The organism is Sphingobacterium faecium (assembly GCF_003054045.1).
GTDB classification, from domain to species: Bacteria; Bacteroidota; Bacteroidia; order Sphingobacteriales; family Sphingobacteriaceae; genus Sphingobacterium; species Sphingobacterium faecium.
The window spans coordinates 230,686-346,028 of sequence record NZ_QBKH01000003.1 but is presented as its reverse complement, the minus strand read 5'-3'; the positions used below and the strand labels follow the sequence as shown (position 1 = coordinate 346,028).

General features: G+C 35.6%; 82 protein-coding genes and 2 tRNA genes (2 of these 84 only partly in view). 52 read left to right on the top strand and 32 right to left on the bottom strand.

What is annotated here, in order from left to right; all coding sequences use genetic code 11:
• The 3 genes from C8N37_RS09565 to C8N37_RS09555 form a co-directional block, all read left to right on the top strand.
• Positions 1-1,955, top strand: the 3' portion of a protein-coding gene (locus C8N37_RS09565) for a TonB-dependent receptor (RefSeq protein ID WP_108158703.1). Its footprint begins 634 nt before the window's first position; 1,955 of the gene's 2,589 nt are visible here — the last part of the coding sequence; its start codon lies beyond the left edge, outside the window; its stop codon occupies positions 1,953-1,955.
• Between the two features lie 62 nt (positions 1,956-2,017).
• Positions 2,018-3,187, top strand: coding sequence for a PepSY-associated TM helix domain-containing protein (locus tag C8N37_RS09560; RefSeq protein ID WP_146171044.1), 1,170 nt, complete (start codon positions 2,018-2,020; stop codon positions 3,185-3,187).
• Between the two features lie 39 nt (positions 3,188-3,226).
• Positions 3,227-3,490, top strand: a complete 264-nt coding sequence (locus C8N37_RS09555; RefSeq protein ID WP_146171043.1) for a hypothetical protein — start codon at positions 3,227-3,229, stop codon at positions 3,488-3,490.
• Between the two features lie 89 nt (positions 3,491-3,579).
• Here the strand turns inward: C8N37_RS09555 and C8N37_RS09550 are convergent, their stop codons facing one another.
• Positions 3,580-4,362, bottom strand: a complete 783-nt coding sequence (locus C8N37_RS09550; protein ID WP_108158700.1) for a hypothetical protein — start codon at positions 4,360-4,362, stop codon at positions 3,580-3,582.
• Between the two features lie 408 nt (positions 4,363-4,770).
• On the opposite strand from C8N37_RS09550, the gene C8N37_RS09545 reads away from it, so the two are divergent.
• Positions 4,771-5,133 carry a winged helix-turn-helix transcriptional regulator gene (locus tag C8N37_RS09545; RefSeq protein ID WP_108158699.1) on the top strand — a complete coding sequence of 121 codons (363 nt, stop codon included), beginning with the start codon at positions 4,771-4,773 and terminating at the stop codon, positions 5,131-5,133.
• A gap of 43 nt (positions 5,134-5,176) precedes the next feature.
• Here C8N37_RS09545 and C8N37_RS09540 read toward each other — a convergent pair whose 3' ends face one another.
• Entirely contained in the window at positions 5,177-6,328 is a 1,152-nt protein-coding gene (locus C8N37_RS09540; protein WP_244914384.1) for a DNA alkylation repair protein, read from the bottom strand.
• A gap of 100 nt (positions 6,329-6,428) precedes the next feature.
• Here C8N37_RS09540 and C8N37_RS09535 point away from each other — a divergent pair, with 100 nt between their 5' ends.
• Entirely contained in the window at positions 6,429-6,995 is a 567-nt protein-coding gene (locus tag C8N37_RS09535; RefSeq protein ID WP_108158698.1) for a hypothetical protein, read from the top strand.
• A 232-nt stretch (positions 6,996-7,227) separates the two neighbouring features.
• Here C8N37_RS09535 and C8N37_RS09530 read toward each other — a convergent pair whose 3' ends face one another.
• Positions 7,228-8,382: an esterase gene (locus C8N37_RS09530; RefSeq protein WP_108158697.1), complete on the bottom strand. Its 1,155-nt coding sequence runs from the start codon at positions 8,380-8,382 to the stop codon at positions 7,228-7,230.
• 420 nt (positions 8,383-8,802) lie between these two features.
• On the opposite strand from C8N37_RS09530, the gene C8N37_RS09520 reads away from it, so the two are divergent.
• From C8N37_RS09520 to C8N37_RS09505, 4 genes are all read left to right on the top strand, one after another.
• Positions 8,803-9,984: a glycosyltransferase gene (locus tag C8N37_RS09520; RefSeq protein ID WP_108158695.1), complete on the top strand. Its 1,182-nt coding sequence runs from the start codon at positions 8,803-8,805 to the stop codon at positions 9,982-9,984.
• 451 nt (positions 9,985-10,435) lie between these two features.
• Positions 10,436-11,260 carry a helix-turn-helix domain-containing protein gene (locus C8N37_RS09515; protein ID WP_108158694.1) on the top strand — a complete coding sequence of 275 codons (825 nt, stop codon included), beginning with the start codon at positions 10,436-10,438 and terminating at the stop codon, positions 11,258-11,260.
• A gap of 62 nt (positions 11,261-11,322) precedes the next feature.
• A complete protein-coding gene (locus C8N37_RS09510) occupies positions 11,323-12,972 on the top strand; it encodes a serine hydrolase domain-containing protein (protein WP_108158693.1) in 1,650 nt (549 codons plus the stop codon).
• 195 nt (positions 12,973-13,167) lie between these two features.
• Positions 13,168-13,240: transfer RNA gene (locus C8N37_RS09505), tRNA-Ala, on the top strand.
• 166 nt (positions 13,241-13,406) lie between these two features.
• On the opposite strand, the gene C8N37_RS09500 is transcribed toward C8N37_RS09505, so the two are convergent.
• Entirely contained in the window at positions 13,407-14,201 is a 795-nt protein-coding gene (locus tag C8N37_RS09500) for an HAEPLYID family protein (protein WP_108158692.1), read from the bottom strand.
• Positions 14,202-14,365: 164 nt separating this feature from the next.
• Between C8N37_RS09500 and C8N37_RS09495 the strand changes: the two genes are divergently transcribed.
• Entirely contained in the window at positions 14,366-16,846 is a 2,481-nt protein-coding gene (locus C8N37_RS09495; RefSeq protein ID WP_108158691.1) for a phosphocholine-specific phospholipase C, read from the top strand.
• Between the two features lie 179 nt (positions 16,847-17,025).
• On the opposite strand, the gene C8N37_RS09490 is transcribed toward C8N37_RS09495, so the two are convergent.
• The gene (locus tag C8N37_RS09490) at positions 17,026-17,391 is read right to left on the bottom strand and encodes a response regulator (RefSeq protein WP_108158690.1); all 366 of its coding nucleotides are present in this window, start codon (positions 17,389-17,391) and stop codon (positions 17,026-17,028) included.
• 119 nt (positions 17,392-17,510) lie between these two features.
• Positions 17,511-18,995 (bottom strand): ATP-binding response regulator, encoded by a 1,485-nt coding sequence (locus C8N37_RS09485; protein WP_108158689.1) that lies wholly within the window; start codon positions 18,993-18,995, stop codon positions 17,511-17,513.
• Positions 18,996-19,244: 249 nt separating this feature from the next.
• On the opposite strand from C8N37_RS09485, the gene C8N37_RS09480 reads away from it, so the two are divergent.
• Positions 19,245-20,459 (top strand): DUF763 domain-containing protein, encoded by a 1,215-nt coding sequence (locus C8N37_RS09480; protein WP_108158688.1) that lies wholly within the window; start codon positions 19,245-19,247, stop codon positions 20,457-20,459.
• Between the two features lie 413 nt (positions 20,460-20,872).
• The gene (locus tag C8N37_RS09475) at positions 20,873-22,087 is read left to right on the top strand and encodes a trans-sulfuration enzyme family protein (protein ID WP_108158687.1); all 1,215 of its coding nucleotides are present in this window, start codon (positions 20,873-20,875) and stop codon (positions 22,085-22,087) included.
• 93 nt (positions 22,088-22,180) lie between these two features.
• Here C8N37_RS09475 and C8N37_RS09470 read toward each other — a convergent pair whose 3' ends face one another.
• Entirely contained in the window at positions 22,181-24,205 is a 2,025-nt protein-coding gene (locus C8N37_RS09470; protein WP_211322221.1) for a hypothetical protein, read from the bottom strand.
• A gap of 792 nt (positions 24,206-24,997) precedes the next feature.
• On the opposite strand from C8N37_RS09470, the gene C8N37_RS09465 reads away from it, so the two are divergent.
• The gene (locus C8N37_RS09465; RefSeq protein ID WP_108158686.1) at positions 24,998-26,389 is read left to right on the top strand and encodes a family 10 glycosylhydrolase; all 1,392 of its coding nucleotides are present in this window, start codon (positions 24,998-25,000) and stop codon (positions 26,387-26,389) included.
• Positions 26,390-26,493: 104 nt separating this feature from the next.
• Here the strand turns inward: C8N37_RS09465 and C8N37_RS09460 are convergent, their stop codons facing one another.
• Both C8N37_RS09460 and C8N37_RS09455 read right to left on the bottom strand, forming a co-directional pair.
• Positions 26,494-27,618 (bottom strand): lipid II:glycine glycyltransferase FemX, encoded by a 1,125-nt coding sequence (locus tag C8N37_RS09460; protein WP_108158685.1) that lies wholly within the window; start codon positions 27,616-27,618, stop codon positions 26,494-26,496.
• Positions 27,619-27,893: 275 nt separating this feature from the next.
• On the bottom strand, positions 27,894-28,877 hold the full coding sequence (locus tag C8N37_RS09455) for a lipoate--protein ligase (RefSeq protein ID WP_108158684.1): 984 nt from the start codon (positions 28,875-28,877) through the stop codon (positions 27,894-27,896).
• Between the two features lie 541 nt (positions 28,878-29,418).
• Between C8N37_RS09455 and C8N37_RS09450 the strand changes: the two genes are divergently transcribed.
• From C8N37_RS09450 to C8N37_RS09435, 4 genes are all read left to right on the top strand, one after another.
• Entirely contained in the window at positions 29,419-30,933 is a 1,515-nt protein-coding gene (locus C8N37_RS09450) for an NYN domain-containing protein (protein WP_108158683.1), read from the top strand.
• A gap of 331 nt (positions 30,934-31,264) precedes the next feature.
• Positions 31,265-31,642 carry a YidH family protein gene (locus tag C8N37_RS09445; protein WP_108158682.1) on the top strand — a complete coding sequence of 126 codons (378 nt, stop codon included), beginning with the start codon at positions 31,265-31,267 and terminating at the stop codon, positions 31,640-31,642.
• A gap of 193 nt (positions 31,643-31,835) precedes the next feature.
• Entirely contained in the window at positions 31,836-32,348 is a 513-nt protein-coding gene (locus C8N37_RS09440; protein WP_108158681.1) for an RNA polymerase sigma factor, read from the top strand.
• Complete coding sequence (locus C8N37_RS09435) at positions 32,338-33,012, top strand: hypothetical protein (RefSeq protein ID WP_108158680.1); 675 nt, start codon at positions 32,338-32,340, stop codon at positions 33,010-33,012. Before C8N37_RS09440 ends, C8N37_RS09435 begins: the two co-directional genes overlap by 11 nt.
• A gap of 79 nt (positions 33,013-33,091) precedes the next feature.
• Here C8N37_RS09435 and C8N37_RS09430 read toward each other — a convergent pair whose 3' ends face one another.
• Genes C8N37_RS09430 through C8N37_RS09420 form a run of 3 tightly spaced genes read right to left on the bottom strand, consistent with a single transcriptional unit; the run spans position 33,092 to position 36,692 of the window.
• Entirely contained in the window at positions 33,092-34,327 is a 1,236-nt protein-coding gene (locus tag C8N37_RS09430; protein ID WP_244914383.1) for a Glu/Leu/Phe/Val dehydrogenase dimerization domain-containing protein, read from the bottom strand.
• A 46-nt stretch (positions 34,328-34,373) separates the two neighbouring features.
• A complete protein-coding gene (hppD, locus tag C8N37_RS09425; protein ID WP_108158679.1) occupies positions 34,374-35,501 on the bottom strand; it encodes a 4-hydroxyphenylpyruvate dioxygenase in 1,128 nt (375 codons plus the stop codon).
• A 30-nt stretch (positions 35,502-35,531) separates the two neighbouring features.
• On the bottom strand, positions 35,532-36,692 hold the full coding sequence (locus C8N37_RS09420) for a homogentisate 1,2-dioxygenase (protein ID WP_108158678.1): 1,161 nt from the start codon (positions 36,690-36,692) through the stop codon (positions 35,532-35,534).
• 377 nt (positions 36,693-37,069) lie between these two features.
• On the opposite strand from C8N37_RS09420, the gene C8N37_RS09415 reads away from it, so the two are divergent.
• Both C8N37_RS09415 and C8N37_RS09410 read left to right on the top strand, forming a co-directional pair.
• Positions 37,070-38,044 carry a fumarylacetoacetate hydrolase family protein gene (locus C8N37_RS09415; RefSeq protein ID WP_108158677.1) on the top strand — a complete coding sequence of 325 codons (975 nt, stop codon included), beginning with the start codon at positions 37,070-37,072 and terminating at the stop codon, positions 38,042-38,044.
• 30 nt (positions 38,045-38,074) lie between these two features.
• The gene (locus C8N37_RS09410) at positions 38,075-38,983 is read left to right on the top strand and encodes a flavin reductase family protein (protein WP_108158676.1); all 909 of its coding nucleotides are present in this window, start codon (positions 38,075-38,077) and stop codon (positions 38,981-38,983) included.
• 87 nt (positions 38,984-39,070) lie between these two features.
• On the opposite strand, the gene C8N37_RS09405 is transcribed toward C8N37_RS09410, so the two are convergent.
• From C8N37_RS09405 to C8N37_RS09385, 5 genes are all read right to left on the bottom strand, one after another.
• Positions 39,071-40,144, bottom strand: coding sequence for a phytase (locus C8N37_RS09405; RefSeq protein WP_108158675.1), 1,074 nt, complete (start codon positions 40,142-40,144; stop codon positions 39,071-39,073).
• A gap of 23 nt (positions 40,145-40,167) precedes the next feature.
• Positions 40,168-41,172, bottom strand: coding sequence for a metallophosphoesterase (locus C8N37_RS09400; protein WP_108158674.1), 1,005 nt, complete (start codon positions 41,170-41,172; stop codon positions 40,168-40,170).
• A 224-nt stretch (positions 41,173-41,396) separates the two neighbouring features.
• A complete protein-coding gene (locus C8N37_RS09395; RefSeq protein ID WP_108158673.1) occupies positions 41,397-44,207 on the bottom strand; it encodes a TonB-dependent receptor in 2,811 nt (936 codons plus the stop codon).
• Positions 44,208-44,398: 191 nt separating this feature from the next.
• On the bottom strand, positions 44,399-46,162 hold the full coding sequence (locus C8N37_RS09390; RefSeq protein WP_108158672.1) for an aromatic amino acid hydroxylase: 1,764 nt from the start codon (positions 46,160-46,162) through the stop codon (positions 44,399-44,401).
• A gap of 432 nt (positions 46,163-46,594) precedes the next feature.
• Positions 46,595-47,134, bottom strand: coding sequence for a GNAT family N-acetyltransferase (locus C8N37_RS09385; RefSeq protein ID WP_108158671.1), 540 nt, complete (start codon positions 47,132-47,134; stop codon positions 46,595-46,597).
• Positions 47,135-47,653: 519 nt separating this feature from the next.
• On the opposite strand from C8N37_RS09385, the gene C8N37_RS09380 reads away from it, so the two are divergent.
• A complete protein-coding gene (locus C8N37_RS09380; RefSeq protein ID WP_108158670.1) occupies positions 47,654-48,652 on the top strand; it encodes a beta-ketoacyl-ACP synthase III in 999 nt (332 codons plus the stop codon).
• A gap of 541 nt (positions 48,653-49,193) precedes the next feature.
• Positions 49,194-49,475, top strand: coding sequence for a hypothetical protein (locus tag C8N37_RS09375; protein ID WP_108158669.1), 282 nt, complete (start codon positions 49,194-49,196; stop codon positions 49,473-49,475).
• Positions 49,476-50,387: 912 nt separating this feature from the next.
• Here the strand turns inward: C8N37_RS09375 and C8N37_RS09370 are convergent.
• On the bottom strand, positions 50,388-51,671 hold the full coding sequence (locus tag C8N37_RS09370; protein ID WP_108158668.1) for a Gfo/Idh/MocA family protein: 1,284 nt from the start codon (positions 51,669-51,671) through the stop codon (positions 50,388-50,390).
• 150 nt (positions 51,672-51,821) lie between these two features.
• Entirely contained in the window at positions 51,822-53,105 is a 1,284-nt protein-coding gene (locus C8N37_RS09365; RefSeq protein WP_108159052.1) for a Gfo/Idh/MocA family protein, read from the bottom strand.
• Positions 53,106-53,673: 568 nt separating this feature from the next.
• On the opposite strand from C8N37_RS09365, the gene C8N37_RS09360 reads away from it, so the two are divergent.
• Positions 53,674-56,316: an alpha-L-rhamnosidase gene (locus tag C8N37_RS09360; RefSeq protein WP_108158667.1), complete on the top strand. Its 2,643-nt coding sequence runs from the start codon at positions 53,674-53,676 to the stop codon at positions 56,314-56,316.
• A 255-nt stretch (positions 56,317-56,571) separates the two neighbouring features.
• On the opposite strand, the gene mnmE is transcribed toward C8N37_RS09360, so the two are convergent.
• The 3 genes from mnmE to C8N37_RS09345 all read right to left on the bottom strand — a co-directional run bounded on the left by mnmE (position 56,572) and on the right by C8N37_RS09345 (position 62,165).
• Positions 56,572-57,948, bottom strand: coding sequence for a tRNA uridine-5-carboxymethylaminomethyl(34) synthesis GTPase MnmE (gene mnmE, locus C8N37_RS09355; RefSeq protein ID WP_108158666.1), 1,377 nt, complete (start codon positions 57,946-57,948; stop codon positions 56,572-56,574).
• 395 nt (positions 57,949-58,343) lie between these two features.
• Positions 58,344-60,275, bottom strand: a complete 1,932-nt coding sequence (locus tag C8N37_RS09350; RefSeq protein ID WP_108158665.1) for an LTA synthase family protein — start codon at positions 60,273-60,275, stop codon at positions 58,344-58,346.
• 9 nt (positions 60,276-60,284) lie between these two features.
• The gene (locus C8N37_RS09345; protein ID WP_108158664.1) at positions 60,285-62,165 is read right to left on the bottom strand and encodes an LTA synthase family protein; all 1,881 of its coding nucleotides are present in this window, start codon (positions 62,163-62,165) and stop codon (positions 60,285-60,287) included.
• A 338-nt stretch (positions 62,166-62,503) separates the two neighbouring features.
• Here C8N37_RS09345 and C8N37_RS09340 point away from each other — a divergent pair, with 338 nt between their 5' ends.
• From C8N37_RS09340 to C8N37_RS09325, 4 genes are all read left to right on the top strand, one after another.
• Complete coding sequence (locus tag C8N37_RS09340; protein ID WP_108158663.1) at positions 62,504-65,119, top strand: valine--tRNA ligase; 2,616 nt, start codon at positions 62,504-62,506, stop codon at positions 65,117-65,119.
• Between the two features lie 217 nt (positions 65,120-65,336).
• On the top strand, positions 65,337-66,209 hold the full coding sequence (locus tag C8N37_RS09335) for a hypothetical protein (RefSeq protein ID WP_108158662.1): 873 nt from the start codon (positions 65,337-65,339) through the stop codon (positions 66,207-66,209).
• Between the two features lie 137 nt (positions 66,210-66,346).
• Positions 66,347-66,541, top strand: a complete 195-nt coding sequence (locus tag C8N37_RS09330; RefSeq protein WP_108159051.1) for a YqaE/Pmp3 family membrane protein — start codon at positions 66,347-66,349, stop codon at positions 66,539-66,541.
• A gap of 68 nt (positions 66,542-66,609) precedes the next feature.
• Complete coding sequence (locus tag C8N37_RS09325) at positions 66,610-66,903, top strand: DUF4342 domain-containing protein (protein WP_108158661.1); 294 nt, start codon at positions 66,610-66,612, stop codon at positions 66,901-66,903.
• A gap of 41 nt (positions 66,904-66,944) precedes the next feature.
• Here the strand turns inward: C8N37_RS09325 and C8N37_RS09320 are convergent, their stop codons facing one another.
• Positions 66,945-67,379 carry a Dabb family protein gene (locus C8N37_RS09320; protein ID WP_108158660.1) on the bottom strand — a complete coding sequence of 145 codons (435 nt, stop codon included), beginning with the start codon at positions 67,377-67,379 and terminating at the stop codon, positions 66,945-66,947.
• 281 nt (positions 67,380-67,660) lie between these two features.
• Between C8N37_RS09320 and C8N37_RS09315 the strand changes: the two genes are divergently transcribed.
• The 5 genes from C8N37_RS09315 (at position 67,661) to C8N37_RS09295 (ending at position 77,377) form a co-directional block, all read left to right on the top strand.
• Positions 67,661-72,934 (top strand): translocation/assembly module TamB, encoded by a 5,274-nt coding sequence (locus C8N37_RS09315; RefSeq protein ID WP_108158659.1) that lies wholly within the window; start codon positions 67,661-67,663, stop codon positions 72,932-72,934.
• Complete coding sequence (tamL, locus tag C8N37_RS09310) at positions 72,924-75,227, top strand: translocation and assembly module lipoprotein TamL (protein WP_244914382.1); 2,304 nt, start codon at positions 72,924-72,926, stop codon at positions 75,225-75,227. Before C8N37_RS09315 ends, tamL begins: the two co-directional genes overlap by 11 nt.
• A gap of 129 nt (positions 75,228-75,356) precedes the next feature.
• Positions 75,357-76,295, top strand: a complete 939-nt coding sequence (locus tag C8N37_RS09305; protein ID WP_108158657.1) for a malate dehydrogenase — start codon at positions 75,357-75,359, stop codon at positions 76,293-76,295.
• 29 nt (positions 76,296-76,324) lie between these two features.
• Positions 76,325-76,870 (top strand): helix-turn-helix domain-containing protein, encoded by a 546-nt coding sequence (locus C8N37_RS09300; RefSeq protein ID WP_244914381.1) that lies wholly within the window; start codon positions 76,325-76,327, stop codon positions 76,868-76,870.
• Between the two features lie 63 nt (positions 76,871-76,933).
• Entirely contained in the window at positions 76,934-77,377 is a 444-nt protein-coding gene (locus tag C8N37_RS09295; RefSeq protein ID WP_108158655.1) for an aspartyl protease family protein, read from the top strand.
• On the opposite strand, the gene C8N37_RS09290 is transcribed toward C8N37_RS09295, so the two are convergent.
• Positions 77,363-78,583: an MFS transporter gene (locus C8N37_RS09290; protein ID WP_108158654.1), complete on the bottom strand. Its 1,221-nt coding sequence runs from the start codon at positions 78,581-78,583 to the stop codon at positions 77,363-77,365. The two genes, C8N37_RS09295 and C8N37_RS09290, sit on opposite strands and share 15 nt — an antisense overlap.
• A 169-nt stretch (positions 78,584-78,752) precedes the next feature.
• Between C8N37_RS09290 and fsa the strand changes: the two genes are divergently transcribed.
• The 3 genes from fsa (at position 78,753) to rnr (ending at position 82,615) form a co-directional block, all read left to right on the top strand.
• On the top strand, positions 78,753-79,412 hold the full coding sequence (fsa, locus tag C8N37_RS09285) for a fructose-6-phosphate aldolase (protein ID WP_108158653.1): 660 nt from the start codon (positions 78,753-78,755) through the stop codon (positions 79,410-79,412).
• Between the two features lie 100 nt (positions 79,413-79,512).
• Complete coding sequence (locus C8N37_RS09280; RefSeq protein WP_108158652.1) at positions 79,513-79,971, top strand: Fur family transcriptional regulator; 459 nt, start codon at positions 79,513-79,515, stop codon at positions 79,969-79,971.
• 514 nt (positions 79,972-80,485) lie between these two features.
• Entirely contained in the window at positions 80,486-82,615 is a 2,130-nt protein-coding gene (rnr, locus tag C8N37_RS09275; RefSeq protein WP_108158651.1) for a ribonuclease R, read from the top strand.
• Between the two features lie 136 nt (positions 82,616-82,751).
• Here rnr and C8N37_RS09270 read toward each other — a convergent pair whose 3' ends face one another.
• Entirely contained in the window at positions 82,752-83,318 is a 567-nt protein-coding gene (locus C8N37_RS09270) for a DUF1572 family protein (protein ID WP_108158650.1), read from the bottom strand.
• A gap of 249 nt (positions 83,319-83,567) precedes the next feature.
• On the opposite strand from C8N37_RS09270, the gene C8N37_RS09265 reads away from it, so the two are divergent.
• From C8N37_RS09265 to rpsJ, 5 genes are all read left to right on the top strand, one after another.
• Entirely contained in the window at positions 83,568-85,418 is a 1,851-nt protein-coding gene (locus tag C8N37_RS09265; protein WP_108158649.1) for an acyltransferase family protein, read from the top strand.
• 131 nt (positions 85,419-85,549) lie between these two features.
• On the top strand, positions 85,550-85,963 hold the full coding sequence (rpsL, locus tag C8N37_RS09260) for a 30S ribosomal protein S12 (protein ID WP_002993550.1): 414 nt from the start codon (positions 85,550-85,552) through the stop codon (positions 85,961-85,963).
• A gap of 19 nt (positions 85,964-85,982) precedes the next feature.
• Entirely contained in the window at positions 85,983-86,450 is a 468-nt protein-coding gene (rpsG, locus tag C8N37_RS09255; RefSeq protein ID WP_045756100.1) for a 30S ribosomal protein S7, read from the top strand.
• A gap of 128 nt (positions 86,451-86,578) precedes the next feature.
• On the top strand, positions 86,579-88,696 hold the full coding sequence (fusA, locus tag C8N37_RS09250) for an elongation factor G (protein ID WP_108159050.1): 2,118 nt from the start codon (positions 86,579-86,581) through the stop codon (positions 88,694-88,696).
• Between the two features lie 76 nt (positions 88,697-88,772).
• Positions 88,773-89,078: a 30S ribosomal protein S10 gene (rpsJ, locus tag C8N37_RS09245; protein WP_013667229.1), complete on the top strand. Its 306-nt coding sequence runs from the start codon at positions 88,773-88,775 to the stop codon at positions 89,076-89,078.
• 262 nt (positions 89,079-89,340) lie between these two features.
• On the opposite strand, the gene C8N37_RS09240 is transcribed toward rpsJ, so the two are convergent.
• Both C8N37_RS09240 and C8N37_RS09235 read right to left on the bottom strand, forming a co-directional pair.
• Positions 89,341-90,450 carry an AI-2E family transporter gene (locus C8N37_RS09240; RefSeq protein WP_108158648.1) on the bottom strand — a complete coding sequence of 370 codons (1,110 nt, stop codon included), beginning with the start codon at positions 90,448-90,450 and terminating at the stop codon, positions 89,341-89,343.
• Between the two features lie 126 nt (positions 90,451-90,576).
• Entirely contained in the window at positions 90,577-91,230 is a 654-nt protein-coding gene (locus tag C8N37_RS09235; RefSeq protein WP_108158647.1) for a porin family protein, read from the bottom strand.
• Positions 91,231-91,517: 287 nt separating this feature from the next.
• On the opposite strand from C8N37_RS09235, the gene C8N37_RS09230 reads away from it, so the two are divergent.
• Positions 91,518-91,588: transfer RNA gene (locus C8N37_RS09230), tRNA-Cys, on the top strand.
• A 32-nt stretch (positions 91,589-91,620) separates the two neighbouring features.
• Positions 91,621-91,800, top strand: a complete 180-nt coding sequence (locus C8N37_RS09225; protein ID WP_108158646.1) for a spore protein — start codon at positions 91,621-91,623, stop codon at positions 91,798-91,800.
• Between the two features lie 45 nt (positions 91,801-91,845).
• Here C8N37_RS09225 and C8N37_RS09220 read toward each other — a convergent pair whose 3' ends face one another.
• Positions 91,846-92,595 (bottom strand): copper homeostasis protein CutC, encoded by a 750-nt coding sequence (locus C8N37_RS09220; RefSeq protein WP_108158645.1) that lies wholly within the window; start codon positions 92,593-92,595, stop codon positions 91,846-91,848.
• A 338-nt stretch (positions 92,596-92,933) separates the two neighbouring features.
• Between C8N37_RS09220 and C8N37_RS09215 the strand changes: the two genes are divergently transcribed.
• The 6 genes from C8N37_RS09215 to C8N37_RS09190 all read left to right on the top strand — a co-directional run bounded on the left by C8N37_RS09215 (position 92,934) and on the right by C8N37_RS09190 (position 96,743).
• A complete protein-coding gene (locus C8N37_RS09215; protein WP_108158644.1) occupies positions 92,934-93,338 on the top strand; it encodes a hypothetical protein in 405 nt (134 codons plus the stop codon).
• A gap of 66 nt (positions 93,339-93,404) precedes the next feature.
• Entirely contained in the window at positions 93,405-93,698 is a 294-nt protein-coding gene (locus tag C8N37_RS09210; RefSeq protein ID WP_108158643.1) for a Smr/MutS family protein, read from the top strand.
• A 52-nt stretch (positions 93,699-93,750) separates the two neighbouring features.
• Positions 93,751-94,422, top strand: coding sequence for a response regulator transcription factor (locus C8N37_RS09205; protein WP_108158642.1), 672 nt, complete (start codon positions 93,751-93,753; stop codon positions 94,420-94,422).
• Between the two features lie 69 nt (positions 94,423-94,491).
• Positions 94,492-95,775: a sensor histidine kinase gene (locus C8N37_RS09200; protein ID WP_108158641.1), complete on the top strand. Its 1,284-nt coding sequence runs from the start codon at positions 94,492-94,494 to the stop codon at positions 95,773-95,775.
• 59 nt (positions 95,776-95,834) lie between these two features.
• Complete coding sequence (locus C8N37_RS09195; protein ID WP_108158640.1) at positions 95,835-96,275, top strand: PepSY-like domain-containing protein; 441 nt, start codon at positions 95,835-95,837, stop codon at positions 96,273-96,275.
• Between the two features lie 12 nt (positions 96,276-96,287).
• Entirely contained in the window at positions 96,288-96,743 is a 456-nt protein-coding gene (locus C8N37_RS09190) for a PepSY-like domain-containing protein (RefSeq protein WP_108158639.1), read from the top strand.
• A gap of 49 nt (positions 96,744-96,792) precedes the next feature.
• Here C8N37_RS09190 and C8N37_RS09185 read toward each other — a convergent pair whose 3' ends face one another.
• Positions 96,793-97,794: a 3-keto-disaccharide hydrolase gene (locus C8N37_RS09185; RefSeq protein WP_108158638.1), complete on the bottom strand. Its 1,002-nt coding sequence runs from the start codon at positions 97,792-97,794 to the stop codon at positions 96,793-96,795.
• A 381-nt stretch (positions 97,795-98,175) separates the two neighbouring features.
• Here C8N37_RS09185 and C8N37_RS09180 point away from each other — a divergent pair, with 381 nt between their 5' ends.
• Positions 98,176-99,327 (top strand): calcium:proton antiporter, encoded by a 1,152-nt coding sequence (locus C8N37_RS09180; RefSeq protein WP_108158637.1) that lies wholly within the window; start codon positions 98,176-98,178, stop codon positions 99,325-99,327.
• A 136-nt stretch (positions 99,328-99,463) separates the two neighbouring features.
• Here C8N37_RS09180 and C8N37_RS09175 read toward each other — a convergent pair whose 3' ends face one another.
• The 3 genes from C8N37_RS09175 to C8N37_RS09165 are packed head-to-tail and all read right to left on the bottom strand — an operon-like array spanning position 99,464 to position 106,675.
• Positions 99,464-101,935, bottom strand: a complete 2,472-nt coding sequence (locus tag C8N37_RS09175) for a phosphocholine-specific phospholipase C (RefSeq protein ID WP_186812848.1) — start codon at positions 101,933-101,935, stop codon at positions 99,464-99,466.
• The gene (locus tag C8N37_RS09170) at positions 101,935-103,434 is read right to left on the bottom strand and encodes a SusD/RagB family nutrient-binding outer membrane lipoprotein (protein WP_108158636.1); all 1,500 of its coding nucleotides are present in this window, start codon (positions 103,432-103,434) and stop codon (positions 101,935-101,937) included. Before C8N37_RS09170 ends, C8N37_RS09175 begins: the two co-directional genes overlap by 1 nt.
• A 13-nt stretch (positions 103,435-103,447) precedes the next feature.
• Entirely contained in the window at positions 103,448-106,675 is a 3,228-nt protein-coding gene (locus C8N37_RS09165) for a SusC/RagA family TonB-linked outer membrane protein (RefSeq protein ID WP_211322220.1), read from the bottom strand.
• Between the two features lie 223 nt (positions 106,676-106,898).
• Here C8N37_RS09165 and C8N37_RS09160 point away from each other — a divergent pair, with 223 nt between their 5' ends.
• The 4 genes from C8N37_RS09160 to C8N37_RS09145 form a co-directional block, all read left to right on the top strand.
• The gene (locus C8N37_RS09160; RefSeq protein WP_108158635.1) at positions 106,899-108,293 is read left to right on the top strand and encodes an aminopeptidase P family protein; all 1,395 of its coding nucleotides are present in this window, start codon (positions 106,899-106,901) and stop codon (positions 108,291-108,293) included.
• A 16-nt stretch (positions 108,294-108,309) separates the two neighbouring features.
• Positions 108,310-110,478, top strand: coding sequence for a S9 family peptidase (locus C8N37_RS09155; protein WP_108158634.1), 2,169 nt, complete (start codon positions 108,310-108,312; stop codon positions 110,476-110,478).
• Positions 110,479-110,833: 355 nt separating this feature from the next.
• Positions 110,834-114,016, top strand: a complete 3,183-nt coding sequence (locus C8N37_RS09150) for a SusC/RagA family TonB-linked outer membrane protein (protein WP_108158633.1) — start codon at positions 110,834-110,836, stop codon at positions 114,014-114,016.
• A gap of 5 nt (positions 114,017-114,021) precedes the next feature.
• Positions 114,022-115,343: the 5' portion of a SusD/RagB family nutrient-binding outer membrane lipoprotein gene (locus tag C8N37_RS09145; RefSeq protein WP_045754340.1), read on the top strand. 229 nt of this gene lie beyond the right edge of the window; the window shows 1,322 of its 1,551 coding nt (coding positions 1-1,322); it begins with the start codon at positions 114,022-114,024; its stop codon lies off the right edge, out of view.

The following is a 115,343-nucleotide window of genomic DNA, read 5'->3' as shown; positions in this document are numbered from 1 at the left end:
GATTTGCAAATAAAGAAACTCCCTTTGTGGCACGCATGCCCCTGAGCAATTTAGAAAACCCTCAGGTCTATCAAGTGGTGACGCAACAATTGATGAAAGAACAGGTGTCTTATAGCATCGCGGAAGCGATGCGTAATGCAGGCGGTACTGTGCCTGTGATCAATCCTTCGGGCGGATTGAGTGCTTATTTTAGAGGGTTTGGCACAGGTATTAACGCCAGAAATGGCATGGAGTCAACTTCTGACCGTTCTGCCGTGGATCTTGCCAATGTGGAACGTATAGAGGTTCTAAAAGGACCTTCGGGAACCTTGTTTGGAGCTTCTGTGTCCTCATTTGGAGGAGTGGTCAACTTGGTTACGAAAAAGCCTATCGAAGCTAAGCGTACCGAAGTAAACTATACGACGGGCAGCTTTGATTTAAATCGCTTATCGGTAGATCTCAATACACCATTGACTGCAGATAAAAGTGTTTTGTTCAGGATGAATACCGCTATCCATAAGGAAAGAAGCTACCTATCGAATGCCTTTAATAATACTTTTTTAATCGCACCGAGCTTAAGCTATCAGGTCAACGAGAAGTTGAGCTTAAATTTAGATGCTGAATACCTCAAGGTCCAAAATACGCAGCCTAATAATTTTGTGATCCGTTCTCAGGATGTACTTCAACCGAAAGATTTGAAACTAGACTATCGCAAGAGCTTGTTTTACAGTGATGCTGATGTGGAAAATAGTGCTTCGAGAATCTTTGCTGAAGCGGTGTATAAAATATCGGATAAATTTAAATCCACAACGGTGTTCTCCTATGTTTCGGAAAATGTGGACCACAGCTACCAGCGTGTGGTGCTGGTCAGTTCGCCGACAGAGATCAGCAGAGCTTCATCCATCTATAAGGATGTATACAATGGCTACGCCAACATTCAACAAAATATCAATGGTGAGTTTAATACCGGAAGTATCAAACATCAATTATTAGTAGGTGCCAATTATAGAAATCTCAGCAGCAGTTTTCTCTTCGGGGATTTACAGATCTTTGATAAAGTAGACCTGACACAAAAATTCAGCCCTTTGTTAAGACAAGAAATTGATAAAAATGCGGTATTTGAACCTTACCCCACTCCTACTCAACAGACGATCAGTGCTTATGTATCGGATATGATCACGATCGTACCACGCCTTTCTACCATGCTTTCGCTACGTGTTGATCATTTTAATAGAAAGAAAGTAGAAGATGCGGAGGAGGGTTTTAAACAAACTTCATTGGCTCCTAAATTTGGATTGGTGTATCAAATTCTTCCAGAACGAATTTCGGCATTTGCCAATTATATGAGCGGATTTCAGAATATTGCTCCTGTGATCCAACCGGATGGCAACCGATTTGTAGTTGATCCTATTTTTGCGAATCAAGCGGAAGGCGGGATCAAATCAGAACTCTTTCATAAAAAATTAAATCTGACCGCCAGTTACTATTATATCAAGATTGATAATGCAACCCGCGTCAATGCGGAAATGTTTACAGAACAGGATGGAAAACAGGTCAGCAAAGGTGCAGAACTGGAAATCATTGCTAATCCAATATCGGGACTGAATATCATCGGAAGTTATGCCTTCAATGACAATCGAATCATCAAAGCTTCTGATCAGGCAGTGGAGGGCAATAAAGCAGCTTTTGCTCCTGAACATGTCGCTAGTATCTGGGCTTCGTATACGTTCCAAGAAAAGATAAAAGGAGTGGGAGTTGGTCTAGGTGTCAATTATGTGGATAAGATGTATAGAGCGTCAACAAATACCTTTTTTATTCCTAACTATACGCTGACGAATGCTACGCTGTTTTACAATAAACAAGCTTGGGGAATTCAGCTGAAAGCGAACAACGTATTTAATAAACAGTATTGGGACAATTGGGGAAATTTGCAGGCGCCATCTAATCTAGCGGCAAATATTTCTTATCGTTTCTAAAAATATTAGATCTGAGAGCAGATAGCTTGTTGAAGGCTGTCTGCTTGATTATATTATAAATTGTGTTAAAAAAAATATTACATCAAACGCATCTTTGGATGGGTTTACTCTCCTCATTGATCGTATTTATACTGGGTATAACTGGCTGTATACTTGCTTTTGTCGATGAAATCAAACCCTTGATTTATAAAAGTCATTATGAGGTTGAGCATTCTATTCAACAGAAGCAACAACAATCGTTTTCGACCTTACTGCACGCTGCGGAACAATACTGGGGTCCCGAAAAACCGGTTTCGGCGGTAGAAATTGAAAACAATCCACATCGAACCTGGCATTTTAGAGCTTATCGCCAAGATGATCATCATGGAATCTGGTACTGGAATGAGAAAAAATACTATGAATCTTCTTTCATCAACCCGTACACAGCACAGAAAGTCTATAGTGAAAATGCAGAATTTGAGTTTTTTAGGGTGATACTCTTCATCCATTGGTCATTACTATTAAAGAACGAAATTGGTCAGCCTATTGTAGGTACTGCAACATTATTTTTCGTTATTTTACTACTAACTGGTCTCTATCTGTGGTGGCCCAAAAATAAAAAAGCGAGAAGGGTCAGATTTTGGTTTCGATGGAAAAATGAAACAGGTATAAAACGGAAAAATTATGATGTACACAATATCCTTGGATTTTACTCCTTCGCTGTAGCCTTAATTTTGGGATTAACAGGTTTGATATGGGCCTTTTCGTGGTTTGACCAATCGGTGCAAAAGGTACTGAACAAAATCGAAAATAAAACTCCCGCAACAGATCTGCTCATCCCAATTCAACCACCCCCACCTGATGTCGATACCAATTTATCTGTCTATGATCATATATTAAAAGAAATAAAGCAAACCTATCCTGATGCACAGGCTTATTACTTTTATTTTCCACAAGAGGACAAGGCTCCTTTAAACGTGTATATCCGTTATGAAAAAAACTATGCTTCTATCATACGTCAATATCATGCGGAAAATGGTCACCTGATCAAATCGATCAATTTTTCAAGTAAAAATTATGGCGAAAAAATGCGTGCTCTTAATTATGATATCCATCTCGGAAGTATTTTGGGTATCCCAGGAAAGATAATCGTATTTCTGGCTTCTTTGATTTCAGCAAGTCTGCCTATTACCGGTTTTTACATTTGGTACAATCGACGCAAGAAAAAGAAAAAAAAGGGCCGTAATCTATAACATCTGATCAACGCTGCTGCACATTAAAGAAAAAACAGCATGATAAAAAAATTAAGAGACATGATCTGGGTTAATTATTTTATAATGTTCACACGCTTTTTGATCGCTCTTTCTTTTCTCCCAACAGGTTTGATCAAAGTATTTGGTCAACAGCTCACGTCTATGCCCGACAGCAATCCCGTGGGTCATTTATTTAAAAAACTCTACCATAAAGTGTTACGACTGTATGAATTGATCGACTTTGAAACTTTCCAACTCCCGACTTCGTTTAAAAATGTCACGAAGTCGGTCTTGGTGAAATAATCAAATTGCATGGCCACGCTTGCAACCATATAATCATTGGATTTCTCAAGAATAGTTATGTTGATTTTTCAATTCATCTGATCTCCTTTTTATACTTCAAGTTGATTTCCGAAGCCACGAAAGTTTTTTATTCCATGTATCAACCCACTTATAGCTATAATTACTGCTGTCGCAATTGCTGTTGTATAAACAGTCTCACTTACTGCTGAATTTGCTACAGCCACGGCTACTAAAGCCCATGATCCGACCAATCCATACTCTCTCATATTGCGCTTCCAAGTCATAAAAATATAGAGTAACCCTGCGATCACAATCATGATTATCGTCCAAGAAATCTGCGATAGCTGCCATCCTCCCCACTTAATTTTGGTGAGATAAGCTGCTATATTAGCAATCAATGCTACTGATATCCAACCAGAATATAATGAAAATGGCCACCATACCAGAGCAACGATACGGAAGGGTGGATCTGTTAGCTGTGCTTTAATATTAACAACAATCCTAAGCAAGGTCATCAATAATAGGATCATAATCAGTACTGAAAAACCGATGTAATCATTTAACCAAGCTACTATCCAGAGACTATTGAGCACACAGGAAACGATAAACCATATACCTACTTTATGGATGATATAACTCTCTTTCGGTCTTTTTAAAATGACAAAGGAATAGCAGACAAAACCGATCAAGAATAAATAGATGACACCCCAGATAGAAAAGGCATAGCCCGCTGGAGTAAATAAATTGTGATAGGTATCGGAGACAATTTTCATTGTTTTACCATTTATAACACCGCTATTAGCTTGATAATTGACAAATAAGGTCACCACAAGGCACAGGGCATTCAATATGGCCAAAGTTCTTTTTTTCATCTCAGTATAATTTAATTAAAATCAGTTTACAGTAACAATTTCAGCATGACGCAAGATCTACCAAATTTGCTATCCCATTTAAGCACATAACGAGATCACGAAATAGATATCAAAATAGGAGCCAATCTTTTAATTGAAGATATATTGTTCAAACAAAACTCGTCAAAGTGAATAATAAACATTGAATCTTAAGATTTTTATTTAGACTCTAATCCGGTCCTTCATTTTTTGATTCAATAAAAAATAGGAGGGTGTCAGGTTTAATTTATCAAAGACTTGTTACGTTTACAAAATAGTGATCCGAAAATGAGTATGAAACAACTTCCCTAACAGGTACGAGAAGACAACTCGTATCGGGATAAATTATTCCCTATTGCACATTTTGGTACAATAAAGTAATTTTACGAGATGTATGAAAGAAAGATACCTGTAAATCTAAATTGTGGACTTGATCTCATAGCGGAGGTACTGTATGGTAAGTGGAAAATCCGCTTGCTTTGGTTTATCCATGCAGGACATTTGCGTCCAAGCGAATTACAGCGCAAAATCCCAGATGCATCACGCAGGGTTTTGAATATCCAACTTAAAGAATTGGAAAATCATGAATTGATTGAGAAAACGATTTATCCTGTTCTTCCGCTAAAAGTAGAATACAGTTTGACCGAATTTGGAAAAACCTTAATCCCTGTTATTGCAGCAATGGGTCAATGGGGGGATGATCATGAGGAAAGATTAAGAAATATCATCTTGAAAAATGGGGATAGCGAGTAGCTAAATCCCCGAATAAAATATTAATCCATAGTACTGACAGGTACTAGACTAACTCAAAGTAAGTTTCTAAAGTTTCTTGTCCATTGACAATAATGGATAGTTTGTGATTTCCCAAATAAAACTTTCTAGTCGTAATCAATTTAAAGGATTGATGACGTGAGAGGGTATTAACTTCTCCAGCTTGATATATTTTTTCACTGATTTTAAAAACCTTACGTGACAATTGTCCGTTTGCTTTTAGATAATAAATACCATATTCAAGTCGGACTAATTGAGCTTGGGTATGGAGGTTTTGAAGTTCAAAGGAGAAATTTAAACTGTCGCCAATTTTCACTATTGCTGTTTTGAGCAATAAATTTTTTACCTCAAAAGCTGTATTTTGTAATCCATAAAAAGCAAGTATTTCAGGATGTCCTTGTTTTAACAGTGTCCTACTGGCATGCTTGATGAGGGCATCCGTACTTGCACTAATACCTTTCCATTTCTTGGCAATCTCGATGACAACAGTAGGATGATCTTTGGCGATATCATTTAAATTGTTAGCCACGCTCCTTCTTACCGTTTCAGAAGGTTCATTTCTAAGGTTGTATAATAGCGGCAATATCGGAGATGGATCAACTTTTAGGAAAGGGATCGCCATGGCCCAGGGCAATCTAGGTCGACTCCCTTCACTTGCCAATCGACGTACAGCAGCATGAGGATCGCGCGACCATTTTTCCATCTCACGGATCATTTGATCTTGGTATTTAATGAGAAAAGGTCGAACGGCAAATTCACAGGATATGAATTTGGTAATCACCTCAAATGATCGTACAGAAACGTCAAAATGATCAAGCCCATAGGTTTCGATGTAGTCTGGAAAGATGATATATGCTAAACCACCAGAGGCTCCACTTGCAAGCAACTTTTCAACAACTTGAGTGATAATCTGTGCTGCTTCGGAAAAGTCTTTCGGTAAAAATTGATGTAAAACCTCGGTCGTATGTTTCGTTCTCTGCTTCCATTCGAGATGATCAAACTTACTGACAAAAATATCAGCAATAAATTTTGCTCGGTCAAAATCTGGATCTATAGCATAAAACTGATCGGCAATTGACTGATAAAAATCTGGTGTATAGATATCTTTTACAAGACCCATATTGGCGTAATTAGCATGCGATGAATTAATTTTATTTTTAATACTTTTAAGGTTCACAAATATACATATAGATAAATCATGAAACCACGAATATGTCATAAAGTAAGAATAAAAATAGCGTTAAAACTAAGCCTTTAAAATTCAAAATGATTCATATATGAAAAAGTACATATTACTCTTAATATCATGCCTTGTGATCAATTGGGCGAGTGCTCAAGAGTCGAATTCCAAAGCTTTTATTCAAGCTTTTAAACCACATCTGGGTAAATATTATGAGGGAACTATTGTTGTGGGTGGAAAGGAGGGTGATGGATTTACCGGAAAACGTTTATTGATGCAGATCATGAGCTATAGCGATCATGAAGTAAAAGTGCCTTTCTTTGTTGGGGAAGACAAATCGCGTACCTGGATATTTTCATGGAACAATAACCGTGTAACACTAAAACATGATCATCGAAAGCCGGATGGAACTGCTGATAAAATCACCTTTTATGGTGGTACAGCCACTAATGAAGGAACAAATCAGATGCAAATGTTTCCAGCTGATGCAGAAACGGAACAGCTTATCGACCATGCTGCTTATAATGTTTGGTGGGTAACTATTGATCAGACCAAGTTTTCTTACAACTTGAGGCGAATAGGTTCTGATCGGATATTTTCAGTAGAATTTGATCTGACAAAACCTGTGCGATCTGATTTTAAACCTTGGGATACTGCTCAATAGTAGAATATAGAGTCCCAATAACAGAAATAGCTAATTTTCTCTTTGATTTACCTTTGGGGACTATCGGACATGATGATATATCATTTCTTCAGATATTGCCTTTCCTAAATCAACAATATCTGAAGAAACCCATTTTTACCGCATCGATTAAAGGGTGTTTTTGAACATAGTGATTGTCTCTAATGATCAAAACTGTGGCTAACTGCCATAACATTTACGTTTTATACACGTGCTATTTGAATAATTGCGGAACAAACTCATTGAGATAAGTGCGCCAATTGCTCCAGGTATGACCTCCTTCTGACTCCACGTAAATATATTTGAAATTATTTTTATCCAATTTATTCCTGAAGTCGGTGACGCTTTGATACAAAAAATCGGTCTTTCCAATTCCAATCCAATATAATTTGTAGCCATTATTTTTTTGAACATCCAGTTTAGCATCTAGATCTGAGTAGATGGGACTTTGCTTATTTTGTGGTGGCAGGATCGCTGGAGAAAATAAACCGATATAATCAAACATTTTTGGTTGGTTTGCTGAAATATATAGGGAATGAAAGCCCCCCATGGAAAGTCCTGCAATAGCGCGGTCTTTTGCATCGGATTTTACACGGTAATTTTTCTCTGTAAAGCTGATGATTTCATGAAAGTAAGTTTCCATATCTCCCGTAAAAATATCAGGAGTCATCATATCGATTTTATAGAAGCCCTTTGCCGACTCACCTGGGGCAGCGGCATTGCTGGTATGTCCATTTGGCATCACAACGATCATTGGCTTTGCCTGACCAGAGGCAATCAAATTGTCTAAGATCTGAGAAGCTCTTCCTAATGTCATCCACGCTTCTTCATCCCCGCCCATTCCATGTAAAAGATAAAGAACGGGATATTTGCCCTTGTTAGATTCATAACCAGGCGGCGTATATACAGTCAATCTTCGATCCTCTTGAAGTCCTATTGATGCATACCATCGTTTGGTAACACTTCCATGCGGAACACGCTGTACTTCGTATGATGAAGACTGTGGTCCTGCCACTAGAAACATACTCATCAGGGAAGAAACATCACGAACTTGATAAGCATTGTTTGGGTCATTGGCTTTGACACCATCAACTAAAAATGAATAGGTGTAAATATCTGGGGTAAAATCTGCTTTTGAAAATGACCAGACTCCATCAGTACCTTTTTGGAGATCTACGGGACTTGAATCCATCCAATTTCCCTGTATTTTTACCGTTTTAGCCTGGGGAGCAAAAAGTCGAAAAGTGACTGTTTTTCCATTGACTTCTGGAGAGCTGATATTTTTTTTAGCATTAAAATCAAGACTTTCCTGTGCATAGGCAAATGAATGGAACAGGAAAAGAAAATAAAGGATATGTTTAACTTTCATAATTTAATGATATGTATAAGGTGATCGGTTTGAACATAAAAATAATACAAACTCCATTTAATAAAATTTGTCAACTATAAATATAATGATAGTTATTCTATAAATAAGCATCTTGAAAAATTCCAGCTCGATCATTTGGTGAAAAATACGTATCCGCTACGTTTTTTTACGGATTATATGGATTATGCTACGGGTTATTCATCAAAAACTACGTTTATGTGCGATTAGCGGGATGTTGGGTACAGCTTTTGTTTTAACAAACGAAAAGAACATAACATTTAAAAATATACTACACATGGAAAATATAGATCAAAAAGCAGAAAAAATAGGATTAGATAGAGGATACTATTTATTATTGATGGCTATTTTGGATATTCCTGTTGATAACGAAGAACATAACATTGAAGCGGTATAAGTCCTATGAAAAAAATTGTTATCATAAGTACCTGCCCACCCCAACAATGTGGATTGGCAACATTTACAAAGGACCTGAAGCAAGGAATGGAACTGGATCCGAATGTGACAATCGATGTGATTGCCGTATGTAAGCTTGGTCAGGAACAATTTGATGATTCAGTCCGATTTGTTATTGATAAAGATCGATTGGACAGTTATATCCAAGCTTCCTATATCATCAATGAAGAATATGACTATTGTATTTTGCAACATGAATATGGGGTTTTTGGTGGTGCTGATGGTATATTTATCAACAACTTGGTAAATAAGTTGAGCATTCCTCTTTTGACTATTTTCCATACGATATTGGCCACTCCATCTTTACGAAAAAAGGAGATTATGGAGTCACTTATAGCCAGATCCCATGCTGTGGTGAGCCTATCTCCAAAAGGATGTGAAATCTTGACGGAACTGTTTCCGGACTGCGATCAGCATAAGTTCAAGATGATACCACATGGAGTTCCACAATTTGACTACAACCAACAGTTAGCGAAGGAAAAGTTAGGTTTGCACAAAAATTTTGTGATGATGACTTTTGGACTGATTGGTAGAGGGAAAGGTTTGGAATATGCGATCAAATCTTTGTCAGGCTTGGATTTGCCAGATTTTAAATACTTAATAGTGGGTAAGACTCATCCTCATGTATCGGCCCGCGAAGGTGAATCCTACCGATATGAATTGCAGAACTTGGTGGAACAATTACAACTGCAGGATCATGTTACTTTTGTGGATGAATTCTTGTCAGACGAGCAATTGAAGGATTATCTAACGGCATGCGATATCTACTTGTCTCCTTATCAACATGAAGAACAGATCAGTAGTGGAACGCTATCATTTGCCGTCGGGGCCGGAGCAGCTGTTATCGCGACTCCTTATTGGCATGCTCAAGATTTATTGAGAGACGACCGTGGTATCCTCACTCCTTTTCACAACATCGATGCTATGCGTGAAAATATCAGCCAGTTATATCATTCCGAAAGACTATTGGCGTGGCACAGATATAAGGCACGTCATTTTGGAGAACAAACGACTTGGAGTTTGATCTCCAAAATGTACTTAGAACTGTTATACAACTTCATCAGCCCGGTGAGATCACTCGAGTATTACGAAAATTACATCTCTTTTGATATTAGAAGAGAAGCGTAGCTAATAAAGCCTTAGCATGAACCTGCTGAGGCTTTTTAATATCTTGTTGTTTGACTCCATCTGATTGTCCAACAATCATGACAGCAATTTAATAATCAATGGCAAAATAAGCTGTTAATAAATTAAGAATAGTTTTTCCTGAAGGATGTACAGTTGGCTTACCTGCGGCAACTGAATGAAATTACGATGAACTTTTGCATGTATGCTCAAGATAGTTTTTGGTTCTTTATTGCATCATCCACCAACTCAAACCTTGACGCTTGCTTGGAAGTAATTGATGATTCAAAAGTAGGATGCACATTGCCTTTATCCTTTTTGCATTAGATCTATACTAGATAAAACTTGGTAAGCGAAAGAAATAAATGATGAATTATAATTTTAAACCCTATATTTATTTCAGTAAAAACAATAGCGATTTCATATCCAGATGGCCTTTTTTAAACCCTAATAAATGAAACAATTACTGACCGGTGAGTTTTATGGACAGACTAATCAAACTATTCATTTGAGTGGAATAACCTTGACCGATACCGAATATACGCTTGATCGGGTGGATTGGCACTACCACGAAAATGCTTACTTCACTTTTATTTTGCAGGGTAATGTGATCGAAGGAAATAAAAAGGAAATGTACCACTGTACTCCAGGAAGCCTTCTGTTTCATAACTGGCAAGATCCCCACTATAATATAAAGCCAACGGGTTACACCAGAGGTTTTCATATTGAGCTTCAACATCAATGGTTCGATCAGTTGGATTTTAATATGGACAAATTGCAAGGAAGTATAAAAATCATGAATGCTGACATTAAATTTTTACTTTACGATATATTTAGGGAGACAAAGATTGAAGACAATACGACTACACTAGCCATCGAAACGTTGGTTTTAAAAACACTTACAAAAATGCTGGATCAATCGCTTATTGATCGTGATAAAAACCCAGCCTGGGTCCATAAGATTAAAGAGATACTATTTTACGAATTTAAAGATCAGCTAACTCTTGACTACTTGGCTCAGACATTGGGTATTCATCCGGTGCATCTTTCAAGAGATTTTTCAAAATATTTCAATTGTAATTTAGGCGATTATTTACGAAAATTGAAAGTTGAAAAGGCGTATGCACTATTAGCTGAAAAAAATCTTTCATTGACTGAAATAGCATATGGTTGTGGTTTTTCAGATCAAAGCCATTTCAACCGATGCTTTAAATCTATCAGTGGACTTAGTCCAAACAATTTCAGAAAAATTGTTGCTCATAAATTTCCATCATGTTAATGCTGTTCTATTTTAATGTTTTTTCATGTTGTAATTTGCTCCTCAATTCTAATCGTTAATTGATGAAAAAAATATGCCTGATGATTTCGATCATGCTCCTCGTGGTGAGGACTTCTATTGGTCAAACTCCTGACTTGGTAAAAAGCGATCGCATCGTCTCTCCATTACATATCGAGAATATTGGTAAAATTGTATTTACAGGTACAGGAAAAACAATACAAGATATCAAAACGTCTAATTTCTTGACTGACTTTAAATTTAAAGATAAGGAAGATCTAGATATCCATGTTTTTTTAGGAAACTCACTAACAAATTATCTACATAGGCTTGCTCCTCAACTATCTGCTGATGAGCTCACAAAAAGTGGGAATTATCAATTTACGTTTTTCGTTGATCAAAAAATGACCTATGTGGAGAATCTTCATGTTGGAGCTGGAAACTTGAAAAGTAAAAATCAAAAAACAACTTTTAGAGTTCCCTTGATAAGCACCACCAATGAAGATTCGTGGGGTAGATTTCTGTGGAATAGATTTTTAATGCATGGTGGACAAGAGGCTTTTACAAGTGGGGAGCATCAACTAAAAATTGAAATTAGACCGTATATAAAGCTAGACTCGTTGTTGGTCGGAAATAAAATCGCGGAAGGAGAGTTGAAAATTAGGGTACCCAAAATAAAAATCAATGAAAAACTGGTTAGGATTCAAGCTATAAAACCTGTGCAGGACTGGCAAATTTCTTCCACTTCCATTGATACTGCTAAAATTGAAGAACTTAATAAAAAAATAGTTACGCAAGCGTATAAGGATATAACAAGTATTGTGGTCTTAAAAAATGGTGAACTTTTAATCGAAGAGTATTTCAATGGCACAAACAGAAACAGTCTTCATGACATGCGCTCTGTTGGAAAATCATTTGCTTCGACCATGATGGGGATGGCCATTCAGGAAGGATACTTAAAAAGTGAAATGCAACTATTAAATGAATTTTACAACTTAAAGTCCTTTCAGAATTATACTCCGGAAAAAGAGCTAATCACTCTAAAAGATCTATTGACGATGAGTTCATCATTTGATGGAAATGATATGGATGCAGGGTCTCCGGGTAACGAAGAAAATATGTACCCAACTAAAAACTGGGTTAATTTTACTTTAGATCTACCCATCGACCAAAAGAAAGCTAGAGCTAAAACATGGGATTATTTTACCGCTGGCGTTATCATTCTTGGTGATATCATTGATCAATCTGTTCCAAGTGGTTTAGAAAAATATGCAGATAGCCACTTATTTCACCCCTTAGGAATCACACATTATAAATGGCAATTCACTCCTCAGAAAGTAGCTAGTACAGCTGGTGGTTTACAATTACGTTCTTTGGATTTTGCTAAGTATGGACAGCTGTATAAAAATCAAGGTAATTGGAAAGGAAAGCAACTTCTTACTCAAGAATGGGTGGCTAAAAGTCTATTCAGACAAATTGCTATCTCTGAAAATGAATATTATGGTTATTTATTTTGGAATAAAACTTATAGTGTCGATCATAAAGATTATGAAGTGTACTATTCAAGCGGAAATGGGGGAAATAAGATATTCATTTTCAAAGATCAGCCGTTCGTCATTGTGATCACCTCAACAGCTTATAATAAGCCATACGGACATACGCAAGTGGATAAAATAATGCAAGATTATTTAATACCGGCACTACATACCCGATAACTATGGAATCCAATTGCAAATCAATTTTTACATAAAGCCCTTGTGATCTAGATGATCAGGTTGTTAAAGTTGGATTGAACAAAAAAGGACAGGATCATAAAATGAAATCATATATTTAAAACAGAATAAAAATCCCTTTTAGATCTTCGCTATTTCATAGAAAAATACTATATTGCTGCTGTTTTAGGATCATAAGGGGTATTAGCTCATTTGGTAGAGCGCTTCGCTGGCAGTGAAGAGGTGATCGGTTCGATTCCGATATGCTCCACAATTAGAACAGGCTCATGTAGTTAACCACATGAGCCTGTTTGATTCACTATAGATACAGAAATCACGAAAGATTATTTTGTAATATTTCTTGTAAGCAATTCTCAAAAATCAGGACCATTTTCAACCAGATTTAAACCACAATTTATAACCTATAAGTAACAGTCCTAAAATTTAGGTTCCCAGATTAATCGGGTCATAAAATCCATTTGAAATTCATCCGATTTAATCGGAACTCCGCACACAAGTCCTACTGCTATTTGAGGTGATAATGCCAGCTTGGCTTGTGGTCTCATGATATATTCCAAGTGACCATGCTCCATACGCATATCATTTTCAATACCGATATAATGGCTTGAATTAGGAACCATATAATGTATGTTGGCATTTAGGACAAAATTGGTTTGCATCTCCCTACTTTTAAAACCATATTCAAATTCTGGTCCTGTATAGATCAATGTACTAATCTGGTTAAAGTTTTTAGCTGCTATAAAAAATGGCGATGATATTAATCCTTCGAAAAGAGGTGTATTTCTGACGTTCGGATTAGATTTTCCAAATTCCATTTCATGTACGTAACCGATAGCTAAGGAAGTCTGACGTTTCTCATCAACTAAAAACGTATACTGCGTTCCAAATTTTAATCCTTCGACCCGATTGGTGCTATGTCCTAAATCATCTTTTGCAAAGAGTACAGGAATTTCGATCTCTAATCCCAACCGATTGGCGACTGCCCATTCATACTCAACAAAAGTATGATGCTCGACTCTGTTTTTGAAACGTCCTGTTCCATAACCGACATTAAATTCGGCCTCCCCCTTTCGGGCTCCCAGGTCACGCATCAGATCGAGATAAAGTGGTTCTGCATGTTTTACTTTAGCCGGTTTAGGTAGTATACTGACTTGAGCAAATGAAAAAGTGTAGATGAATAGTGAAAATAGAATGGTATATAAAAGTTTCATGATGCTATTGTTTGAAACAAACCTATAGTCACATTTAGGAAAAACTTAGGAATTTTAAATAATCATGCTGAATATGCACTTATGAAACCTAATCGTTACACTACTGCATCCAAATTCTTTATACTTTTAAATTTTAAATCTAAAAATGAGTAATATAGTACTACATGGATAATAGAAGAGATTTTTTAAAGAAAGCCTCCCTTTTAACTGGAGCGATGGGTTTGGAATGGGGACTACCTGCCGCTATACAGAAAGCAATGGCAATCGAACCTCTTTCTGGATCTAGTTTTCTTGATGCTGAGCATATCGTTATGCTGATGCAAGAAAACCGCTCTTTTGACCATAGCTTTGGTACCCTATCTGGTGTAAGAGGTTATGGAGATCCTCGAGCTATACGATTGCCTAATGGAAATCCGGTATGGTTACAATCTGGAAAAGATGGTAAAACATTTTCTCCTTTTCGCCTCGACATCAAAAGATCTAAAGCTGCCTGGACAAGCTACTTACCGCACTCTTGGGAAAATCAATCAGCTGCCCGTAACAACGGAAAACACGATAATTGGATAGATGCTAAACGATCTGGCCACAAGCATTACGAAGATATCCCACTAACAATGGGTTACTACACCCGTGAAGATAATCCTTTTTACTATGCATTTGCCGATGCTTTTACAATCTGCGATCAAAACTTTTGTTCATCGATAACAGGTACAACAACCAATCGACACTTTTTTTGGACGGGTACTTGTGTCCCTGCTAAAGGAGAGAAACCATTGGTTCGCAACTCAGACATCTACTTCAACCGATGGGCTAATTGGAAAACTTTTCCAGAAAAATTAGAAGCGGCGGGTATTTCCTGGAAGGTATATCAAAATGAGGTGAGCATACAATCCGGTCTACAAGATGAAGGCTTACTGGGCAATTATACGGACAACAACTTGGAGTGGTTTTCACAATATCATGTTGAATTTAAGGAGAGTCATCTCGCTTTTTTAAGAAAGCGCATTGCTGAGCTTCCTGATGAAATCAAGGGAATAGAAAAACTCTTGCAAGATGGTAAAGCAGAAAGTGTACAAAAGGAAAAAAATAAATTAAAGCAAAAACGTGAACAGTTGACGAGTTTTGAAAAAAAACTTCAAACTTTTACTCCTGAGGCTTTTAAAAAGCTATCGCCATTGGAGCAAGCTCTTTTTAGGCGTGCCTTTCAGACGAATGAACAAGATCCATCTTATCGTGAGGCTCTCAATACCGAAGAACATGGATCAGAAATTCGTGTTCCAAAAGGCGACGTATTGCACCAATTTAGACAAGATGTACGGTCTGGAAAACTTCCTACAGTTTCTTGGTTAGTTGCACCCGAATATTTTTCTGATCATCCTAGCGCACCGATGTATGGTGCTTGGTATACCTCCGAAATTTTGAATATTTTAACAGAAAATCCGGATCTGTGGCGCAAAACCATTTTCATATTGAACTATGATGAAAATGATGGTTATTTTGATCATATCCCACCTTTCGTAGCACCCAATCCAGCAGATCCAACATCAGGTAAGGTTTCTCCTGGAATGGATATTTCTGGTGAGTACGTCAGTCTACAACAGGAACTAGATGCTGGAGAAAATAAGGAAAACGCAACTGAGGGTCCCGTTGGACTCGGATACCGTGTTCCGTTGATCATCGCTTCGCCTTGGTCAAAAGGAGGTTGGGTCAATTCTGAAGTTTTCGACATCACTTCTACAATACAATTTTTAGAACATTTTCTGAACAAAAAATATGATAAACATATTTACGAAAATAATATCAGTTCATGGCGAAGAGCAATTACGGGAGATTTGACTTCCGTGTTTCGTACAGCAGAATCGATTTCTGACCTGAAATTACCTTTCTTAGACCGCAACGCACAGATACGCGCTATTGATCAATCCAAAAAATTGCCCTTACCCCATAATTATCATCAATGGTCCATAAGTGATGTAGAAAATCTAAAAAAACAACGAATCAAATCTCCATGGTTGGCCAAACAAGAAAAAGGCCAACGTCCTTCGAGTGCTTTGGCGTATGAATTGTATATCCATGAAGAGATTAATAAAAAAGATGATAAGATCTCCTTACATATGCAAGTTGGGAATACTTTTTTTGGTGAGGCATCCTTGAATAGTCCATTCAATATCTACACGGGCGAATCTTATCACGCTGGTGTTCAATTTTGGCCATTTGCTGTATTTGCAGGACAGACACTTGATTTCAGCTGGAATTTATCCGATTTCAAAGATAATACTTATGCTTTTACGGCTTACGGACCAAATGGATTTATGCGGGGATTTAAAGGGCAAGATGAAGCTCTACACGTTCGCGCATCCTACGAATTAGGAATAAATAAAAAACCGACTGGAAATCTAGTGATATACCTCAAAAATGAAGGAAAAGAAACGTTAAATATAAACGTTAAAGACAATGCATATCGTTTATGGAATAAGAAAATAGCCTTAAAGGCAGACCAGTCAATAACATGGATAATGGATACCAAACAACAGTCTGGATGGTATGATATCACTCTTACGATATTAAATCGTTCGTTTGAGCGACATTTTGCTGGTCGGGTGGAGACTGGAAAACATTCAAAAACAGATCCGCAGTTAAGTTAAAGCATGATCCCGACGCGACAGCATGCAATATATAAACCGATCGTCTCTAAAGTGACCTAGTATGCAATTAATTTAGAGACGATCGAATTTCATTTTCAATCTTTAGCTATCCCCACATATGGAGACCATTAGTTAGCGCTATAGCAAATGAGAAGATATCATTTATGTTTTTTAAAACGCTATTTTAAATATTTGTCCACTATTTTTTCAAGATCGACTAAATCAAAGGGTTTTGCTAGAAAATCATCTGCTCCTGCATCTTTGGCAAGTTCAGCGATATCACTATTTGCTGTTATATAAATAACCGGTATCTGACTAAAATTGGAATCTTTTTTTAATAGTTTTGTTGCTTCTTTTCCACCAATATTGGGAATCCAGTTGTCCATTAGAATTAAATCTGGTCTTAATGCAGCAACTTTTTCAATGATATCATGAGAAGTTTGTGATGTTTCAACTTCATAGCCAGCATCTTCTAGAATAATGGTAACGATCTCTAATATGGAAATATCATCTTCGAAAATTAAAATCTTTTTGTTGGTTTCCATGGCTCTTTTTTTAAAATTGTATTGTTAACATGATCTTATTCTTAATATCTAATTGCGTCGTGGACGATGAATCTACCTTTTTTGATTAAACCTTTATTTAAAGCCCCTTTATTCATTTGTTAATCATAAATGCGCTGTTTGATGGGTAAAGTAAAATAAAAAGTGGCTCCCTCGCCGAGTTTACTTTCCATGCCGTACCGACCTTGATGCTGTCTAATAATTTCAGCGGAGATATAAAGCCCCAAACCTAATCCTTGAAAGCGAACAGATGTTTCCTCGACCCGATAAAACTTATCAAAGATGGGGGGTTGATTTTTTGCAGGTACACCTATTCCAAAATCTTGTACACTTACTTTCACTTCTTGATCATTCATTTCGGTATGGATGATAATTCGATCCGAATCGGGCCCATATTTGATTGCATTGGTCACAAAATTGACCAGTACCTGTTCGATGCGCAACTCGTCGCCCAATATTAAGCGATCTAATCGAGTACCTACGCGTTCGATATGCATCATCTTACTATCATCAGTCTGGCGCATGGTTTCAATGACAGCATCTATTAAAATATCAAGATCAAATAACTGATGATTGATTTTTAATTTGCCATTATCAATTTTTGAAATATCGAGTAAATCTGCAACCAGTGTACTCAATTTATCCAATTGCCCTTGGACACGATCCATATATTTCTGTACTTTTACATTTTGTTCTCCACGCAAAGCACGATCTAACAATTGAACATATCCACGCATACTAGTCAGTGGTGTTTTTAGTTCGTGTGATGCAATACTGATAAATTCATCCTTCTTTTGTTCAATCTGTTTTTGATCATCTATATCCGTAAAAGTACCTACCCAGTGGGCAATCACATGATTTTCTTCAATGGGGACAATCCGCAATAAGTGATAACGATAAAGTTCAGAATTCAACGGTTTTATTCTTACTTCCATTTCCACAGCTTTACCCTTTTTAATATGCGCGTTTACAACATCCATAATAACGGGGTCATCAGGATGGCATTCTGGAAATTGATTTTCGGATGCTGAAAATAGAAACCAATTATTATTTACAAAATCAATTTTACCTTTTGGATCCACAGAGAAAGCGATTTGAGGAAGAGACTCTAATATTAAGCGTAGATGATTTGCTTTTTCTAACAAGGAGGATTGCGCCCGTTTACGTCGCTCAATTTCGCTCAGTAAATCATGCTGTACAGCATTTAAAGCCAAATTTTGTTCATAAAAACGGTAAAAATTCCTGACTTTAAGCAATAAAATCTCCATATCTACAGGCTTTGTGACATAATCTATCCCTCCAGAAGCATAGCCTTGTTCAATAAATCGCCTATCGTGATTTGCTGCGGACAAAAAAATAATGGAAATATCTTTAGTTTTACTGTAATTTGCTAAATACTTTGCAACTTCAAAGCCGTCCATATCGGGCATTTGAACATCTAAAATAATAAGTGCATATCGGTTTTTGAATGCTTTTTTTAAAGCTTCTTCTCCGGAAAATGCCGTGTCCACACTAAAACCTCTAGACTCTAACAGTTGTTGCAGGGAATAGATATTCTCAGGTTTATCATCAACGATTAAAATCATATTTTCAACTTAATTTGCTAATTATAATTATTTCATACGGAATAGTAAACAAAAAACAATTGGTACTAAAATAATTTTTGTAGATGTCCCTTATCTAAAATCAAAAATCAATCCAAAATAACAACTCCAGTCATAAAGATTTAAAATGTAAAAAATATACATTTCATTTCAAGAAAATAAATCTGATAGATTGAAATCAACTCTAGATTTTATTGCCTAATTTTACACTAATAAATTTAGTAAAACAATATGAAACGTTCGGGAACAGCTGATTTACCGCTACATTATGGGAAAGTACCAGCTTGGCTCTATGAACGTATGTCAGCCTTGGGGCTTTCTATTGTAGAGGCCATTTTAGCAGACTATGGTCAAGATGAGGTATTGCGCCGCTTATCAGATCCTTTTTGGTTTCAAAGTTTTGGTGCTGTATTGGGTATGGATTGGCATTCGTCTGGAATCACCACATCCGTCATGGGGGCTTTAAAACGTGCTATTAACCCACAATCGGCGTCTTTAGGGCTATATATATGCGGTGGTAAAGGAAAGTTTTCCAGAGAAACACCTGCAGAATTATTAAGGATAGCAGACCAAACAGGCCTTGCTGGGGACGCACTGGTACGTGCGAGCAAACTGACTGCAAAAGTGGATAATACGGCTATCCAAGATGGATACCAACTTTATCTTCATAATTTCATTGTTTCTGACCAAGGCAATTGGACTGTTGTACAGCAGGGTATGCATGAAAATGATGGGACAGCAAGACGTTACCATTGGCATTCTCAGCATTTAAAATCTTTTATAGATGAACCGCATACGGGCATAAGTGGCATCTCTCAGGGACAGATATTAAACCTAACAGCAGCAGCAGCAACACCAAATAGACAGGGAATTTTGGCTATTGCTAAAAATGATCCCGCTCGGATCATACAAGAATTTGCACATCTTGTGATGCCTAAAAGGCATGATATCCGCGCATCTGATGTGGATTTAAAAAGACTCGGGGCATTATTATATGTGACACGCGAATTGCAGACCAATAGTTTTGAAGAATTATTACTGCTCAAAGGAGTCGGTCCTCGCACCATGCAATCTCTTGCGTTAGTGAGTGAAGTCATTCATGGTGGTCCATCCCGATTTAAAGATCCTGCGCGGTTTTCATTTGCTCATGGTGGTAAAGATGGTCATCCTTTTCCTGTACCTTTAATGATTTATGATGATAGTATTATGGTACTTAGAAAAGGAATAGAAAAATCAAAATTGGGAAATCTGGATAAACTAAAAACAATCAATAAATTACATCAGATCGTATTACAGGCTGAGGCAAATTTCACTCCACAGTTTGACATACAAGAAATATTGGAACAAGAGCGTAGAGATTCATGGAAGTATAATGGTCAAACCGTAATGGGAAAAGCAAAAAAGCCCAATTCAGATCGTTCCGGAATTCAATTATCGATGTTTTAATAGTATATGTCGTTAATTAACATATATCGTGTATTTAGCTCATAACAATATCAAATCAAACGCTCAATGAAATGCTTTTACATGTTTTTAATGGAGCACTATGAAGCTGTTATGATACAGTAGATACACAGTATTGGAAGTAGATGATTCTTATAAATGCTATAATTACAGGTATTTTTAGAATAAAAACTGAGTAATAAATTCTAATATATTTTAAAATCTGCTTCCTTGATCGAATAATAAATCACATCAGCGCAGAACACTTGGTCTTTGGTTATTTAAAAATAAAGGAAAACTCCCCTATTTCAATCCATTTTTTAATCTTTTATTCCTAAATTTAGGATTGACAACTTACACCTACAGACCGACAAACATGTGCAACAAGGATAAACATTTAATTTTAAGCTACTCCTATGACCAGAAATGATATTGACTTTGGAACAATGGCTATTCATCAGGAACATACGGATGGTCATCATGCCCATTTAGCACCTATATATGCAAGTTCTACATTCACCTTTGATAGCGTGGAGCAAGGAATGCGCAGATTTTCTGGAGAAGATGCGGGATATATTTACTCTCGATTTGGCAATCCAACGACTGATGCGACAGCTCAAGCTATAGCTGACCTGGAAACCTGGCATATCCTAAACCCTGATGGAAGCCCTTTGCGTGCCCGTGCTTTATTAACATCAAGTGGACAATCTGCCATGTCAACGCTATTTATCTCCTGCCTTAATGCTGGAGATGGGATATTGGCCACCCCATCTTTATATGGTGGAACCCATGAGTTCATCACCAAAATGCTTCCTAAATTTGGTATTAAAGCTTTTTTTTCGGATATGACTGATGCGGACGAATTGGAAAAGATTTTAAAAGATAAACCAGAAATTAAGCTGATTCACTTTGAATCTCCCGCAAATCCAACCATGCAGTGTATTGATATAAAACTGGTGGTGGAACTGGGAAAAAAATATAACAAATTGATTTCTGTTGATAATACCTTTTCTACTCCTTATCTCCAGCAACCTTTTAAATACGGTGTAGATTATGTGTTTCATTCCACAACAAAATTTTTGAATGGACATGGTAATGCCATAGGTGGAGTATTAGTAGGACGGGATCTAACAGCTATGGAAACGTATGTACATCAGACACATAAATTATTAGGTGTCAACAGTAACCCATTTGATGCTTTTCTTGTTTTACAGGGAATCAAAACTTTACCCTTACGGATGGAACAACATTGCCGCAATGCCATGGATGTAGCCATGTTTCTAGACCAGCATCCTCAGATAGCGCAGGTACATTACAATGGACTCCCCACCCATCCGGATTATGAGATTAGTAAAAAACAGATGCGACATGCCGGATCTGTCATGAGCATAGAGCTTAAAGATGGGTATGACAAAGCTATTGATTTTGTAAACAAACTTCAGATATGCACACGTGCCGTTTCAATCGGAACTGTCGATACATTAGTCTCCCACCCTGCTTCTATGTCCCATGCCGGAATACCTAGAGAGATTCGTTTAAAAACAGGTATTACCGATGGTCTTATTCGCATTAGTGTGGGGCTCGAATCAATTGATGATTTAATCTCAGATTTGGAGCAAGCTCTCGGGTAACTATAAATAAAAAATAACTGTACAGATCAGTAGATGCCCCAGAATAATTTTGGGGCATTGTACTTTTTATTCCTTCTCATGTTCGCGAATTCTTTACTTTTTTTTCTCTTCGGGAGGGAAGAAGAATGATCTTGGACTTATTTTAAAATAAATCCAAACCGCTTTTGCCATTTTAATCAATTCTCCAAAGGACAGGTTCCGAGATCGAAATGCGAGTGTCAGTGATAGTGAGAAACTAACTAGAAAATTAAAAAAACCAATAATCCCTATACCAAGAATACCCCATATCCACATTTCCGTACTGAGGTAACGATCATGACCAAACCAGCCCAGAGCTAAATTTCCACTTGCGAAGGTGATGTGCCTAATGTCCAAATTTAACCCTAAAAACATACCTACTGAGGCTGTTGTCCCCATAAAAACACCAAACCAAATATTAGAGACTATTCCAGCCCATTTTTTTTCATAAAAACGCGCAACTTTCGCTGTTTTTTCTTTACCAAATACTTTTTTTAATACAGGTTGTTCCTCTATTCGATAATACACCGAATTATGTTTGTCTCTATTGGATATACTACCGGCAATGATTCCTGAAAGAAACAAAAAGACTCCTGCAATGCAAGCATGCAATATCATTGGCGTTTCTGTAGGATTCAATTCGTTGACCAATTTTAGCCACTTATTTGCTGCCGGATTGAAGTGGAAAACTTCCTGAATACCCCATACCAATAGTAAGCTGACAGGAAAAGCCATGATGACATTACCGACAAATGCGATAAATTGTGATCGAAACAATCGGGCAAAGAAAATGGCAAAATTCCAATACTTATGTCGAGTTTGATCCTGCCCTGATGCACCATTTTGTATAGCAGCAACTAATGCTGATGCAGTCATAGCAGGTTGTTTAGTTGCTAATGTTGCTCCAAAAAGATAAATAGCGGTAAACCCTATGGCATAATTCATACTGTAAAGTAAAGCGTGTCCAAATTCACTAGTGTCAACTTTTCCTAAGAACAATTTAATTATACACATCACGCCCACGATGATCCCGCCTCCACAAGCTGAACGAAACATACGCCAATATTCTTTCTTACTTGAGGTAATATAATGTTCTCCAGTTTGTGCAGTATGATGTGTAATTTCATAAGCTAACAATTGGGTGCTTTGCCCCACCAGTTTCCGAATATTGCTCTTACGACAATTATAATCAATCAATGTCTGTGCAAAGGCTATTGTTTTAGTCATCTTTTCTTGAGCCTCATTAATGACCAAAAAAGATAAAATTGTTTTGATTCTTTCCAATTGCTGCCTGATTCGCAATAAAGATTGATTGACTTTGATCGAGATACCAAAGCGATGCGAATTGGAAAATGCGGTATCAATATAATTTTCACATTGCTTATGCAACACCAATATTTGTTTATAGGCAAGATCATCGGAAGTCATAAACTGCATATGGTCACCTAAGAAACGATCGTTCAACTCATTGAACTCCCGCATAATGGCAATAAATGGACTATCAAAATTTTGAAACTCGGGAACCATCTTGCTCACATCGGTTTCCATAGCTCTTCCTGTAATCCGCTGCACCAGTACCTCTAATCCATACAAAATTTCTTTAATTTCAAAATTATGCTCACTTTCGTAAAGTGAGTTGAATTGACAGATCACATATAATTCATGCTGCTGTTTTGCAGGGATCGCTGCAACCCAATCGGCATCCTTAGAATGATAAAAAATTTGATTGAGTACATATTGTAAAGTTGATTTTGGAGGTTGTGATGGCAAATACTTTTCCGTAAATCTTTTTTTAATCTCATACCTAAAATCAGCATAACTAATAATACCCGTATCTGTAATCAATTGGTCAAAATCTTTCTGATCTAAAACTCGATGCATATATTTAACAAATAGATCTCTATGCTCGTTAGATTCTTTTAAATAATCCAATAAGGGACGGATATCAACTTGATAATATAATGATTTTCGTTTTGGTCTGAATATGGCAATTAAGTAGGACAAGAAATCCAATTCAATATAGGATGGATCACTTAGTTGAATATAGAATTTTTCGAACAAGTACTTGACTTGTTGATTGGTACTTAACTTTTCTCTCATGCGGAATGGCTTCAAATTGCTTGATCGCAACATTACTTTTTTGATTATTTAATCTATCAGCCCATGATAGCAAAACAATCATACTCGATCATGTATTGAACATTTTGCTTCTGGATGCTATGAAATTTCGAAAATAATAAAACAAAATAGAGTATCTCGCAAATTCTTATACTTTCAGTTTGACATTTCTTCAATGATAATGCCAATCTAAGGATATGCATTGGAATGAAAAGATTTAAACACACTTTAACTCATTCATTTTACCACCGAAATAACTCGCATGCATGATAAAAATAGTTAAAATCTGTTAAAATCAATATACATATGCAACAATACGATATCAGAAAGCGTTTAGTAAGTATTCATAATTTAGGTTAATAATTGGTTAGTTAAAAACGCCTGAGGTTCCCCACTTCAGGCGTTTTTTATGAAAAAAGAATTGACATTGATCATTTTTGATTCAAAATAAAGACGAAGATGGAACAACCGTTAAAATCTGTTAAAATCAATATACATACGCAACAATAATATGCCACAGCGCGTTTAATAAGTATTCATAATTTAGGTTAATAATTGGTTAGTTAAAACGCCTGAAGTTCCCCGCTTCAGGCGTTTTTTATGACAAAAGAATTGACATTCAATCTGATTACTCACATAAATAAGATTACTCAAGATTAAGATATGCTAAAAGGGTATAGCTTACCTGACTTTCGACTGAAATTATTTATATTGCACGTAAATATTATCCATTTAAATACTATCTGATTTCTTTGTATTAATAAAGTATAGATTATGAACCACCATCATTCGCTTAAATTACGTATTTTCGTTCTTTTTTTCTTAGGATTATTTCTTTTGACCAGCAAACAAGCTGCTGCTGCAAATAACACAGATCAACCCATGTTTTGGACTTGGTTAGATTATAGACCTACCAGTAATTTTGATTCACTCTGTCGTGAAATGCAGTATCTGGGTATCGATGGGGTCATGCTCAATGCTCCTACACCTGATGATTATAGGGTTGCCATTCCGATCGCGCATAAATACGGGATTAAAGTAGTCGCTTGGTTGTGGACTTTAAATCTGGAACATGATCGGGAGCAGATTTTAAAGGAGCATCCAGAGTGGTTTAGTGTCAATCGAAATGGGAAAAGTTTAGCTGATACGACCGCATATGTAGGTTATTATAAATTTTTATCTCCTGTTCTTCCTGAAGTCAAGAATTACATCAAAGAGAAAATTCAATCATATTGTGATGTAGAGGGGTTGGATGGAATTTCTATCGACTATAACCGCTACGTCGATGTTGTACTTCCTACTACACTTTGGCCTAAATATCATATTGTTCAAGATCGCGAATATGCCGCTTGGGATTATGGTTATCACCCGGTAGCAATCCAAAAGTTCAAAGATCAATTCGGTTATGATCCACGTGAACAAAAAGATCCCGCTAGCGATCTCAAATGGAGACAGTTTCGCTGTGATCAAATTACAGATGTAGCTAATATGATCGCAGATGTGGTGCATGCTAGTGGTAAAGTAATGGCCGCATCCCCCTTTCCAACACCAAAAATGGCTTCCCGAATGGTAAGACAAGATTGGGGAAAATGGAAATTGGATATGGTATTTCCCATGGTATACAGCAATTTCTATACAGAAGATCCAAGTTTCATAAGAGATTGTACGATCGAAAATGTACATGATAAAAATAAGATGACCACTTTATACTGCGGACTGATGGCGAGTGATAGCGATGTCATGTTTACAGAAATGGATGAGGCGTTGAATCATGGAGCACAAGGGATAGCCATATTTACCGTGAATAGTATCCGTGACCCTAAAATTAAAGAGAAATTTAAAAATTATACTGCACAAGCAAAGGCTAAAAAACTAGCTAATAATGGCGTAATGCCTATCGTTGGTAAAAACCGAGTCGAACGTGATCCATTCAAAAAGGAAGGGATTATGAATTTAATTACGGCTAAAATACAGCAACTGGTATCTGGATCAGAAACAAGCAGCAATTTACCTGCGGTGAAATTATCAAGTTTCAAAAAAGTGGCATCTTATGATGTAACGGAACGTTATTTGGTTTCCGATAAATGGAGTAATAAAAAATTTCACGTTACTTTCTATTTTTATGGGGGAATATTGTCTGGATGGAATGTAGACGTTGCAACCTAATTACATCACATTAAACTAATTACAGTTACAGTATCAATCCTCTCATACTTTTTTAATGATCATAAAAAAGAGGGTCACCTGACATATGGGTGTACCCTCTTTTTTTAACTTAGATGATAGCTTTGATTTTTAAACTCCATAGAAGTATAATACTTATACTTTTCATTATCAAGGGGATAATCCCAACAACCCATACGATGAAAAATTTGACCACCAAATCCTGTTTTGAACCGATAGAGTCCATATAGCGGGTGTGATGCATCTGCTTGGGGTGCTACTCCAAAGAAATCATATTCGGTACAGCCTTTTTCTTTAGCCATTTGCATGGCACGCCATTGTAAAGCATAAGTAGCCATATAATTTCTGTTTTCTGTAGCTGAAGCTCCGTATAAATACGTTCCTCGATTCGCCGATACGACCAAAAACATCGCCGCTAGCGGTTTATCTTCTATCTCTGCGACTAATAAATAGACATCTGCTGGTGATAGCGTATCATTAGCTCGTGCAGAAAGTACTACTCTGAAATAGCTGATATCGTGCAGAAAGAAATGATTCCGTGCAGCAGTTTGTCGATATAGATCATACCAAATTGCCAAACTATCGAGACCAAGTGAACGAATTTTGACTCCTTTTCTTTTGGATAGATTGACATTATAGCGTGTCTTGGTTTTCATAGCAGCTAAAAGGGTATCATCATCTTTCTTCAAATCCATAAAAATGGTATTTGAGGGTAAAATATCTGTATTCGATTTTCTTAAATTCCAGTTAGTTGTATTGAAATTAAAACGGATTTCCTGAATTTTTTTGTCTGGAACTCCTAACCAATTGCCATTAATATCATAACAGTCATCTTCTTTTGCCCAATGTGACTCCCAAGATAAATCATACCGGATCATGATACAGTTTTTGGGTAAACAAGATCTTAAGCTTTCAGATAATTGTTCTAAAAAATAGCCTTGATTTTCTACTGATGGCTCCACTTCTGGTCCATAGGGAACATAAGCAATACTATGATCTTGATCTAAAGTCTGAATCAAAATCAACAGATCTCCGATAAAATAAGTGGTGTCTTCTGAATCTACATAGAGATCGGCTATTTTGGTTTTAAAATTAAACGCTTTCGACGTTACTCCTTGCAATCTTTTCACTTCAGACCAATAGGCTGTTTGTTGAATAATTGATGTTTGATAAATTTGTTTAATTTCTTTGTCTTCTATTTCGGCAATCATGGCTTTTTTAATATGAAATCAATGGGTATTGAAATTTGAATATAAGGTTTCAAATTTCAATGCCAAAAACGACAAACATAACCATAAAGATTAATCTCACCAAGTTGATTTGTCAGGTACTTGTTAAAAAGCATTCTTTAGCCGTTACAAACAGAACTTAATCTTCTCTCTGCTTTAAAAAGGACAAGAAAATTTCTTGAAAATATGATATTTTAATATTGTCAAGCCATAAAATATGGGTATGGTGAGAAGTATTTTTTGTTTTAAATACGATATCATTTAAATAAATCCAATAATTCAGCGGTACTGACTTTGCCAAAATAAGCCGTTATATCTTGCTGACACAATAGCGTTGCAAGGTGAGCAATGTCGTGCTTCTGACCGATGAGTAAGGATTCTAGTTCCTCAATCGGTTTTGAAGCAAAGAAATCTCCAAATATTTTTGCTTTTTCAATATATCCCTTATGTACATCTAAATGGATTTCAATAAATCCTGCTGGTATTTTTAGTGCTTTTTTAAAATTATATTGGGGTGAAAATCCAAAGTTCCACTCCCAGGTACTGTACTTTTCTGCTACCAATTTTTCAATACCGATGACATCATCGTCTGTAAATGAATGGCGGACTGCTTGGGGATTATTTTCCATCATTTCAGCGATCAACAACTCTTTGAAAGATAATGCTGTAATTTCTGCAGGAAGATATTCACTCAGGTTGATCACTCGGGCACGATTTGACTTCACCGCCTTATCCACAAATTTTAAAGGATTAACTTTTAAAGCATCCCCAAGAACCTCCATCTGAGAATTGATTAGAAGTGTACCATGTTGGATCATCTTTCCATTTTTGGCAAGTTTTGCATTTCCACTGAATTTCTTTCCCTCTACTAACAGATCGTTTCGACCTTCTAATTTTGCTGGGATACCCATATGATTTAACAGGGATATGACGGGCTGTGTAAAAGTTGAAAAATCCATAAAATCATTTGTACCTAAAAGGGTATGAAATGAGAAGTTTAAATTTCCAAGATCATGATAAACCGCTCCTCCACCAGACATGCGCCGAACGACCTTTATTCCTTGACTTTGAACATAATCTAAGTTAATTTCCGCTAATGTATTTTGAAATTTACCGATAATAATAGAAGGTGCATTGATATATAATAAAAAAATATCTGCTTCCGGATATTTATTCAACAAATATTCTTCCGATGCTATATTAAAATAAGCGTTGTTGGAGGGGGATTCAATGATCAGCATAAACTAGAATTTACACAAAAATAACAAGTTTTTAATAGAAAAGCGAGGCATTATCGGGATCATAACACTAATTCTAAATTGGTTTTATAAAAGTCGTATGGTTATCATAAGAATGGAGCGCTTGCAACAACTAATTGTGGATAATAACTGGTGTAAAATAGAAAATCATATTTAACATTTTTTACTTAGGATATATAGATAGGAATAAAATACATCATCCCTGCATGTAAACCGGAATTGTCTTCTATTTATAGAAAAACATCGAATGTACATGTGTGTACAACAAAAAAATCATGCTCTCCTTTTATAATGTAATAAATGCATACAAATATCTTCTTATGGATCAATTCTATTATATTGCGTATCTAAGCAAATTTATATAAGTTTACAAGAGCAGAGTTGTTACACTTAACACATTAGACATGGACTGTACCATCTGAATGCTCAGGTGATTATAGTTAGTTAAAATCAAATTAAGCTAAATAAATAACTTAAATTTCAATAGAATTCAATTTTATAGCGCATATTAAAAACACAAGGGATGCCAGAAGAAACAGAAAAAAAAATAGCGATCTTGATTGATGCTGATAATATCTCTTATAAAAAAATAGAGGAGATATTGAATGAAGTAAAACGATATGGAATCCCTACGATCAAGCGTATCTACGGTGACTGGACTAGTCCTTATGTAGAAAATTGGAAAGATAGCCTCTTAACACATGCGATCACACCCATTCAACAATACAGCTATACTCAGGGTAAAAATTCAACAGATTCGGCTTTAATCATCGATGCGATGGATATTTTACACTCGGATCGTGTAGATGGATTTTGTATTGTCTCCAGTGACAGCGATTTTACCCGTCTAGCTACCAGGCTTCGCGAATCAGGTAAACTAGTAATTGGTATAGGAGAACGTAAAACTCCGAAACCTTTTATTTCTTCTTGTGATAAATTTATTTATGTCGAAATCTTAGAGAAGGAGGTTTCTAAAAAAGCTGTAAAAAAGAAAAATAATAATTCCAGTTCCACTCCCAACCCTGTTGTTGACAGAAATCAAATTTCTGCCTTGGATGAAGAGACACTTGAGCTACTAAAAGATACCGTAGATGATACTGCAGATGAAAGTGGATGGGCATTTTTAGGTGAAATAGGCAGCTTATTTAATAAAAGAAAACCAGATTTTGATGCTAGAAACTACGGCTATGAAAAAATCTCCCACCTTTTTAAGGCTTATAAAGAAGATTTTGAAATTGAAGAGCGTAATACAGAGAAATCTCGAATAAAAAATTATTACATCAGAAATATCATTAATAAACCCGTACAAACAAATCCTGCTCTGACGACAACAGGAAGTACAACCATTAGTCAAACAACTCCAATAAATAATACTGCTCATCATTCAAAACCAAACACAACTGCTTCTCAAGCTGCAAATTCAGCTACGCAACAAGCAAAATCTATAACGCAGTCGGTATCTGCTCCTACAGAGCGGAAAAACATAACACCAAAACAAGGAAAATCAAAGGGAAAGCCAAAAAATACAAATCCTACTGTAACGATATCCGAAACCAATACAGCTAACCAACAGGCAAAAGTCATATTTGCTACTGAATCGGCTGATACGGAACGATCAAATACAAATTCTAATCAAACAAAACTCCACCCACCTTCACAATCTGAGCATACAGCAACGACTTCCTTAAGTTCAGCGACGTCTTCCCTTTCTAAAGTAAAAACGCATATCACAGAGTTGGAACATGCAATTATTCCTTCGAAAGGAAACCAAATTACAGCAGAAGATGTAACTAAAAATCAAATCAGAATTACGAAAGATCTTAAACCTTTATTTCCAAATAAAACTAAAAAGATTAGAATACTGATTAAAAATGAATACGAGTGTGCTTTTTCTTACAGAAGAGATCGTTCTCATGTCCTGAGTTTGGGACAACATGCTGCAGAAGAACTTGAACTTGAGGCTGGCACATCAGTTAAGTTGGTAAAATTGGGAGACAACTCCTATCAATTAGACAAAATAAGCAAAGAAAGTAACTAAAATTACTATAAGTTTTGTAATTTTATTAACGCAATACCATAAAATAACGATAAGTTTATTTCTTGGCACAACATTTGAAATAACTTTTATTCATAATTTAGATTAATAATTGGTTAGAAAATGCCTGAAGTTCCCAGCTTTAGGCATTTTCATTAGTACCACTTTTTAATCTGCACATATGAAAATATTTACCCCTCTTTTGATATAACAGTGAAATTAAACTGTAATTTTTAAAATAGAAATCCTTAAAATAGGGTAATAGTTATTTTAAACCCAAAACAATGGAAATCAATCTTGCATTTTTATTGTTATATCCTATATCATGAACATTATGAATAATCAACCTCAAAAGAAAACAAGTGATCATTTGGCCAATGAACGTACATTCTTAGCATGGATACGTACCAGTATAGGAATTATGGGATTTGGTTTTGTAGTGGTAAAATTTTCATTATTTGTCAAACAAGTGAGTTTAATTTTACATAACCAACAGCATACTATACAAAAAGGTTACTCCGCCGCAATCGGTGTCACATTAGTAGCACTTGGCGCTATGACAGCACTATTTGCCTATCTCAATTATAAAAAAGTTGAAAAAGAGATTGATAAAGATACTTATGGAAGCTCTAATCCCCTCATTGTGTTCGCTACTTTTGGTCTTATTTTAGTTAGTGCACTATTGATATGGTACCTTATTGATAGTATTTGAAACTAAAAAATCTCATTTACCTATCTCATAAACAGCATCTAACAATCTATCTGGAATATTCATTTAAAAAAAGTGTAACGAAAGGAGAAGTGCTCGTACTTACTAATCAAATAACAAAAAGGAAATTCATTTTTTAAGCATGATATGTTCAAAATGTTGTTCATTTCAATTAAAATCTTTGTAGTAATATCATATGTTAACAGATTATTCTAGCGAAAAAACATTTCTGAATCTGATGGAGGCTCACAAAGGTATCCTACATAAGGTAGCTCGATTATATATGGACAGTCCAGAAGACCGAGAAGATTTACAACAGGAAATCATGATCCAATTGTGGAAATCTTATCAAAACTTTAAAGGAGATAGTGCTTTTTCTTCATGGATGTATCGAGTAGCAATCAATACGGCTATTTCTTATTTTAAAAAGGAAAAACGAAGAAGTGATGTTTATGATTACTCTAGTGCAAAAGAACCTGAAAATGAAGATTACAATCCAGAAAAGGATCGACAACTGGAGATATTTTATCTTGCTGTGCAACAACTAAATTCCGTAGAAAAAGCTTTGATATTTTACTTCATGGAAGGACTATCGCATCGTGAAACGGGATTTCAGCTCGGTATAAGTGAAGGAAATGTACGTGTAAAACTCAATAGAACTAAAGAAAAATTACAACAAATCATAAAAAAAACAGGTTATGAATCTTGATAAATTAAAATCGGCGTGGAATAATGAAAACACGGACGATGTCCATATTCCATCACAAATAAAACAACTTAGACAAGCTAAACACCCCTTGGATAAACTCAAGCAAAACATGAATAAGGAATGGTATATACAGATTGTGACTATCCTATTTTTGGGATTTTTCCCACAACTGTTCCCTATCCACCCTTCATTGCATGTCATTTATTATGCTTCTTATACCTTACTGGTTGTTATTTCAGCATATTATTTGAACTTGTTTCGATTATTTTATAACAGGATTAATCACTACACTGCTGATACGAAAGATAGCTTGACCGAAATATACTATGATTTTAAATTAAATATAGAACGCTATCACGCTTTTGGTTTTCTTTTACTTCCTACTGCGCTAATTGTGATTACGTTATATGCATATAATACTTTATTAGAAAAAGGAAAAGATTTCTCATCTTTATCATCTGAATTCAGATTAACACTTATTGTACTCACGCTAGTGGTTAGTTTAAGTTTTATCCTATCCATTCTTGCTTGGACACGATATTACTACGGTCCTTATGTCAACCAATTGAAAAAAGTATTGGACGAGCTAAAAGCTGAAGAACTGAAGTTGGAACAAGAAATAAAAAACGGTTTAAAAGAAGAGGATCTAAAGACTGGAGAATAAGAAATATTATCATCGCTATAAAAAGCATTTGCAGATCTTTACTGCAAATGCTTTTTCATATATCCATCCTAGGGGATGATTAAACCAATTGCTTTAGCGCAATTTCATATGCTTTTGATGATAGATGTGTTTTGGAATCGGATACTGCTCTAATTTGATCTATTGCTTGTCCGATGATACGTGATACATCTGAAAATAATGCATCATCACTGATTTCTACATTGGGTTGCATGAGGTATGCAAAAACACGTGCCATACCACAATTTGCTATAAAATCGGGTATTACGGATACTTGTGTATCGGCATATTCCATGACAGGTCCATAAAATATTTCACGATCTGAAAAAGGCACATTGGCACCTGAAGCAATCAGCTCAAGTCCATGTGTGACCAATTCACCTACCTGTTCCTTAGAAACTAAACGTGAGGCTGCAGCAGGAATAAAAATGGAGGCTCCCATATGCCAAATCTCCTTGTTCACTTCTTCAAAAGAAAGTAAATCAGGAGTGGACAATTCGTTTCCTTTACGATTGAGAAACAGCGTTGTGATTTCTCCTTCGGTAAAACCTAAAGGATTAATCAATCCGCCAGCACGGTCTATAATACCGACAATCTTTACCCCTATCTTACTGAGATAAAATGCTGCTGCTGCAGCAACATTGCCCCAACCTTGAATGATAGCACTCTTACCCGCACAATTACTCTCATAGCATCTGTAGAAATGTTTAACAGCTTCTGCCACCCCATAACCTGTAATCATATCCGCTATCTTATATTTTCGTTTCAGATCGGGACTATATGCTGGGTCTTCCAAAACTTTAGAAACGCCATAGCGAAGTTGCCCAATCTGGTGGATGCGCTCATTTTCACGTACATTGAAATGACCATTCAACACACCTTCTTGTGGATGCCAAAGACCATATTGCTCTGTTAAAGGTATGACATCGTGAATTTCATCGACATTGAGGTCTCCACCTGTACCGTAATAATTCTTAAGTAAGGGAGTCACGACTTTAAACCACCTATCCAGTACACCTCTTTTTCGAGGATCCGATGGATCAAAATTAATTCCTGATTTGGCTCCACCGATAGGCGGTCCAGAAACGGTGAATTTTACTTCCATGGTTTTGGCTAATGATTCAACTTCATTTTTATCCAATCCCAACCGCATCCGAGTCCCTCCTCCAGCTGCTCCACCTCGTAAAGAATTAATGACTACCCATCCTTCTGCCTCAGTTTCTGTATCTTTCCATTCAAAAATGATCTCCGGCCTTTTCTGTTCAAAAGCTTGCAGCAGCTCTTTCATATTTTCCATAGTATGTAGATTCTTTTTTAGCTTATTTAAGCTATAGATCTGATGATTATAAATTACCTCTTTTCTCTTGTTCCCGTTCGATAGCTTCGAATAAAGCTTTAAAATTACCAGCGCCGAAACTTTGTGCTCCCTTGCGTTGTATAATTTCAAAGAATAATGTTGGACGATCTTCTATTGGTTTTGTGAAGATCTGTAAAAGGTAACCTTCATCGTCACGATCAACTAAAATACCGAGATTTTGAATAATTTTTATCTCTTCGTCAATCTGACCTACGCGTTCGGGCAACATGTCGTAATATGCTTCGGGCGGAGCACCTAAAAACTCTACACCTCGTGCCTTTAAGGCTTTGACTGTCTTTACAATATCATGTGTTGCTAAAGCGGCGTGCTGTACTCCTTCTCCTTCGTAAAATTCGAGATATTCTTCAATTTGTGACTTTTTTTGTCCTTCTGCAGGCTCATTGATTGGAAATTTAACGTACCCATTCCCATTGCTCATCACCTTACTCATCAATGCCGAATACTCGGTATTGATTTGCTTATCATCAAAAGAAAGGACATTGACAAAACCCATAACGCGTTGATACCAGTCTACTGTTTCATTCATTTTATTCCACCCCACATTACCTACACAATGATCAATATATAATAATCCGACTTCTTCTGGCTGATAATCACAATTCCATGCTTGATATCCTGGTAAAAATACCCCATTATAATGCTTACGTTCGACAAAGAGATGCACGGTTTCGCCATAGGTATATATGCCTGAGGTAACTGCTTCACCGTGTTCATCACTGAGCACCTTGGGTTGCTGATATACGCGAGCTCCTCTTTTGGTGGTTTCTTCAAAAGCTTTAGTCGCATCATCAACCCAAAGAGCAAGAATCTTGACTCCATCGCCATGCTGTTTCACATGTTCTGATATGGGATGATCCGATCGTAGAGCAGTAGTCAATACCAATCGGATCTTACCCTGTCTTAACACATAGGAAGCACGATCCCGGACTCCCGTTTCTGGTCCTGCATAGGCTTCGGACTGAAATCCAAAAGCCGTTTTATAAAAGTGAGCAGCCTGCTTGGCATTGCCCACATAAAATTCGATATAATCTGTGCCATTGATGGGCAGAAAATCTTGCGCTAAAGCTATTTTTTCGGCAAAAGTCTGTTTCATTATCTTATATTTTTAAGAGTATATTTAATATTATTCACTCAACCACGATTTGTAATAATCTGGATCTTCAATGGCTAGTGCTTCTTCTGTCAACTTTAATGGTCTAAATGGGTCAATCATAACCGCCAATTCCTCTGTCTGCTTCTGTCCGATGCTTTTCTCCACGGTACCGGGATGTGGTCCGTGCGGTATTCCTCCAGGATGTAAGGTAATTTGTCCGCGTTCCACACTTTTACGACTCATAAAATCACCATCAACGTAATATAAGACTTCATCAGAATCAACATTACTATGACTATAAGGGGCAGGAATGGAGTCTGGGTGATAATCATAAAGACGAGGACAAAAACTGCAAACGACAAAACTATCCGTTTCGAAAGTCTGATGTACTGGAGGTGGTTGATGCAGTTTTCCTGTGATAGGCATAAAATCATGGATCGAAAATGCCCAAGGATAATGATAACCATCCCAGCCGATAAAATCAAATGGGTGACTACCATACACGTAGGGATATATTAATCCTTGTTTCTTAATTTTAACTTTAAATTCACCAATTTCATCATTGGTTTCTAAAGCAGCAGGTCTTCGGATATCACGTTCATAAAAAGGAGCATGCTCCATCAATTGTCCAAATTCGTTTCGATAGCGTTTTGGGGTACGAATTGGAGAAAATGATTCGATGATAAACAAGCGATTGTCAGCATGATCAAAATGAATTTGATAAATCACTCCCCTCGGAATAACAATATAGTCACCATAAGCAAAAGGGATCTGTCCATAACCTGTTTTAACGACTCCTGATCCTTCATGTATAAAGATGATTTCATCGGCTTGACTGTTCTTATAGAAATAATCCGTCATGGATGTCTGAGGTGAAGCGAGTGAAATATGCAGATCATCATTGACCAGAACGGGAACTCGACTTTCTAAGTAATCGTCTTTTTTTTGTACCGCAAAACCTTTTAAGCTCGTGTGCTTAAGATGCTTGCTACGCGCTATTTTTGGTGAGACATCGTAGGCTTCTCCAATCTGCTTCACCAATGTTGGTGGATGACAATGATAAACTAATGAATAAGTACTCGAAAAACCATGTGTAGAAACCAGTTCTTCGGAATACAGCTCACCATTAGGCTTCCGAAATACGGTATGTCTTTTAGGAGGAACTTTTCCCAATTGATGATAAAGTGGCATAAGTAACTAAATTAAAAAGGTGAAATGATATATGTTGCGGCAGGGGTTAAACAAGTAACTCTAGCACAAATAAATAATGAAGGGGAAGATTATTTAATATTGAGCAAACACCACATCAGCGATCAATGCCTTCAAGAAAGCACTCATTCCTAAATTGACTCTTTTATATGTGAGTCTACTGGTGTTCATAATTGGATTTTTTATTTAATCAAATATAATATTTTATTTTTTAATATTTCAAATAAATACAGAAAATGATTAGCGAACTTCCTATATTTAACCCAATTGCATAACTGAGTGCATGCAACAATAATCTTTTTTAATGCATTATAGAGCATAAATTACGAAACCAATTTTAATTTTATATACATCAGATTATGAAACTGATTACCTGCGTTTTGGAAGAAAATGAATGTTTGGCTTTTTTAATTGGCACACATATCTATGCTTGTCACGAAATTGATAAATCCTTTCCGAATACGATGGATCTTTACCTACATACAAATGATGCGGTAAAGACAGCTATGGGTGAGGCATACCTTTCACTATGCCATGCAACTACTATTGCTACAACATTTACTCTGGATAATACAACCTTAAAAGCACCTGTCCCTCGTCCAGGTTCACTGCGTGATGCCTATGCCTTTCGTCAGCATGTAGCCACCTCTCGTCGCAATCGTGGATTGGAAATGATTGCCGAATTTGACCAGTTTCCTGTCTTTTATTTTTCAAATCATAGAGCCATCTGTGGCCCTGGAGCAGTGGCTTGTATGCCGAAACATTTTGATAAACTTGATTTTGAACTGGAAGTTGCTATTGTCATACAGAAGCAGGGGCGGAATATACCGGCTTCGGAAGCTGATGACTATATCGCTGGTTATATGATCATGAACGACATCAGTGCTCGAACACTTCAGATGGAAGAGATGAAGCTCAATTTGGGACCAGCCAAAGGAAAAGATTTTGCGACGGTCATAGGACCGTGCCTAGTAACTGCCGATGAATTGGAAAAATATCGAGTAGATCCTCCTAAAGGCCATATCGGTGCCACTTATAATCTTGAAATGTCGTGCTCGGTAAATGGAAAACGGGTCTCCATGGGTAATCTTAGGGATATGGACTGGACTTTTGCCGAAATCATCGAACGTATTTCTTATGGTGTGGATATATTCCCTGGCGATCTAATTGGCTCAGGAACTGTAGGCACTGGCTGTTTCCTGGAGGTTAATGGAACTGGAAAACTAAATGACCCATCTTACGAAGAACAGTGGCTAAGGGAAGGTGATCAAATCACTTTGGAAGTAACTGGTCTAGGTAAGCTGGAAAATCACATTGTGAAATTAAAAAATTAAGAATAATAAATCAAATAAGGAATATAGCTTATGATATCAGAAAAAACAACAGTAATTGATCCTGTAGCACAGCAAGCTATCTTTGATGACCTCATCAAATATGCCGTTGCACCGCGCCCTATCTGTTTTGCAAGCACGATAGATGCTGCAGGTGAGGTCAACCTGAGTCCATTTAGCTATTTTAATTTCATGTCTCAACAACCACCTATCTGTGTTTTTTCTCCATTATTAAGAATGCGAGATGGTTCAACAAAACATACATTAGATAATATCGAAGAAGTCCCTGAAGTGGTGATCAATATTGTGAATTATGCTATGGTACAGCAACAGTCCCTAGCGAGCACCGAATATGGAAAAGGTATCAATGAATTTGAGAAATCGGGTTTTACAGCAATTGCATCAGATCTCATCAAACCACCTCGGGTTGCAGAATCACCCATACAGTTGGAATGTAAAGTTAAAGAAATCATCAGTCTTGGGGATGGCCCTGGAGGTGGAAACTTGGTCATCGCCGAAATTGTTAGGATGCACATTCACGAAATTTTACTGAATGAGAACTACCAGATCACACAGGAATCACTCGATCTTGTTGCTCGTTTAGGTGGTAATTGGTATTGTCGTGTAACTCAAGAGTCGTTATTTGAGGTTCCAAAACCACTCCGCAATTTAGGAATTGGAGTTGACGCACTGCCGGAGCACATTCGCTTTTCGGAAATCCTTACTGGTAATCATCTGGGTAGACTTGCGAATGTAGAACAATTACCAGTATTGACTGATGAAAACAGATTGAGTTTGGATCCAAATATCAAAGCAATATGGGATCAATCGCAAGATCAACTAACATTAAGAAGTAAACTTCTACAGATATACGCTGCTAAACTATTGGATGAGGGTAAATTGAATATGGCCTGGCAGGTTCTTTTACTGGAAATCGAATAAATATCAGGTTGATTTAAACTCAAGTTGCCCATCCATATCCATCACATTGAAAGGTTATGGGTGGGCAACTGGTTTTTATAATAAGGACTACTTTCCTGCTTGGATACGTTTTTGAACTTCATTCCAGTCATAGATATGGAATACCTGACCATTACTCATGGCTACCAATATGCCATTCGGGAATTCGGGACCTAGATTGACATGTGTAGCATCTGCACCGTCGCATTCTATAGCAGAAACAGGAATATCAGCTAGTAATTTGTAAGCATTGGGATTGGCTGCTTCACCTTCTCTTGGATAAACTAAAAAAGAATTATTCTGCTGATTAGAAACTAGAATATAACCCGTTTTATCCCCTGTTTTGTAAATAGCAATACCTTCATGATCACGTTTAGCTTCTCCTTTAGCAAAAAGAGCTAATTCTTCATTATTATTTAATTTGGGATCAGCAAAATACTTACGCACACCTACTGTTTCATCAGAATAATATACATAGCCTAACTCATTGTCTACAGCAATCGCTTCAATCTCTTTTGCTCCGCTATAAGCACCAAATTTGCGCACGACTTCTGCCTGAATGGTGCCGTCAGGTTTTCCACTTAATCTATACTGCCATAAATAACTACCTGAAGGACCAGTTTTGCGACCAACAATAGCGTAAATCTCATTTGTTAACGAGTCGATTTTTTTGGTATAAACTGCTATACCCATACCATCCCGTTCATCTTCACCTTTTTCACCAATAAATACTTCGATACCTCCCCCATCTACTGGTTTGAGATCTGGAATAGTGTATATCCGAATTTTATTGGATTTACGTTCGGTGGTTATAGCAACATCTATCTTTTTACCATTGATCGTCATACCATAAGCGATATCTACATTATTAGGGCGTTGCAATCCTGTTACTTTGTTAACAATCTTCCCTTTTAGATCATAAAGATATAAACCACCATTTATCTCTTTATCTGTACCAACGATCAAACTTTTGCTAGGGTCTTGTGGATTGATCCAAATTGCGGGATCGTCTGTATCGTACTCGGTTTGTTCAGTTATTATTATTGGTTTTAATGCATTGGATGATACTGGAGCAAGTTGATCACTACATGACATTGCGAGTGTCAAAGCTGCTAATCCGTATAAAATAGATCTTGATTTCATTTTTCTTATGCTATAAAATATAATTATTTTGATTTAATCGTGATACTCTTTAATAATTTGGTAGTACCATTTTTGGCTTGAATGGTTTGCATAAGCATCGTCTCTCCTACTATCGTGAATGCCATGAAACCAGGTTCTGCTGCTGCAAAAAGCGTACCTTCTCGTTGCCCGGTAGGCCTGACTTCACTTCCTGCCCCTGTTAGAAACTGTGTTGTGAAACGATCCTTGGGACGAATGACCTGCAGGTCATGCTCATGTCCACAAATGTATGCCTGCACGCCATATTGATCAAAAAGAGCTGCAAATTTTGCTTCAAAAGATTTGGTATCTTTATTTTCTTTTCGCTTACCGCCACTATATAATGGATGATGTCCTACCACGACTTTCCACTTAATATTTGGATCAGTATCGGATAAGGTTTCAATTAACCATTTTTTTTGAGTAATCGTATCTTGCTGTGCTAAATCTGGATATTTTTCACTATTATGATGATAACTATCAATAAAAGGATTGGTATCCATAAAAATCATCAATAGTGTACTACCATCCTCCAACTTAAATTTTTTCTTAAAATAAGGACTTGGCATATTCCATCTACGGCTAATCTGACTGTAATCAATCTGCGCCTTAGTACTGCCACTATAATCATGATTTCCTAAAATGACATACCAATCCTGGTATAGATTGGGATGTGTATAAATCTCTTCAAAAGAAGATTTCCAATGTTGATCTTGTGTACTTGCTACTCCAGATGGATAAAAATTATCCCCTACAGATACCACAAACTTAGCATTGAGGGTGATCGCCGTACGCCCTAATTCTGCTGCCACATCTTTTTGATAATATTCACCAACTCGTCCAAAATCTCCTAATGCTAGAAAAGTAAAACCATCCTTTAGCAAGGTCACCTCTGGAGTAAATCCACCTTTATATCCAGATTGCCTTTCTTCTTTTTGTAGCGCAATCTGTGCAAATGATTGTTGCAGCACTAATACCGTAAGCAGGGTTAAGAATATTTTTTTTTTCATCTATTTTAATCTATACAGGTGTTTGAATTACCGAACCCATTCACTTGATTGTGCTTTTATCTTCCATCAGGAAAATGATATTGAAAAATTTTAAATTACTGAAATTAAATATGGATCTGAAATAGCACCATTTCAATACATTGATCTTGTTATCGCATTGCTTAAAAATCCTGCATAGCGATTAATGCGCCATGCAGGATGTTATGGTTAGATCCTGATCATATTTATAAGTCAAATTTCAGCCCTAAATTATACCGTGCTTGGTAATACTCCATTTGACTTGTACGAGATGAAATACCTTGGTAATAACGTAAGGGTTGATTTGTCAAGTTATTGGCTTCAGCAAATATGCGTAACTTCTTTGTGAATTTATATGCTGCATTGGCATCTACAAAAAGTTGCTTTCCATAAAATAAATCTTCAAAATCACTTCCACCTAGTCCATCGATGTAGCCAGCAGTATAATTGAGTGATACTCTAGAAGAAAACCTGTTGTTTTCCCAAGATAATGATCCATTGAACATATGTGGAGCAGTACCTGGTAACTTAACACCCGTACGTTCCTCACCATCTTCGTTGGTGATGCCTTTAGCTTTGGAATTGGTATGGGTATAATTGACATATACACCTAACCCTTTTAAAAATGCACCAGGTAAGAAATCTAATTGACGTTGAAATGCAACTTCAAATCCATACACATCGACATTATCGCCATTCCGTTGTTGCACAAACTTCCAGTTTTGATCATTAGGAATCGGATTTTTCTGTCCTGGAAAGTTGGATGAAAATTTGTCATTTGTAAATTGTTTGTCTACATAGGTGTAGATGAAATCATTTAAATTTTTATAAAATAGTCCAGCAGATATTAAACCAATAGATTTGTAATATTTTTCTGCCATTAGATCAAAATTATAAGAGAAGGTTGCTTTCAAACTTGGATTACCCGCGAATACTTCTGCATCTTCAGATAGTGCACTTACATAAGGGGCTAAAGCATAATAATTGGGCCTAGCTAAGGCTGTCGTAAATGCAGTACGTAAAATGAATGTTTCATCTACATTGTACTTGAAAGATAAACTCGGAAGTACATTGGTGTAATTATTTTTATGCTGAACACTACCTTCCAAATCTTCTTCATCCATCACATAATTACCAGTATAGTCAATCTTTGTATGTTCAACTCGAGCACCAACTATCATAGATAATTTTGTATTGATATCCTGATCCCATCGCATATAACCTGCAAATATTTTCTCTTTTGCTTCATAATTTTGGGTCAGATATTCACTTGGTTTGGCCTTTTCCTTAAAAAGAGCAGCATTTTTAAGGTCAAACTTTCCTAAGTATTCACGATCTATAAAATATCCAGGTACATATTTATTTCCTGCTTGATAATCTTCTCCCGAATAGAAGTTATTAGGTACAGCATCCAGCTTGCCAAGCGCATTGATGGGTGTATACTCATAAAAGATATTATCGCGAGACTTATCTTTTAGACGCATACGGAGTCCTGTTCTAATACGACCTTTCTGATCTTTAATCATCGTAAAAGGAAAACGAATATTAAGCTTTGCTCCAAATTCAGTTTCTTCAGTATAATTATCATTTTCAGAGATTGTACCGAGTTTAAAATTTTCGGGTACATCTCCTACCGATGTTACCAAAGGAAATCGGCTGTCAGATAACTCTTCTGTGATCACAACATCTTTTGCACGAAAGTCTATATAGCGCTCATGCGGTCTATCTTCACTTGCTGATGCATAGTTGGCCGACCAATCTAATGCCACTTTTGGATTTAATAGGTGTTCTCCACCAATCGAATAATTCTGTACCTTTTGGGTTTCCAGACGACTATTTTTATTTTTACTGTCGTCTATGCCTCCTTTTGTCTCCCTGCGGATATTTCCCTTATACCCTGTAATATTATCTTGTGCATCATAAATAGCTTCGATATCACGGTATCGAACACGATAGCGGTTTTCGCGATCATCACGCCAATTGTACATTCCGTTGGCATATAACATATGCTTATCATTGATCTTATAATCAAATGCCAATGCTGTGCTTCTACGAATGCGTTGAACATCGTATTTACGAATATCCATTTCTTTCATAAATACCTGATCTTTCTTTCCTTCAGTCCATACTCCTTCCACGTTATCAGATCCAAAACGGTTATTGTTAAAGGAACCACTCCATACAATGCCTATTTTATTGTTTGCAAAACGATTACCATATACCAAACCTGCAGTATAGTTACCTTTTTCACGAATAGGACCATAACCACCAGCTATTGTTGCTGATAATCGCTTTCCATTTGGTGAAGCTCGTGTAATCAGGTTTACCGACCCCCCGATTGCATCTGCATCCATATCTGGCGTCAGTGTTTTATTAACTTCAATGGTAGAAATCATATCCGATGGAATCAGATCCATCTGCACATTACGATTATCTCCTTCTGCAGAAGGTATACGATCTCCATTTAGGGTGACTGAATTAAGATGTGGAGCTAAACCTCTAATGATAATATTACGCGCCTCTCCTTGATCATTCTGCATAGTGATACCTGGAACACGTTTTAAAGCATCCCCAATATTTGCATCTGGGAAGCGACCGACTTGGTCAGAAGAAATAATATTAGTAATATTTTGATTATTTTTCTGTTGATTCAATGCTTTAGCTTGTCCCCTAGCCATATCTCCAAGGACAACTGCTTCTGATAGCGATAAAGAAGACGATGAAAGTTGAATCGTTATATAATTCTTTTGGCCATTTTTTACTACTATATTTTTCAGTATCGGTTGATAACCAATATAAACAACAGAAACGGTGTAACTACCTGTCGGTAAATTTAAAAACTCAAAGTGACCATTTTGATCCGATACGGTATACCGATTTCCTTCAAGCAGTTTTATCGTTGCTCCTGGTAAGGATAGATTGTCGGTATCATCCATTACTTTACCTGTCAATAACGTAGACTGTGCATAGGTACTCACAGTAACGATCAACAAAATCATTGTGTAAAAAATTCTCATAGTTTGCGCTAATTATATTGTCGCAAAACTATAAGTCTGACATGATGCTAATGCTAACCTAATGTTACATAATCGTTAATATATTTAAAAAACCAATTAAGTTCAATATTATTTAACAACATAGCATTGTAATTTGAAAGTATATTTTGAAGAATATATCTTAAACCGTACTTAAATAACAAGTGAATGTCTTATTCAGTAGGAATTAGGGCTATTTGATCATTTTTAGCTAATTGGATGCCATCCAAAACTAATTTACTCAAATGCTTATGATCACTGATAATTTCTTGTAAATGATTTTCAATTTGCTTTGCTAAACGGTTTTCTTGATCATGTATGGCTAACTCTAGTGTTTCAATATAAGCCAGCCAATCCATTGGAAAATGCTTTACAATCATTTCATAAATTTCTGTTAATGAAATAGGTGATTCACCTATTCTACGTTGACGAATCAAACTATATAAATTATTTTTAGCTTGTCCAATTTCATCTTGTTGCTGAATAATTGTTTTATTTGCTGATACTGCAACTCCCTGCTCATAGGCTTCTTTATCTGCTGCACCACAGAAAACAGAGACGATTTGCTGACCTACTGCCATATCATAAGTTCCCCATTCTGGATCAAATAAAATCTGACAGGATAAGCTATCGACAACTTGACAAGGCGCCAAGGTAATTAATTGAATTTTAAGATCTTGCTTCACTATGGAACGAATTATTCCTCTTACCTCAATACCTGACTCAAATATAAATGTAGCGTGTTGGTCTACCTCAATGTTATACCGCTTCATATCTGATTCATCAAAATCTTCAAGTGCCTTCTCGACTGCCGATAGACGCCCAACTGGTGAACTAAATCCATCAGCATGGTAAGTCTTTCCATGTCCTAGGAGTTGTTTATCTTGATATGCCAATGCAGTAGGTCCTACAGTTTTAATATAGGATATGGCTTCATCACCAATACCTGACTGAAATAATCCAGATACCTGTAAGCCTGAACTATATACAATTGTGCATAAATTTTTGCAGGCAATAGCTTTTTCTAACCCCTCTTTTCCCCCTCTCCGAAATGACATCGTATTTGCAAATTGATCCAATACCTCACGCAATTGATTAAAATCTGAAGTAACGAATAATTGGGGCTGTGGCTTAGTGATATCATATGAGTAGTCTAATGCTTTAAGAGAATAAGGCAATTTGGGAATTTCTTTATGCATACATGATGCACTTTCACCTATGGATGATAACAATCCTGCACCATAAATTTTGGGATCTTCAACAGTCCCAATTAATCCATATTCAACAGTCCACCAATGCAATCTACTCAAGAGTGCCATTTCAGAAGGTTCCCCCATATTGGCTTGAATATCAGCAAGCGTCGCCTCAGCCATTTCAATTTGTTTTATTGTGGTACCGCTACTTTCTTTGAGAATAGATAGATTTCTAATAGCCTCATATAATTCAAAATCTTTTTCTGAAAACATCGCTTTTGTACCAATCTCTCCAAAATACTGTAAATATGCGGCATATTCTGGTTCGCCAATAATTGGAGCATGACCAGATGACTCATGAATAATATCTGGTGCTGGTGTATATTCAATGTGCTCAATCTGACGTATATCTGCTGCCACGACAAGTACGCGATTAGCTTGAAATTCCATAAAGGCTGCTGGAGGTATAAATCCATCAACAGTGGCTGCTCCCCATCCCATTTTTTTGAGGCTATCATTCATCGCTTGCAAATTAGGAATCTCCTCAATGGTCAATCCTGCTTTACGAAGCCCGGGAATGTAGGGATAATAGGCAATATCTCGGAGATAAGCATAATTTTGTCGCATGACATATCGCCATACCGCTTGATCAATCGCAGTGTAACGTTCATAATGCTGTGGCACAATGTAACGTTTTAAATGTTGAGGTAGGTGAATTAATGCTGGGTTGCCGTAAGTTTCCATTTATATATTAAGCTATATACAAATTTAACTTATTTTCCCACACCTAAGCACTAGCATATGAAACAGTTACAGAATTATCTACCATTCTAACAGTGATAATAATAATCAATAGAGGTATTTTTTGTGTTTTTGACACTCTTATTGAATCTCTCTTACCAATCACCTAAAAATAATACCAAGTGCTGTCAATTTTTATAAAAAATAAATAATTTTTTAATCATTATTAAGTTTATAATTTTAAAAGCATACCAGATTTTAGACAAAAACTGAACATCATTTCAGCATGATTAATACTATTGTGCTATTAGAAGCATTTGAAGATGTTATTAATTGCTCACTGGAAAGACAAAAAATTATATTGGATTCATGATCAAAGGGTAAACAAAAAAATACTTCCTGAATAAAACAAATTTATTCACTTCAAAAATCTGCCTATTTATAACAATAGTCTTCTTTTCTAATTGAATAAAGGATATTGATCCGATTTGGTTCACCATGATATGCTATTTCCTCCAACCTAATTTTTTTTGCTCCTAATTTTTCCATTGCTTTTTTAGATCGCTCATTATCATTTCCAACATGGAAGTAAACAATATCCACATGATCGAAGATATAATCAAGCATCATATTTTTTACTTGTGGATTGATCCCTGTACCCCATGTTTTTGTTGCATAAAATGTATATCCAATGAAAATACTTTTTTCATCTGAATTATAATTGTAAAAGCGTGTACTTCCCAGTATTTCATTTGAGTTTTTATCCTGTATCAAATATGCTCCCCTACTGAGCAATGCACCTTCGAAGAAATTTTCAAATACTGCTCGCTCAAATCTATTTTTATTAGGGTGCTGTTCCCACACTTTAGGATCTTGAGCAACAGCATAAAGTGTCTCTAAGTCCTCTTGCTGAACTGGAATTAATCTGACTTGATTATTTTCAAGCTGTATTTGAATAGAAAATGGTGTTATCATGTTTATATAATAATGAGAATGCAACTATCATAATCTTATGACCAGTAAGATGAGGATAGTCACAACAATTTAAGGAAACTGTTTCTAATATTAAAGGGGTAAAATAAATATTTTTCAAGTAGAATAAATGCTAAAGGTTTTAATTTATCTTTTTACTAAAAAGTTAGGAAACTAACTACCTGTTCTAAAGTATGTATTCATCCGATTACAATAATTTCATATATTTTGCAAACATCATCATTATCAAAATTAAATTCTAAACAATAAAATTCAGACGGTATCAATACTAGACCGTTTTGCGATTCGGTTCAAAAAAAGAGCCTCATCGTAATGATTTTGTCACAATCTTAATATTTTTCATACTGTTGTATAAATTATTCTATTTTTACACCTCCTTTAGAAGTCTTTTTTGGAAAATAAGTAAAGGTTATTACAATAAGATAGGCTCATTGGCTATAAAATAAATTTAAACTAAAATTACAACAGGCAGATCATACTTGAATATGATAACCATAATATATGAATACAACTCTCCCGAATAAACTTTACGCTGCAATTACCGCAATTGGAGGTTATATCCCTCAAAATAAACGAACAAATTCTGACTTAGAAAAATTATGTGATACGAATGATGAATGGATCATCAAAAGAACCGGTATCAAAGAACGTCGCATATTAGAAGATGAATTGGCGACTTCGGATATGGCTGTTCGTGCTATTGAGGATCTTGTTGCTAAGTACGGTAAAAACTTGGATGAAGTAGATGCTATTTTGGTAGCTACATCCACTCCAGATATGCCCATGCCTGCAACTGCCAACATTATTGCTGAAAAACTAGGTCTTACTCATGTTTGGGCGTTTGATATCAATGCAGCGTGTTCAGGATTTTTGTATGCTTTGGATATGGGTGCTTCACTTGTAGAGACTGGTCGATACAAAAATGTACTGATTGTTGGCGCTGATAATATCAGTACCTATGTTGATATCCATGATCGATCAACAAATATTCTATTTGGTGATGGTGCTGGAGTGGTGCTTTTGCAACCTTCTACAGAAGGTGGGATCATGGATGCATATCTTCAAAGTAATGGAGATGGACGTGCATTTTTAAATATTGAAGCTGGCGGAACGCAATATCCGATCTGTTTAGCGGACAACGATACACAAAAAAGATACCTTCGTCAAGATGGTAAAACGGTCTTTAAAAAAGCAGTTCAATCCATGAGCGATGCTTGTACAAAAGTTATGGAACGTAATAATATAACGGTTGAGGATGTAAACTGGGTAGTACCCCATCAAGCAAACCAACGTATTATTGATGCTGTAGGTCGATCATTGAATATTCCTGAGGGGCGTACCTTAAGCAATATCGAATATCTAGGTAATACAATAGCAGCCACAATTCCGTTATGTATTTGGGAAAATGTCAAGTTGATGAAAACTGGAGATTTAGTTATGCTCACGGCTTTTGGTGCTGGATTTTCTTGGGGAGCAAGTATATTCCGTTGGATGATATAATAAACTATTTTAATAAGTGATGATATATAAAATTGATCCGCTATCATTAGCTGATCAATTTTTTTCTCTTATTTTTAACTCTTACAGACTAGATCTAAGCCGATATGATGTATAGGCTAGTCCTTAACAAAGGGATATATCATGCCCCAATCACCATATCTGTATTTGGCGTGAAAATCATGAGTTCTACAACCAAGCTTTAGGCCTATCCTTAACCATATCAAATTAACTAGCCTCATCTCCTATAAATAAAACATATTTTTCTGTTTCCAAGATTTCCAATCTAACAATTCGAGTATTTTTTTAGCTCTATAAAAACATCTTATTTATAGAGAGTCAATTTCCGGAATTTGTTTATTCAACTTAATTTCAGTATCTTACAGAAATGTGATTAAAAAACTGAGATTACGCTACGTCCTCGTTCATTGATAACGACATCTCTTCTTCTATCTTTCTGGCTTTAGGCAGATCGTCTGCACTTAGCGATTCTTGCTCTTCGTAGTGAGCAGGATCAACGATTTATTACATTTTTATATTCAGTATGAAACTAAACATTATGGTCAGCTACCCGAAGAAGACCTCTACTCCAGTCCATGTTCATTATAGCATTATTCAACAAGGAAATTTTAAAACCATCACCTGTGCAGTACCCAGTATCGCGGAGATTCCAACCTGGTTAGAACTGCGCAAATTTGAACTTGTTGCAATGAAATATAACGGCAATTTTGAGCTTCTCTTTGAGCATAGGAAGTATGAAAAGAATATGGATACGGTACTCTTTATGGACAAAGTTTTTGAAAGCATTATCGCTGTTTCAAATTAATTTCCAATAGTACCATGACCTATCGTTCCAAAAATTAAAGTCCAAAAAAAGATATCCCACAGTGATTGGATGATATCTTTTTTTTCAATCATACTCAAAAAAAACATGCCCATCATTAAAAATAGGGCTCATGAATCAAGATGGCTGCGCGTCCCAGTAGAACGGGAATGCCGATCTGTTGGCCATGTCGTGTTTTCATCCGTGCTTGGTAACCCACACTTTTTGATTTGTAAAAGAAAAGATACCCGATCGTTCCATTTAATTTGATTAAACTTTATACTCTTGCTATGACTTTATTGTTTTGACACTGCGAAGATGACCATCCATCCAAAAGCGGTAGCTCCAAAAGCGGAGATAACCGGAAATATGGGGAATAAATACCGTTTTTACTTCATTTCATGCCATAAAAATCTAAACGATCAGGAATAAAACTTATTTCTATAGGAAAAACTTATTTTAGTAAATGACTAACCAATAACAGCATTTTTCTGGAGAGGAATTAAACCTGATTTGCAAAAATTAAAGTGCAATGCCGCATCGGTCAAGTAGATGCTATGCATCAATAAAGCATGGCATAAGCATATGTAAAGCATAGATAGTGCATAGATACAGTATTAAAACAGGGTGTTTGATACACTTACTATGCACTTACTATACACTTATCCGATGTCAATACCGCACATAGGCAAACAAGCCTTACCCATACATTATGATAGCTTGATACTTGCATAGCAAATGCTTTGATAGGGAATGTCTGTCTATGGTAACCCACCATCCATATTCATTCACAGGATGATCTGGTCAAAAGATCATGCCTCAAAGTAAACTTACAATGAAAAATAAATATCATCTATGATCTATCCCAAAGAAGCAACTGCGATCTTGGGACGCACGGAAAATCACTTGGTTTGTTTAAAATGCATTAAAATCCCATTCTCCCCGATATGATCTACTCCTCATCAAATTAGCGGAATAATTATTAAACTCTTCTTTTTCTGGATTCCATTTTAAATCCTTTTGCAATTCATATGCGATATTCACGGCATTACAAACCGAACTTGTGCGATGCCCGATCTCAACGTCACATATGGGTTTTGACCTTTTCTTAATTGCATCTATCCAGTCTTGATAATGGTTATCACTGTGATAAACAAGTTTATCTTGTGCAGTCAACTTTAAAGAGGCTAAACGCTCTGGACTTGTTCGTAAAAAGGAACGGCTCACTTCGATCTTACCTTCTGTACCAATAAACTGTATAGCATTGTGCTCTCCCCAAGGCGTATGATTGACTTTTACTCCATTTTTATAAATAAATGAAAGGCCATGTTGAGCCATCGGTTTTTTAGGTGGGAGAAATAACTCTGGTCCGCTTCGATCCATATCCAAAGCCCATTGTACGATATCAAACATATGCGCACCCCAATCTGTAATATAACCACCACCAAAATCACGATACCATCTCCAACCAGCCCACTCTGGATCTTCTAACCTTGGGGCTAATATCGGATGATATCCACGATACATAGATGGTCCTACCCACATATCCCAGTCTAGTTCCTTTGGAACTGGCATCGTTGGTAAATCACATTGTTTCACCGGTTCTCCAATAGCTACATTTACTTCCTTCACCTGCCCTATATACCCATTTCGTATCAGATTCACTGCTTGTCTAAAATTGTAAGAAGATCTTTGCATGCTTCCTGTTTGAAAAACTCGATCATACTTTCTACTCGCATTAACCATCGCTCGGCCTTCAGCAATGGTCAATGCTAGAGGTTTTTCGCAATAGATATCCTTTCCTGCACGAGCTGCATCTACGGCAACTTGTGCATGCCAATGATCGGGAGTAGCAATGACCACAGCATCAATATCTTTTCGTTCCAATAGCTCGCGATATAACCCATAACCTTTCATTTGAATGGATGGTTTTCTCAAAGTTGTTTGCGTTTTGGTCGTCTCTAAAATGAAATTGTTCAACTTTTTAGAATCGACATCAGATGCCGCATGTATCAATACCTCTTTGCAATTCGCTAAACCATTCATAAGGGTATAAGATTGTTTACCTACTCCGATATATGCCAGATTGATCCGATCACTAGGTGCTATAAAATTTGCTCCTCCCAATACCGATCGGGGAACAATTGTAAAAGCCAAACTAGCTTTCACACTTTTATCTATAAAATCTCTCCTATTCATAATTAGTATATACTTGGTTAAGTCCTTTATAGGTCTATATTTTAATATTTTTGATCTATATGATTTTTATTTATGTCATTAAACTTTTTAATAATGACGGTTTTCCGCTATAGGTTTAGTTTAAATAAGCATACCTTAAGATTACTAAATCTAAATTTTAGGGTATGTATAGCCGTTATGGTAAGCTGCAGCTAAATATCTATTGGCCTCTTTATCTGAAAATTGTTGTTTCTCTTTATTCCAATACAACTTTTTACCTGTTCTATAAGCAATATTTCCCATTTGTGATAAAATGGCAATATGGGCACCAGCTTCAATTGGTGCTTTGAGTATAGTTCTGTTTTGTGTAAAGATCGCTTCCACAAAATTGTTCATATGTCTTTCCAATCCATCGTCTTTTGCTTTTTGTAGTGGAACTGCTTCCATTCGATTACCTTCTGGCAATACTTCCCAACCTTGTCTATTGAGCACTAAAGTTCCGTTGTTACCTATAAAAGCGACTCCATGTCCTTTGTTATAGGGGCCCTGGTCAATTCCAATAGCATGCTCCCACTGCACGTTAAAACCATCGAATTCATATAAAGTAGTCAAGGTATCTGGAGTCTCCTCTACATCATCAGGGTAGGCAAATTTACCTCCTGCTGCCATTATTGAACGTGGATCAGAAACATTCATCCCGATGAGTGCAAAATCTAACATATGTACTCCCCAATCTGTCATCAAGCCACCTGCATAATCCCAAAACCAACGAAAATTAAAATGAAATCGATTCCGATTAAATGGTCTTTTAGGAGCGGGACCTAGCCATCGGTCATAGTGTACTCCAGATGGAATTGCAGTATCTGGTAAAATTGGAACATCTTTCTTCCAACCTAGGTATGCCCAAACTTTAACCATCCGCACTTTACCTAGACTACCACCATGTAAAAATTTCATTGCATCTTCAAAATGCTGTTGGCTGCGTTGCCACTGCCCTACCTGAACAATTGCATTGTGTTTTTGAGCAGCAGTCACCATGACCTCACATTCTTTGACTGAATTGCCTATTGGTTTTTCTATATAAACATGTTTACCTGCTTTTACAGCATCTACCATCATCAAGCAATGCCAATGATCGGGTGTCGCAATAATAACTGCATCCACATTTTTATCTTTTAATAAGTCCCTGTAATCAATGTAAGATTGAACCTTTATATTACGTTTATCCAATTCAGCAACACGCTGATTAAGCACGTTTTCATCGACATCACACAGTGCTGTACAAATCACATTTTTATTTTTCAATATTGCCATTAAATTAGACCACCCCATTCCATTCACACCGATCACAGCAACACGGATTTTTTTTGTTTCGGCAAGTCCATGAGTTCCTTGAAATAAGAATGCAGATGCAGCTAATAATGTTGACGCTTTAAGAAATTTTTGTCTATTCATGATCATATAGAATAGCTAATTTTTAAAAGGCACATGAAAATGCTATAAATTTATCATTAATTGAAAAGCTTATAACTTTCCAGTTCATGGTATCCTTAATTAAAAATCAGCTGATTTCAGGTTTTTGTTTAGTTTATAATTTCTAATATAGAAAAAATAATGCTTGACTCAAACTGCTGAAGATTAGCCTATTTCATAAAAACATAGATCATGATAATTAAACAACATCATCATGACCTCATAAATCTTGATTTTATTGATAGTGAGTGCTCTTTTTAAAGAAAACAAAGAGACCTATTATTCGATGTATGTGTTCTTAATATATTAAATAAGTTACAAAACTAACGTCTCTTAAACTCGATTTATCGGGTTTTATAATTTCAGGGTCACAGCATGACAATTATTAAAATTTGCAGAAAGGATTTATTTAAATTACTAAAACGCATTAGCATTAGTGAATACATGAGGAAAATTGTAATTTTACGATAGATATAAACCAAAATAACCACCTCAAATACGCTATGACTTGATTGTATATTGCGTAAGAGAGGATAACAAATAATTTAGAATGAAGATAGCCTTATTTATTACATTCCTAGCCATACATACTCATCTTTATGCCCAAGAGAATGTAAGCATTTGTGAACCAATCAGTCTCAAATGCGAACATTTAAACAATCCTATGGGTGTAGATATCCCGAATCCCAGATTGACATGGATGCTTAAAGATACACGACAAGGCGCTATGCAGACAGCATACCAGCTCTTAGTCGGTACAGATTCAATTGCTGTTAGTAATAATATAGGTGAGCACTGGGATACAGGTAAGCAGTCTAAATCTGACATTATTGTTTCATATAAGGGTAAAAGGCTAGATCCATTAACGAAGTATTATTGGAAGGTCAATGTATGGGACAAAAACGGAAAACCAAGTTCTTCGGAAATTTCAACTTTTGAAACAGGGATGATGGGACGATCGAATTGGAAAGGTTCATGGATAAGCGATCATCATGATATTCATCACAAACAAGCACCTTATTTCAGAAAGGCATTTGAAATAAAAAAAACAATTCAATCTGCACGAGCATATATTGCGGCGGCAGGATTATATGAGCTGTCTTTAAATGGAGAAAAGGTGGGTAAAAATTGGCTTGATCCGATGTATACGCGTTTCGACAAACGCACACTATACGTTGTACATGATGTTACAAAACAATTGCAATCGGGTAAAAATGCTATTGGAGTTATTCTGGGAAATGGTTGGTACAATCACCAATCTCTCGCAGTATGGGATTTCGATAAAGCACCGTGGAGAAATCGTCCTGCATTTTGTATGGATTTGCGTATTGTCTACACAGATGGTACCGAAGAAACGGTTGTATCTGAACAAGATTGGAAGACTTCTTCTGGACCAATTACTTATAATAGTATTTATACTGGCGAGCACTATGATGCAAGATTAGAACAAGAAGATTGGAATAAAGCTCATTTTAATGACTCAAAATGGAAAGGTGTGAAATATCGGAGTGCTCCTGCAGAACTTATTATTTCGCAACAAACGGTACCAATTCGATTGATCACCCCCTATTCACCAATTTCCATCAAAAAAATAGATGATAAAACTTATGTCTTTGACATGGGGCAAAATATGGCAGGTGTAACGGAAGTGAAAGCAAAGGGAGCTGCTGGAACAGTACTGAAAATAAAACATGGGGAACGTCTGGATGATCATGGCCGAATTAATTTATCTAATATCGATGTTTATTTTCGCGGAGATAAGTCTATAGATCCCTTCCAAACGGATATCTTCACATTAAGTGGTAAAAAAGAGGATGAATTTATTCCTAAATTTAATTATAAAGGATTTCGCTATGTTGAGATAAATAGTACGGAACCTATTTCGCTTCAAGATTTAAAAATTACTTCTTATTTCATGCATAGTGATGTTGATGCACTTGGGGAAGTCAAAACATCTTCGAAACTGGTCAATGACCTTTGGAAAGTAACCAATAACGCTTATCTTTCTAATTTAATGGGGTATCCAACAGATTGTCCACAAAGAGAAAAAAATGGTTGGACAGGCGATGGACATCTCGCTATTGAAACTGCTTTATACAATTTTGATGGCATTACAGTTTATGAAAAGTGGTTAGCTGATCATCGTGATGAACAACAACCAAATGGGGTACTGCCCGATATTATTCCCACAGGAGGATGGGGATATGGCACGGCAAATGGGTTGGACTGGACCAGTACAATCGCCATTATCCCATGGCAAATATATCTATTTTACGGAGATAGTAGGCTTTTGGAGGATTGTTATGAAAATATAAAACGCTATGTTAACTACGTGTCGCGCATTAGTCCAGAGGGACTAACTACTTTTGGTAGAGGAGATTGGGTACCTGTTAAATCAACATCCAATCTTGAGCTTACCTCTTCTATCTATTTCTACGTTGATGCGACCATATTGGCATCTGCAGCAAAGCTATTTGGCAAACAGGATGATTATGTGAAATATAATGCTTTAAGTAAAAAAATCAAAAGTGCCATCAATAATAAATTTTTAGATGTATCAACTGGAATTTATGCAAGCGGAACGCAAACAGAATTAAGTATGCCGTTGCATTGGGACGTAGTCCCTGAAGACATGAGGTCTAAGGTTGCGTTCAATCTGAACAAGAAAGTTGAAGAAACAAATTTCCATCTGGATGTTGGTGTTTTGGGAGCAAAAGCTCTATTAAATGCTTTAAAAAACAATGGTTATGAAGAAACTGCATATCAAGTTGCTGTACAAGACACTTACCCTTCATGGGGCTGGTGGGTTGTGAATGGAGCTACTACATTGTTGGAAAATTGGGACCTGGCATCTGAAAGAGATATCTCGGATAACCATATGATGTTTGGTGAAATAGGTAGCTGGTTCTTTAAGTCTCTGGGAGGTATTTTACCTGACACTGATCAACCGGGATTTAAACATATTTTATTAAAGCCGATATTCCCGCGTACACTCGATCAATCTGAAGTGACGCACCGATCAGCCTATGGTACAATTGTCTCCAAGTGGAAAAAAAACAAGAAGACCATAACCTATGATGTTGTGATACCGGCTAATGCTACAGCTACATTTTATCCTCCAACGAATATAAAAGACCAAGCAACTATACAACTGGGTTCAGGTAAACATCAACTTATCTTTAAGCTAATATAAATTATAACTTGTTCAAATTGGATGATCAGGTCCAAGAAGTATGGGGTAAATTCATATCATTGAATATGTAAATTGCATGATCAAAAGAACCTTTTTATTACTAATTTTATACAAAAAAGGCCGTTTAAGATTAATCTTAAACGGCCTTTTTTGTATCTTGATCTATTCTTGGAAAGATACTCCATTACTTCGATAAACTTTCATCAAAGAACAGGTATACTGAATAATAATAAGTTTTCTTATTGAACTCTAAAATTACTTCCCGATACAAAATTTTGAAAATATATTATCAAGTAAATCATCTGTTGATACCGATCCTGTAATTTCTCCTAAGTGATATAAAGATTGACGGATATCCATGGCTAAAAAGTCAGATGTTACAGGATTATCAATACCATAAAGCACACGTTCTAAGGATGAACGTGTATGTTGCAGGGCTTCTACATGTCGAATGTTGGTCACTAAAACGTCATCCGTATTTAAATTGGCCAGATTTACTTGTGCCAATAGCTCATCTTTAAGTTCTTCCACACCTATTTGCTCTTTTGCAGATATATACAACGGTTTAAGGAGCTCATAGTGTAGTTTTTGTTCTTGTGTAAGCAAATCTGCTTTATTAATTATCGTAACAAACGGGATATTTAATACCGAAACTTCGGTGATCTGATTTTGAATATCTTGCACTTGATCTTGGGTCGGATCAAATAGATAGATGATCAAACGTGCCTGCTTCATTTTCTCGCGCGTGCGCTCAACGCCTTTGGCTTCGATCACATCTATTGTTTCGCGAATACCAGCTGTATCAATAAATCGAAATGTAATCCCTTTGATATTTATTTCATCTTCAATCGTATCTCTTGTGGTACCAGCAATATCGGATACAATGGCGCGCTCTTCATTTAATAAAGCATTCAATAAAGTCGATTTACCCACATTAGGCTTACCCGCAATTACTACTGGTACTCCATTCTTCAGTACGTTTCCTTGTTCAAATGACGAAATCAATTTGCTCACCACTTGATTAATCTCTTTTATCAAACTTTTCAATTGATCACGGTTTGCAAATTCAACATCTTCTTCAGAAAAATCTAATTCCAATTCGATTAAGGATGCGAAATGGATCAAGTCGTCCCGTAACTTTTTCAATTGATTAGAGAAACCTCCCCGCATCTGCTGCATCGCAATCTGATGAGAAGCTGCAGAGTTTGATGCAATCAAATCTGCAACAGCTTCTGCTTGAGAAAGGTCCATCCCACCATTCAAAAAAGCACGAAGTGTAAACTCTCCAGCTTTAGCAGCGCGAGCTCCCTTTTTAATCAGTAAGCTCATGACTCTTTCAATAATATACTTTGAATTATGTGTAGAAATTTCTACCACATTTTCTTTAGTATAGGAATTGGGGCCAACAAATAGTGAAACCAACACTTCATCAATGATCTCCTGACCGTCACGTATCGTACCAAAATGAAGGGTATGTGAGGGTTGTTTCAATAAATCTTTTCCTCTAAATACCTGATTGGTAATCACAATAGCATCTTTTCCTGAAAGACGAATTACTGCAATAGCACCATTACCACTTGCTGTGGCTAATGCCACAATTGTTTCTTGTTCCAAAATAGGGTGTTCAGACATGTTGCAAAGATAAGGATTACTGCTGTAGTTCATGGGCTAATGATTACAAATTGATACATTTGTGATCATGAATAGTGAATAGATATCAAATAGCTCTTTTGAGGTTCTAAAATGATATAAGTCTATGTCTATAATTTACACTTTTTCTAAAGTTCTGTATTAAAACCTGATGAATCACTATGAGAATAAGTTTCAAATTATAGTCATTCTATAAGCTCATTAGGGTAAATAGAGATTCGCTATTTGAATAACTCGTGAATTCAAAATAGATATAGACGTTAATATTTGATTATACTAACCCCAAATCAAACAACCCAACACTGATAACTAGTCCTTAAAATATAAAAGCATCTCTGGCACGGAGATGCTTTTATATTTTAAGGACTTATGATCGATTATTTAATTTCGTAAATAAGTTTATTTTCAATCATCCTATTGTTATACTGTTGTTCAAAAGCTTTGAACTTGGTTTGCATCGTATCTAGAACAAGTGGTGGTTGTTTTAATAAATCTTGTTTCATGAAACGATCTTCTTTAAGATTATGTAATGATAGATTTTTCCTCCCATCATTAATCAACAGATAATCTTTGTAGTAAAAATTATAAATTCCTGCATTATTATTCACTACAAAATTTTCTTTTGTAGGGTTCAATGCATCAAACCCAAAAGCAAAATAAGGTTTATCGTAATGTAAATAATTCAAAACGGTTGGCATAATATCAATTTGCTGTGCTAACTTATCACTTCTGCCTTTTAATTCCCCTCCTGGAGTATATAGGATAATAGGAATAGCAAAGCTATTGGCAGCTGTTTGATATTCTGGCAAAGCACTTACAGTTGCATGATCGGCACAGATGACAAACAGGGTATTTCTGTACCAAGGCATGGTAGCTGCTGTTTTAAAAAATTGACGTAAGGCATTATCCGTATATCCAATTGGTTCCTGAACAGGTAAGGGTCCTTTTGGAAAAACTCCTTCATACTTTGCTGGAACTTTAAAAGGATGATGCGAAGATAGTGAAAAGAAACTGGCAAAAAATGGTTGCTTAAAGGTATTGATTTCCTTTGCCATATATTGCATAAAAGGTTCATCCCAAATGCCCCATATACCATCAAAATCTGCATCATTATTATATTCATTTTTACCATAGTAATGTTGGATACCTGCTAATTTCATATAAGCTGAAAATCCCATACTACCATTTGGAGCTCCATGAAAGAATGCTGTCTCATAGCCTTCATCCCCCAATAATTTAGCAATACTGGTCGTTTTATTACCTGAATATACCGAAAGTACAAAGGGTTCTCCTATCGAAGGAATGCCTGTTATAACAGAAGGGAGTGCATCAATTGATTTACGTCCATTTGCATAGGTATGTTCAAATGTATAACCTTCACGTATCAATGAATCTAAAAATGGTGTATATCCCTTATACTTACCGCCTTGAATATCTTTATTTAGTTCTCCAAAATGTTCTTTCGCAAAGCTTTCTAAAATTAAAAAGACCACATTCATCTTTCTAAATGATGCTTTACCTTGTGGGTAATGAATCGGATTATATTGGGCTGTTAATTCTTGATCAGTATAAGTATGAATTGGTTTCAGATTAACAGCTTTCAATGTTTTCATTAAGCTGAAAGGTGTATTCAGCACAATATTCATCTCTTCAGGATTTGTTACATAGTCCCCTGCATTACTCAATGTAATGGGTCTAGTACTATGTGCCCATCCACCGCGAACTCCACCTATAAATAGAAAAATAGCAAGTAAAAAACAAGCGGATTGAATACCATATGCAGCCCACTTAAAGGATAGCGGTCTAACTATATATACTAGATCATAGATCTTTACTAAGATATAAATCAATACGACAAGTAGCACGATCAGGTACCAATAGTCCAGACAAAAATCAAGAGCTAAAGATCCTAGATTTTGTTCATGTGAAAACTGATCGAATACTGTACCAGTAGTTCTCTTCAAAGTAAAAGGATAATATGCGAAATCAACTAAGTTTAAGGCAATGCCTATTGAATTGGTGATGATAAAAATCTTTTTCGCGATATTTTGATAAACTGTACTATATTTAAATGGAGCTGGTATAATCTGCATCAATAAATACAGCACATTTAAATATAATAATGCTACAATATCAAATTTGACTCCTCCCCAAAACATGTATAACAATTGATCAGCACTGATATTCGGAAATAACGAATAATTAAACCAATAAAATCCAAATCTTAAAAAAGCGTAAATCAACAGCAACATCAGGAATCGAATCAACAAACCCAAATATGGTGCAAATGAACCTTTCAACTTTATCATATTTTCTGACTAATATTTTAAAAACTCTTTGTACACTTCCTGATAATAAGCTTTTCCGATATTCAGCAAACTATCTGTTTTCGATTGGGAATAATCACTATGTTGTTTATAATTGATGATTTTTCCTACATTATCGAAACTGACAACCTGTTTTGGTGTAATCACACCAAAAGCATCTTTTGAATTGTAAAATGCAATTTGCGGTGTTGTAGGATTTAATAAATCTCGACTCCAATGGTATCTTTCCGAAGGAAGGTTTAATTGATGCAATAAAGTAGACACTATATCAGTCTGGTTACCAATTTGTTCAATTTTCTTACCTCTAAACTCAGGTTTAATAACGTCGCCAAAAAATAAAAGTGGAATATGAAAGCGATGCGGATTTGACAACTCCCATTTTTCAGCAGGAAGTCGATGTCCATGATCTGCAACGACAACAAATAACGTATTTTTGTACCAGCTTTTACTTTTTGCTTGATTGATAAAGTCATACACGACAGAATCTGTATAAAAAGCTGTACTTCTAAATTTATCAGCATTGGTTTTAGTTCCGAATTTATAACCATCCGGTAAGTTAAAGGGCTCGTGATTGATTAATGTAAAAATAGTGGAGAAAAAGGGTGTTTTTTCAGTATCAAAATCATGCAACATTCGATTGAAAACAACATGATCATAAACTCCCCATGATGCTCTTGCCGCATCTACTCCAAAGTTAGCATTATCAACAACTTTCGAAACGCCATGCGTGAGCATGTATGACTTAAAATTATAAAATTCACTTTGCCCACCGTGATAAAATGATCCATGATAACCTGCGGTGCTAAGTTCTTGACCAACTGCGGGTAAGTTTTCATGTTTATCGATATACTTAATAATACTTTCCGGTCCTTGGGCAGGAAAAGCACTAAAGATACCAATCATACCTTTATCTGATCGATCTGCAGCGGCATAAACATGATCAAAAAATACACCCTGATTAATGAGCTTTTCGAAATTAGGGGTGATTCCTTTTTCTCCACCCATGGATTCAATCAAACCACCCACAAAACTTTCCAACATAATGACAACAATATTTGGTCGCTTTGTGGTTAATATGGAAACAGATGAATCTGGATTTGATAGGAATGCTGGTTTTAATACAGCATGTACCTGTGACTCATCATCATAAAAATGATAAGGACTCTTTAAACGGGTACTTTTAGAGAAATAATCACGTAATAATGCCCATTGTGTATTTACAGCTGCATGATTATAGAAACTTTGTTCAGAGAAATAAGCTTTACTAGGGTTTAGAGTAGCTCTTCCATATCCACCTCTTATGAAGGTAAATAATAAAAGGGCTCCCAAAATTAATTTGATCGTATTCTGACGTGGCAATATAATATTATAAAAATGAACTTTTTTGAACATCCATCTATATAAAAAATAGCCTACTACAATACCTATGATCATGCCAAAAACAGGAAAAAAAACAGGTGTCGATTCAGCAGAAGCTACAGCTCCAGAAGGCGATGCCAAAAAGGCGTCAATGGCCCGCTTTGAAATCTTGTCTCCCCACTCTCTGTAAATGTTGATATTAATAAAAGATACAACAAAGTAAATGACCAATAAACTAATGGTATAAATATCTAAAACCTTCCTTTTAAAGCGTTTATGTGGTATAAAAGATAAGATACAATAAATAACAAAAGGAATAACACAGATGTATGCTACTGCTGAAAAATCTAAACTAAGACCATGATAATAGATTTTAAAAACATCAAAAAAGTGCTTGGATCCAATTTTATCATAAAAAGCACTTATAAAAAGTAATCGATCAATAAAGCATATGATAAGCCAAAATAAAAAATACTGAGTCAAGGCCTTCAACTCACTGGCAATTTTGTTCATTTTTAGTATTTAATTAAAACACGCAAATGTACGCTATTTCAATAATAATTGATTGGATTGTGAAGATTATGTTATAAAAATATTACGATATCATCAATAATTTCATAACATGATGCTTTAAGATTAGATTATAAAATAAAAACCAAGTTATCAATAAGTTAAACCTCTATTCAACAGCCAATACGAAATCGTACGATAATACCTCCAATTCACCTAATTTACTCTTCCCAGAAATCTTGAAAAACAGTCCAAACACCATTTTTTGAAATAGCAATATTAAACTTCAATAAAACAACTAAAATCGTTAAATTTGCAAACGATTTTGAAAAAAAATTATCATGAGTATAGCAAAAACTTACAATCCTAAAGAAGCTGAAGACAAATGGTACAGCTATTGGATGGAGAATGGATTTTTCCGTTCTACACCCGATGAGCGTGAACCGTATACTATCGTAATGCCTCCTCCAAACGTCACTGGCGTATTGCACATGGGACATATGCTGAACAATACTATTCAAGATGTATTGATTCGTCGCGCACGTATGCAAGGTAAAAATGCATGTTGGGTCCCTGGTACCGACCATGCATCGATTGCTACTGAAGCTAAAGTTGTAGCTATGTTAAAAGAACAAGGAATTGATAAAAAATCATTATCTCGCGAAGATTTTCTTAAGCATGCATGGGAGTGGAAAGAAAAATACGGTGGTATTATACTAAAACAATTGGAAAAATTAGGTGCTTCTTGTGATTGGGAGCGCACGAAATTCACCATGGATGCTGATCTTTCCGAATCGGTTATCGATACCTTTATTAAATTCTATAAAGAAGGTTATATCTACCGTGGTGTCCGTATGGTAAACTGGGATCCTCAAGGAAAAACAGCTTTATCTGATGAGGAGGTAATCCGTCGGGAAGTGAATCAAAAATTATATTACATCCGCTATAATATAAAGGATTCGAATGAATTCATCATCATTGCAACGACTCGTCCGGAGACGATCATGGCAGATGCTGCCATCTGTATCAATCCTAGTGATGAACGCTATACACATCTAAAAGGTAAAACGGTAATCATCCCTTTAATAAATCGGGAAATTCCAATCATAGAAGATGAATATGTGGACATAGAGTTTGGAACGGGTTGCCTTAAAGTAACTCCTGCTCACGATTTAAATGATTATGCTTTAGGTCAAAAGCATAATTTAGAGATTATCGATTTATTAAACGATGATGGAACATTAAATGCTCATGCTCAAATATTAGTAGGTGAAGACCGTTTTATCGCTCGTAAAAAGATTGCAAAACTTTTAGAAGAAGTGGACCAAATCGAAAAAATCGAAGATTACAAGTCTCAAGTAGGTTTCTCCGAACGTACGGATGCTGCAATTGAACCAAAGCTATCGATGCAATGGTGGTGCAAAATGGATAAATTGGCACAACCAGCACTTGATTATGTTGTCAGTGGAGAGGTTAATCTAATTCCTGATAAATTTACATCCAGCTATAAACATTGGATGGAAAATGTCAAAGATTGGTGTATTTCCCGCCAATTATGGTGGGGACAACGTATACCAGCTTGGTATAATGAGAAAAATGAATGGGTGGTTGCCAAAACTGAATCTGAAGCTATTACAGAATTTGAATCACAAGGAAAAGTTTCATCAAATATCCGTCAGGAAGAAGATGTTCTTGATACTTGGTTTTCATCTGGTTTATGGCCAATGTCGGTTTTTGATGGCGTTCGCAATCCTGAAAATGAAGAATTTAATTATTACTATCCTACCAATGATCTGGTTACAGCTCCTGAAATTCTATTTTTCTGGGTAGCACGTATGATGATTATGGGACATGAATATACTGGTAAAGCTCCTTTCAAAAATGTATATTTAACTGGTATCGTTCGTGATAAACTAGGACGTAAAATGTCTAAATCGTTGGGTAACTCTCCTGATCCTATCGAATTAATGGCACAATACGGAACAGATGGAGTACGTGTAGGTATGTTGCTATCTTCTCCTGCTGGAAATGACTTAATGTTTGATGTGTCGTATTGTGAACAAGGTCGTAATTTTGCGAATAAAATCTGGAATGCATTTCGCTTAGTTAAAGGATGGGAGACCGCAAATACTCCTGCAAATGAAGCTCAGAAAACTGCTGCAAAATGGTTTGAAAGTAAATTTAATGCTACATTAATAGAGATAGAAGATCATTTTAACCATTACCGCTTATCGGATGCCTTAATGTCAACTTATAAATTGGTATGGGATGATTTCTGTGCCTGGTACTTAGAATTGGTAAAACCAGCATATCAAGCTCCTATTGAGATGGAAACTTTTGAAGTCGTAAAAGGATTTTTCAAACGTATACTGACATTGGTACATCCATTTATGCCTTTCTTATCTGAAGAATTATGGCATGATGAATTATTCGGAGAACGCGATGTGAAAGATTGTATTATCGTTGCTGAATATCCAAAGGGAGGTAATATCGATCAAAAAATTATTAAAGAATTCACTTTTGTACAACAGATCATATCTGAAGTTCGGAATATCCGCAATACCAAACAAATCTCTCCTAAGATTGCCTTGCCTCTAGCCATCAATGCAACAGAGATTGACTTTACGAATTATCAAGAAAGCATCATCAAATTGGCCAATATTGAGCAATTAACTTTTGTTCAAGAGAAAGTCGCTGGAGCAGTTAGTTTCTTGGCAGGTAAAGAAGAATGTTATGTCGCTCTTGAAGAAAACATAGATGTGGACGCTGAACGCGAAAGGATAACAAAAGAAATTGACTATTTAAAAGGCTTCTTGTTTTCTGTAGACAAGAAGTTATCGAATGAAAGGTTCGTTCAAAATGCGAAACCTGAAATTATTCAAAATGAACAAAATAAAAAAGCTGATGCTGAATCCAAGATGAAAATATTAGCAGAAAGCTTGGCAAGTTTATCCTAATTCATTTATTAAAAATATAATTTGCCCCAAAAAGCTATACACTTTTTGGGGCATTTTTTATGCACTGTCGACCAATTGCAATAACAATCTTAGTGGTTAACAAAAATTATCATGGAAAAATAAATAGTCAAAACCGTAACTATTTTTGGACTAAGATTTGTAACCAAAATTGGAGTTTACACGCTAAATGAAGTTTTAAAAATAAGTCACTAAAAAAATGAAAAAAACAATCACGCTATTGATATTCTCCTTGACCATTTTATTGATTCATGCACAGGAGCAACCTGCTGCTTATGCTTTGAACGAAGAGTATAACTTATGGAATCTTCAAAAAGGTGACACAACTTATGTATTTGCTGAAATGGCTTATATTCGAGAAAATGCAGATACAAAATCTAAACTAGTAGATTCTCTTCAAGAAGGTAAAATGGTTATTATTAAAAGCGACGGATACAATGGTAGTACCATAAGAGGATTTTATGCTCCATGGCATAAAATAAGCTATGTAAAAGATAATGTTAAAAAAGAAGGTTTCATTTGGCTAGGTTTGTTAGCTCTTAATAGTGTACATAATCAAGATGGGGAACAGTTTCTATATGGTTTCAAAAAATTTAGACCATCTACAGAAAATTCAGCATCTTACTATGATGCTGAAATCAAAGTCTTTGATCGAGAAAAAAAAGTCATTGCGCGCGCTTCATATCAAGCAGAAGTAAACGATCAAACTGGTACCGATACTAAGATCTTAGGAGCAATGGGATTAAAAAACATTAAAAATATTCATCGTTCAGCTTTTTTAGGTGAAGCATGTGGAATAGCTACCCAATATTACTATTTTGCATGGAATGGTCAAGAACTCATTCATTTTCCAAGTAAAATGACCATTTCTGACGCAGGAGTATTTTATCGTGAAGAAACCATATTATTTCCTTCAGAACATAAAGGTGATCCGACGATGATTTATAAAAAAATAGTAGAGGCTGAGAATACCGATGACAATTTGGATGAACCTAATTATAAAGAAACTAAAAGTCAGATTAAGTATAGGTGGGATGGTTATATTTTAAGCGAGCTGATTGAATTGAAGTAAATCAAGCCCTATGATCGCACACTTCTTTTACCTTTTAATAGCATCTATTCGCCGATATTTTCAATAGTCTTACCTAAAACAAGCTAATGTCCAGTAAAATAGAATTTATATTTGAACAAGTTTTAAAAATAAAAGATATGATTTTAATAGCTGTATTATTACCTTGGTTGTCCTTTTTTTTAAGAGGGAAAATTTTTTCTGGAATTTTATGTTTGATTTTGCAGTGTACGCTTATCGGTTGGTTGCCCGCAGCAATATGGGCGGTAGCATCAAGGGTAGATGGTAAAAATAAATCCAGATTTAATGAATTTAAGCGCGAACACCGCTTTTAAAATTTTCTCTATAATTACTGATGAAAAATGGTTATATTTAAAAGTTATCAATTAAAAATCAAAACATTATGAGTATTAAAGAAACATTTTCGATTACTGGTGAAAATCTATTAAAGAAGATTAAAGAACTCATTGCTGATGGAAACGTAACTAAGATTAGTATTTCTGATAAATCAGGGAAAGAAATAATGAGTTTTCCTGTTACAGTGGGTGCTATAGGGCTTATATTTGCCCCCATATTTGCGGCAGTTGGAGCTATGGCTGCACTACTGACCGAGTGTAAAATAACGGTCGAAAGGAAGGATAAAGATGAGAATGATCAAGACAATCCTGATACTTCTCAACATATTGAGGTTAACTAATATAGTGAGAACTTATGGTTCTCACTATATTAGTTAACTCTCTACTCGCCTAGTAGGGTATCTTTTACTTCTACTTTCTTCCAATACTTACTATACTGATCAATACCTGCCAGATGATCCGGGTGGGTCTCATATTTCGTTATTGCTTCTATATTGGCAAATGTCAACATAATATGGTATGAAAATGTATTATCTACAACTGGTCGTGGATTTGTCGCTGCTGGTTTCCCGATATGACAAGATTCTATTCCTGGCACTTTCTTTAAAATTTCAAAAAAATTTAAAAAATCCTTTTCTTCTTCTTTATTGATTCCATCTTTTAGCCAAAAATAAACACTATGAAAAATAAATCCTGGAGAAAAGCCTGCGTGTGTATTTTTCATTTGTGATTTGTCTTCAGAATTTAAGCATGAAGTGAATATAGTACCCCCAACGCCTGCTAGCGCCAATGAACTTAAAAATTTTTTTCTTTCCATTTGTTTAATGTTGATTTTAACGAATATACACAGAAAAAAATAAATTATCAATCTTGCCAAAACCTAGATAATAGTATGCTATTTTTGTGGAATTAAGGCATTATTTTTGATTAACATCGCTAAGATTGAAAAATTAACCTCCAATATACAATTAAATGGGGTTATATTAACATATCATTCAACCTTAAAAAGTTTATAAAATAATGAGCAAAGTATAAACATAATTACCTGTTTTACGTTATAATATTAAATTAGGGGTTTACAAAAGACTAGAATATATTTTGAATAAATTTAGCCGTATCGCATTAAAGACCCTATTATGGATCATTGGATCTGTAATTGGACTCATACTTCTCGTTATTTTTTTAATTCGACTTCCTTCTGTGCAAACTTATATTGCAGGAAAAGTAACGACTTATGTGGAGGGAAAAATAGGAACACCCGTCCGCATTGGACGTGTTAATATAGAATTTCCTAAAAAACTTGTTTTAGAGAATATCTATCTTGAAGATCAATCCAAGGACACCCTAGTTGCGGGAGAAGCAATAAAGGTAGATATCAATATGATAAAATTGCTTAAAAGTACAGTCGAGATTCAACAATTGGAAGCTACGGGTATAACAGCAAAAATTCGTAGGTCCATGCCCGATAGCAGTTTCAATTTTGATTATATAATTAAGGCATTTGCCAGTCCCGAAACTACTAAAGCCAAAACCGACACTACTTCGGCAATGGTATTCAATATGGATAAAGTCATATTTGACCGTTTTCACGTTGTTTATGCAGATGATGTTATCGGTACAAATGCCGATGTCTATTTAAAACATTTTGATACGCGGATCAAGAAATTTGACCTAACAAAAAATATGGCATTTGATATGCCAAAAATTAATATTGATGGTTTGGGTGCTATCATAACACAATGGAATCCTACAGACGAAGGCGACGGTCCTAGTGTTGAAGATTTTGGAATTACAGATCCCACTACTATTGCTACTTCTCTTTTACCTGATATTGGTATCAACATCGCAGACCTGAGAAATATAAATGTTCACTATGAGGATAAATCATCCAAACTGAGAACAAAATTTTCTATTCAAAAACTATATGCTGATATCAATAGTATCGATCTTAATAAAGAAGTTGTTGATATAAAAAAAATAAGTTTAGAAGGATCTGATTCACAAGTTTTTTTTGATAAAATAGCAAAAGCAACTCTACCTAAAACTGAAAGTAACACTACAGCATCAACTCCTAGTAAAGTAAATTGGGTTGTTTCTGTTTCTGATATCAACATCAACAATACCAACGTTTGGTATAAAGATGACAATCAGGCTCGCATGAAGGGATTTGATTATTTCAATATTAAAATCCCCGCGATCAATACAGCGATGACGGACTTGTTCTACAGTGCAGACTCTATCAGTGGATCGTTAAAGTCTCTAACAGCAAAAGATCATTCTGGTTTCGAAATTAAAAGCTTAAAAGGTGATTTCATCTATACCAATACGGGTGCTGAAATCAAAAATCTATATGCAGCAACAGCTAAAACATTATTACAAGATTATATTAAGATATCCTATCCATCTTTGGAAGCCATATCGGAAAAACCGGAACTACTAACTGTCAATGCCAATATAAAAAAGAGTCACGTTGATATGCGCGATATTTATTATTTCGCACCTTTCTTGGATACGATGGAGATCATGCATCCGTTAATGAATAAAAAATTCAACATCGACGGAAAAGTAATTGGGAAATTGAATGACCTCAATATCCCCCACCTGGACTTCAGTACATTATCGAATACAAAAGTAATTGCCAGCGCCAGAATCAAGGGACTTCCTGATGTTGACAAGATGTCCATCGACCTTACGCTCAAAAAATTCACTACTGGACGATCTGATATTGAACAGCTCGTTGCTAAATCCCTGTTCCCCAAAAACCTTGAACTTCCAAATGCTATTGGGCTAACGGGAACATTTAAGGGTGGAATGCAATCATTCAATACCAACTTGGCACTGGTTACAGAAAAAGGAACTGCCAAAGTGAATGGTAAATTTGATATGTCAAAGCGTGATACAACATATGATGCTTTTGTATCCATTAAGGACTTTGATATTGGCAAGATCCTAAAACAGGATTCTGTATTAGGTATTTTATCTTTTGAAGCCAATGTAAAAGGTCACGGACTTGATCCTAAGAAAGCAATAGCTAACGTAGATGGCAAACTGATTCAACTGGAGGCACTTGGATACCGTTACCATGATATAGACATGAACATGAGTGCCAATGCAGGTGATATTGAAGCGAATGTCAGCAGTGTTGATCCTAATATCAAATTTAATTTAAATGCTGATGCTGATATGAGTCAAAAGTATCCAAAAGTTAATTTTGAATTGATGGTGGATAGTGTCAATCTGCAAAATTTAAAATTGATGGAGGATGACTTTCGCTATCATGGTAAATTGGTTGGACATTTTGAAACTGCAGATCCAAATTATTTGAATGGGGAAGCACATGTCATTAATTCGTCTATTGCTTATAATAACGACCGTTATAGTGTTGATAGTATTTCACTAATTGCTAGATCAGATAGTAGCTCTAATCTTTTAATGTTAAAATCGGCATTTTTGAACGCCCATTTAGTTGGTAAATATAAATTGATGGAATTGGGTACTGCTATCCAGGATATTGTATATGTATATTACCAACCCGGGGCACCAGTTGTCCTTCCAAAATATGAGGATCAGCAATTCGAATTTTCAGCGCAGTTGACCAGAACCAAATTTATCAAAGAATTTTTACCTGATCTTACTGAGATGAAAGACATTACGTTGGATGGTATGTTTAACAGTAAGAGTAAATTGATTCAAGCTAAACTCAACGCTCCAAAAATTGTTTATGCAGGTACGGATATCAATAGTGTATCTCTTGATCTCACAACTGTTGATAGTACGATGTACTATTCAGCTCTTATCAATAAAATTAAAGTAAGTAACATTGAATTGATCAATACTGTTTTTAGCGGTAAGGTCATTAAAAATAATCTTGATTTTGGCCTATGGATTAAAGATAAACAAGATAAAGAACAATATCATTTAGGTGCTAATATGAAAGTCGACCGTGGAAACTTTCTCTTTAGCTTACTCGAAAACGGATTAATGCTAAATTATGAAAAATGGAATGTCGATAGCACGAATGTTATTTCGTTTGGAAATGCAGGTATTCAGGCACATAACTTCATTCTTGAAAACAACGGACAATTATTAGAAATTAAATCACAAGATAGTGTCTTAAACTCTCCTATCGACCTCGTTTTCAAAAATTTCAGAATTGAAACCTTAAGTAAAATGATCGCTGCAGATGATATGAATTTAGGAGGTGGTATTAATGGACAAGCAACCATTTCGCGTCTGGAAAGCAATCCTGTTTTTGTATCTGATATCGGAATTGACAAGTTTTACTTAGGGACAGATACCATTGGTAATGTCAACATTAAAGTCAATAATGAAAAAGAAAATACTTATGCAGCAAATGTGAGTATTACTGAAAATGGTAATAACGTAAGTTTAATCGGTGAATTTATAAGTCCTCCAAAAGGGGTGGCAACATTTGATGCTATTCTAAACATCGCCCCATTAAAGATGAAAACCATCCAGGCATTTAGCTTTGGTTATTTAAAAGAATCTAAGGGAGATGTTGAGGGACAATTAAAAATATCAGGAACGACTGATAAGCCTGTAATCAATGGTGATTTAAATTTCAATAAGGCAGAATTTAATGTGTCTATGCTGAATGCAGCATTTTTCATTGATAATGAAAAAATTACCTTTAATAATAGAGGCATTACATTATCCGACTTCAACATTAAAGATAAAAAAGGAAATAGTGGCGATATGAATGGTACTATTTTGACTCAAAACTACATAGATTATGATTTTAATTTAAATCTTAAAACAGATAATTTTGAGGTTGTGAACTCTACTCGACAAGATAATGATCTATTTTTCGGTAAGATGTACGTTTCTTCAGATTTACGAATACGAGGCACGCTTGATAAGCCTGTTGTTGATGGAAATATCAAGGTTCAAGATAAAACTGATTTTGTCTTCATTATGCCAAATGATGAGCCTGGAATGGTGGAAAGAAAAGGTGTAGTAGAATTTGTGGATAAAAGCGATACAACAAGGACTAATGTTTTTGCTAAATTAGATTCACTAACGACAACTAAACTTACAGGGATAGATGTTACTTTAAATTTACAAACAGATAAAAATGCTAAATTTAAAGTCATCTTGGATGAAGGTTCTCAAGACGCGTTGAATATTCAAGGTGAGGCTGAATTAAATGCCGGAATCGATGCGAGTAATAAAATTACCATGTCAGGTACTTATACCGTAGAAAAAGGAAGCTATTCCTTCTCATTTGGACCTGTAAAACGTGAATTCTTATTTAAAGAAGGCAGCACAATTACTTGGGCAGGCGATCCATTAGACGCACGATTGGATATTACTGCAGTATATAAAGTAAAAGCTCCTACGCTAGAACTTGTACAAACTCAACTGGGTGCAGAGAACTCCAATCTTTACAAACAACGTGTTCCTTTTAATGTGAATCTATTGATAACAGAACAACTTTTTGAACCTAAATTGGGATTTGATATTGACTTGGATGAAAATAATGCAATCGCCTCTCAAGATGTTGTAAGTAAGGTTAACAATGCCCTTTCGCAGCTTCGTACAGATCCCTCAGAAATCAATAAACAAGTTTTCTCTTTGATCGTTTTAGGCCGATTTATGGCTTCCAACCCATTTGAAAGCTTATCCGGTGGTGGTGGCGTTGAATCGATGGCACGAAATAGCGTAAGTTCGTTACTCACTTCGCAATTAAATCGCTTGGCATCTGACCTTATTAAAGGAGTTGAATTAGATTTTGACTTACAATCGGAACAAGATTTTACGACTGGAGTTGGAGAGACGCGTACTGATTTAAATATTGGGGTTTCAAAAATGTTATTCAATGATCGTTTAAAGATAACGATTGGTTCTAATTTTGAGGTTGAAGGTAATTCAAGACCTGGGGAACAGGCTGCTAATATCGCTGGCGATATCAGTCTAGATTATCAATTGTCACCAGATGGACGCTATTTTGCACGTGTGTACCGTAAAAATCAGTATCAAGTAACTCTTCAGGGACAATATGTAGAAACGGGTATTGGATTTATCATCAATATGAGCTACAATAAATTTAAAGAAATTTGGATGAATTCTAAAAAGCTAAACGAATATAATTCTGGCAGCAAAAGTTTTAGAAAACGTTTTGATGTAGAGCGAATGGAAACAGATTCGGTTTATCGTGATAGCGTCAGGTATGTGATACGTGATAGCATAATGCGTAACGATCCTAAAAAATACAAGGAACGCTATGATAATCAAAAACCAAAAATACAAAAGACAGATTCAAATAATAAAACTGATTCGACAAATCAGAAAGTAGATACAATAGGAGAAAAAGTGATTAGAAATGAAGAAAGGGAGAAGAATGAAAAATAGTAATCAATTTATAGCTTTCGTTTTATTATTGGGGCTTTTCATTGCTTCTTGTTCAACAACTAAAAATTTAAAAGAAGGTCAATCCTTATACGTTGACGGTCATGTTGACATTGAGTCAGATACGATTCCTAAAGAACAAAAAAAGATATTAGCGACACATTTGGAACAAGTGCTTATGCCAAAACCAAATAAATCATTATTTGGATGGCGTTATAAACTAGCTTTCAATAATATGGCTGGTGATTCAGTTGGAAGAAATTTCATAAAGAAGCAATTGAAAAAAATGGGGGAAGAGCCTGTTCTGTTAAGTGATGTTAACCGAGAATACAATGAGAACTTACTTCGGAATCGACTAGAAAATATCGGTTTTTTTAATGCTGAGGTTAAATCTGATACAACCATTAAAGATAAAGAAGCGACTATTCACTATATTGCTACAACCAATTTAATCTACCGAATAAAATCAGTCAAATTTGACGTGGATAGCGCCACCCAGCTTGGTCAAGATATATTGCAATCACGTGAAAAATCACTCTTAATAGTGGGTAAACATTATGATCTCGATGATATATTAAATGAACGCGACCGAATAGACAATGAACTCAAAAAGATTGGTTATTATTATTTTAGCCCTGATTATTTATTGGTACAAGTGGATAGCACCATTGGAAACAATAAAGTAAATTTGTATGTAACCCTTAAACCTGAAACACCAGAGATTGCTAAAGTGCCATCTAAAATCAATAATATATACATCTATCCAAATTATACAGATGCCGGAACAGGTTATCAGCGTACCCCTCGTAATGCCGAACTATTTGATAGTTCGTATTATTTTATAGATAGGCAAAACACCTTCAGAAAACCCGTTCTTGCCAATCATATTTTCTTCAAAAAAGGGGATCTTTATAACCGTGATGCACATAACAAGACGATTAGTCATCTTGTCAATTTAAACAGTTTCAAATTTGTTAAAAACAATTTTGTAGATAGTAAGGATATTAAAAATGGATTAGATGTTTACTACTACCTTACTCCTCTTCCTAAAAAATCAATTCGGGTGGAGCTTTTAGGTAAAATGGCATCCGTCTATAATGGTACGGAGCTTAATGTAAACTGGCAACTGCACAATGCATTTAAAGGAGCTGAATTACTTAGTCTCAATGTATTTGGTGGTTACGAAACGCAGACGGGGGGAAGTGTTAGCTTAAATTCAAGCTATTATCGCTATGGAGCTGATCTTACCTTGACACTACCCCGTATTCTGTCACCTTTTAAAATAGATCCGAGTCGTAGGTACATACCAAAAACATATATTAAAACAGGGTTTGAATTCTTGAATAGAACCAAAGCTTATACTTTACGTTCTCTCAAACTCGACTACGGTTATATTTGGCAAGAATCACAAGAAAAACAACATGATCTAGGATTATTAGAAATCACTTATGTACAACCTAGTCGTGTGTCTGATGAATATAAAGCTCAACTGGATACTGTGCCTACGCTAAGACATGCTATTGAGCCGCAATTCACCATAGGTCCAAACTACAATTTCACCTTGTCAAATACGATGAATAAAACTCTAAAAAACACTTTTTATTTTAAAGGAAATTTAGATTTATCGGGCAATGTTTTGGGACTTCTTAAGGGTGCGAACTATAATGAAGGCAAGACTTTTAAACTATTTAACGCTTACTTTTCTCAATATATTAAAGTAAGTGGTGATGGTAGACACTATCTCAAATTGAGTGAGAATTCTCAATTGGCTTCTCGCGTTAGTGTGGGTTTAAGTTATTCCTATGGAAACTCACGTGCACTCCCCTATTTAAAACAATATTATGTGGGTGGTCCTAATAGTATCCGAGCATTTGCAGCACGTGCAATCGGTCCTGGAACTTTGAAACCTCAGAATATTGGTACGGACAAATTTTATGCGGATCAAACCGGTGATATCAAATTGGAGCTCAATACTGAATATCGTGCTAAACTTGCAGGATTTGTACACTGGGCAGCGTTTATTGACGCGGGTAATGTGTGGTTGCAAAATACGGATGATGAAAAACCTGGAGCAAAGTTTAGTAAAGATTTCCTAACAGAATTGGCTGTTGGCGGTGGACTAGGTTTAAGATTTGACTTTACTTTTTTAATTTTAAGAACAGATTTTTCAATTCCATTCCGTATCCCCTACTTAGAAAAAGGAGATCGTTGGGTATTTAAAGATATCGATTTGGGAAGTAGCCAATGGCGAAAAAACAATTTGATGTTTAATTTAGCTATCGGCTATCCATTCTAAATAAAAGGGAGAACGAAAGTTTCTCCCTTTTATTTAGAATTACTTTTTATAAAACTTAATTGTATTCCTACCATTTAATGAGTAAATTCAAAGAAAAATTAATGTCTAAGGACCAAAATTAATAAGCTTATGAAAGTTACAATAGTTGGTGCAGGAGCAGTTGGAGCGACCACTGCAGATAATTTAATGAGAAGAGAAGTTGCTGAAGAAATCATACTTTTAGATATTAAAGAAGGTTTTGCAGAGGGTAAAGCACAAGATATGTCACAGACTGCTGCTTTATTAGGTTTCGATTCCAAAATTAAAGGTGTAACCAATGACTACAGTGCTACAGCTGGCTCGACAGTGGCCGTTATTACATCAGGGATTCCTAGAAAACCTGGAATGACTAGAGAAGAATTAATTGGTACGAATGCTAATATTGTTAAAACGGTAGTCGATAATTTGGTAAAACATTCACCAGATATCATTATTGTCATTGTATCTAACCCTATGGATACAATGACTTATCTTGCCCTTCAAAGTTCTGGTCTTCCGAAGAATAGAATTATTGGTATGGGAGGAACATTAGATTCTGCTCGATTCAAATATCAATTAAGTGATAAATTAAATGCATCTGCAGGAGACCTTAATGCAATTGTTATTGGCGGTCATGGAGATACTACTATGATTCCTCTGATCAAACATGCTACTTGGAATAGCATTCCTGTAACTGATTTTTTGAACGAGGAGGAACAAGATGAGATCGTACATAAAACAATGGTGGGTGGTGCTACCCTGACCGCTTTAATTGGTACATCGGCTTGGTATGCTCCAGGAGCCGCAACCGCAGCAGTCGTGGAGAGTATTGTCCGTGATCAAAATAAACTCTTCACAGCTAGTGTATTTTTAGATGGAGAATTTGGACTATCAGATATCACTTTAGGTGTCCCTGTTATCATTAATAAAAATGGTTGGGATAAAATTGTACCTTTGAACCTGTCGGAAGAGGAAAAGCAAAAATTACATAAAAGTGCTGAAGCAGTCCGTAACATGAATAATGTGTTAAAAGAAATTAACGTTTTATAAAAAATTATATGCAACTCTTTATTAAAAATATGGTCTGCAATAGATGTAAAATGGCTGTAGAAAATATATTTAAAGAGTTGCATATCTCTTATCGTGATCTTCAACTAGGGGTTGTTAGTTTAAAAGAAACTTTGAAACCAGCACAGCGAAAACGCATACAAGAAAGCTTGCAGGCTATTGGATTTGAATTGATAGATGATAAAAACACACGTGTTATTGAGAAAATAAAACTAGTGATCATTGATTACACACGTCAGCCATACCAATATTTAAATAAAAACCTTTCGGAGATATTATGTGATAACTTACATCTAGAATATAGTACTCTGACTTCATTATTTTCATCTGTGAGTGGCACCAGTATTGAAAAATATGCTATTTTCCAAAAAATAGAATATATCAAAGAATTGTTAATTTATGATGAATTATCTTTGGCACAGATAGCGGAAAAGCTCAATTATTCAAGTACTGCTTATCTCAGCAACCAATTTAAAAAAAACACAGGTCTTACTCCTACGCAATTTAAAAATCTAAATAACCCGACCTCACTTAGGCAAACCTTAGATCAGGTATAATCATTGAGGTCAAAAATATATTTTATCCTTTCGGTAAGCATATATTTTTTCTATGTTTGAAATATGGCAATCATCCCACTTAAGCTTTTACAATTACAAGAACAAGGTACTCATATTCTAGTTGAAGTTACATTATTCAATACTGTTCATCTCATGGTTCTCGATACTGGAGCTTCAAAGACTGTATTTGATAAAAATCAATTGGAAAAAATTCATTCGGACCAATTCCAATTGGAAAATACAGATACACTTTCATCTGGGTTGGGCACTAATACCATGCAAAGTTTTTTGATCCATATACCGCTTCTTAGTATGCAGAACTGGACAATAAAAAACTACAGAGCTGCAGTACTGGATCTGAGCTCTATCAACTATGCCTATGAGCAGATGAACTTACAACCTGTAATTGGCGTGATAGGAGGAGATATTTTAGGTCGTTATGGTGCTGTGATTGACTACAAAAAGAAAACACTTAAATTACTCAAAAGAAAGTTAAAACTTAAATAGTCTTTTATGGATATGCATCCTTAAATACAAATAATAAGATAAGGCGATCAATATTCCTGCTCCACCCATAAAATACAATACACTTCGCAGTCCAAAATAGCTTGCCAATGCTCCGATTAGTAAGCTCCCAATTGGAAAAACACCTTGGAATGCCATAACGTAATATGATATCGCTCGAGCGCGATACATCGGCATCGCATGCGTCTGTATATAAGTATTGATACTTGAATTCTGCATCATCATCGCAAAAGATACAACAGCTGTATAGACTAAAGCCAGAGCCAGAACAGAAGAATGACCTAGTAAGAATAAAGCCGCCCCCATTAACAAAGCTGCTCCCATTACTTGATAGCGCATATTTGTACCTGACTTCAGACGTGCCATATTGATTGCACCAACCATTGCCCCTAGACCTGCAGCGCTCTCGAACCAAGAAAAGGTACCTGCATCACCATGAAACATTTCTTTAGCTACAGCCGGCAATAACGAGGTATACGGAATGACCAATAGACTAGAAAAAGTCATTACAATAATGAGTGAAAAAATATGTGGAGATCGTTTCAAATAGAAAAAACCTTCAACTAATCCTTGCCAATTGCTTCCTTTACTTAAGCTAGCTGTACTTTCGCTGACGTTCATCATCCAAAGTGTAATCAAAACAGGTATAAAGCTCAAAAAATTGCTACTAAAACACATCATTTCTCCATAAGTACTCAAAAGGATCCCTCCTATCGCTGGACCGACCATCCGTGCTGCATTGAATATAGAAGAGTTGAGTGCTATAGCATTAGGTAAATCTTTTCTATTATCAACTAGATGTACCATTAAAGATTGTCTTCCCAATACATCAAATGCATTGATAACACCTTGTGCAAATCCCAATATAGATAGCCATAACACCGTCTCCATTTTTAGATATACCAGTAACGTGAGAATCCCTGCTTGGATCATCAAACCTATCTGTGTCATAAAGACAAGTTTATACTTCTTGTGTTTATCTACAAAGCTTCCTATAAATGGAGATAGCACTAAAGAAGGAAGCAATGATATAAAAGAAACAAAACCCAGCCAAAATACGGAGTCCGTTAATTTATATACCAGCCAACTAATGGCAACTCGCTGCATCCACGTTCCCATCAATGAAATTGCTTGTCCAATTATATGTAATCGAAAATTGGGGTATTCAAGAGAACGAAATATCTGCATATCAACACGTAATAGAAGTAAATGAAAGTAGTAATCTATAATGAACAGTACATAGCAAGCAATATTTGTGCAGTAATTTCAATTCATCACGAGATTAGTGAATTTTAATCGATAACTTTACCACTTAAAGGTAAATAAACCAAACAATTAACAATCAATTCAATACGAGATGAAATTTTTTATTGACACAGCAAACTTAGAACAAATCAAAGAAGCACAAGATTTAGGTGTATTAGACGGGGTAACAACAAATCCAAGTTTAATGGCCAAAGAAGGAATTAGTGGTGACGAAAATGTAATTAATCATTACAAAGCCATATGTGCTATCGTAGATGGGGATGTAAGCGCAGAGGTAATTTCTACAAATTACGAAGAAATGATCACAGAAGGAGAGGCACTTGCAAAACTAGATGACAAGATTGTTGTTAAAGTTCCAATGATCAAAGATGGTATTAAAGCAATTAAATATTTCAGCAAAAAAGGAATCAAAACAAATTGTACTTTGGTTTTTTCAGCTGGTCAAGCCTTACTTGCTGCGAAAGCTGGAGCCACTTATGTTTCACCTTTCATCGGACGTTTAGATGACATATCGACAGACGGTCTAGGTCTTATCGAAGAGATCCGTTTGATCTATGATAACTATAGTTTCCCTACACAGATCTTAGCTGCATCGGTACGTAATAGTGCACATATCTTAGGTTGTGCTAAAATCGGAGCTGATGTTATGACGGGTCCATTATCAGCTATTACTGCTTTATTGAAACACCCTTTGACGGATAGTGGTCTAGCTACTTTCTTAGCTGATCACGCTAAAGCGGCAGGTAAATAATTTTAAATAAAACGTCTTTAAAGGAACGGTCAAAAAGCTAGTAATTAATACTTCTTTTTGACCGTTTTTTTATATAGGAATAATGATGTATTTTTGTAATATGAGTAAAGATCAACAACATGAAAAAGCAGTACGTGAGCCTGTAGATTTTACAGCTTTGCTAAAGCAATATCATCTAAAAGTAACGCAACCTAGACTCCGAACTTTAGAAACTATATCGACTAAGAAATCAGCAATTTCACAACCAGAGTTGGAAAAATTAATTGGTAATGAAATTGATCGTGTAACGCTATATCGAGTACTAGCTTCTTTTGAAGAGAAGGGTATACTGCATAAAATTTTTGATCTCAACGGAACGGCAACTTATGCACTATGTTCCACAAATTGCTCAGAACATAATCATCATGATCAACATGTTCATTTCATCTGTAGGTGCTGCAATTCGGTCTATTGTATGGAAGAAATCACTCTTCCAAAATTTAATCTTCCTCAAGGTTACAAACTGGAAACAATAGCTATAAATGCTCTTGGACTTTGTGATCAATGCCCTGAAAACTAAATTCAATACATCTTCCAAATCGACGACATTTGATGGTTTCTCTTTTTTTAATGAAACCATCATTTCCATCTAATTTAAAGCATCAGCCCAAGCTAATTAAATATATTTTCTATATGCTAAATTTTAGCTTTTAAAAAGCTAATTAATTGAAATAAAGATAATTAAAAACTTCATAATCAATAATCATATCATTTATTATATTTAGCAAAATAGAGTAAAATGGAGGTAAGACCTCCGTACAAACCTTTGAAACTTCTCTTTCATCAGATTCATTAAGCAATGATAAACACAAAATACTGTTTATCAAATATATAATTAGGCTAAAGAGAATAAGAAATACAATTAAAAAAAATATAAAACAAAGAAGATGATAGTGTCTCATTTTTCAGATTAATATGTGTATATTGTTGGTGACAAGGGCTGGAAAATAGAGGTAAATCATGATCATGTTATATCATGATTATGTATTGGTCCTCCCCTATTCACAACATAATAAAAAGTAAATAAAATACGTATGACGACAAAAAAAGAAAACCCATATCAAGAGGTTTTGACTCAGCTCATCATCGACATCTTTGAGAAGTCAAATAACAAACCGCTCAACTACAAACAAGTCGCATCAAAATTGAACGTTCAAGATTCCGATTCCAAAATAGCTATTGCCAATATCCTGACTGAACATGCAAAAAACAGCCCATTTTTAGAGGTTGAAAAAGGAAAATTCAAGCTACGTCAACTCAAAGTTTACGTAACTGGAAAAGTAGATATGACCGCTGAAGGATCTGCTTATATTATACCTGAAGATGAATTCGAGAATGACATCTTTGTGGCACCTAGAAAATTGCGTCAGGCTCTTCATGGTGATATCGTTAAAGTACACACTTTTGAAAAGAGCAGAGGACGTAAAAAAGAAGGTGAAGTAGTAGAGATCATCCAACGTGCAAAAACAGATTTCACAGGTATTATCAACCTTTCTCAGAACTTTGCATTTTTCATTGCAGATGATCGAAAAATGTTACATGACATCTTCATTCCATTAGATAACCTCGAAGGTGCTAAAGATGGAGAAAAGGTAGTCGTATCTATTGTTGATTGGCCGCAGGGAGCAAAAAATCCGATTGGTAAAGTAAAGACAATTCTTGGAAAAAAAGGAGAAAACAACACGGAGATGAATGCCATCTTGGCAGACTATGGATTTCCGTTAAAATTTCCAAAAAAAGTAGAAGAAGAGGCAAATGCATTGCCTGACACCTACTCGAAAGAAGAAATTTCTAAAAGAAGAGATTTTAGAAATATCACCACTTTTACTATTGATCCTGTTGATGCAAAAGACTTTGATGACGCGATCTCTTTTCAACAACTTGAGAATGGAAATTATGAAATTGGTGTACACATCGCAGATGTTTCACATTTTGTCATCCCAGACACTGAATTAGACAAAGAGGCATACGAAAGGGGGACTTCGGTATATCTGGTTGATCGCGTGATTCCCATGCTTCCTGAAAGACTTTCCAACGGTGTGTGTTCACTTCGTCCGCATGAAGATAAACTTTGTTTCTCCGCTGTCTTTGAGCTCGATGAAAAAGCTAATGTTTTAGATCAATGGTTTGGAAGAACTATCATTCACTCCAACCGAAGATTTTCTTATGAAGAAGCTCAAGAGGTTATCGAAACAAAATCAGGAGATTTTACGACAGAAATACTTAAATTAAATGAGCTTGCCTACATTCTTCGGGAACGCAAATTTAAGAATGGCGCAATTGCTTTTGAAAGTGAAGAAGTAAAATTCACATTAGATGAAAACGGTAAGCCGACAGGAGTCTACACCAAGGTTAGAAAAGATGCACATAAACTCATTGAAGATTTTATGCTTCTTGCAAATAGAAAAGTGGCAGAATATATTGGCAAACAAGGTAAGGGTAAAAATAAATTACCATTTGTATATCGTTTTCACGATGTACCAAACCCAGAAACATTGGCCACGTTTTCTCAATTTGCATCTCGATTTGGACATAAGCTAACAATCAAATCCGATAAAGAGACTGCAAAATCCTTAAACGCGTTAATGACAAAAATTGAAGGTAGCAAAGAGCAAAATATGCTTACATCACTTGCAATAAGGTCTATGGCAAAAGCGATCTACACGACTAAAGGAACAAGCCACTATGGACTTGCCTTCGATTATTACACTCACTTCACCTCTCCCATACGTCGATACCCTGATGTAATGGTTCATCGATTATTGGCTTATTACTTAGATGGTGGTAATAAAATTAATGCAGACCATTATGAGAAAATGTGTGAGCACACTTCACAGATGGAAAAGAAAGCTGCAGAGGCAGAACGTGCATCGATCAAATATAAACAGGCTGAATTTTTACAAGAACAAATTGGAACTGAATATACAGGAATTATATCTGGCGTAACTGAATGGGGTATGTATGTCGAAATCGAAACTAACAAATGTGAGGGTATGGTTAGATTGCGGGATATTAACGATGACTTTTATGTATTAGATGAAAAGAATTTTGCGATTATTGGTCAACGCAAGAAAAAGAAATATCAATTAGGTGACGAAGTGCAGATCAAAGTTAAGAAAGTGGATCTTGACAAACGTCAAATTGACTTTACTTTAATCAGCTAATCCAAAAACATTCACAACTATAGCCTCCAATCGAGTTCATTCTTTTTTGGGGGCATTTTTTTAACTAACTAACTAACTAACTAACTAACTAACTAACTAACTAACTAACTAACTAACTAACTAACTAACTAACTAACTAACCATCTAAATGACGTAATATTTCATCTGTAAAATGTTCTGTTCGCTTTGACTGTATAAATCTCACTGAATTATATACTCCAGACTCTCCTCTAGGGATAGATAGCGATCGCCAATCATTTCCTTTCATCATCTTTCCTAACATCACAATCTGTCCTACATGATAGGGATAATGTGACAATTGCCTATTGATAGCTTCTACGACAGTATGTCCTTGATTTCTAATATAGATAGTCTTACTCAAGTCTTCAAATTCCAAATTTTTCAACGTAGCAAATAAGCTTTTCCAGGCTTCATCCCACTCCTGCAAAAGTCTCATTTTATCTTCATTAACAAGTTCAAACTCTGCATCCCGGTTACGCCACTCTTTTTCACCATCTGAAGTCAGAAAATCTGTAAATCGTGATTTCATATTTCCAGATATGTGCTGAATCAGCACCGCAACACTATTACTCTCTTCATTATATCGCCAAAACAACTGACTATCAGTAAGTTGACTTAAAGTGCTATCAACTAAATGTTTATAGTACAAAAACAATTTTTGAACATCTTCTAAATAATTCATAACACCTCTATTTACATTTTAAAAACTCCTTCTATATAATCTTCTATGACAGATGCTTAAATTTAGTTAGAAAAAATCATCTTTCCCGCGCTAAATCATAAAAATTGACAATTCATTGAAAAAATGTATATTATTAAAAAGCATTGTTTAGAATTTTCTATACTGATTCAAGAATAAATGAAAAAAAATTAATAGGTCAAATAAATTATTTTGCTCAGATTTGCAGCTTACTACTATTCATATTTAAGAATGAAATTTAGAAATGATATTGGAGCATTACGTGCATTAGCTGTGTTAGCAGTACTTTTTTTTCATTTCAAGATCCCATACTTTGACGGCGGATTCAGTGGTGTAGATATCTTCTTTGTCATATCCGGATATTTAATGACCCATATTATTCTTAAAGGATTTGAAAACAACATATTTTCTTTCAAGCAGTTTTACATTAAACGAGTTGTACGTATCATCCCTGCACTTGTTTTTCTAATTGTAGGTACAGCTATCATGGGTAATTTAATTCTATTACCTAACGATTTGCAACAACTTGGCAACAATTCCTTTTTTAGTATTCTTTTTATTTCTAATATCGATTACTACATCCATAGTGGTTACTTTGATGTGGCTTCACAAAATAATATACTGTTACATACTTGGTCACTATCTGTAGAATGGCAGTTTTATTTATTGTATCCTGCGCTCCTATATCCATTTCGAAATTGCTATTTGAGCAATAAAAGACAGTTCATTTGTTTCTTCATAAGCTTGATCATTCTTTCCTTGGGTCTGAATTTATTTTTCAATCATAGGGATCAATCGCTCAGCTTTTATATGTTCCCAACACGGGCTTGGGAAATGCTACTCGGTGGACTTGCATGTCTATGGGAAGCAGATGTAAAAAAAACATTACCAAAATTTTGGAGAAAATTATTTGCGCTTTTTGGATATAGCACACTAATAGGATGCATCCTTTTACTCAAAGAGGACGATATCAGCTGGCCATCGTACTACACGCTTATTCCGGTAGTGTCTACATTTATCATCCTCCTAGTACAATATGACTTTAAAACTCTGTCTTTTAAACCACTTCAATGGGTTGGTAAGATTTCATATTCGCTATATTTATGGCATTGGCCAATTTATGTATTTGCGATCTACTTGGGACTAAATCAGTCTTACACTACTATTAGTATACTTATTGTTTCCTTTATCTGCGCTTGCATCTCGTTTTATACCATTGAGTCTAATAAAAAATTTAATCAAATACGATTTACTTTAGTTACAGCAATAAGCATTGCTATACTAGCCGCAATCATGATGCTATTCCCTTATGATCAATTAAAAATTAACAAGGAAATTGAACACCTCACCAATTACAATACAAATTATAGAAAACATCATCTGCCCTTTCAATTTAGAAAGGGAGTCTGTCATTTAGATATAGACAATACATTTAGTCAATATGATTTTGACATTTGTGCCAACATAGCTCCTAGTAAAAAAAACATTCTTCTACTTGGTGACAGCCATGCTGGCGTTTTCGCACAAAGTCTAAAAGAGCAACTTGAAAAACAAGATATCAATCTTTTGCAAGCGACCGTATCTACAAGTTACCCCTTATTAGATACAAAAGGTCCTAAAACTTCTTGCGAACTTATAGACTATATGTATCAGAAGTTTATCCCTGAAAATGCAAAACATATAGACGAGGTCATTCTTGTTGGTTTTTGGGGTTCACAACAGTACCCAGATGAAACTTTAAAGCTCAAACTTCAAAAGGTAATACAGTATTTTAAAGAAAAAAACATTACACTTAAAATGATTGGACAAACCCCTAGCTATTCCATCATTTTTCCTAACATATTGGCTTTAAAAATTAAGAATAGCACGGTAAAAGAAGAAAACTATATTAATCCGAGTTCCGTCCACATCAATCATTATCTTCAAACCTTTATTCCTAAAGATATTTATATTGATATCTATACTTTACCAGAAGTTAATAAATATAATGGTCAAGACCCTTATATGCACGATGACGACCATTTGTCAAAATATGGCGCAGATCAAATTATTAAATATTTACTTAAGAATAGACTTATCTAAGAGCTAAGTCAAAGATATTCAAGCAAAATGTGGAAAACTAATTGGCGAGGTGTTACGATTTAACAATAAAATCGTTATCTTTGCGAACTTATAATAATTTAAGAATTAAATTAAATAACAAAATCAGGTAAATGCCTACTATTCAACAATTAGTTAGAAAAGGTAGAGTAGCTCTGGTTGACAAGAGTAAGTCACCAGCGTTGGACTCATGTCCACAGCGAAGAGGTGTATGTACACGTGTATATACTACTACCCCTAAAAAACCAAACTCAGCAATGCGTAAAGTAGCTCGTGTACGTTTAACAAACGGTAAAGAGGTCAACGCTTACATCCCTGGAGAAGGTCACAATTTACAAGAGCACTCAATCGTTTTGATTCGTGGTGGTCGTGTTAAAGATTTACCAGGTGTACGTTACCACATTATCCGCGGTGCATTAGATACTTCAGGTGTAGCAGGTCGTAACCAACGTCGTTCTAAATACGGAACTAAGCGTCCTAAACCAGGACAAGCAGCGGCTGCGCCAGCAAAAGGTAAAAAGAAATAATTAAACGGAGGAAAGAAAAATGAGAAAATCAAAACCAAAAAAGAGAATCATTTTACCTGATCCAAAGTTTAACGACACTCAGGTAACTCGTTTTGTAAACAATATGATGTATGATGGTAAAAAATCTACAGCATATGATATTTTTTACAACGCGATTGAATTAGTAGAGCAAAAAACTAGCGAAAGCGGTTTAGAAGCTTGGAAAAAAGCTTTAAACAACGTTATGCCAGCTGTAGAGGTTAAATCTCGTCGTGTTGGTGGTGCTAACTTCCAAGTTCCTATGGAAGTTCGTCCTGAACGCAAAATTGCTTTGGGTATGAAATGGTTAATTTCATATTCACGTAAACGTGGTGAAAAAACAATGTTCGAAAAATTAGCAGGAGAAATCATTTCAGCTTCTAAAGGTGAAGGTGCTGCTGTTAAGAAGAAAGAAGATACGCACAAAATGGCTGAAGCTAACAAAGCGTTCTCACACTTCAGATTCTAGTTTTGAACTTACACACACAAATATGATTACACCGATCTTAGGTAAACGTTTATTCTTTTATCAGGATCGGTGTACTTATTTAGACAAAAAAACATACGGCCTTATCTAGGCTAATGCTTAAAAATATTATGGCAAGAGATTTAAAATTCACTAGAAATATTGGTATCGCTGCTCACATCGATGCTGGTAAAACAACTACAACTGAGCGTATTCTTTACTACTCAGGTGTTAACCATAAACTTGGAGAAGTACACGAAGGTGCTTCGACAATGGACTGGATGGAGCAAGAAGCTGAGCGTGGTATCACAATTACTTCTGCTGCTACTACAGTTTTCTGGCAGTACCGTGGTAACAAATACCAAGTAAACGTTATCGATACTCCAGGTCACGTAGATTTCACGGTTGAGGTAAACCGTTCGTTACGTGTATTAGACGGATTAGTATTCTTATTCTCTGCAGTTGATGGTGTTGAGCCTCAATCAGAGACTAACTGGAGATTAGCGGATAACTACGCTGTTCCACGTATTGGTTTCGTAAACAAAATGGACCGTTCAGGTGCTGACTTCTTAAAAGTTGTTGGTCAAGTAAAATCAATGTTAGGTTCTGAAGCAGTAGCTTTACAACTTCCTATTGGTTCTGAAGATACTTTCACTGGTGTTGTTGATTTAATTAACAACCGTGGTATCGTTTGGAATGAGCATGATAAAGGTATGACTTTTACAGAAGTTCCTATTCCAGAAGATATGTTGGAAGAGGTTGCTGAATACCGTGAGCGTTTATTAGAAGCTGTTGCTGGCTATGATGAATCTTTGATGGAGAAATTCTTCGAAGATCCTAATTCATTAACTGAGCGTGAAATTTTAAATGCTTTACGTGCAGCAGTATTGGATAACTCTATCGTTCCTATGGTTTGTGGTTCATCTTTCAAAAACAAAGGTGTTCAAACTATGTTGGATTTAGTAATGGAATTATTGCCTTCTCCAATGGATTCAGAAGGTGTTAAAGGTACTCATCCTGATACAGGTGCAGAATTAATACGTAAACCAGATGTTAACGAGCCTTTCGCAGCATTAGGATTCAAAATTGCAACTGACCCTTTCGTAGGTCGTTTGTGTTTCATCCGTGCTTATTCAGGTAAATTAGATGCGGGTTCTTATGTATTGAACACACGTTCAGGTAACAAAGAGCGTATCTCTCGTATCTTCCAAATGCACGCTAACAAACAAAACCCTATCCCTTTCATCGAGGCTGGTGATATCGGTGCTGTTGTTGGTTTCAAAGATATCAAAACTGGTGATACTTTATGTGATGAAAAGCACCCTATCGTGTTAGAATCAATGAATTTCCCTGAGCCAGTTATTGGTTTAGCTATTGAGCCAAAAACTCAAGCTGACATTGATAGATTAGGTATCGGTCTTGGTAAATTAGCTGAAGAAGATCCTACATTCGTAGTAAAAACTGACGAAGAAACTGGTCAAACTGTTATCTCTGGTATGGGTGAGCTTCACTTAGAGATCTTGATCGACCGTTTGAAACGTGAATTCAAAGTTGAGGTTAACCAAGGCGCTCCTCAAGTATCATACAAAGAGTCTATCAACGGAACTACTGAACACCGTGAGGTATTCAAAAAACAATCAGGTGGTCGTGGTAAATTTGCGGATATCAAAGTTGTTATTTCTCCAGCAGATGAAGATGCAGATTTAACGAAATCACCTCTTCAATTCGTAAATGAAATCGTTGGTGGTAAAATTCCAAAAGAATTTATCCCTTCAGTTCAAAAAGGATTTGAAACATCAATGAAAAATGGTGTCTTAGCAGGATTCCCATTATCAGGAATGAAAGTTCGTTTGATTGATGGTTCATTCCACGCTGTCGATTCAGATTCATTATCTTTCGAATTAGCTGCTCGTTCGGCATACCGTGAAGCATTACCAAAATGTTCTCCAGTGTTGATGGAACCAATTATGAAAATAGAGGTTTTAACACCAGAAGAAAACATGGGTGATGTAATGGGTGATTTAAACCGTCGTCGTGGTTTGATGCAAGGTTTAGATAGCCGTAATGGTGCTCAAGTAATTAAAGCATTAGTTCCACTTTCAGAAATGTTCGGTTACGTAACACAATTACGTACGATCACTTCAGGTCGTGCAACTTCCACTATGGAATTTGATCACTTCGAAGAAGCTCCACGCAACGTTACTGAAGAAGTTGTTGCAAAAGCAAAAGGTAAATTAAAAGGAGAATAATCCTTTCTAATATAAAGTAAACCGATCTCCTGTTGATAATAGCTCTAACGGGAGATCAATTTAAACAAAAACAAAAATGAGCCAAAGAATCAGAATCAAATTGAAATCATACGATTACAATTTAGTTGACAAATCAGCTGAGAAGATCGTAAAAACAGTAAAGCCTACAGGCGCAGTTGTTAGTGGTCCTATTCCATTACCTACTGAGAAAAAAATCTATACAGTTTTACGTTCTCCACACGTTAACAAAAAAGCGCGTGAGCAATTCCAATTATGTTCATACAAGAGATTGTTAGATATTTATTCATCTAACTCTAAAACTGTTGATGCATTGATGAAACTTGAATTACCTTCAGGTGTTGAAGTAGAAATCAAAGTGTGATAGAATTGCACTGATTAAAAAACAAGAAAGGCTTCTAATGTTAAATTAGAAGCCTTTTTTATTAGAGTTAGTTATCTATGCCTGATTATCAATTCATATAAAGCGCTACATTGAAATATTTATATAAAAACTAGATAATAGCTAGATCTATAAACAAAACGTTAGATAAGCTTTAAATGCGCCATAATTATGTACATAACTGAGGTTTTAATTATGTTAATTTTCAAAATACATTAATACCAAATAAGTATCAATATATTGTTTATTGATTCTTTTTAAGACTTATTGTTTTAACTTTATTCAAATCTTTATCACGTTTACTATCTTCTTCTCCAAGCAAAAATCCCCAAGGTTTTAATTCTTTGACGCGATCCATCACGATCTTACATATCGCAAGGATAGGGATGGCTAGAAACATTCCAGAAATTCCCCATATCATTTCTCCTACAATAATGGCCATCATGGCAAACAAAGAGTTAACTTTGACTTTGGATCCAACAACTTTAGGCACAATAAAATTACTATCGATAAGATGTATAATAATAAGTGCACCGATCACAATGAGCACATGGGTAAATGAAGTGGTAGCAAAAGTAAGTAACGCAATAATTAATATAGAGGTAAAAATCCCGATATAGGGTAGCACATTAAATACACCTGTAATAATGGCCAACAACAAACTGTACTTCACTCCTATTATACTCAAGGCTGCAAATACTAAGGTGGATACAATCAACATCTGTAAAAGCAATCCAATCAAATATTTTTTCACTACGTATTGTATCTGTCCCACAACATCCAATACAATATCATGATGGTCCTGATGATTGAGCATTAATAGAAATTTAACAATATGACTGCGGTAGATCAGTAGAAAAAAAGTGTATAGAAATGTAAAGACTAAAAGTATAAAAAGAGAAGATAAAGACAGTAATGCTGTTCCTAATAATAATGTTCCACTATCAAGAGATTTTGTAGCTGTTTTATTAATGATATCCATTTGTTCATTATGCATCACACCAAAACGGTCTGTAACCCAAATTTGCACATTATGAAAGCCAACTAAGATTTGTTCTTTAAATGCTGGCCAATCATCTTTAATCATTGATAATTGGGAAGCGAGCATATAGAACCCAAAACCTACTAGACCGAAAAAAAGTAAAACGGTCACAATTCCTGCAATTGTCCTTGGAAATTTCAGTTTATTTTCAAAGAAATTACTGACTGGAACAAGCAGTAAAGCTAAAAGTAAACCCAATATAAATGGAACTAGAATTGTATCTCCTATTTTAGCAAGATAACCTAAAACTAAAATAGAAATTAATGTACAGGCTAATTTTATATAAAACGGTAGGCCTAAAAACTTTGTCATAGTATCATATATTTATAAATCTCAAACAACCCTACTAAAGTAAAGTTTTAAAGGAAAATAAAAAAACCCTTGCTAAAAAGCAAGGGTTTAGTTTTAATCATTTAATTTGATCTTATGAATTGGATATTAAATTCCAAATCCAAGACCTACTGACCAAACACGGTTTTTAACATCCCCTTTTCCGAAGAACTTAGATCCAGCGATATTTGTTAGACCTAAACCATAACCAGCATTAATCGAAATTCCACTTCCTAATTGATATCCAGCTAAAAAGTTAACACCAAAATCAGTACCTTTTAATCTTTCATCCTTTCCGAATTTAAATTCATTAGTTACTGAAGTAGAAGCATCTCCATTCTTTAATTCGTATTTATCTTTTCCACTTAAACCAAAAGCTACATATGGACCTGCTCCAACGAAAAATTTACCTTCACCAGCTGTCGGGAATTTCAAAACAAAATTCACTGGAACCTCTAACCACATTGTATTCTCTTTTACCTCATACGTACTGTTAGCACTCGGTTTATAATCAGCAAACTTAGCACCTTTCCCTTGTAATGAGACTCCAGGTTGAATATAAAAATTGCTTGTTACAGGCGCATCTAAATAACCGGTAACATGAAAGTTAACTGTTGACTTGGAATCAGAAAGATCACTTCCTCCATAACTGTAAGAAGGAATATTAACCCCTGCTTTAAGACCATATCCTAATCCTCCTTGTGCATAAGCTCCAGCAGTTAATAAAAATGCTGCGCCTAATGTTAGTAATATTTTTTTCATCGCTCTATTATATTATTAGTGTTATCTTGGATATTGCAAGTTACAAGCCAAATCATTAAAGCATTCATTTACAAGAGGATAATTAAATATCACGTCATGTATCTACTGTATAAAAAAATAGACAAGTATTTATTCATTTATACAGTATTATCATCAAAGACTAAGAACACAAAATAAATTTTAAACAAAACAGCTTGATAATGATTTATTTAAAAAATAATTGCACAATAGTCTTTTTTAATCCAAATATTAATTTTACTTTTGCATTCCCTCAGGGGAACAAATAGGGTCGGATGGCCGAGTGGCTAGGCTGAGGTCTGCAAAACCTCCTACAGCGGTTCGAATCCGCTTCCGACCTCGTTTTATTGAACAATAAAAAAATTTATCAAAATGGGAGTTACACGTTTAAAAAGAAAAGATAGAAGAAATAAAACTACTTCACGTGTTGAAGTTCAGTTCTTAAGTTTAGGTACAAATGTTGAACTTGGTTCAAGATCTAAAATGAAGAAATCAAATCAAATCGTTAAAAACGATGCTATCTTAAACCAATTAGTTTCAGAAGCTAAGTAGGTTAAAAAAATATTTAAAAAAACAATAGCGTTGTAATTTACAACGCTATTGTTTTTTTAAGATGTCTACCAGCTGGTGGACTTTTTCTTTTGATGTACTATAGATTGATTCATTCATACTTGTCACCTCAGTACGATCATAAGACATACTAGATACTATAGTTTCTTTAGCCGAACTATGTATAGCTATTGCACCAGTTGTATTTAAGATCATCGCGATATTACTACTATCCACTGCAGCGCCTGGCATAATGACAATTTTTCCTTCTGCATATTCCACTAATTGTTTAAGCAATTCAATTGCGTCCACGGCTTTATCTTGCATTCCTGAAGTTAATAAGCGATCAATACCCAATTCTATCAATACAGCTAATGAAGTGATTGGAGAAGCGCATTTATCAAAAGCACGATGAAAGGTTACCTGCATTGGCCGAGCTGCTTCAATAAGTGCTTTAGTACGCTCCACATCAACTGTACCGTCTATATTCAATATTCCGATTACCACCCCATCACAGCCAGCATCTTTACAAAACTGAATATCAACTAACATTTCTTCGAACTCTAAATCAGAGTACACAAAATCACCTGCTCGAGGACGAATAAGGACGTGTATGCCAATATCAATTAGTTTTCTAACTTGAACAATCTGACCATAAGAAGGAGTCGTTCCACCATTTTCGAGGTTTTGACAAAATTCCACTCTTGTTGCTCCTCCTTGTGCTGCATAAAGTGCAGATTGTGGTGAGTTTGAGCATATTTCCAATTGATAGCCGTTTATACTGATTTCTTTTCCCATAAACTTTATAAAATATTTTACTCTCAAAATAGTTGCATAAAAAGGGAGAAAATTCAATTGAACTTTCTCCCTTTTTTTATTTAAGCACAAAATCCCAAATATGCTTAAGTAGTAGATGTAGAGTCTTTGGTTTAATACAATTCCTCCATTTTATTTACGTCACAAATGTACGATAAATATTATTTATTATATAGGTGACAGGTTAAAGAGAGAGGCACGATAACATCATAATACACTAATTATGAGACAACAAAACATTTACAATATTTATTTGTTTGTTTATATTGTATTAAAAAATGATATAAATTTTAGTTATATTCATTGCAAAAAGGTGTAATATGTCAATTGTATCAAAAGATTTTGAAATACAAGAAAATCTCATTGTACTCATTGAAGATCTTCAAAATAACATTTATGATCTAAGAGATCGTATTGCTGATTACAGCCAATTGTACAATAAGACACGTAACCAAATTGGTGAGTGTGAAGTGCAACATGAGAAAATTGCAGATCTAATTGGCGAAAAGCACCATTCTTTATATCATAAGATGAAATCACTTCATTATTTGTTGGAAATTATTAATGATTATCGAGATTGTAATGGCATTTTCCAAGATCAGAATGATATGATAGTTCAAGTACAGGAAATCATGTTAGCATATGCTGAAAAGGAATTTTATGAAGAAGCTGCCACTATAAAAAAATGGTATGACCTGCTTTATATTGCTATTTATATAAAGTAAACAGGCTATTAACTTTATTTGTTAGTGCGTTAATCGTACTTTTGTTTTCAATACAAAGAGAGCTACATGAGAAAACCACCTGTACAAATTGATTTACATGCCGAAGCCTTCCTTTCTGATTGGCAAGATTACACAGCAGATGAATTAGCAAACGAATCATTGATCTATATGCGTGACATGTTAGATGCTGCTATATATTGGGATATGCCAGAAATAAAATTTGTACATGGCAAAGGTAAAGGAATTTTGAAAAAAATGATCTATGATGAACTCAGGATTTATAAAGATCAAAGAGTCATATCGCATTATCATCCAGCTTACCATAATGAAGATATCGTGGTCGTAGTTATCGGGCTTTAATTCCTAATTGTTTCCCAATTTGGGTATTACTCTTGTTCCATAATTCGTGTTTATGAAAATATTATTGATTGAAGATGAAGCAGCTTTAAGTCAAGTCATTATGCAATCCCTACTTGCCGAAAGATATCTAGTAGAACAAGCATTTGACTATCCTAGTGCGCTCGAAAAAATATCTATTTATACCTATGATTGTATTTTATTAGATATCATGCTACCAGGAGGCTCCGGTCTCCAACTTTTGGAGAAAATAAAAGAACTGGGAAAAGATGAATCAGTGATTATCCTATCTGCTAAAGATTCAGTAGATGATAAAGTAAGAGGTCTAGAACTAGGAGCTGATGATTATCTCGCTAAACCTTTTCATCTAGCTGAGCTCCATGCCAGGATAAAATCGATCATACGTAGAAAAAATCAAAATGGCGATGATGTGATTGTTTATAAAAATGTTGCAGTAAACACCACTGATAGAAGTATACAGGTTAATTGTAAACCTGTGAACCTGAATCGGAAGGAGTTTGATCTACTTTACTATTTTATCATCAGACCGACTAAACTTATTCAGAAAAATAGTTTAGCAGAATCAATTTGGGGAGATCATATTGATCAAGCTGATAGTTTAGACTTTATCTATTCCCAAATTAAAAATTTAAGAAAAAAGTTAAAGGATAATCATGCTGATATGGACATTCAAGCGGTATATGGCATTGGATATAAATTGATTTAATGAAGCTGAGTGAAACAAACGTAATGATATAGTATCAATTAGCACTCCATATTACAACAATTCATTTTGATGAAAAAATCACTCAAAAATTACACTTTAAGCTATATCACGATCATCATTTTGATCGTAATTGCGGTATGGGCTACGTTATTCTATGCCTACATAACTGAAGAGGTGTATGATAATGTAGATGATGGTTTAAAAAATCAAAAAATTGAAATTATACGTGCAGCGTACCAAGATGAATCTATTTTAAAAACAGATACTTTCGGAATCAATCAGTTTAAGATTACAAAATCAAACGTCAAAATAAAACATATCGAAAAAAGCACCTTCAGGAATGAACTCATTTACATGCCATATGATGAAGATATGGAGCCATATCGGATACTAACAACTTACTTCTACGGTAAGGATAAGCAAATGTATCGTCTGGAAATTCGTACGTCTACTGTGGAAGAAGATGAGTTAAAATATGATCTCGCAACCGCATTGATCATCCTTTATTTCTTGATTATAATCAGTATATTTTTACTCAATACATGGGTGTTTTACCGAGCTTTTAAACCTTTTTATCAAATACTCAACAAACTTGAACAATACCAATTTGGAAAGATTAGAGAATCCGAACCGATAAAAAGCAATGTCCGAGAATTTACCCAATTGGATACAGAGATTGATAAGATGCTCGATCGTAATGAAAAAATATTTAAACAACAAAAGCTATTTATTGAAAATGCTTCGCATGAGCTACAAACCCCATTAGCTATAAGTACTAATAAACTAGAATTATTATTAGAAGATGAGGAATTGGCAGAGCATCACTTAATCACCATCAGTGAAACCAAAGAATCACTGGAACGTATGATCAAATTAAATAAAGCCTTATTAATGCTATCCCGCATTGAAAATAATCAATTTGAAGCTATTGAAAAAATAAACTTTAATTCACTGATTTTTGAGGTCTGTGAGGAATTTGCAGATTTGATAGAATTTAAAGGGATTAAGATTAAGATTAATGAGCATGGTACATTTACAATAGATTTTAACGTTGACCTAGCAAAAATACTATTATCAAATTTACTGAGAAATGCCATCAATTATAACAAATCACTTGATGGGCTTATTGAAATTAAGATTGATCAGCATCACTTTACAATTGCAAATACGGGTAAAGGCAGAGGATTATCCGCAGACCATATCTTTGACCGTTTTCATAAAGAAACTAGTGCTGTAAACTCGAATGGATTAGGACTTTCAATCGTCAAAACAATTATAGAAACAAATAAAAATTTAAAAATAAACTACTCATACTCAGATAGTTTTCATATTTTCAAAATACAGAAACTATAATTCCCAATTGTTTACCAAATTGTACAGGAACTTTGTTATAAATAAAAGGAGGATTTATTATGAACAAAATCAAAACAATAGCTATCACCGCACTAGTAGCGTTATCGACGATAGTATGTGCACAAAAAAAAGTAATCAACAGTAACCAATTGCCTGCAAATGCGCAAACATTTATTAAGAATAATTTTGCGATTAATCAAATCAGCAGTACAATTGAAGAACAAGAAAATTTATTTTCAAAGGAATATAAAGTTATTCTTAACAATGGTACGGAAATAGAATTTGATAAATCTGGAAATTGGGAGGAAGTAGATGGTCAAAAAACTGCCATTCCTTTAAAAATAGTACCTAGGAATATTCAAAATTATGTGGCAAAAAGTTTTCCAAATACACAGATCGTAAAAATAAAAAAATCATTACGTAAATATGAAGTAGAGATTTCGAATGGACTTGAGTTGGAGTTTAATAAAAAGGGGCAGTTTACTAAAATAGATGATTAATAGAACTAAAATATGAAAAAGCTAATTTTAACATTCACAGCTCTACTTGCATTTGCAATCATTGTGGTATCATGTGATAAAGATGATGATCATCAAGTCCCTGCTACCTCTTTACCAGCATCAGCATCAACATTTCTTAACACCTTCTTCAAAGATGTAACTATTCGAAAAGTTGAGAAAAAGACTCCTACTGCAACAAATAAAACCGCTTACAGTTTAGTTTTAGCCAATGGAATCGAAGTTGATTTTGATCAAGAAGGTAATTGGAAAGAGGTAGAATCCGACAATGATACCGCTATTCCAACAGGTTTTATCTCATCTACGATAGTCAGCTATGTGGATACAAATTATAAAACAGCACAAATCAGTGCCATCGATAAAGTTACTGCTGGATTTGAAGTCGAACTAACAAATGATATCGATTTATTGTTCGATCCAAGTGGTCAATTTGTAAAAATCATCTTATAAAATTAAAAGCCTCTTTCTAATGAAAGAGGCTTTTTTATTTGTATTGTTGTTATTTCTTAGCCGGTGTGATCTTTATTTTTCTAAATTCTACCGGAGCATGATCTCCTTGTAAATATATAGGTCCTGGTTCGCCTTCTTTACTATCTAACGCACCACCTGTTATACCTGGGATTTCTTGATTATTAATAATCGTCTTACCATTTGCGACAATAGTCACCAATCTTCCAACCAATGTAACTTCATACTTCTGCCATTGATCTGGTCCTAATGTAGCCATTTCATTTGGAGCTAAAAAGCCATAGATACCGCCAAAATAAAGACTACCTGGATGTTGATCCTTAGGGCTATCTTCAATTTGCAATTCGTATCTTCCTCTTAAATAGATACCAGAATTACCTCCGGTTGTATATCGAAATTCTGCTTCTAATTTAAAATCTTCAAATTTTTGATCTGTTACCAAATTAGCACCAGCCTTTGCATTCGTCAAGATACCATCTTTTACCGACCAGTTATTTTCGCCACCAATCGTTTTCCAACCTGTCAAATCTTTACCATTAAAAAGCTCCATAGCCTCTCCCCATTGAACAGTTCCTGTACGATTTAAATAAGGTGCTTTTTCACCTGTAAAGTTATAGCTAACACCTTTATTAGTCGTCACTGTCCCTTTAATACCCGTAGCAGTCAATTCCCCTGCAATCACAAAATCCCCTTCTCCACCTTCCCATTGTGGCGGAATAGCAAATGAAAATTTTCCATCCTCAAGCTTTACATGAGAAACAGGTCGAGCACTGCCACTGTCACCAACATAACTTCCCACCAATGTGTTAAATCCAGATAGTTTTACTTCAATCCAAGATGGTACTACTTTTCCATCTTTATCCACATTTAAATCCCAACGACCAATCAAATCTTTCGCTCTTTCAGGTACGACTTGTTTTGCAGGATTATGTTCTACTTCGGGTTCTTTTTTTTGATCTGTCGTTTGACATGAACTTACACTTGCTCCCAATAAGCAGAAGAGAACACTATATTTTAAACGATTTGTTAACATAGTTTTAAAGAATTGTGACAATGGTTTAGATTTATTATGATAATTATCAAAACGAATATACTAAAAATATCAAGTAATGATTATGGAAACTCAAACGCGAAACAAAAAAATTACCAAAAAAAATCAAATCTCAGAAAAACTCGAGTATAATCATATACGCAAAGCATAAAATAAAAACATATTTTTTATTTCTCAAAAGAACAAAAAAATCAATTCACTTTTCCACTTCATATTCTATGTTTTCATAAAAGAAGAGACAACCTGTTTCATCTTTTCCTATCACATACGCAGAAAAATCACTTTTTCTTATTTTTTATCAAATGTTAAAATTATCTTCATTTTAAGTAATCATATTTGTATCAGTAAATTATATAAGAAAATATGATGAAAAATATACTGACAAGAAAAACAATCTTCCGATTATCCACCTTATGGATCATTGTCATTGTTTTGATTTTATTTGAAGATCTGATTTTTAAATCTGATTTTTCGTTATTATCAGCCTCCATCGTATTTGCAGTTCTCTTATCGACAATTTTGACAGCTTCATTTGGAGTTGTTAAAGAGGCTGACGAGCTTGCACATAAGTTAGGTGAACCTTTTGGTACACTTATTCTTACACTTTCAATCGTTACGATCGAAGTGGTTTTGATTGCTGCTGTTATGCTTGGTCCAGCAGAATCTCCAACAATCGGAAAGGATTCAATCTTTTCTGTGATGATGATTATCATGAATCTTGTTGTTGGACTATGTATCTTACTAGGCGGTATTAAATACAAAGAACAAGAATATAATGCTCAAGGTACACTGGCTTATTTTTCTATGATTGTTATTTTGGGAGCTACTTCGATGCTACTGCCCAATTTTATTCAAGGTGCTGGCAATGGAGCATTTACTAGAGTACAGGCATTATTTATTTCAACTTTAATTATCGTTGTATACATCGCATTTCTGCGTTACCAGTTAAAAGGGTATAATCATTTGTATATCCAACCAGCTATAGGACAGCTTGAAATTGAATATCCAAAAGAAAAAAAACTTAGTAGGAATAAAAAGCATGAAGATAAGACTTCTAATAAAAATGAAATTTGGATACGTTCTATTCTTCTTATTTTAATGATTTTACCCATTGTTTTATTATCACATCATATGGCAGTTGTCGTAGATTATGGCATAGCAACAGCAAAACTCCCACTAGCATTGAGCGGTATACTTATTGCTATTATTGTCTTTACCCCTGAGTCTATTACAGCAGTTAAAGCTGCCCTTAATAACGAATTCCAAAGAAGTATCAATTTATGTCACGGCGCTTTTGTCTCGACTGTAGGACTCACTGTACCTGCAGTGCTCATCGTAGGTTTATTACAGGGAAAGTTGGTTTTATTTGGTTTAACAAACACCGAAATGATTCTCTTTATAATGACTCTATTATTAAGCCTGATTAGCTTCTTAGGTAAAAGAACTACACCGATTTTAGGGATTATTCATTTAGCTCTCTTTGCCATTTACATAATGCTCGTTTTTAATCCGTAAAAAAATAACATGAGCATGAAATAGCTTAGTAACATAATATAAAATAGAGGTTCCGTTCAAGTTTTGAACGGAACCTCTATTCATTTACACTAATTATACCCTACTATGTTGTACCTATAACATATTTTCATGCGCTCTAAGAACGATTAATAACATCTCCCATTAGAGGATCTGTCTTACTTGGCATTCCATTTTCAATATGTCCAGCAAAAATATAACACAAATCAGGATCTTCTTTACAAGATATTTCTAAATCGTACCAACCATGGCTTTTAGTAAAGTCAAGTATTTTCGAACCAGAAAAAGATTGATCTAGTGAAAAAGGCTCGAAACAGCCATAAGAACGATCTCTAACCAAATAATTATACGCTTTATGAAGTTTTTTCAATTCCAAAGCTAGTGTATACTTCTTATGATTTTGCTTAACCTCGATCGCATGTGGTCTTTCTTTATGAATCCTGAACATCCGAAAAAAACCATTCGGACCATGTAGTTCCATTTCAATATTATTATGTTTTAATTGATCTATATCCCAAACATATTTCAATGGTTCATTTTCTTTGACCGCAAAATTCCAAACCTGACCAATTTGTGCTGTTCCATATTCCATATGGGCTCTAACTTGAAAAGGAACTCCAATTTTCTTTTTTGATTTTATAGCAGCATGTTTGTTCTCAAAAGTAATTTCAAAACCTATATGGTCCAACTTCGCATTGACATCCAATGCATAAGGCAATGCACAAGCTGGTTTTATACCCTTCTCTTGGATCGCTTTTATTGAGGTCGGTACACCTTTTTTACGGATTTGATCTAGTTCTGACGGGGCTAGCTGTACAAAATCTGCGGGTAATTTCTTTGAACGTGCTTTGTAGATACGCTCTACATACTCATCCCGGTTAACAGGGAGTAAAGAATCAGGAGAAGTATCACTCACCGGACGAAATACAGACGTTAGATCACCACAGATCATTCTCCTCCATGAAGAAATATTTGTTTCTTTGATATGTTTTCCAGTTTTTTTCTTTAAAAATTGTTCCAAAAACTGTAAACAAGAAGTATGGTCGAAAACTTCCGAATTTACCCATCCGCCTTTAGTCCAAGGGGAAGCAATCACTAATGGAACCCGAAAGCCTAATCCTATTGGACTTTCCAGCTCCGAATCTGCTTTCCCTGTTCTTTTCCGCTCCTGTTCTTTAGTGACGTACTCATCAGCCGTATGAATACCTACGGCAGTCTTACCTGAATCTTTATTCCCTTCCATTGGCGGCACAAAAGGTGAAATATGATCAAAATATCCGTCATTTTCATCATATGTCAAAATAAAGATTGTTTTTTTCCAGACCTCAGGATCCTTTGTCAAAATATCTAATGCTTCTGAAACATACCAGGCTCCATACCAAGGAGATCCAGGATGATCAGAGAAACGACATGGAGCGACCAGCCACGATACCGTAGGTAATTTTCTCTCTTTGACATCTTTACGAAATTGATAAAATACATCTCCTGCAGGAACATCCACTTCATTCTTGCCTTGATCATCATCATAAACCAATTTTTCTACCCGATGATAATCAGGATCTCCCACATTAGTTACAAAAGCTTTTTTATGAATCGCCTGATGTAGCTCTGATAACTTTTCGAAATTCTCTTTTGAAAAACGCTGTAAATCTTGTTTTAGTTCCTCGATTTGCTTCTTTAACTTAGACACTTCAATTGTATCTTTTAAACCGCTTACATCTTTTTCCAGCTTCTTCAGTTTATATTCCATCCAGGTACGGTGTGCAGGATGATAGCGTACACCGTATTGTTTGTGAAATTCCAGATTATTATCTGTAAAGTTAGCTAACCAATCCTCTTCCTCACCTTTAAATCCTACGGGGATACTCAGTTCATTTTGATATACTTTCCAAGATACTCCCGATTCCTCCAAGCGTTCTGGATAAGATTTCCAACTCACATCTTTGTAATTGATCTGTCCATTATCCACATGGGCAGTTGATTCTGGATCACGTGGATTTTGACGAACTGTTCCTGTCCAAAAATAGGACCTATTAGCACTTGTCCCTGTCAAAGAAGAGCAGAAATGCTGATCGCAGACCGTAAAAGCATCTGCAAATGCATAATAGAACGGTAAATCTGCCCGATTATAATAGCCCATTGTAAGTGGCATAGCTTTATAATCTTTAATACCTGAACTTTTTGCTTCAAGCCAATTGTCCATACGACCACCATTACGAGCTGCCACCATATCTCGCCAACCATGTGGCAATGAGCCCATCCAAGTAGATTTACTATTAACAATATCCAAATGAAAAGGAGCAAAATATTCTCCTTTTTTATTTCCCTGTACCCACACAGGAAGACCATTTGGTAATTTTAGTGCTCGAGGGTCATTAAAACCGCGCACACCTTTAAGAGTACCAAAGCAATGATCAAATGAGCGGTTCTCTTGCATTAAAAAGACAATATGCTCCGCATCCATATAGGTCGATCCCAATGGAGCTTCAATCGCTAATGCCCGTTGAATTGATTCAGGCAACAAATTAACGACAGCTGTAGCGCCAGCCAATGCTGTCGCTTTTTTTATAAATTGTCTTCTAGATTCCATTATTTCAACCACCAAGTCTGTAAGTTTATATTATCATTGCCTGAAAACTGACGTTTTATCGCATCAGAGACTTGCACCGTATTATTATTGTATTCATCCTGAGGATACATCCAGCGGTAAGCTACTTTTACGTTATCGGCTTTAAGTAAACTTGGATAACCCGTTCTCAAATGATCAAAATAGGCGGTATAGCCTCCTTGATGAAAAGAGCGTAAATATTTCTGCATTAGGATACGTTCCAGTTTTTCTTCTGAATTTCTTGCGTTATCCCAATTAACCAATTTTTGTGACAAATAACTTTCTACACGAGTTGCATCAACATAAGCATTTAAATTTTTGGCATAATTCTCATAAAATTTAAAAGATGCCTTGATGCCATTCACATAACATTCTTTATCATTCCCTATAATCCATCCTCTTACTATTGCCTCAGCAATGATAAATTGTAACTCCGAATATCCCATTAAAACCAAAGGCTCGGCAGTTGGATCTTTATAAAAACGCTCGTGTACCTTAGACAATTTCCCTTTTACAGCTTTTTCATTCACTTCAGCATAAGGTACAATAGGATCACCGCCTTCATATGAACTAAAATCATCAAGTGCCTTACCAGCCTCTTTTCCTAAACGCGTTTGTGTAGCCAAAACAAATAAACGTGGATCTTTATGATCCTGCAATCGCCGGATAAACGTAGAGTCCATGTACATACCCGATCCATAACCACTTGAATTGAATTCAGGATAACGATTGCCTTCTTGATTTAAAAAAATTAGCTGTCCATCATCAGATCCTGCTACATTGGTGATCAGAGTCTCTCCATTATAAATCTTTGCAAACTCAGATTTGATATCTACAGGAAAGTCAGCACTTTTACGGGATAGCGTAAGTAAAACTTTCAATCGAAATGAATTGATCAGCTTGCGCCATTTATCGGAATTTCCTGTATAAATAATATCTCCATTTATCGGGTTATTATTTGCCTTTAATAAATTATTTGCTTCTTCCAATTCTTTCAAAACCCCAACAAAAACCTCTTTTTGAGTATCATACTTTGGAGTGTATAAAGCACCATTCTCTCCTTTTGTCGCTTCTGAATATGGAATATCACCAAAAGTCAAAGTTAAATTATAGAAATAATAAGCCCTGAAGAATTTAGCTAAAGCGATGTAATTAGTCGTCCCAATCTTTTCAGCTTCTTCTGTCATCTTGGTGACATTACGGAGAAAACCATATTGCTCAAAACTTCCCCTCTGCCAGTTATAGATTTGATTAGCATTTTCACCATCAGTCTGCACAATCATTTTTAATGCATATAAAGGAGAAGTACCATGCCAAGTACGAAAAGCATCCCATTCCACCTTGGTCAACAAAGCCTGCGGATGAGTGATCAATGCTTCGTTAGGATTATTGTTAACATCTGTCAATTTTTCGCATGACTGTAATCCTGCTCCAGCAAGCAGACCCAACGCAAATATTATATGTTTGAAAACAAGTTTCATATTATAGAATCGTTTAAAATTTAAAATCAAGAGATAAACCAATATATCGTGTAGATGGATCTTGCAGATTACCGTCATTTCCTACTCCAAAATCAGGATCTAGGTAAGGTACTTTTTTCCACATAGCTAAGTTGTAACCAAATACAGAAGCATCTAAAGCTTTCAGGTGTTTTAATTTGAATAATTTGTTGACATCATAACCAACAGATACTCTACGGAGTTTAACAAATGAACGATCAAATACATTGGCAAAGAGTTTATTTTCAGATACTGTGACGCGGGCTTGATATGGGTAGTTTTGACTCCAAGCCTGCCAATCAACAGCCCTAGTATTTTGAGCATAGGTACGCGTATCAGAAGTAATATTACCATTGACATCTCTGGTCAGTTCACCACCTGTTACGATTACGCCTTCAGGTACATAAATAGGTTTTCCAGCATCATATTCTTCTTGTCTATACAGTACAGAAGAAGGATGTTTCCCTCCCCACCACATCTTTTCGATTGTAGTCGAATTCATGACTCCTCCAATAGATCCATCGACATCTATATTGACCGTAAAATCCTTGACCTTAAATCTATTAGCAAAACCAAATTGCCAATCGGGTTGAAAATATCCTAAATATTGCGGAAATGGATTACGGATTGGCATACCTGTATTGGCATTAAGAACCAACTGTCCATCGGCAGATTTCTCCCAGACAGTTGCATAATAACTATCGGCACGATCACCCTTTTTTAAGTTCCCCATTTTAGGTTGGTCATTATATATCTCCTCCAATCTCCTTACTGCTCTTGACCAATTAACAGTTGAAGTCCACGAAAACTGTTGCTGTTTTACAATATTACCCGTTAAAGAAATCTCTAATCCTTTTGTACGGTACTTATTTCCATTAACTTTACGCGAGGTAAAAGCTGTAGCTTGTGATATACTTAGATCAATAATTTGGTTTTTATCGACAACATCATAATAAGTTACATCTGCTGACAATCTATTTTTAAATAATGAAAATGCAGCACCGACTTCTAAAGAATTAGATTGTTGTGGTAAGATATTAGGATTTACAATACCTGTAGGATAAGTCACAGAAGGTGTTGAACCGTATGTGACATCTTTTTTATAGGTAGCTAAAATGCTGTACGGATCTAAATCTGATGAAACTGATGCCCAAGAACTGTATAATTTAATAAAATCAATTTGTTCCGGTAGTTTAAAGTAGTCAGACACTACAGAACTTAACGATACTGAAGGATAGAAAAAAGATTGATTCTCTTTAGAAAAAGTAGATGACCAATCATTACGTCCTGAAAGATTAAGATAAGTTGATTTAAATAAATTCAAATTTACCGTCGCATAGGCACTACGAACTACTTTTTCATTAAATAAACTTTCAGCTTTGGCAGGTCCTTGTGTATTCCCTAAACTATAAATAAATGGAACTACCAATCCATCTGTCGTTTGGTACAATTGTCGGTATGTCTTTTTAAAAGTTGAAGCCCCTGTATTTAAGGTCAGTGCAAACTGATCTGAGAACTCCTTATTGTAAGTCGCCAAAACATCAGCATCAAAATTTAACTGGTTGCTATCCCAATTTTTATAATCACCATTTCTTGAATCACCATAGTTCATATAAGACTTAGGACTCTGCATATCCTGAAAGACATTTTTTTGTCTAGCTGAAGCACGCCCCTTTAATGTGAAATCGGGCGTCACGCGCCAAGTTAATGCTGTCTGACCTTGCAATACATCTTGATCATATACTTGATTAAGTTCGTAAGCTGCGAAATAAGGATTATTATACCAAGCATAATTGTAATTTGCTTGACGATACCCCTCCTGCCCAGGAATATAGTGATGTTCATTGAGCTCCTTGCCATTGACATCATTTCCCATCCACAATAAGATGGTATACATATGGTTTTTAGGACCATAGTTATACCGAGGATAATTAGGTGATTTTACTTTATTATAAGAAAGATTCAAATCCAACTGCACCTCTGGTGTAAAGCGAAAAGAGGTGTTTAAATTCAGACCTCCCGTTGTCAGTTTTGTATTCGGTACCTGCCCTTTTTGAAAAGCATATTTTCCAGAACCAAATATGCTCACCTTTTCAGAACGGTAAGATACGGTCGCATTATTTTCTGTAATCAGACCTGTTCCTAGGAAATCTTCCAAATTATTGTGCGACACCCAATCTGTTGGTACTCTTTCATAACGTGACTTATCATCGTATTTCGTACCTTTCACGTCACCCCACCATGGTGTCACTTCACCTGTAACCTTATCCCGGATCGGACTGTTCCATTGCGGTACTTTAAGTCCTGCATTGAGCTTTGGACCCCATGTCATATCACCATCAGAAATACCTCCATCCGCTCCATCCCAAAATTCGTATTTACCATTTGATCCACTTCCAAATTCCTTTTGTGATTCAGGAAAAACGGTAAATCCTGCAGAAAACATATTGGTGGTACCAAAAGAAAACTCTAAACCTTCATTCTTAGCACTTTTTGTAGTAATTAATATGGCGCCATCCTTACCTCTTAATCCGTACAGTGACGAAGCAGCTGTACCTTTCAACACGTTGATGTTTTCGATATTTTGACTCGGTATATCAAAGAAATCTGTCTCTACCGGAATACCATCGACGACGATCAATGGATTTTTACCACGCAATTGAAATGAAGGAGCTTGGAAAATACCAGTCGGGTTATTCACAATTAAACCTGAAACTTGCCCCGTTAGCGCTGTACCGATGTTCATCGTTTTCGACTCCTTTAGGACATCCACTTTCACCTCTTGAGTTGCATATCCAATTTGCTTTTTTTGCTGTTTGATACCAATAGCTGTTACCACTACTTCATCCAATTTAGATGCATCCTTTTCTAGAACTATATCTAAAGTAACGTTTCCTCCCTCTACAAACTGAGTTTTATAACCCAAAGAAGAAATCCGAAGTCGATCACCAGATTTTCCTTTAATAGAAAAATTTCCATTAAACTCCGTTCTTGTACTTTGTTTATTCGATTCGTTAACGATAGTACCCCCATCTATTGGATTACCTTGTTGGTCACGGAGCACTCCTTTAATGAGTTCCTGATCTATTACAGTTCCCATAAACGAATGAGATGCAATTTTGTTTGCCCAAACCATTTCTGTCTGCGTCGCATATAAAAGTGCTGCACAGAGTGTTATTTGGGTACTTTTCTTAATTAAATTTAATGAGTATGGTTTCATCATGCTAAGCGATTTGGCGCAAAGTAATGACATGCATATTAACGAATAATGAAACCTGTATTAAGTTTAAAAGGATAAACTAAAAACAACAATGTGTTAACATTACAACCTCTTATTAACATTTTAGAACCGTAAAGTAACATATTCAAAAAAATAGCGCTTACATATGTTTTTGTTCAAGTGTATTTTCATAGATTTATACTTGAATACAAAAAGATTCCCAATCATGTTTGAAAAAGATATATACATCAAAAGAAGAAATGAACTTAGTTCTAAATTTTCATCAGGGCTACTCCTACTTTTAGGAAATATCGAAAATCCAATTAATTTTGAGCACAACACCTACCCTTTCCGTCAAGACAGTAGCTTTTTATACTATATCGGAATCAAGAGTCCAAAGCTCGCTGCAGTTGTGGATATTCAAACAGGTGAAACGTTGTTGTTTGGTGATGAAATGACTATAGATGACATCGTATGGATGGGGCAACAACAGACTTTAAATGAAAAGGCACAATGGGTAGGAATCGCATCAGTCCATCCTTTTCATGAACTCCAACCGTATTTGGAAAAAGTGTTTAAAAATAATAATCAGGTACATTACCTACCTCCTTATCAAGCGCACAACAAGTTATTGCTGCAGCACTTATTAGGCATATCCATTGACCAGATCAAACCATCGGTCGAAATGATCAAAGCCGTCGTAACACAGCGCAATATAAAAGCAGTAGAAGAAATCGCAGAATTAGAAAAAGCGGTGGACGTAGCTGTTGACATGCATCGTCTAGCTATTAAAATGACTAGACCAGGTATGCACGAATATGAGATAAGCAATGCAATTCAACATCTTGCACAAAATAGACAAATGTCATTCTCATACCCTCCCATTGTGACTAAACATGGAGAGATATTACACAATCATATCCAATATCATAAAATTAAAGCTGGTGATATACTGCTTAATGATTCTGGTGTCGAAACTGCTCTAGGATATGCGTCAGATTTAACACGTTCATTTCCTGTAGGAAAACGATTTAACCCGCTACAAGAAGAATTATACGCTGTTGTTTTAAATGCCTTTAAAACTGCTGAAGCAGCGTTAAAGCCAGGAGTTGCTTTTAAAAACATCCATTTAAAAGCCTGCGAAGCACTTGCTGAAGGATTAATCCAGATTGGTTTCATGAAAGGAAACGCGCAAGATGCTGTCGCGGCACATGCCCATGCTTTATTCTTCCAATGTGGTTTAGGTCATATGCTAGGACTAGATGTACACGATATGGAAGATCTTGGCGAACAATATGTGGGATACACCGCAGACGAGCCAAAAGACACCAAAACCTTTGGCATAAAATCTTTACGATTAGGAAAAAAATTAGAGGCAGGTAACGTAGTAACAGTAGAACCCGGTATCTATATCATACCCGAACTTACTCAAATGTGGGCACAGCAAAATTTGCATCACGAATTTATTAATTACGATCTGCTCAATAAGCACCTTGACTTTGGAGGTATCCGCATAGAAGATAATTATGTCATCCAAGATTCAGGATATCATCGTCTTGGAAAATATTTGGAACGAGAAATCGATGAAATATATGCATTAAAAGATTTAGGCACAGACTAAAAAATCAAAATAAGAAATGAAAAAACTACGTATTATATTATTTTTCACCCTATTGTGTTATATCCCAAACTTGCTCCTGGCACAGCGACTTTGGACTGAAGATGGTGGTCATTATTATGAATTTTCTGACAATGGAATCGAAATTGTCAACCCAATAAATGCACAACGCACGATTTTTTTACCAAGTGCAGCACTCGTACCCAAGGGTCAATCGGCTGCATTAAAAATAAGTGATTTCTCCATTTCACCAGATAAAGAGCATATTTTACTTTATACCAATAGCAAAAGGGTATGGCGTGAAGAAACCAGAGGAGATTATTGGGTTTATCAAAAAAAGACAAATCAATTGACCCAACTTGGAAAAACATTCCCTCCTTCTCAACTCATGTTTGCAAAATTCAATCCTCAGGGGACAAAAGTGGCTTATGTTAATAAATCCAATCACAATATTTATATTGAAGATCTTGCAACTGGAACCATAAAACAAATCACAAAAGATGGAACAGACCGCATCATTAATGGGACGTTTGATTGGGTGTATGAAGAAGAGTTTGGATGCAAAGATGGTTTTCGGTGGTCTCCGGACGGAAATGCTATTGCCTACTGGAAATTGGATGCCAGCACGATACGCAACTTTTTAATGATCAACAATACCGACAGCATCTATTCTTATACGATACCTATCGAATACCCAAAAGTCGGTCAAGCACCTAGTGCATGCACTATATGGACTTACCAATTAACAACAGATGCTACGACACCTGTACATGTTCCTGGAGATGCTATTCAACACTATATTCCTCGTATGGAATGGAGTTTGGATAGCAAACAAATAATATTGCAGCAACTTAATCGCAAACAAAACGAAAGTAAAATTTACTTAGTCGATGTAGCAAATAATACCCATAAGAATATTTATACTGAAACAAGTGATTCGTGGATAGATATCAAATCACGATGGAATAATAATGATCCATCAGGTTGGGATTGGATTCAAAATGGCAAAGCTTTTATATGGGTTTCGGAAAAAGATGGCTGGCGTAAAATATATCAAATTGATCTCATGGGCAATGAAAAATTGATTACAAAAGCAGACTACGATATCATCAATCTAAAGTTAATGGATACCAAAGGGGAAACGATCTACTTTAGTGCATCACCTACTAATGCCACACAAAATTACCTATATTCAGTTTCCACTAAAGGTGGTACACCAAAAAGATTAACTCCAGCAGGATATGCAGGCACTTGTGAATATGATATCGCTAAGAATGGGAAAATAGCGATCTTCGATTTTAATAACCATAAAGAATATAAAAGAAATGCGGTAATCGAGTTGCCCAATCACAAAACATTGGTCGATTTTAGTGAGTCTTTAACCAAAAAATCTGAAAATGGTATCGCTGAATTTTTTAAAATAACAACGATCGATCATATAGAATTAGATGGTTGGATGGTCAAACCACTTCATTTTGATCCAAATAAAAAATACCCTGTTGTATTTATGGTATATGGTGAGCCAGCATCTCAAACTGTCCTAGATAACTTTGGTGCTGGTATGAATCATTTATATCAAGGAAGTATGGCTAAAGATGGCTATATCTATATATCTTTAGAAAATCGAGGTACACCTGCGCCAAAAGGCAGTCAATGGCGAAAAAGCATCTATCGTAAGATTGGGCAGCTCAATATTAGAGACCAAGCAATGGGCGCCAAAGAAATTCTAAAATGGCCTTATGTCGATAGTTCACGCGTCGCAGTATGGGGCTGGAGCGGCGGTGGATCTAGCACGCTAAATCTTCTGGGGCAGTATCCTGATATTTACAAAACAGGAATAGCTATTGCGGCTGTAGCAGATCAGTTGTTATATGACAATGTTTATCAAGAAAGATATATGGGATTACCTCAAGAGAATTTAGCAGACTTTCAAAATGGTTCACCTTTAAAATATGCAAAAAATATCAAGGGTAGCTTACTTTATATCCACGGCACTGGAGATGATAATGTCCATTATCAAAATGCCGAAGTTCTCATCAATGAGTTAGTTAAAAACAACGTGCAGTTTCAATTGATGTCCTATCCAAACAGAAGTCATTCTATTAGTGAGGGAGCTGGAACATCTCTACATTTAAAAACTTTGTTTACCAACTATTTAAAACAGCACTGTCCTCCAGGTGCGAGATAAGAGAGATATTTTGAAAATAAAAAAAATCCAAAAAAGTCGATATCTCTAGATATCGGCTTTTTTTAAATCATGTACAAGCATGAATAAGATGGCATATTTAAACCCAATTCATTTACAAATTGCCATTTAAAAGTAAACAAGGCACTTTTTAACATTTTTTTAACGAAAAATCACAAAACAAAGACTACTTATCAGGTGGATTTTATATATTTGCACCATTAACAATAAATAATGACAAAATATGCTACCTGTATGTATGTAAAACGAATGCTCCTAGGAGGTATTTAAGATTAATTATATACAAATATCTCCGACAACAAAACTACCTCACTTCATATATTACAATCTTATTAACATGACAAAACATACAACAAATTTTGTCGTAGCAGCAGCGCTTTGCCTCAGCTCAAGCACACTATACGCACAATCTACCATAAAAGGAAAAGTAGTTGACGAGCACAATACTGCTATTCAAGGTGCTACGATTACCGATATTAATAGTAAAAAACAAATTCAAACAGACTCAAATGGTCTATTTGAATTTCCATCAAACGAAAATACGGTTACACTACAAGTACAATACATTGGATTTGAAACTAAAACGATTCAAGCAAACATTTCAGGTTTAACAACGATAAAGTTAGCACCTACCAGTTCACAGCTCAACGAAGTTGTCGTCACTGCATTGGGAATATCGAGAGAAAAGAAATCATTAGGATATGCCGTACAGGAAGTAAAAGGGACTGAATTGCAAACACGTCCGACCAATGCGCTTAGCGCCTTATCAGGTAAAGTCGCTGGACTTCAAGTGACCACATCAGGTGGCAACATGGGGGGGTCATCACATGTTTTATTACGTGGAATCAATTCCATCTCAGGAAATAACCAACCTTTATATGTTATAGATGGTACACCTATCGACAATACAGATCTCAATTCAAGTTCGACTATTAATGGAAGTGCTGGGAAAGATGTAGGTAATATGATTCAGGATATTAACCCTGATGATATTGAAAATATTTCTGTCCTTAAAGGTCCCTCAGCTGCTGCATTGTATGGATCTAGAGCAGCTAATGGTGTAATTTTAATCACTACGAAGCGTGCATCAAAAGGTGAAAAGGTTGATATTTCGGTAAACACAGGTCTAGATTTTGAAAATGTCACACGCTTACCAAAACGTCAGCATCTTTATGGTCAAGGATATTCTACTAGTTTTCAAACTCAAAATATCAATGGAAAGGATTATAAAATCGTTGATTATGCTTCCGATGAAAGTTGGGGTCCTAAACTAGATGGTACCCCTGTATTGCAATGGTATAATCTCAATCCAGAGGATGAAGCAAATTATTTGAATCCATCACCTTGGTTGTATCCAAAAAACGATGTGAGCTACTTTTTCAAAACAGGGATAGCTAATACCAATAATTTTGCTATTGCTGGTAGTACAGGTAATACAAACTATCGTTTTTCTTACACGAATAAAAACGTCACGGGTACAGTACCAAATTCCAGCTTAGGAAGAAATACGTTTAACTTTTCTGGAGGTACACAATTAGGTAAAATTAAAGTTACTTCTAACTTTAATTATATCCGTAATTCTTCTGTTGGTCGTCCTTGGACAGGAGCATCAAATAGAAATATTATATTAGAAGCTTTCCAATGGGGTGCTGTACAAGTCGACTATAAAATACTTGAAAACTACAAACGTGCAGATGGAACACCACTAGCATGGAACCGCACAGGCTGGCAAAATACAACTGCAGCCGAAGCGACTCGTTTTATCGACAATCCGTATTGGTCTGCATATGAATCTTACATGGAAGACAGTAGAGACCGCTTTTATGGAAACATTGGTCTACAATATGATGTTAACAATTGGTTATCCTTAGGGGCTAAAGTACATGGCGATATTTATTCATTCCAATCTCAAGACCGTATTGCGGTATATTCTAGAAGTACTTCTCAATACGAAGAAATGAGTAATAAACTAAATGAATATAATTACGAATTTTTAGCTACTGCAAAAAAAAATTGGGATAAATTTTCCCTAATTGCTAATGTAGGTGCCAATCTACGTGATCAACAACGTAAGAATGATTACGCTATTACACAAGGAGGATTAATTCTTCCTAACTATTATAATTTAAAAAATGCTTCTGCAGTTAAAATAGATAATTTCAAATATCATCGCCGTATAGCTTCTATTTATGGGAGTTTCTCACTAGGTTATAATGATCTTTTATACTTGGATGGAACTATTCGCAATGACTGGTCATCTACTCTTCCTGTAGAAAATAATTCCTTTATTTACCCATCGCTGACTGGTAGTTTTGTATTTTCACAATTACCAGTATTTAAACAATTGGATTGGTTGAGCTTTGGTAAATTACGTCTTGGTTGGGCACAAGTTGGTAATGATACAGATCCATATCAATTGTATAAAGTGTATGATGCAGAGCAAGCATTCGAAGGAACTCCAGGTTACAGTTTACCAAATACAAAACCAAATGCTTCTCTTAAACCTGAGATTACAAGCTCTTGGGAAACAGGTTTAAATTTGCAATTTTTTAAAAACAGATTAGGACTAGATGTTACTTACTACAACAATAACTCTAGAAATCAAATACTTGGAGTACCTGTTTCATCCTCCTTTGGATATTCCAACAAAATATTTAATGCTGGAAAAATCAATAATAAAGGTATTGAAGTCGTATTAAATGGAACGCCTATCAAAACCGAAAATTTCTCTTGGGATGCAACCATCAATTGGGCAAAAAACAAAAACAAAGTAATTAAATTGGATGAACAAGTCAATACTTTAAGTTTAAGCAACACCCTAGTCGAGCTTGTCGCACGTGAAGGTGAATCCTACGGACAATTTCTGGGATACGACTTTGTTTATACTCCAGATGGAGAACGTGTTGTTCAAGAAGATGGTACTTTTATGAAAACTTCTCAATTGGTGCCATTAGGTTCTATATTAGCTAACTATACATTTGGCTTCCAAAACAGCTTCCGTTACAAAAGATTCAATCTAGGATTTCTAGTTGCAGGACGTGTGGGCGGAAAGTTCTTCTCACAAACCTATAAAGTAGGTATGTACTCCGGTATTTTGGATAAAACAGCAGCCAATAATATCCGTGAGACAGGCGTAACGTTAGATGGTGTTAAAGCAAATGTTGCCTTTAACAGCGACGGGACTTACGAAGTAACGAATATTCGTGAAAACACTACGAACATTACAGCACAACAATGGGCACGAAATGAATACAACGGTCCTACTGCTTTTTCTATTTTCGATGCAACTTTCATTAAATTGAGAGAAGTAACACTAGGATACAACTTCCCTATTACAAATAGTAAACTGATTAAAAATGTAGGGGTTAATATCTATGGCAGAAACCTATGGAACATTTATACCAAGAGCAAATACATTGATCCTGAGTTTACTTCCAGTGGAGGCAATGTACAAGGAATAGAAGGAGGTAATATCCCTACTCCTGTGACTTATGGCTTTAATGTTAATCTTAAATTCTAGAAAAAATGAAAAACACATATTTGTTATATACAACTCTAATCGGTCTAAGTCTATTCGCTATAAGCTCTTGTTCGAAATCAACATTGAGCGATATCAATACAGATCCGAATCGCCCTGCTTTGGTAACCACACCAACATTATTGATTACAGCAGAAAAGCAATTAGTCAATGCTCTAAGAAGTGAAGATATCAGCTTGAGAGGAGCACAACTTTTTACACAATACTTTAGTCAAAATATTTACACAGATCCATCCAGATATCAAATTCCAACAAGTTATTCAGATAATTATTGGACCGCTACCTACAAAGCTTTAAATAATTTGAATGAAATCATCAAGTTAAATTCAGCTGAAAGCACAAAAGCATTAGCATCAGCAGGAACTGCGGGAACTAACGCCAATCAAATTGCGATTGCACGTATCTTAAAATCATATGCATTTCACTCTCTAACAGATGTTTTCGGCAATATTCCTTACCAATCATATGGTAATACGGATCCTGACTTTGAAGCTTTACAACAGGATCCGGACAATTTAACGCCTAAATATGCAAGTCAAGAGAAAATTTATAAAGATATCCTGAATGAGCTGCAACAAGCTGCTGATACATTAATCAAATATCAAGCAGAAAAAACATTTGGCACATCTGATGTTATTTACAAAGGCGAAAACGGTAAATGGGCGAAATTTGCCAATTCTCTCCGTTTACGTATAGCAAATCGCATCAAGACTAAAGATGCATCTTTAGCAACATCACATATCACAGATGCCGTTAAAAAAGGTGTATTTACCTCCAATAGTGACAATGCTGTATTTAAATATTCTAAGACTTCTCCAAATGAAGCACCATTATACCGGGCAACAGTTACAGCAAATCGAAAAGATTTTGCTATTTCCAATGTTATCGTAGAAGCTCTACAGGGGAAAAGAGGCCCTTTTAGTACAGCAGATCCAAGACTAGCGAAATATGCAAAACCAACGACCGAAAACGGTAGTTATTTTGGGCAACCTTATGGACTACCATTAGCTGCTGGTAACTTATTCCCGATAGACAAAGTCTCTTTACCTGGAGATATTATCAATGCGGCTGACTATGCCGAGGTATTATTGGAATATGCTGAAGTAGCTTTCTTACTATCCGAAAATAACAATTGGGATCAAACTCAATATCTAAATGGCACACGTGCATCTTTAGAGAAATGGGGGGTATCAGCAACAGACATTACAGCTTATCTAGATCAGCTTCCTGCAGCCAACAAAGAACGTGTGCTATCGCAAAAATACTTGGCACTCTTTAACCAAAGTATCGAGTCTTGGTCAGAAGTGAG

Coding starts and splice junctions, on each gene's coding strand:
- C8N37_RS09555 (WP_146171043.1), top strand. CDS start 3,227: ATGATAAAAAAATTAAGAGACATGATCTGGGTTAATTATTTTATAATG.
- C8N37_RS09550 (WP_108158700.1), bottom strand. CDS start 4,362: ATGAAAAAAAGAACTTTGGCCATATTGAATGCCCTGTGCCTTGTGGTG.
- C8N37_RS09545 (WP_108158699.1), top strand. CDS start 4,771: ATGTATGAAAGAAAGATACCTGTAAATCTAAATTGTGGACTTGATCTC.
- C8N37_RS09535 (WP_108158698.1), top strand. CDS start 6,429: ATGAAAAAGTACATATTACTCTTAATATCATGCCTTGTGATCAATTGG.
- C8N37_RS09530 (WP_108158697.1), bottom strand. CDS start 8,382: ATGAAAGTTAAACATATCCTTTATTTTCTTTTCCTGTTCCATTCATTT.
- C8N37_RS09520 (WP_108158695.1), top strand. CDS start 8,803: ATGAAAAAAATTGTTATCATAAGTACCTGCCCACCCCAACAATGTGGA.
- C8N37_RS09515 (WP_108158694.1), top strand. CDS start 10,436: ATGAAACAATTACTGACCGGTGAGTTTTATGGACAGACTAATCAAACT.
- C8N37_RS09510 (WP_108158693.1), top strand. CDS start 11,323: ATGAAAAAAATATGCCTGATGATTTCGATCATGCTCCTCGTGGTGAGG.
- C8N37_RS09500 (WP_108158692.1), bottom strand. CDS start 14,201: ATGAAACTTTTATATACCATTCTATTTTCACTATTCATCTACACTTTT.
- C8N37_RS09495 (WP_108158691.1), top strand. CDS start 14,366: ATGGATAATAGAAGAGATTTTTTAAAGAAAGCCTCCCTTTTAACTGGA.
- C8N37_RS09490 (WP_108158690.1), bottom strand. CDS start 17,391: ATGGAAACCAACAAAAAGATTTTAATTTTCGAAGATGATATTTCCATA.
- C8N37_RS09485 (WP_108158689.1), bottom strand. CDS start 18,995: ATGATTTTAATCGTTGATGATAAACCTGAGAATATCTATTCCCTGCAA.
- C8N37_RS09480 (WP_108158688.1), top strand. CDS start 19,245: ATGAAACGTTCGGGAACAGCTGATTTACCGCTACATTATGGGAAAGTA.
- C8N37_RS09475 (WP_108158687.1), top strand. CDS start 20,873: ATGACCAGAAATGATATTGACTTTGGAACAATGGCTATTCATCAGGAA.
- C8N37_RS09470 (WP_211322221.1), bottom strand. CDS start 24,205: ATGAGAGAAAAGTTAAGTACCAATCAACAAGTCAAGTACTTGTTCGAA.
- C8N37_RS09465 (WP_108158686.1), top strand. CDS start 24,998: ATGAACCACCATCATTCGCTTAAATTACGTATTTTCGTTCTTTTTTTC.
- C8N37_RS09460 (WP_108158685.1), bottom strand. CDS start 27,618: ATGATTGCCGAAATAGAAGACAAAGAAATTAAACAAATTTATCAAACA.
- C8N37_RS09455 (WP_108158684.1), bottom strand. CDS start 28,877: ATGCTGATCATTGAATCCCCCTCCAACAACGCTTATTTTAATATAGCA.
- C8N37_RS09450 (WP_108158683.1), top strand. CDS start 29,419: ATGCCAGAAGAAACAGAAAAAAAAATAGCGATCTTGATTGATGCTGAT.
- C8N37_RS09445 (WP_108158682.1), top strand. CDS start 31,265: ATGAATAATCAACCTCAAAAGAAAACAAGTGATCATTTGGCCAATGAA.
- C8N37_RS09440 (WP_108158681.1), top strand. CDS start 31,836: ATGTTAACAGATTATTCTAGCGAAAAAACATTTCTGAATCTGATGGAG.
- C8N37_RS09435 (WP_108158680.1), top strand. CDS start 32,338: ATGAATCTTGATAAATTAAAATCGGCGTGGAATAATGAAAACACGGAC.
- C8N37_RS09430 (WP_244914383.1), bottom strand. CDS start 34,327: ATGGAAAATATGAAAGAGCTGCTGCAAGCTTTTGAACAGAAAAGGCCG.
- hppD (WP_108158679.1), bottom strand. CDS start 35,501: ATGAAACAGACTTTTGCCGAAAAAATAGCTTTAGCGCAAGATTTTCTG.
- C8N37_RS09420 (WP_108158678.1), bottom strand. CDS start 36,692: ATGCCACTTTATCATCAATTGGGAAAAGTTCCTCCTAAAAGACATACC.
- C8N37_RS09415 (WP_108158677.1), top strand. CDS start 37,070: ATGAAACTGATTACCTGCGTTTTGGAAGAAAATGAATGTTTGGCTTTT.
- C8N37_RS09410 (WP_108158676.1), top strand. CDS start 38,075: ATGATATCAGAAAAAACAACAGTAATTGATCCTGTAGCACAGCAAGCT.
- C8N37_RS09405 (WP_108158675.1), bottom strand. CDS start 40,144: ATGAAATCAAGATCTATTTTATACGGATTAGCAGCTTTGACACTCGCA.
- C8N37_RS09400 (WP_108158674.1), bottom strand. CDS start 41,172: ATGAAAAAAAAAATATTCTTAACCCTGCTTACGGTATTAGTGCTGCAA.
- C8N37_RS09395 (WP_108158673.1), bottom strand. CDS start 44,207: ATGAGAATTTTTTACACAATGATTTTGTTGATCGTTACTGTGAGTACC.
- C8N37_RS09390 (WP_108158672.1), bottom strand. CDS start 46,162: ATGGAAACTTACGGCAACCCAGCATTAATTCACCTACCTCAACATTTA.
- C8N37_RS09385 (WP_108158671.1), bottom strand. CDS start 47,134: ATGATAACACCATTTTCTATTCAAATACAGCTTGAAAATAATCAAGTC.
- C8N37_RS09380 (WP_108158670.1), top strand. CDS start 47,654: ATGAATACAACTCTCCCGAATAAACTTTACGCTGCAATTACCGCAATT.
- C8N37_RS09375 (WP_108158669.1), top strand. CDS start 49,194: ATGAAACTAAACATTATGGTCAGCTACCCGAAGAAGACCTCTACTCCA.
- C8N37_RS09370 (WP_108158668.1), bottom strand. CDS start 51,671: ATGAATAGGAGAGATTTTATAGATAAAAGTGTGAAAGCTAGTTTGGCT.
- C8N37_RS09365 (WP_108159052.1), bottom strand. CDS start 53,105: ATGAATAGACAAAAATTTCTTAAAGCGTCAACATTATTAGCTGCATCT.
- C8N37_RS09360 (WP_108158667.1), top strand. CDS start 53,674: ATGAAGATAGCCTTATTTATTACATTCCTAGCCATACATACTCATCTT.
- mnmE (WP_108158666.1), bottom strand. CDS start 57,948: ATGTCTGAACACCCTATTTTGGAACAAGAAACAATTGTGGCATTAGCC.
- C8N37_RS09350 (WP_108158665.1), bottom strand. CDS start 60,275: ATGATAAAGTTGAAAGGTTCATTTGCACCATATTTGGGTTTGTTGATT.
- C8N37_RS09345 (WP_108158664.1), bottom strand. CDS start 62,165: ATGAACAAAATTGCCAGTGAGTTGAAGGCCTTGACTCAGTATTTTTTA.
- C8N37_RS09340 (WP_108158663.1), top strand. CDS start 62,504: ATGAGTATAGCAAAAACTTACAATCCTAAAGAAGCTGAAGACAAATGG.
- C8N37_RS09335 (WP_108158662.1), top strand. CDS start 65,337: ATGAAAAAAACAATCACGCTATTGATATTCTCCTTGACCATTTTATTG.
- C8N37_RS09330 (WP_108159051.1), top strand. CDS start 66,347: ATGATTTTAATAGCTGTATTATTACCTTGGTTGTCCTTTTTTTTAAGA.
- C8N37_RS09325 (WP_108158661.1), top strand. CDS start 66,610: ATGAGTATTAAAGAAACATTTTCGATTACTGGTGAAAATCTATTAAAG.
- C8N37_RS09320 (WP_108158660.1), bottom strand. CDS start 67,379: ATGGAAAGAAAAAAATTTTTAAGTTCATTGGCGCTAGCAGGCGTTGGG.
- tamL (WP_244914382.1), top strand. CDS start 72,924: ATGAAAAATAGTAATCAATTTATAGCTTTCGTTTTATTATTGGGGCTT.
- C8N37_RS09305 (WP_108158657.1), top strand. CDS start 75,357: ATGAAAGTTACAATAGTTGGTGCAGGAGCAGTTGGAGCGACCACTGCA.
- C8N37_RS09300 (WP_244914381.1), top strand. CDS start 76,325: ATGGTCTGCAATAGATGTAAAATGGCTGTAGAAAATATATTTAAAGAG.
- C8N37_RS09295 (WP_108158655.1), top strand. CDS start 76,934: ATGGCAATCATCCCACTTAAGCTTTTACAATTACAAGAACAAGGTACT.
- C8N37_RS09290 (WP_108158654.1), bottom strand. CDS start 78,583: ATGCAGATATTTCGTTCTCTTGAATACCCCAATTTTCGATTACATATA.
- fsa (WP_108158653.1), top strand. CDS start 78,753: ATGAAATTTTTTATTGACACAGCAAACTTAGAACAAATCAAAGAAGCA.
- C8N37_RS09280 (WP_108158652.1), top strand. CDS start 79,513: ATGAGTAAAGATCAACAACATGAAAAAGCAGTACGTGAGCCTGTAGAT.
- rnr (WP_108158651.1), top strand. CDS start 80,486: ATGACGACAAAAAAAGAAAACCCATATCAAGAGGTTTTGACTCAGCTC.
- C8N37_RS09270 (WP_108158650.1), bottom strand. CDS start 83,318: ATGAATTATTTAGAAGATGTTCAAAAATTGTTTTTGTACTATAAACAT.
- C8N37_RS09265 (WP_108158649.1), top strand. CDS start 83,568: ATGAAATTTAGAAATGATATTGGAGCATTACGTGCATTAGCTGTGTTA.
- rpsL (WP_002993550.1), top strand. CDS start 85,550: ATGCCTACTATTCAACAATTAGTTAGAAAAGGTAGAGTAGCTCTGGTT.
- rpsG (WP_045756100.1), top strand. CDS start 85,983: ATGAGAAAATCAAAACCAAAAAAGAGAATCATTTTACCTGATCCAAAG.
- fusA (WP_108159050.1), top strand. CDS start 86,579: ATGGCAAGAGATTTAAAATTCACTAGAAATATTGGTATCGCTGCTCAC.
- rpsJ (WP_013667229.1), top strand. CDS start 88,773: ATGAGCCAAAGAATCAGAATCAAATTGAAATCATACGATTACAATTTA.
- C8N37_RS09240 (WP_108158648.1), bottom strand. CDS start 90,450: ATGACAAAGTTTTTAGGCCTACCGTTTTATATAAAATTAGCCTGTACA.
- C8N37_RS09235 (WP_108158647.1), bottom strand. CDS start 91,230: ATGAAAAAAATATTACTAACATTAGGCGCAGCATTTTTATTAACTGCT.
- C8N37_RS09225 (WP_108158646.1), top strand. CDS start 91,621: ATGGGAGTTACACGTTTAAAAAGAAAAGATAGAAGAAATAAAACTACT.
- C8N37_RS09220 (WP_108158645.1), bottom strand. CDS start 92,595: ATGGGAAAAGAAATCAGTATAAACGGCTATCAATTGGAAATATGCTCA.
- C8N37_RS09215 (WP_108158644.1), top strand. CDS start 92,934: ATGTCAATTGTATCAAAAGATTTTGAAATACAAGAAAATCTCATTGTA.
- C8N37_RS09210 (WP_108158643.1), top strand. CDS start 93,405: ATGAGAAAACCACCTGTACAAATTGATTTACATGCCGAAGCCTTCCTT.
- C8N37_RS09205 (WP_108158642.1), top strand. CDS start 93,751: ATGAAAATATTATTGATTGAAGATGAAGCAGCTTTAAGTCAAGTCATT.
- C8N37_RS09200 (WP_108158641.1), top strand. CDS start 94,492: ATGAAAAAATCACTCAAAAATTACACTTTAAGCTATATCACGATCATC.
- C8N37_RS09195 (WP_108158640.1), top strand. CDS start 95,835: ATGAACAAAATCAAAACAATAGCTATCACCGCACTAGTAGCGTTATCG.
- C8N37_RS09190 (WP_108158639.1), top strand. CDS start 96,288: ATGAAAAAGCTAATTTTAACATTCACAGCTCTACTTGCATTTGCAATC.
- C8N37_RS09185 (WP_108158638.1), bottom strand. CDS start 97,794: ATGTTAACAAATCGTTTAAAATATAGTGTTCTCTTCTGCTTATTGGGA.
- C8N37_RS09180 (WP_108158637.1), top strand. CDS start 98,176: ATGATGAAAAATATACTGACAAGAAAAACAATCTTCCGATTATCCACC.
- C8N37_RS09175 (WP_186812848.1), bottom strand. CDS start 101,935: ATGGAATCTAGAAGACAATTTATAAAAAAAGCGACAGCATTGGCTGGC.
- C8N37_RS09170 (WP_108158636.1), bottom strand. CDS start 103,434: ATGAAACTTGTTTTCAAACATATAATATTTGCGTTGGGTCTGCTTGCT.
- C8N37_RS09165 (WP_211322220.1), bottom strand. CDS start 106,675: ATGATGAAACCATACTCATTAAATTTAATTAAGAAAAGTACCCAAATA.
- C8N37_RS09160 (WP_108158635.1), top strand. CDS start 106,899: ATGTTTGAAAAAGATATATACATCAAAAGAAGAAATGAACTTAGTTCT.
- C8N37_RS09155 (WP_108158634.1), top strand. CDS start 108,310: ATGAAAAAACTACGTATTATATTATTTTTCACCCTATTGTGTTATATC.
- C8N37_RS09150 (WP_108158633.1), top strand. CDS start 110,834: ATGACAAAACATACAACAAATTTTGTCGTAGCAGCAGCGCTTTGCCTC.